Origin of the sequence: Streptomyces flaveolus, assembly GCF_000716535.1 — a bacterium.
Classification (GTDB): domain Bacteria; phylum Actinomycetota; class Actinomycetes; order Streptomycetales; family Streptomycetaceae; genus Streptomyces; species Streptomyces flaveolus_A.
In genome coordinates, this window is sequence record NZ_JNWV01000016.1 from 170,047 (window position 1) to 284,311 (window position 114,265).

The following is a 114,265-nucleotide window of genomic DNA, read 5'->3' on the forward strand; positions in this document are numbered from 1 at the left end:
AGCGGGGGGTCTTCGCTCCCATTCGCCGGACACGCGCGCAGGCCTTGGCCTAAGCTGCTCTCAACTGTCACAGCCGAGCGGTCACGTAGCTATACGTCCGGCGAACCCGAATCGTTCCGGACGTAGCCCGAAATTCCCAGGGACGAGCCCGTCTCCTGAGAAGGGCGAGCCCGATTCCGCCTCGTGTGTCACCTGGCGCCCGATGTGACGTACCACGACTGTCCCGGTTTGCCGGGATGATCACGCATGTCGCCAGGTCACTCCCGCGGGTGATCTGCCGCTTACCCATAGTCCGTTCGGGCCATTCAAGATTGGGCCCGCAGGGGGTGTTGCGCTGTCCCCACCTTCCGTAACGTCCTCAACTGGCGGCGGTGAATATGCCGCTGCCGCCGTGGGGGAGCCTCGATTCGGGAGAGGACGGCGCCGGTATGGGCTGGGTAACCGACTGGAGTGCGCAGGCTGCCTGCCGCACTACCGATCCGGATGAACTGTTCGTTCAGGGAGCAGCGCAGAACAGAGCGAAGGCGGTGTGCACCGGATGCCCGGTACGCACGGAGTGCCTGGCGGACGCGCTGGACAACCGCGTGGAGTTCGGCGTGTGGGGAGGCATGACGGAGCGTGAGCGCCGCGCGCTGTTGCGCCGGCGGCCCACCGTGACCTCCTGGCGGAGACTGCTGGAAACCGCCCGCTCGGAGTACGAGCGGGGCGCGGGCATCGTGCCCCTCGACAACGACGAGGTGTACGAGAACTACGCGGCGGTGAGCTGAGGCATCCCCCCGGGGTATTCGCCCGGGGCATTCGCCAGGGGCACATCGCGGGGACAAGGTCCGATCCGGCAACGGGTGCATGGTCCGGCAAGGCCGCCTCGGCAGCCGCCCGCGAGCAAGGCCGCTTCGGCAGCCGCCCGCGTACACCTTCCGCGCGTGTGTGCGGAGCCTGGCGCGTGTGACGGCGCGCGACCGCCGTTCCTGTGGTCCGCCGCGTCCTGTGGCCCCGCCCACCTGCCTCCAGGCCTACGGCCTACGCGCGTTCCGGCCGGCCCGCCGCCAGGCGGTCACCGATGTCGCGCAGGCCCGTGAGGTCGTGGACGTCCCCGGGCAGCGCGGGTACCTCGACCACCGCCACCTCGGGGTGGCGGGCGGTGAAACGGTCCCGCGTGCGCTGCTCGCGCGAGAGCAGCTGCATGCGGTCGGCGTGCAGCCTCAGCAGTCCCACGGTGAGCCGGTCGACGGAGCGCTCCGTGTCGGCGGGGGAGCCTTCCTCGGAAGCGGTGGCTGCGGCCTCGGCCGCGGTCTCGGCTGCGGGCTGTGCCGCGGTCTCGGCTGCGGGCTGTGCTGCGGTCTCGGCCGCCGGCTGTGCTGCGGTCTCGGCTGCGGGACGTGCCTCCGCCTCGGCCGCGGAAGTTCGTGAACTGCCGTATGTGTCGGGAGAGTTACGAAGTCCAGCTTTCCCGTCCCCCTGATCGACAATGCGGGGGTCCTCAAGATTTTCCGCGGCGGCGAGCGCCCGCTCGGCCGACAGCCGTCCGGCGCCGCTGCCATGGACCCGGTTGAGCACCAGGCCCATCAGCGGCATGTCCTCCGCCGCCAGCCGCTCCACGAAGTAGGCGGCCTCACGCAGGGCGTCCCGCTCCGGCGCGGCCACCACCAGGAACGCCGTGCCCGGCGCCTGGAGCAGCTTGTAGGTGGCGTCCGCGCGCGTGCGGAAACCGCCGAAGGTGGTGTCCATCGCGGCCACGAACGTCTGCACGTCCTTCAGCAGCTGACCCCCCAGCAGCTTGCCCAGCGTGCCGGTCATCATCGACATGCCGACGTTGAGGAAGGCCATCCCCGCGCGGCCGCCGAGCTTGGCGGGGGCGGTCAGCAGCCGGATGAGGCGGCCGTCCAGGAAGGAGCCGAGCCGCTTGGGCGCGTCCAGGAAGTCCAGCGCGGAACGGGAGGGCGGGGTGTCGACCACGATCAGGTCCCACTCCTCCTTCGCCCGCAGCTGGCCCAGCTTCTCCATCGCCATGTACTCCTGCGTGCCCGCGAAGCCCGCCGAGAGCGACTGGTAGAAGGGGTTCGCCAGGATCGCGGCGGCCCGCTCCCGGTCCGCGTGCGCCTCCACGACCTCGTCGAAGGTGCGCTTCATGTCGAGCATCATGGCGTGCAGCTCGCCGTCGCCCTCCGTGCCCTTCACCCTGCGCGGCACGTTGTCGAGGGAGTCGATGCCCATCGACTGGGCCAGCCGCTTGGCCGGGTCGATGGTCAGGACGACCACCTTGCGGCCCCGCTCGGCCGCCCGGAGTCCGAGGGCGGCCGCGGTCGTCGTCTTGCCGACCCCGCCCGCGCCGCAGCACACCACGATCCGGGTCTTCGGGTCGTCGAGCAGCGGATCGATGTCCAGCACGCGCGCGGGGGAGAGCCGCGAGCGTGCCGCGTCCTGGTGGGGGGCGGCGTCCCGCGCCTCGGCCGGGTCCGGACTCATGACAACCCCTGCTTCCGCAGCTCGGTGGCGAGTTCGTACAAGCCCGCGAGGTCCATGCCCTCGGCGAGCAGCGGCAGTTCGTGCAGCGGCAGGCCCAGCTCGCCGAGGACCGCGCGCTGCTCCTGCTCCAGCGCGTACCGCTCGGCGTACTCCGCGGCCTGCTCCAGCAGCGGGTCCACCAGCTTCTCGGCGTTCCCGCCGCGCCGGGCCCCGCCCAGACCGGCCGTCGAGAGCGCCTGTGCGACCGATGAACGCTCCACGGTCCGTACGAGTTCCAGATCGGCCGCGTCCAACACCTCCGGCCGGACCATGTTCACGATGACCCGGCCCACCGGAAGCCGGGCCGCGCGGAGTTCGGCGATGCCGTCGGCGGTCTCCTGGACCGGCATTTCCTCCAGCAGCGTCACCAGGTGCACCGCCGTCTCCGGCGACTTCAGCACCCGCATGACGGCCTGCGCCTGATTGTGTATGGGGCCGATCTTCGCCAGGCCCGCCACCTCGTCGTTGACGTTCAGGAAGCGGGTGATGCGGCCGGTCGGCGGGGCGTCCATGACGACGTAGTCGTACGCGAACCTCCCCGACCTGTCCTTGCGGCGCACCGCCTCGCACGCCTTGCCGGTCAGCAGGACGTCTCTGAGGCCGGGCGCGATGGTGGTGGCGAAGTCGATCGCGCCCAGCTTCTTCAGCGCCCGGCCCGCGCCGCCGAGCTTGTAGAACATCTGGAGATAGTCCAGAAGGGCCAGTTCCGGATCGATGGCGAGGGCGTACACCTCGCCGCCGCCCGGAGCGACCGCGATCTTGCGCTCCTCGTACGGAAGTGCCTCCGTCTCGAAGAGCTGCGCGATGCCCTGCCGGCCCTCGACCTCCACGAGAAGCGTCCGCTTCCCCTCGGTCGCGAGGGCCAGCGCGAGTGCGGCGGCGACCGTCGTCTTTCCGGTCCCGCCCTTGCCGCTGACGACCTGGAGCCTGCTCACATCTTCGAGACTAACCAGTCCGGGCGACACTCACGCGGGAGGCTGTGGATAACGGGGGCCGTGGTGGGCCGCAGGACCCCCCGGTCACAGCGGCTACAGTCGCCCCCATGACCAAGAAGTGGGAATACCAGACCGTGCCGCTGCTGATCCATGCCACCAAGCAGATCCTGGACAGCTGGGGCGACCAGGGCTACGAACTCGTCCAGGTCGTGCCCGGGCCTAACCCGGAGTCGCTCGTGGCCTACCTGAAGCGGGAGAAGCCGGAGACGGACGCGTGAGCGCGGTCGAGGCCAAGCTGGCCGAACTGGGTCTGACCCTGCCGGAGGTCGTACCGCCGCTGGCCGCGTACCAGCCGGCCGTGCAGTCGGGGGTGTACGTCTACACCGCCGGCCAGCTGCCGATGGTGGAGGGGAAGCTGCCGGTCACCGGCAAGGTGGGCGCCGAGGTCACGGCGGAGGAGGCCAAGGAGCTGGCCCGCACCTGCGCGCTGAACGCGCTCGCCGCCGTGAAGTCCGTCGTCGGTGACCTGGACCGCATCGCGCGCGTGGTGAAGGTCGTCGGCTTCGTCGCCTCGGCGGCCGACTTCACCGGGCAGCCCGGTGTCGTCAACGGCGCCAGCGAACTGCTCGGTGAGGTGCTCGGCGACAAGGGCGTGCACGCCCGCAGCGCGGTCGGCGTCGCGGTGCTGCCGCTGGACGCGCCGGTCGAGGTGGAGATCCAGGTCGAGCTGGCCCAGTAGGACGCCCCGGCAGGCCCGCTGACCTCGGGTACCTCTCGAACATTCGCCCTACACGGGATAGCCTCCGGCCATGGCGAACGGTCAGTGGTACCCCCCGGAGTGGCCCGACCGCATCCGCGCGCTCGCGGACGGCGCCCTCACCCCGGTGACCCCGAGGCGCGCGGCCACGGTGCTGCTCCTGAAGGACACCCCGGACGGGCCGGTCGTCCACATGCTGCGCAGACGCGCCTCCATGGCCTTCGCCGGAGGCGCGTACGCGTATCCCGGGGGTGGCGTCGACCCGCGTGACGACGACCGCCAGATCCGCTGGGCGGGCCCCACGCGCGCGTGGTGGGCCGAACGGCTCGGGGTCGACGCGGCGGGCGCCCAGGCGATCGTCTGCGCGGCCGTGCGGGAGACCTACGAGGAGGCCGGCGTGCTGCTGGCCGGCCCCGACCCCGAATCGGTCGTCGGTGACACCACCGGCGACGACTGGGAGGCCGACCGCGCCGCCCTGGTCGCGCGCGAGCTGTCCTTCGCCGAGTTCCTCGACCGGCGCGGCCTGGTGCTGCGCTCGGACCTGCTGGGCGCCTGGACCCGGTGGATCACCCCGGAGTTCGAGGCCCGCCGCTACGACACCTGGTTCTTCGTGGCCGCCCTCCCCGAGGGGCAGCGCACCCGGAACGCCTCCACGGAGGCCGACCGCACGGTGTGGATCCGCCCCGAGGAGGCCGCCGCCGGGTACGACAAGGGCGAGCTGCTGATGATGCCGCCCACCGTCGCGACCCTGCGCCAGCTCCTCCCGTACCGCACCGCCGCCGAGGCACTGGCCGCCGCTCCCGCGCGCGACATGACCCCGGTGCTCGCCCGGGCCCGCCTCCAGGACGGCGAGATCGTCCTCTCCTGGCCCGGGCACGACGAGTTCACCAAGCACGTCCCGACCGCTCCGACGCCCGCTGAGACGACCGCTGACACGACCGGTGGAGGCCCCGCATGACCGACGCAGCAGCCCTGCCGGGCCAGCCCCGGGGCGGTGTGCTCTCGGGCCCGGCCACCGAACGGGCCGTCAACGTGCTGGCGCCCAACGCCTCAGCGATGACCCTGGACGGCACCAACACCTGGATCGTCGCCGAGCCCGACTCCGACCTGGCCGTGGTGATCGACCCCGGGCCGCTGGACGACGGTCATCTGCGCAACGTCGTCGATACCGCCGAGAAGGCGGGCAAGCGCATAGCCCTGACCCTGCTCACCCACGGGCACCCCGACCACGCGGAGGGCGCCGCCCGCTTCGCCGAACTGACCGCCACGCGCGTGCGTGCCCTCGATCCGGCCCTGCGCCTCGGCGACGAGGGTCTGGCCGCCGGAGACGTCATCACCGTCGGCGGCCTGGAGCTGAGGGTCGTACCGACCCCCGGGCACACCGCGGACTCGCTTTCCTTCCATCTCCCGGCCGACCGGGCGGTGCTGACCGGCGACACCGTTCTCGGGCGCGGTACGACGGTCGTGGCGCACCCCGACGGCCGGCTCGGTGACTATCTGGACTCCCTGCGGCGGCTGAGGTCCCTGACGGTGGACGACGGCGTGCACACCGTCCTGCCGGGCCACGGGCCGGTCCTCGACGACGCCCAGGGCGCCGTCGAGTTCTATCTCGCCCACCGCGCCCACCGGCTCGCCCAGGTGGAGACCGCGGTCGAGAACGGCTACCAGACCCCGGCCCAGGTCGTCGCCCACGTGTACGCCGACGTCGACCGCTCGCTGTGGCCGGCGGCGGAACTGTCGGTCCGGGCCCAGCTCGACTACCTCAGCGAGCACGGGCTGATCTAGTTGGGCCGCGGGGCCTTCACGCCGTGCACGCGCGCGTACTCCGCCGCGAGCCAGGGGCCCAGGTCGTCGACGTACGAGCGCAGGACGTCCGGGTCGCCGACCGGTTCCCGGCCGTACTCGGCCGCCGTACGCACCTGTGCGGCCCGCCGCGGGTAGTACGCGCCGAACACCTCGGCCATCTCCCGCAGATCGCTGGTCCAGCCCTGCCAGCGGGGTATGACGAGCGTGAACGCGGTGCGGACGAGGTGCCGGGACATGAAGCGCACCAGCGGTCGGCGGGCCTCCTCGGTGTCCTCCGCCCCCGCGATCCGCTCCCGCCAGCGCGGCAGCCAGCGGGCGAGGTCGCCGTTGGTCTCCCGGGCCAGCAGGGAATCGGGGCGGTAGTGGGGCAGGTGCGCGGCGAGGTCGTCACCGAGCAGCGGGGTGCACAGGCAGGCGACGAACCAGCCCATGTCGTACCGTTCCTCGTCGCTCAGCAGCCGCTTCCGGCCGTAGAGCAGCGTGCCGACACCGTCGATCTGCGGGAACTCCCCGTCGATCGCCTCCCCGAGGACGCGTACGGCGTCCCGGTCGGCGTCGGCCGGTCCGTCGCGCAGGGCGATCAGGAGGTCCAGGTCGCTGCGGCCCACGCGCGCGGTGCCGCGCGGGATCGACCCGTAGAGGTAGGCGCTGTGCAGGCGTGCGCCGAAGACGGCCGGCAGCCGGTCGCGGACGGCGTCCACGACCGGGCGGAAGGCGGGCGGCACGCGCGCGAGGGAGCCTTCGCGGACGAAGCGGCCCTGGGCGTCGACGCCGCCGGGGGCGGGAAGCACGGTCATGGACCCACTGTGCCGTCCCGCTCACGCCGCGGCAGCCGGGTTTTCGCGGCCGGGACCCGCGTCAGCGCGACCGCTTCGCCAGCCTCTCCACGTCCAGCAGGATCACGGCCCGGGCCTCCAGGCGGAGCCAGCCGCGCTGGGCGAAGTCGGCCAGCGCCTTGTTCACGGTCTCGCGGGAGGCGCCGACGAGCTGGGCCAGCTCCTCCTGCGTGAGGTCGTGGACGACGTGGATGCCCTCCTCGGACTGCACGCCGAAGCGGCGGGAGAGGTCCAGCAGGGCGCGTGCCACGCGGCCGGGGACGTCCGAGAAGACCAGGTCGGACATGGCGTCGTTGGTCTTGCGCAGGCGACGGGCGACGGCGCGCAGCAGGGCGCCGGCGACCTCGGGCCGGGCGTTCAGCCAGGGCTGCAGGTCGCCGTGGCCGAGACCGAGCAGCTTGACCTCGGTCAGCGCGGTCGCGGTGGCCGTACGGGGGCCCGGGTCGAACAGCGACAGTTCGCCGATCAGCTCGCCGGGGCCGACGACGGCGAGCATGTTCTCGCGGCCGTCGGGGGAGGTCCGGTGCAGCTTGACCTTGCCCTCGGTGACGACGTACAGCCGGTCCCCGGGGTCACCCTCGTGGAACAGGGAGTCGCCGCGTGCGAGGGTCACCTCGCTCATGGAGGCGCGAAGCTCCGCGGCCTGCTCGTCGTCGAGAGCCGCGAAGAGCGGGTTGCGCCGCAGAACGTCGTCCACTGAGTTCTCTCCTTGTCGACCTGCTCAGGGGATCTTGCTCCCCCGAGTGCCAGGGGACCGTGTTCCCCATTTTGCCGGACGGTCCAAACAGTGTGATCTGTCACAAGGATGCCGCACAGGTGTCCCGGGGTAAGCGTCAGGGGTCCGATCGGGGGCCGCTCAGCGGGCTCCGGGGCGGATGTCGGTGCCGGGCTTTAGGCTGGCTGGGTGTCCAAATCGCCGGTGAGAGCACAGGGCAAGGGGGCTGGGCGGGTGGTTGCACGTCATGATTCCGCTGTGGGCGAACAGGATCCCGGTGGAAGTAATAAAACAGGCAAATCGGCTAAAAAGGCTGCCGCTGCCGTGAAGAAGGCATCGGCTGCGAAGAAGGCGCCGACCGCTAAGAAGACCCCCGCCGCGAAGAAGGCGCCTGCCGTGAAGAAAGCGGCTGCCGCCGCGAAGGCCGAGGCCGCCGAGAAGACGGGGGCCGCGAAGAAGACCGCGGCTGTCAAGAAGACGCCGGCCATGAAGAAGGCCGCCGTCGTGAAGAAGGCCGCGTCCGTCGGGAAGCCCGCCAAGAAGGCCGCACCCGTCAAGAAGATCGCCGTCATTCCCCCGTCCGGCGAATCCCTCACCGCCCTGGTCCGCCGCGCCCGCCGGATCAACCGCGAACTGGCCGAGGTGTACCCGTACGCCCACCCGGAACTGGACTTCGAGAACCCCTTCCAGCTGCTGGTCGCCACCGTGCTGTCGGCCCAGACCACCGACCTGCGCGTCAACCAGACCACCCCGGCGCTCTTCGCCAAGTACCCCGCCCCCGAGGACCTCGCCGCCGCCAACCCGGAGGAGGTCGAGGAGATCCTGCGCCCCTGCGGCTTCTTCCGCGCCAAGACCAAGTCGGTCATAGGGCTCTCCAAGGCGCTCGTCGAGAACTTCGGCGGCGAGGTGCCCGGCAAGCTGGAGGCGCTGGTCACGCTGCCCGGCGTGGGCCGCAAGACCGCCTTCGTCGTCCTCGGCAACGCCTTCGGTCGGCCAGGGATCACCGTGGACACCCACTTCCAGCGGCTGGTCCGGCGCTGGAAGTGGACCGACGAGACCGACCCCGACAAGATCGAGGCCGCCGTCGGCGCGCTCTTCCCGAAGAGCGACTGGACCGACCTGTCCCACCACGTGATCTGGCACGGCCGCCGTATCTGCCACGCCCGCAAGCCCGCCTGCGGTGCCTGCCCCATCGCCCCGCTCTGCCCGGCCTACGGCGAGGGCGAGACCGACCCGGAGAAGGCGAAGAAGCTGCTGAAGTACGAGAAGGGCGGCTTCCCGGGGCAGCGGCTCAAGCCCCCGCAGGCCTATCTCGACGCGGGCGGCAGACCGGCGCCGCCGCTGGGGGCCGCGTGACGGAACGATCTCGGGGCCCTCGGGCGTTGGAGAGGACAGAGCGACGGGGGTGCGATGACGAGGGCAAGTGACACACAAGGCGGTCCGGTGACGCTCAGCAAGGACGGCCTGCCGGACTGGCTGGAGCCCGTCGTGCGCGCCGCCGAGACGATCGAGCCCCTCCAGCTGAGCCGTTTCCTGCCGCCGGAGAACGGCTCGGGGCGGCAGTCGGCCGTGCTGATCCTGTTCGGCGAGGGCGAGCGCGGCCCGGAGCTGCTGCTCATGGAGCGCGCGGGCTCGCTGCGCTCCCACGCCGGACAGCCGTCGTTCCCGGGAGGCGCGCTGGATCCGGAGGACGGTGATCCGCAGGACGAGGGTCCCCTGCGGGCCGCGCTGCGCGAGGCCGAGGAGGAGACCGGGCTCGACCCGTCCGGCGTGCAGCTCTTCGGCGTGCTGCCGAGGCTGTACATCCCGGTCAGCGGCTTCGTCGTCACCCCCGTGCTGGGCTGGTGGCGCAAGCCCAGCCCGGTCGGCGTCGTCGACCCGAACGAGACCGCGCGGGTCTTCACCGTCCCCGTGGCGGATCTCACGGACCCCGCCCACCGTGTCACCGCCGTCCACCCCCGTGGCCACAGCGGCCCGGCATTCCTGGTCGAATCGGCCCTGGTCTGGGGTTTCACGGCCGGAGTGATCGACCGCCTGCTGCACTTCGCGGGCTGGGAGCGCCCCTGGGACCGCGGTAAGCAGGTCCCGCTCGACTGGCACGCATGACAGGGTGATCCCCGTGAACGTGCTGGACATCCTGCTGCTGGTCGCGGCCGTGTGGTTCGCGGTGGTGGGCTACCGCCAGGGCTTCGTCGTCGGCATCCTGTCGGTGATCGGATTCCTGGGCGGCGGCCTGGTCGCCGTCTACACGCTGCCCGTCATCTGGGACGCCGTGACCGGCAAGACGCAGGTCGGCACCACCGCCGCCGTCGTCGCCGTGGTCGTCGTGATCGTCTGCGCCTCCGTGGGCCAGGCCCTGACCACCCACCTCGGCAACAAGCTGCGCCGGCACATCACCTGGTCCCCGGCGCGCGCCCTGGACGCCACCGGCGGCGCCCTTGTCAACGTGGTCGCGATGCTCCTGGTCGCCTGGCTGATCGGCTCCGCCCTGGCCGGTACGACCCTGCCGACGCTCGGCAGGGAGGTGCGTGGCTCCAAGGTGCTCCTCGGGGTCTCCCGGGCGCTGCCCGCGCAGGCCGACACCTGGTTCGCGGACTTCTCCTCCGTGCTCGCGCAGAACGGCTTCCCGCAGGTCTTCAGCCCGTTCGCCAACGAGCCGATCAAGGACGTGCAGCCGCCCGACCCCGCCCTGGAGAGCAGCCCGGTCGCCTTCAGCGCCCAGCGCTCCATCGTCAAGGTCACCGGCACCGCCCAGAGCTGCGGCAAGGTCCTGGAGGGCAGCGGCTTCGTCTTCGCCGACCGCCGTGTGATGACCAACGCGCACGTCGTCGGCGGAGTCGACGCGCCGCGCGTGCAGATAGGCGGGGAGGGCCGCAAGTACGACGCGAAGGTCGTCCTGTACGACTGGAAGCGCGACATCGCCGTACTCGACGTACCGGACCTGAAGGCGACCGCCCTGCGGTTCACCTCGCAGGACGCGACCGGAGGCGACGGCGCGATCGTCGCGGGCTTCCCGGAGAACGGCTCGTACGACGTGCGCGCCGCGCGCGTGCGCGGGCGCATCACGGCCAACGGCCCCGACATCTACCACCGCGGCACGGTCCGCCGCGACGTCTACTCCCTGTACGCCACCGTCCGCCAGGGCAACTCCGGCGGCCCCCTGCTCACCCCGGACGGCAAGGTGTACGGCGTGGTGTTCGCCAAGTCCCTCGACGACGCCGACACCGGCTACGCCCTGACGACGGACGAGATCCAGGCCGACATCGAGCGGGGGCGTACGGCGAACGAGCAGGTGGGTACGGACAGCTGCGCCCTGTAGGGCGACGCGGCGCGTTCAGCCCCGCGGGTGACGCAGGCGCACCGAGACCCAGCGGGCCCGGCGGCGCAGGATGCGCGGAATCCCCACCCGGAGGTCCGCTTCCGCGAGTTGTGGGGTGCCTCGCTGAGGCGTGCTCAGGCCCGTGGCCGAGCGGCGGTTGCGGGGTGCGTCACTGTAGTCGTGCGTCCAGCCCATACCCCGACGTGTGCCCCCGCCCCAAGGTCGATAACCGCTTGTGCGCCCCCCAATTGGCCTATGCGGCAGGCATGTGGCCGTTCGGGGGACAACTGTTCAGGAAATCGGATACTCCACGCATCGAACCTTCACCGCAGGGTCACCGAACGTGCGCCTGACACCTCATCGGTCGGGCTCGGGATCCTTCAGCCAGTTGATCAGCTCGGTGGAGAACGCCGCCGGGTCCTCCTCGTGCGGGAAGTGACCGAGACCGTCGAACAGCCGCCAGCGGTACGGCGCTTCGACGTACTCGCCCGAACCGGCCGCGCTGCGCGTCCGGGTCACCGGATCGAGCGAGCCGTGCAGATGCAGCGTCGGCACCCGTACGGGCCGCTTCATCCGGCGGTAGAACTGCACGCCGTCCGGCCGCGCCAGCGAACGCACCAGCCAGCGGTACGGCTCGATCGCGCAGTGCGCGGTGGACGGGATGCACATGGCCCGCTGGTACGTCTCCACGGCCGCGTCGTCCGGCAGCCGCGGCCCGGACCAGTCCCGGATCAGCCGGCCCGCCAGCGCGCCCCCGTCGGCGGTCAGTTGGCGCTCGGGGATCCAGGGCCGCTGGAACCCCCAGATGTAGGAGTTGGCGGCCGTCTGCCGGGCGTCCCGCAGCATCGCCGCGCGCCAGCGCCGCGGATGCGGCATGGACGCCACGGCCAGGCGCCGCACGAGTTTGGGCCGCATGGCCGCCGCCGTCCACGCCAGATAGCCGCCGAGGTCGTGGCCGACCAGCGCGGCGTCCGGCTCGCCGAGCGACCGGATCACCCCGGTGACGTCCAGCGCGAGGTTGGCCGGGTCGTACCCGCGGGGCGTGCGGTCGCTGCCGCCGACGCCCCGCAGGTCCATCGCCACCGCCCGGTAGCCCGCGTCCGCGAGCGCGGTCAGCTGGTGCCGCCACGTCCACCAGAACTGCGGGAAGCCGTGCAGGAGCAGGACCAGCGGGCCGTCGCCGAGTTCGGCGATGTGGAAGCGTGCGCCGTTCGCGGCGACGTCCCTGTGGCTCCAGGGACCTTCGATCCGTACGGCCGAGGGAGCGGCGGGGTCCGTCATGACGACGAGCGTGCCACAGCCTCGATGGCCGCGGGGGTCCGGTCCTCGGGCAGCTCCGGACGCGGGTGCGGCTTGGCGTTCTGCAGGACGCCCGCCGACTGCTTCATCGAGGCCGCCACCTTCTGCGGACCCCGGCCCTTCTTGGCCTTCTTCGCGAACACCGTGCCGATGAGCGCGAGGAGGCCGGCGACCAGCACGTTGGCCGCGAAGGACAGCACGAAGCAGATCGCCAGGTTCCAGTGGCTCCAGGTGCGGATGCCGTACGCCAGGGCGAAGTTGAGCATCGGCAGGGAGAACACCAGTACCGCGCCCGCCATCGAGAAGGCGCCGCCGCTGACCGCGCCGCGCTTCACGTCCTGCTTGAGCTGTGCCTTGGCCAGCGCGATCTCGTCGTGCACCAGCGCCGACAATTCGGTCGTCGCCGAGGCGAACAGCTGGCCGATGCTGCGTTCGGCGCCGACCGGGCTGCCGTCGGGTGCGCTCATCGCGTTCTCCCTCAGAGGTCTCTCGTGGGTCTTACGGACCGTCTTGCGTACCGTCTTGATTTGTACCGTCTCGTCAGATCATGCCGGACGGCCGTCCTCCTCGCCTGCCCCGCCCGGCACTTCCTGAAGCCCGTGGCGCGCCTCGGCGGCCAGCCGGCGGTGTTCGGCGGCCTTGCGCTCGTGGATCTCGGCCATCCGCAGGTGGTACGCCGGGTCGTCCTGCTCGTAGACGTCCGGGATGCCGTCGAGGTCCTCGTCGCGTTCTTCCTCCTCGCACAGCCTGCGGTACTTGGCGTTGCGCAGCTTCAGCAGCACCGTCGCGCACGCGGTGGCGATCAGCGACCCGGTGAGGACGGCCGCCTTCACCTCGTCCGTCAGGACGGCGTCGCTCTCGAAGGCCAGCTCGCCGATGAGCAGCGAGACCGTGAAGCCGATCCCGGCGAGCGAGGCCACCGCGAAGACGTCGGCCCACGCCAGGTCCTCGCTGAGCTGCGCCCGGGTGAAACGAACGGTCAGCCAGGTGCCGCCGAAGATGCCGACCGTCTTGCCCACGACCAGTCCGAGCACCACGCCGAGCGTCTCGGGTCTCGTGAACACGTCCCCGAGCGCCCCGCCGGATACGGACACACCGGCGCCGAACAGCGCGAACAGCGGTACGGCGAGCCCGGCGGACAGGGGCCGCACCAGATGCTCGATGCGCTCGGCCGGTGAGTGCTCCTCACCCTCCCGGGTGGTGCAGCGCAGCATCAGGCCCATCGCCACGCCGGCGATGGTGGCGTGCACGCCGCTGTTGTACATCAGCGCCCAGACGACGACGCCGAGCGGCACGTACACGTACCAGCCGCGCACGCCCTTGCGCAGCAGCAGCCAGAAGACCGCGAGGCCGGCGGCGGCCCCGCCGAGGGCGGGGAAGTTCAGCCGGTCGGTGAAGAAAATCGCGATGATCAGGATCGCGAAGAGGTCGTCGACGACCGCCAGGGTGAGCAGGAAGGCGCGCAGGGCGCTGGGCAGCGAGGTGCCGATGACCGCGAGGACGGCGAGCGCGAAGGCGATGTCGGTGGCGGTGGGCACCGCCCAGCCCTGCGTGGAGCCGTGCCCGGCGACAGCGGTGAGGGTGTACACGAGTGCCGGTACGGCCATCCCGCACAGCGCCGCCGCCACGGGCAGCACCGCCGCCCTGCGGTCGCGCAGGTCGCCGGCGACCAGCTCGCGCTTGAGTTCGATGCCGGCGACGAAGAAGAACACGGCGAGCAGGCCGTCGGCGGCCCAGTGGGCGACGGAGAGGTTCAGACCGAGGGCTTCGGGGCCGGCGTGGAAGTTGCTGACCGTCTCGTAGCTGTGGTGGATGCCGGGGACGTTCGCCCAGAGCAGCGCGGCCACGGCGGCGAGGAGCAGCAGGACACCGCCGACGGTCTCGGTGCGCAGCGCGTCCGTGACGAAGGAGCGCTCGGGCAGCGACAGACGGCCGAGGACCCTGCGAGGGGTGCTGTGGGGGCGGGTGCGGGGCGCGGTCACGGGAAACCTCCGGGGCAGGCGGGACTCACATGCCGACCAGACTTCCCGGCGCACCTGATGTGCCGCTTCGTACGGCACTTTGTTTAGTTTACCTAAAGTGCCGTCCGCCCGGGTCCGGTGATCTCCACCTGGACCCCCGAGGGGCACCCGGCACGTTCGCCGGCCGGGTGCCCCTCGGGATGCCGCTCAGTCCTCCCGGTCCGCTCAGTCCTCGCTGGGCGCCGCGGGCAGCTTGGCCTGGATGAGGTCCATGACGGTGGAGTCCGTCAGCGTGGTGACGTCACCGAGCTGGCGGTTCTCGGCGACGTCCCGCAGCAGGCGGCGCATGATCTTGCCGGAGCGGGTCTTCGGCAGCTCCGCCACCGGCAGGATCCGCTTGGGCTTGGCGATCGGGCCGAGCGTGGCGCCGACGTGGTCGCGCAGCTCGCCGATGAGCGCCTCGTTCTCCGAGGCCGTGCCGCGCAGGATGACGAACGCGACGATGGCCTGGCCGGTGGTCTCGTCGGCGGCGCCCACGACGGCGGCCTCGGCGACCGACGGGTGCGAGACCAGCGCCGACTCCACCTCGGTGGTGGAGATGTTGTGCCCGGAGACGAGCATCACGTCGTCCACCCGGCCCAGCAGCCAGATGTCGCCGTCGTCGTCCTTCTTCGCGCCGTCACCGGCGAAGTACTTGCCCTCGAAACGGGACCAGTAGGTGTCGATGAACCGCTGGTCGTCGCCCCAGATGGTGCGCAGCATCGACGGCCACGGCTCGGTCAGCACCAGGTAGCCACCGCCGCCGTTCGGCACCTCGTTCGCCTCGTCGTCGACGACGGTCGCGCTGATGCCGGGCAGCGGACGCTGCGCCGAACCGGGCTTGGCCTCGGTGACGCCGGGCAGCGGCGAGATCATCATGGCGCCGGTCTCGGTCTGCCACCAGGTGTCCACGACCGGCGTCCTGTCGGCGCCGATGTGCTTGCGGTACCAGATCCACGCCTCGGGGTTGATGGGCTCGCCCACCGAGCCGAGGACACGCAGGGAGGACAGGTCGAACTTGGCGGGGATGTCGTCGCCCCACTTCATGAACGTCCGGATCGCGGTCGGCGCCGTGTAGAGGATCGTGACCTTGTACTTCTGCACGATCTCCCAGAACCTGCCCTGGTGCGGGGTGTCCGGCGTGCCCTCGTACATCACCTGCGTCGCGCCGTTGGCCAGCGGGCCGTACACGATGTACGAGTGCCCGGTCACCCAGCCGACGTCGGCCGTGCACCAGTACACGTCGGTCTCCGGCTTGAGGTCGAAGACCGCCCAGTGGGTGTAGGCCGTCTGGGTGAGGTAGCCGCCGGAGGTGTGCAGGATGCCCTTCGGCTTCCCCGTGGTGCCGGAGGTGTAGAGGATGAACAGCGGGTGCTCGGCCTCGAACGCCTCCGGGGTGTGCTCGGCCGACTGCCGGGCGACGATGTCGTCCCACCACACGTCCCGGCCGTCGGTCCAGGCCACCTCCTGGCCGGTGCGGCGGACCACGAGCACGTGCTCGACGTTGTCCACCTTGCCGACCGCCTCGTCCACCGCCGGCTTGAGCGCGGACGGCTTGCCGCGCCGGTAGCCACCGTCGGCGGTGATGATCACCTTGGCGTCCGCGTCCTTGATCCGGGTCGCGAGCGCGTCCGCCGAGAAGCCGCCGAAGACGACCGAGTGCGCGGCGCCGATCCGGGCCGAGGCCAGCATCGCGATCGCGGTCTCCGGGATCATCGGCATGTAGATGGCGACGCGGTCGCCCTTCCGCACGCCCAGCTCCAGCAGGGCGTTGGCGGCCTTGGAGACCTCGTCCTTCAGCTCCGCGTAGGTGATCGCCCGGCTGTCGCCGGGCTCGCCCTCGAAGTGGATGGCGACGCGGTCCCCGTGCCCGGCCTCTACATGCCGGTCCACGCAGTTGTAGGCGACGTTCAGCTCGCCGTCCTTGAACCACTTCGCGAACGGCGGGTTCGACCAGTCCAGCGTCTCGGTCGGTTCCTTGGCCCAGGTCAGCCGGCGGGCCTGCTCGGCCCAGAAGCCGAGCCTGTCAGCCTTGGCCTGTGCATACGCCTCCGCGGTGACGTTGGCGTGCGCTGCCAGGTCGGCGGGGGGCGCGAACCTGCGTTCTTCCTTGAGCAGGTTGGCCAGGCTCTCGTTGCTCACGACATCTCCCTTTCGAAGGGTGTCCGTTGTGTCCCAGGCCACAGCTCATCAGACACGGGGGTCCGATGACAAGGGTCGACGGTAAAATTGGTTTAGACCTGTCTGTGGCTCGTGACCCGCACCGCTTCGCGTGCCTCCTCACCTCCGCCGATGCCTCCCGCCACGTCCTCGAACACCGCTTGCTCCTCCGTCCCCGCCAGCAGATACGCCTGCGCCTCGCCGACGTGGAAATACATGCCGTGCAGTTCCAGCGCACCCTCGGCCAGCGCCCGGGCTACCGACTCGTGCGCCCTCAGATGCGCCAACTGCTGGACCACGTTGGTCAGGCACAGCAGCTCCACCGCGTCCGCGGGCTCCCGTCCGGCCAGCCGGGGCCGCCCGGGATGATCGCCGGCCGTCCGCGCCAGGCTCGGCAGCCCGTGCCGCAGCCACCGCTGGAGCGGGGTGCTGTCCCCCTGGCCGGCCCCCGTGGTCAGCAGCGCCTGCATCGCTCCGCACCCGGAGTGCCCGCATACCGTGATGGAGCGCACCCCGAGCACGTCCACCGCGTACTCGATGGCGGCGGCCACCGAGTCGTCGCCGTGCTCCTCGCCCGGCGGCGGCACCAGGTTGCCGACGTTGCGGACGACGAACAGGTCGCCGGGACCGCTGGCGGTGATCATCGACGTGACGAGCCGGGAGTCGGCGCAGGTCAGGAAGAGCTGGGAGGGCCGCTGGCCCTCCCGGGCGAGCCGCGCCAGCTCCTCCCGCACCAGCGGCGCGGTGTTCCGCTGGAACGAGCTGATGCCACGTGCCAGTTCCCGGCCGGCCCCCTGCCCTTCCGGAGCGGTGGGGGCTCCGGCGAAGCAGGCCTGGTGGTTGCGCCAGGGGGTCCAGGGACGGCACCGGCACTCGGTGGCCTGATCCTGCTCGCCGGTCCGGATTCCGTCGCGCCGGCCCGCCAGCTCGGCCGTGCCTCCCCGCGCGGTGTGGGAGCTGCGCCAGTCCTGCAGCGACTCGTACGCCGCGTGGTCCATGAACGAACCGTCCAGCTCCACGACGGCGTGGGCGCCTTGGGGTACGAGATGCAGGGTTCTGCTGAGCCGGGGCACCGCGAGGAAGGTCAGCTGGCCTCGGACGCGTACGTGATGGACTCCTTCCTTCTCGTGGTGGGTGATGCGGGTGCGGGCGAGGCGGTGCAGGGCGACGGCGACCGCCACGGCGACCCCGAGGAACACGCCTTGCAGGACGCCTAGGAGCACCACGCCGAGTGTGGTCGCGGCGTAGACCGGCACTTCGCGGTGGCGCGTCACCGTGCGGATGTGGTGCAGGGACACCATCTGGATGCCGACGGCCATCACCAGGGCGGCGAGGGAGGCGAGCGGGATCTCCTCCAGGACCGGGACCATCAGCAGCGCGGCGACTACTACGAGAACGCCGTGCAGCATCGTGGAGTTCCGGCTGACGGCACCTGAATTCACATTCGCGGTACTGCGCACCGCAACGCCCGCGATCGGCAGCCCGCCGAGGGCTCCGGAGGCGATGTTGGCGGCGCCCTGGCCGAGCAGCTCCCGGTCCAGGTCCGAGCGGCCGATGCGGGACTGCGGGCCGGTGCGGGCGGCGACCAGCTTGTCCACGGCCACCGCGCCGAGCAGCGACTGCACGCTGCACACCAGGGTGGTGGTGAGCACCGCGGCCACCAGGCCGAGCGCCGGACCCTCGGGCAGTCCTGCCAGGGCGTGGCTGTGCCAGGACGGCAGCTCGACCCGGGGGAGGCGCAAGCCCGTGAGGGCGGCGGTCGCGGCGGCTCCGGTGACGGCGACGAGCGCGGCCGGCACCCTGCGCAGCAGCCGGCCGGCGCGGCCGGGCAGGCGGGGCCAGGCCAGCAGCAGGGCCAGGGTCAGCGCGCTCATCGACACGGCGGCCGGATGCAGGTCGGCCAACTGGGCGGGCAGAGCCCGCAGGTTGGCGAGGACGGAGCTGTCCGGGTTGCCGCCGAGGACGATGTGCAGCTGGGCGACGGCGATGGTGATGCCGATGCCGGCCAGCATGCCGTGCACCACGGCCGGGCTGACCGCGAGCGCGCCGCGCGCCACCCGCAGGCAGCCGAGGCCGAGTTGGGCGATGCCGGCGAGGACGGTGATGCCGCAGGTGGCCCGCCAGCCGTAACGGTGGATCAGGTCGGCGGTGACCACGGTGAGTCCGGCGGCGGGCCCGCTGACCTGGAGGGGGCAGCCGCCCAGCCGTCCGACGACGATCCCGCCGACTGCGGCGGCGACGAGTCCCGCCTGGAGCGGGGCGCCGGTGGCCAGGGCGATGCCGAGGGAGAGCGGCAGGGCGATCAGGAAGACCGCGACGGCCGCGGACAGGTCGGCGCCCGCCACGGGGAAGCGGCGGCGGCCCGGTGCGGGGCTGTGCGGCGGGTGGGGGTGCTGGGTGTGAGGGGGTGCGCAGGCGGACATGTTCCCGTCTCCTCCGGGGCGGCGCGGTCGCGGACTGGGTGGGAGCCGCGGCGATGGGCGGGCTCGGTCGCGGCCGTGGGTCACGGCGTGCAGCGGCGGGATGGATCAACGCTCGGTAAAAGAACCGTAATGCCAAGTAAAGCCAAAGCATAGTTTTCTGGGGCAAAAGGGGTGGAAGATCGCCCGCTTGAGTGAAGTGAGCATTTGATCGGCTTGTCGTACTAATTCCTTCTCAGTCCCGTGCGACCTTGGCGGCGCTGTCGGTGCGAACCCGGCACATCACTCGAAAACGGCCCTCGTCAGCGTGTGCCTGAGAGAAGGAAGAAGGTGGGCGGAACATGGCCGCCACCCAGAGGATCGCCGTCGGCGCCATGGTCGCCGCGGCCTGTGCGGCGTCGTTCGCCGGTTGCGCGACCGACTCCAGCGGCACGAAGGAAGGGGCGCCCGGTCCGGGACAGGGGGCGCCGGCGCCGGGCAGCGTGCTCCGGCTGATCGGTGACGGTTCCACCGCCTACACCGGATCCCAGCCGTACCTGCCCCGGCCCGAGCGGTTGAGCCCCGGTCAGAAGCCCCCGCAGTTCGTCGTGTTCTCCTGGGACGGCGCGGGCGAGGACAGCCAGAAGCTGTTCTCACACTTCCGCAAGGTCGCCAAGGAGAACAACGCGACCATGACGTACTTCCTCAGCGGCGTGTACCTCCTGCCGGAGGAGAAGCGCGACCTGTACAAGCCCCCGCAGCACTCGCCGGGCCGCTCCGACATCGGCTTCAACGACGAGCAGGGCATCACCGACACCCTCAAGCAGGTACGGCTGGCCTGGCTGGAGGGCAACGAGATCGGCACCCACTTCAACGGCCACTTCTGCGGGCCCGACGGCGGGGTCGGCACCTGGTCGGTGGACGAGTGGAAGAGCGAGATCGCCCAGGCCAAGCAGTTCGTGAAGTCATGGCGGACCAACACCGGCATGAAGCGGACCGCTCCGCTGCCCTTCGACTACGACAAGGAGCTGATCGGCGCCCGCACCCCCTGCCTGGAGGGACGGAAGAACTTCATCAAGGCCGCCCGCGACCTGGGGTTCCGCTACGACTCCAGTGGAGTCGATGACCAGGTCTGGCCCAAGAAGAAGGAGGGCCTGTGGGACCTGTCGATGCAGCTGGTGCCCTTCCCGGGCCACACCTATGAGCAGCTCACCATGGACTACAACTTCATGGTCAACCAGTCCGGCACCAAGACCCAGGGCGACCCCGACAAGTTCGACTACTGGGGCGCCCAGATGCGCGACGGACTCATCCAGGGTTTCTACCGCGCCTACGACGGCAACCGTGCGCCCCTCATCATCGGCAACCACTTCGAGTCCTGGAACGGCGGCACCTACATGCGCGCCGTCGAAGACGTGATCAAGGCCGTGTGCACCAAACCCGAGGTGCGCTGCGTCTCCTTCCACCAGCTGGCCGACTGGCTGGACGCCCAGGACCCGGGGACCCTGGCGAAGCTGCGCACCCTGAAGGTGGGCGAGGCCCCCCGGCAGGGCTGGGAGTCCTTCCTGTCCGGCCGTCCGGCTCCGGCGCCCAAGGGCGTGCCCGGGGCGCCGGCGGACGAGTCGTAGACGTCAGGCCGGCGTCGCCACACTCTCGCCGAGCACGAAGTGCGGGTCGACCTGCGCCGCCAGGTCGACCCCGGTGCGCTCGTTGCCCCAGGACTCGGCGTTCTTCAGGTGGAAGTGCACCATCTGGCGGGTGTAACGCTCCCAGTCGCGCTGCTCGTAGGTGGCGTCGACGGTGGCCTTGAGCAGGTCCAGGGCGCGGGCGTTGGCCTCCTCCAGGAGCGCGAACCGGGGCGGGCGGCCCTTTTCCATGGCGCGCACCCAGTCCGAGCGCCCGACCGTCACGAGCAGGTCGTCCCCGACCTCGTCGCGCAGGAAGTCGAGGTCGTCGGGGTCCTGGATCTTGTTGCCGACGACCTTGAGGGCGACGCCGAAGTCGCGGGCGTACTCCTTGTACTGGCGGTAGACGGAGACCCCCTTCCGGGTCGGCTCGGCGACGAGGAACGTCATGTCGAAGCGGGTGAACATGCCGGAGGCGAAGGAGTCCGAACCGGCCGTCATGTCGACCACGACGTACTCTTCGGGGCCGTCGACGAGGTGGTTCAGGAACAGCTCCACCGCTCCCGTCTTGGAGTGGTAGCAGGCGACCCCCAGGTCGGCGTCCGTGAAGGGGCCCGTGACCATCAAACGGGCGGCGCCGCCGTCGAGTTCCACCGGGCGGGCGCAGGCGTCGTAGACCGGGTTGGGCTCGCGCACCCCGACCAGCCGGGAGCCCTCGCCGGGCGGGGTCGTCTTGATCATCGTCGCGGCCGAGGCGATGCGCGGGTTGGTGCCGCGCAGGTAGTCCTTGATCAGCGACAGCTGTTCGCCCATGGCGGGCAGCGCCGCCGCCTCCTCCTCGCCGAGGCCGAGCGCGGGGCCGAGGTGCTGGTTGATGTCCGCGTCGATGGCGACCACCGGGGCGCCGGAGGCGACGAGATGGCGGATGAAGAGGGAGGAGAGCGTGGTCTTGCCGCTGCCGCCCTTCCCGACGAAAGCAATTTTCATGTTCACCAAGGGTAGTCGGGTGATAGCTGTATGTGTCACCAGGTAGTGAAGAAGACCACTCCTTCGTGGGGTGGGCCGAGGGGGTGCGTAGTGTCGTACTCATGAGTACGACAGGCGCGACCGCCGATCCGCTCGCGGCCCTGGGCTCGCTGCCCGGTGTGGCCGAGTCCGTCGAATCCGTGCGCAAGGCCGTGGACCGGGTCTACGGGCACCGGATCATGCGACGTCGCAGCAACGAGATCACCTCCGAGGCGGCCCTGCGCGGCGCCCGCGGCTCGGCTGCGCTCTCCGGCGCGGACTGGGCCCTGGAGGAGGTGCGCCGCCGCACCGACTTCGGCGTCGACGCCGAGGCGCGCGTCATGGGTGCGGCCCTGCGGCTGACCGCGGAGGCGGGGCAGCTGCTCTCCATCTGGCGCCAGTCGCCCCTGCGGGTGCTGGCCCGGCTGCACCTGGTGGCCGCGGCGAGCGGTGAGGACCAGGTCGGCAGGCCGCGCCTGGCCGGTGAGCCGGTCGACGAGCCGCTGGTCGAGCTGCCGCTGCCGGACGCCGGGGAGGTCTCGGGCCGGCTGGAGGGGCTGGCGGACCTGATCATCGCCGGCACCTCGGCGCCCGCGCTGGTCACGGCCGCCGTGGTGCACGGCGAACTGCTCGCGCTGCGCCCCTTCACGTCCCACAACGGCCTGGTCGCGCGCGCGGCCGAGCGGATCGTGCTGATCGGCAGCGGACTGGACCCGAAGGCGATCTGCCCGGCCGAGGTCGGCCACGCCGAACTGGGCCGCGCCTCCTACCTGGCCGCCCTGGACGGGTACGTCTCCGGCACCCCCGAGGGCGTGGCGGCCTGGATCGCCCACTGCGGCCGTGCGGTCGAACTGGGCGTACGCGAGTCGACGGCGGTCTGCGAAGCGCTGCAGCGCGGCGCGGCCTGAGGAAGGGCCCGGGCGGCGAACAAGGGTTGCGGCGGTACGAGTGCTCGTACCGCCGCTGGCATGATCACCGGGTTACCAGGCGTCCTCGATATGTCGCCCATCAGGTCGGGATTCTTTGCCCGTCACCTGGTGCGGCTGGCCCGTAATCGACGGGTCGACGTCGCGTGGGTGCCCGGTGTTCATGCTGGGTCCGTGGGGCCAATGCGTAGTAGTAGGGGATCCTCGCGGATGTCCTTTTGGTCTCGCGGGCCTAGGTTCTTTGTACCGCGAGCAGGGAGGAAGCGGAACCCCTGCCTGCACTTCTTTACTTTCAGCTTCAAACAGGGCGAAACGGGCGCGGTTCAGGCGGTGCCACGGCGCCGGTTCGTGTACCAGACGAGGCCGGCGGTCGCCGCCGCCGCTCCTATGGCCGCCGCCGCGACCAGTGCCGGGCGGGGCGGGACGGAGAACGCGGGCAGCCGCTTCTTGAGGCGGACCGGGTGGCGGAACGCCAGAATCGGCCACCCGCGCGCGAGTGCCTCGCGGCGCAGCGCGCGGTCCGGGTTCACGGTGTGCGGGTGCCCGACGGACTGGAGCATCGGCAGGTCGGTCGCCGAGTCGCTGTAGGCGTAGCAGCGGTCGAGGTCGTAGCCCTCGGACGCGGCCAGCTCCCTGACGGCCTCGGCCTTCGTCGGGCCGTAGGCGTAGTACTCCACCTCTCCGGTGAAGCAGCCGTCCTCACCGACGACCATGCGGGTGGCGACCACTCGGTCCGCGCCCAGCAGTTCCCCGATCGGCTCGACCACCTCGGCGCCCGAGGTGGACACGATCACCACGTCCCGGCCGGCCGCGTGGTGCTCCTCGATGAGGGAGGCGGCCTCGTCGTAGATGATCGGGTCGATCAGCTCGTGCAGGGTCTCGGCGACGATCTCCCGTACGTGCTGGACGTTCCAGCCGCGGCACAGCGCGGAAAGATACTCGCGCATGCGCTCCATCTGGTCATGGTCCAGACCGCCGACCAGGAAGACGAACTGGGCATATGCGGTACGCAGCGCGGCCCTGCGGTTGATCAGCCCGCCTTGGTAGAAGGACTTGCTGAAGGTGAGCGTGCTGGACTTCGCAATGACCGTCTTGTCCAGGTCAAAGAAGGCCGCTGCGCGGGGCAAGGAGTGGTTTTCCACGCCCCTGAGCATAGGCGCCCACCATTCGGCGTAAGGTGGGGCGCGTGGGTTTGCCTGAGAGGGCTCTCGGGTACACCATGGAAGTCACGGATCGTTCGCGACCGTGCTAACCCGGTCCGACTCCTCCCCCCCCGAGTCGGCCGTGGGGACGACCCCCGCTCTCCCCCCCCGGCGGGGGTCGTCGCATGTCCGGATGGGTTTTCTCCCTCCTCCTCTTTCTTCCCGCAGTCGTACGGCCGGCGCCGCGCCTCCGTGGCGGCACTCTTGGCATGCCCACGATTGGTCACGCTATGTAATCGTCAGACTGCTCTGTGGATATCGCACACGGATCAGCACGGGGGTCACCGGTATGGGTGACGGAGATATTCACAGGGTCCGGGTTGTCCACAGTTATCGACCAAGATCCACATTATTTCGCGGATCGCTGCACCGTGATTCCAGCGCTTCCGGCTGCGGCGAGTTCATGGCCGGGTCCGATTGCCGGAGCGCGTATGGCCGGTTCCTATCGGCCGTTCATATGGAGGCCGCTTGCCGGTTCTTCACACCTTTGGGAATCGCGTGGCCGCAGGGGCTGCGCGGCCCGCGCAGCGAAGGGGGAACACCCGTGACCGGAACCGTCACCCACGACCCGCCGCCCGGCCCCGCCGACCGGCCCGGACGGCCGCTCATCGTCACCGAGGACGCCGTCCTCCTGGACGATCTGCTGCGCCTGTGCGCGGCGGCGGGCGCCACACCCGAAGTCCACCACGGCGTACCGGAATCCGGCGGCGGCTGGGCGGCCGCCCCGCTCGTGCTCGTCGGCGACGACGCCGCGCACCGGATGCTCGGGGCCGCGCGCCGGCCGGGGGTGGTGCTGGTGGGCCGCGACCAGGACGACCCGGGAGTGTGGAAACGAGCCGTCCAGATCGGCGCCGACCACGTCCTGATGCTCCCCGACGGCGAACCGTGGCTGGTCGACCGCATCGCCGACGTCGCCGAGGGCATCGGCCGCCCGGCCCTCACCGTCGGGGTGATCGGCGGCCGGGGAGGGGCCGGCGCGTCCACGCTCGCCTGTGCGCTCGCCGTCACCTCCGCGCGTGAGGGACTGCGCACCCTCCTGGTGGACGCCGATCCGCTGGGCGGCGGACTCGACGTACTCCTCGGCGGTGAGAGCGCCGAAGGGCTGCGCTGGCCCGCCTTCGCCGCTTCCCGGGGCCGGGTCGGCGGCGGCGCCCTGGAGGAGTCGCTTCCCGAGCTGCATTCCCTGCGCGTGCTGAGCTGGGACCGCGGCGACTGCGTCGCCATCCCGCCTCCCGCGGTCCGCGCGGTGCTGGCGGCCGCCCGGCGGCGCGGCGGCACGGTCGTCGTCGACCTGCCCCGCCGCCTCGACGACCCGGTCGCCGAGGCCCTCGCCCAGCTCGACATGGCCCTGCTCGTCGTTCCGGCCGAACTGCGGGCCGTCGCAGCCGCGGGCCGCGTCGCCTCCGTCGTCGGAATGGTCGTACGGGACCTGCGGGTGGCGGTCCGCGGGCCGTACGCCCCTGGCCTGGACGACCACGAGGTGGCCCGGCTGCTCGGCCTGCCGCTGGCCGGTGAGGTGCCCGTCGAACCGGCGCTGCTGCGCCCGCGGGGCGGCGCGAAACCGCCGGGCGCGACCGGGCGGGGACCGCTCGCCCGCTTCTGCGCGCACTTCTGGGAGCGCGCGCTGGTCGAGGCGGGAGGCATCCGATGACGCTGCCCGGACTCGACCGGGCCGACGGCGCGGCCCTGCTCGACGGCGTCCGCCGCCGGCTCGCCGAGAGCGGCGCCGAACCCACCCCCGCGCGCGTGGCCCAGGCCCTGCGCGAACAGGGCCGGGTGCTCGGCGACGCGGAAGTCCTCGGCGCGGCCGCGCACCTGCGGTCAGAACTCGTCGGCACCGGCCCGCTGGAACCGCTGCTCGCCGACCCGGACGTCACCGACGTCCTTGTCTCCGCCCCGGACCGGGTCTGGGTGGACCGCGGCGGCGGCCTGCAGCTGACCCCGGTGACCTTTCCCGACGCGGCGGCCGTACGGCGTCTCGCGCAGCGGCTGGCCGCCGTGGCCGGACGCCGACTGGACGACGCCCGGCCCTGGGCCGACGCCCGGTTGCCCGACGGCACCCGGTTGCACGCGGTGCTGCCCCCGGTCGCCGTCGGCTGCACCTGCCTCGCCCTGCGGGTGGTACGGCCCCGGGCCTTCACACTGGAGGAGCTCGTGGCGGCCGGCACGGTGCCGCCCGGCGGCGACCGGATCCTGAGGGCACTGCTCGACGCCCGGCTGTCCTTCCTCGTCAGCGGCGGCACCGGATGCGGCAAGACCACGCTGCTCAGCGCCCTGCTCGGGCTCGTCGGGCCGGGCGAGCGGATCGTGCTCGCCGAGGACTCGGCCGAGCTGAGGCCGGACCACCCCCACGTCGTCCGACTGGAGACCCGGCCCGCCAACCAGGAGGGCGCCGGTCTGGTCACCCTGGAGGACCTGGTGCGGCAGGCGCTGCGGATGCGGCCGGACCGGCTGGTCGTCGGCGAGGTGCGCGGCCCCGAGGTCGTGCATCTGCTCGCGGCGCTCAACACCGGCCATGAAGGCGGCTGCTGCACGGTCCACGCCAACGCGGCGGCGGATGTACCGGCCCGGCTGGAGGCGCTGGCCACAGCCGCGGGGCTGGACCGTGCCGCACTCCACAGCCAGTTGGCGGCGGCCCTCTCCGTGGTGGTGCACCTGGTACGGGACCGGTCCGGGCGGCGCCGGATCGCCGAGGTGCACGTGCTGGAACGGGACACCACCGGGCTGGTGCGGACGGTACCGGCTCTGCGCTGGGGCGAGCGGGCGTTCGTGCGGGAGCGGGGGTGGGGGCGGTTGCGGCAACTGGTGGGGGACGCGGGGGAGTTCCGAGGTGAGTGAGGGGCGCGGTGGCGGGCGGGTGGTGTGAGGGGGTCCGGTGCGGTCCGGCGAGTGGGTTCGTGGGTCATGTGCGTTCGGGAGGCGGTGTCCTCGGGGGCGGTGCGTTCGGTGGGGGCAATGGCGGGTGGTTCAGCGGGTCCGTGCGTTCTGCGGCCAGTGGCGGGTCAGTGAGTTTCGGCGGCTCGGTGAGTTTGGGCGGGTCAGCGGGCTTCGTCGGGTCAGTTGAGGTCGGCAGTGATGAGAGGAGTGACGGAAGTGATCGGTGAGACGTCCATGGGGGCCGCGCTGGTCTGTCTCGGTGCCTTGGTGTGGCTGCTGGGCGGGCGGCACTACGGGATGCGGCGGGCACGGCTGCTGCTGGCCGGCGGCGGGGTGGTGGCGACCGGGCCGCCCGTCCGGGAGCAGGTCCTCGCGGAGCTTCGACGCCGGTGCGGCCGATGGGGAGCCGAGTGGTGGGCGCTCGTCGCCGGGCTGGGGATCGCGCTTCTGGGTGCCTCGGTGATTCCGGTGGTCGCGGGGGCCGTCGGGGTGCCGGTGCTGCGCCGGATGCGGCTGGCCCGGCAGGCCCGGCGCACCCGGGAGCGGCGGGCCGACGCGGTGATCGCCCTGTGCGGCGGGCTCGCCGGGGAGGTGCGGGCAGGACGGCAGCCGGGGGAGGCGCTGGTGCGGGCCGCGCGGGACTCCGGCGGACTCGGCGACGCGCAGGCCGCCGTGGTGGCCGCGGCGCGGTTCGGCGGAGACGTCCCTGGCGCGCTCGCCGTGGCGGCCCGGCAGCCGGGGGCGGAGGGTCTGCTCGGACTCGCCGCGTGCTGGCGGGTGGCCGTGGACCAGGGCGCCGGACTCGCCACCGGCCTGGACCGGCTGGACGGGGCCCTGCGCGCCGAACGGGACCAACGGGCCGATGTGCGCGCCCAGTTGTCGGGGGCTCGGGCCACCGCGGTGCTGCTCGCCGCACTGCCCGCCCTCGGGCTGCTCCTCGGTACGGCCATGGGGGCGGACCCGCTGCGCGTGCTGCTGCACAGCGGCGCGGGCCTCGGCTGCCTGACGGCCGGAGCGGTGTTCGAGACGGCCGGGATGTGGTGGTCGATGCGGATCGTGCGAGGGGCGGAGGCCGTGTGAGGTGCGCCGTGTGGAGGGGGCGAGTAGCCCGAATGACCGAAGGGCGGGGAAGGGACGAGCGGCATGAGCGGGGAAGTCATCCACAGGCTGGGGACGACGGTGGTCGTTGCGCTGGTCCTCGGCTGGGGTGTCCGGCGCCTTGAGCTGGCGCGGCGACGACGACGGGCGCGGCGCCGGGTGGCCGAGCTGCTGGGCTTCGAAGTGCCTGATCGGACAGCCGGGTTGACGATTCCGGACGTCGTTCGGCGGCGGTGGTTGCCGGCGGCCGGTGCGGCGTGCGGTGTGTGGGTGCTGGTCGGCGGGATCGTCGGTGCGGTGCTGGGACTGAGCGTGGGCGCGGTCGTGTGGCGGTGGCGGGGTCGTCAGGTGGCGGCCGGGCAGCGAGAGGTGGCCGATACGGCTGGGGCAGCGCGCCAACTTCCGCTGGCCGCCGATCTGCTGGCCGCCTGCATCGCGGCTGGTGCCGGTCCGGTGCTCGCCGCCCAGGCGGTGGGGGAGGCCCTCGGCGGACCCGTGGGGCAAGCGCTGGCACGGGGCGCGGCGGAGGTCAGGCTCGGCGGTGAACCGGCCGACGCCTGGCGGGGCTTGGCGGCGCTGCCCGGTGCCGGTGCGCTGGCGCGGCTGCTGGAGCGGGCCGACGAGTCCGGGTTGCCCGCGGCCGGCCCGGTCGCCCGGCTGGCGTCGGACGCACGCGCGGAATGGGCCCGTACGGCGACGGCCCGGGCGCGCCGGGCGGGCGTACTGATCTCGGCGCCGGTCGGCCTGTGCTTCCTGCCCGCGTTCATCGCGGTCGGTGTGCTGCCCGTCGTGATCGGACTGGCGGGCGGGGTGATGGGAGGGAGCTGAGGGCATCGGGAGCGAACCGGCAGGCAGACGTCAGGTAAGCGCGAAGACCGACGACAACGACCACACGACAACAACAACGAAGCACAACCACAGCGAAACACAACAGACCAGAAGCCTCACGGGGGTTGAAATGTTCGAGAAGATCAGGAAAGTGGCCGTCCGGGTGCGCGGAGCCTGCCGTCAGGACGGCGGAATGGTGACGTCCGAGTACGCCATGGGGATCATCGCGGCCGTCGGGTTCGCGTTGCTGCTCTACAAGGTCGTCACCAGCGGCCAGGTCCAGGCGGAACTGCAGACCATCGTGAAGAAGGCCCTCAGTGCGCGGATGTGAGCGAGGTGGGGACCGTGGGTTCGTGACCGCGGAGGCGGCCGTGGTGCTGTCCGTGCTGGTGGCGTTCACGATGGCGCTGGTCTGGGGGCTGCTCGTGGTGGCGGCGCAGATCGAGTGCGTGGACGCGGCGCGTGCGGGCGCCCGGGCAGCCGCCCGGCAGGACCCGGCCGACGCGGTGGTGACGGTGACCCGGGAAGCGGCGCCGAGAGGAGCGCGGGTGACCGTCGCACGCGAGGGCGACCAGGTCCGGGTGACGGTCGCGGCCAAGCCGCCGGTGCTGAGTGGGTTGCCGTTCGAGGTCCGAGAGGAGGCCGTGGCCCTCGCCGAGGACACGGTGGGACCGAGGGGGACGGAGCCATGAGATGCCGGAGTGTGCCGACCGGCGAACGGGTGCCTGCCGACGGTCGATGCGCGACCCGGCGGGAGGGCTGCGAGGAGGCGCGGAAGAGAGGGCGCGGGTGCCCCGACCGGAGGGAGGAATCCGGCTCGGGGTGCTGTGAAGGCCGGTGCTGTGAAGGCCTGGACCCGGGGCAGGGGTCCAGCCGGAGGCGCCGTGAGGAAGCGCGGTGTGACGGGCGCGCGCGGCCGGACCGGCCGTCGGACTCCGACCGGGGATCCGCCACCGTCTGGAGCCTGGGGGCGATCGCCGTGCTGTGCGTGGTGTTCGGCGCCGTGCTGGCCCTCGGGCAGGCCGTCGTCGTACGGCACCGGGCGGCCGGCGGCGCCGACCTGGCCGCGCTCGCGGCGGCGGACCACTGGGCCGAGGGCGGCACGGAGGCCTGCGCCCGGGCCGAACGGCTGGCGGCGGCCCAGGGAGTACGGCTGGTGCGGTGCGCGATCGTGGGCGACACGTCCGATGTGACGGCGGCCGCAGGAAGGGCGCCGTTCACGGCGGAGGTCAGAGCGAAAGCGGGACCGGCAGGTCCGGTACCGCCCGGCGTGCCGGACGGCTCCTCGGTACCTTCGCCCGGCGTCACGGGTGGCTCGCCGGTTGGGTCGCCCGGCGGCCAGCCCGGCTCCCAGGCCGTGCGGCCGGACACCCGGGGCGACTCCGGTGCCGCGCCCCGCGCCGCACCGGACAGATCCTAGGGATTGCCACCTGATGTGCGGGGGCTCCCAGGCCGTGCCGTCCGCCACGCCGAGCGGGTCCGAGGCCCTGACGCCGCCTGATGTCCCGGAGGTTCCCCGGCTCCCCCGTTTGGCGTCGGGGTGGCTGTCCGGCTCCACCGTTTGGTGTCTGGGCGGCTCCCAAGCCCCACCGCCTGGCGTCCCGGCGCCTCCGGCCCTGCCGCTTGCCCCTCCTCGCCTAGCCTCCCGCCGTTTCCGCCGCTCCCGCCTCCTCCGGCGCCTCCCGCAGCAGCACGGTGAGCAGTCGTACCGCGCCCCTCTTGTGCAGTGGGTCGTTGCCGTTGCCGCACTTGGGGGACTGGATGCAGGACGGGCAGCCGGCCTCGCACTCGCAGGAGGCGATGGCCTCGCGGGTGGCGGTGAGCCAGGCGCGGGCGGTGTGGAAGGCGCGCTCGGCGAATCCGGCGCCGCCGGGGTGGCCGTCGTAGACGAAGACCGTGGGCAGGAGGGTGTCGGGGTGCAGGGGCACGGACACGCCGCCGATGTCCCAGCGGTCGCAGGTCGCGAAGAGGGGCAGCATGCCGATGGAGGCGTGTTCGGCGGCGTGCAGGGAGCCGCCGAGGATCTCCGGGGTGATCCGGGCCTCGTCGAGCTGGTCCTCGGTGACCGTCCACCACACCGCGCGTGTGCGCAGCGTACGAGGAGGGAGGTCGAGTTTCGTCTCGCCCAGCACTTCGCCGGTGATGAGGCGTCGGCGGAGGTAGGAGACCACCTGGTTGGTGACCTCCACCGAGCCGTAGCACAGACGACCGGCACCCCACGGGATCTCGGTGTCCGTCTCCAGGATGGAGATGGACGTGGTGTCGCGGGCGACCGTCGAGTACGGCGGGTCCGCCTGCTCGACCAGGGCGACCGAGTCCTCCAGGTCCAGGGAGCGCACCAGGTAGGTGCGGCCCTGGTGCAGGTGGACGGCGCCTTCGTGGACCGTGGAGTGCGCGGCGCCCGCGTCGACCGTGCCGAGCAGGCGGCCCGTGCCGGCCTCGACGACCTGTACCGGGCGGCCGCCGGCACCACGGATGTCGGTGAGGTCGGCGGCCCGCTCCCGGCGGGTCCAGTGCCAGGCCTTGGTGCGCCGGCGGAGCAGCTTCGCGGCCTCCAGCTGCGGCAGCACGTCCGCGCAGGCCGGGCCGAAGAGGTCCAGGTCCTCCTCGGTCAGCGGCAGCTCCGCGGCGGCGGCACACAGGTGCGGGGCGAGCACGTAGGGGTTGTCGGGGTCGAGGACCGTGGATTCCACCGGCTGGTCGAACAGGGCCTCGGAGTGATGGACGAGGAAGGTGTCCAGCGGGTCGTCACGGGCGACGAGGACCGCGAGGGCGCCCTGGCCGGAGCGGCCCGCGCGGCCCGCCTGCTGCCACAGGGACGCGCGCGTGCCCGGGTAGCCGGCGATCACCACCGCGTCCAGGCCGGAGACGTCCACGCCGAGCTCCAGGGCCGTCGTGGCGGCGAGACCGAGGAGCTCGCCGGAGTGCAGGGCGCGTTCCAGGGCGCGGCGCTCCTCGGGGAGGTAGCCGCCGCGGTAGGCCGCGACACGCCGGGCCAGGGAGCGGTCGACCTCGGCGAGTCTCTCCTGGGCGATCACCGAGATCAGTTCGGCGCCGCGCCGGGAGCGTACGAAGGCGACCGAGCGCACGCCCTGCACGGTGAGGTCGGTCAGCAGGTCGGCGGTCTCGGCGGTGGCGGTACGCCGTACGGGTGCGCCCTTCTCGCCCTGGAGTTCGGTGAGCGGGGGCTCCCAGAGGGCGAACACCAGTTCTCCGCGCGGGGAGGCGTCGTCGGCGACCTCGACGACGGGCAGACCGGTCAGTCGGCGGGCGGCGACCGCGGGCTCGGCGGCGGTCGCCGAGGCCAGCAGGAAGACGGGGAAGGAGCCGTAGCGGGCGCACAGCCGGCGTAGCCGGCGCAGCACCTGGGCGACGTGCGAGCCGAAGACGCCCCGGTAGGTGTGGCACTCGTCGATGACGACGTACTTGAGCGATTTCAGGAAGGAGGACCAGCGCGGGTGGGAGGGGAGTATCCCGCGGTGCAGCATGTCGGGGTTGGTGAGGACGTAGTTGGCGTACTGGCGGATCCACTCGCGTTCCTCGAACGGGGTGTCGCCGTCGTACACGGCCGGCCGCACCGATGTGCCGAGGGGTTGTGAAAGTTCCTTCACCGACCGGCACTGATCCGCCGCGAGGGCCTTGGTGGGGGACAGGTACAGGGCGGTGGCGCCACGGCCATTCGGGGCCTCGGCGCCGTCCAGGAGGGTGGACAGGACGGGCACGAGGTAGGCGAGGGACTTGCCGGAGGCGGTGCCGGTGGCGACGACCACGCAGTCACCGTCCAGGGCGTGCCCGGCGGCCAGCGCCTGGTGTGCCCAGGGATGCTCGATGCCGCACGCCTGGACGGCCGCGATCACCTCCGGCCGAATCCGGTCAGGCCAGACGGCATGGCGGCCCGCGCGCGGGGGCAAGTGCTCCGTATGAGTGATGCGCGCAGCCCGGCTCGGCCCGGAGGCGAGCCGCCCCAGGACCGTGTCCGGGGACGGGCGGGAGGCCGGGTGAGCCTGGGGTCGATCGGATCGGTGATTCTTGGCCATCGGCACCGAGTGTGTCACTGGCGTGACGGACAATGGAGCCAAGGCGTCGTGCACGCCTGCCGGTAAGTGATTGAATGCCATCGCGGCTGGCGAAACGTCCCGGGGGCCGCAAGCGAGGTGCCCGAGGGACGACCGCTCGATAGCAAGGTGCTGGAGGATCCGTGGACCTGTCCCTGTCGACCCGTACCGTCGGCGATCGTACGGTCGTCGAGGTCGGTGGCGAAATCGACGTATATACCGCGCCCAAGCTGCGCGAGCAGCTGGTCGAGCTGGTGAACGACGGGAATTTCCACCTCGTCGTCGACATGGAAGGCGTGGACTTCCTCGACTCCACCGGGCTCGGCGTGCTGGTCGGCGGCCTGAAGAGGGTTCGTGCCCACGAGGGCTCGTTGCGCCTGGTCTGCAACCAGGAGCGCATTCTCAAGATCTTCCGCATCACCGGCCTCACCAAGGTGTTCCCGATCCACACCACGGTCGAGGAAGCGGTGGCGGCCACCGACTGATCGACCACTGTCCGATCCCGGACCGGTCGCCGGCGTCGGGCTCCTTCCGGGGCCCGGTCGTCGGCCGGTCCCGTCCTGGGCCGATGCCTATGCTGCGGCCCTGGGCACAGATGTACACCAGGGGGTGTGGGCGCTCGGCGGCCCCGCCCCCGACCGCACGCCCGTAGTCGCGAGGGGGATGCATGGCCACCGTCGAACTCCGCTTCAGCGCGCTGCCCGAGCACGTCAGGACCGCCCGGCTGGTGGCGGCAGCGGTGGCGCGCAGGGCCGGAGTGGACGAGGCCGTCCTGGACGAGGTGCGGCTGGCCGTGGGCGAGGCCTGTTCTCGCGCCGTCGGCCTGCACCAGAGCAGTGGCGTCACGGCACCGGTGAAGGTGGCGCTGATCGAAGAGGAGAAACAGTTCTCCATCGAGGTCGGCGACGAGGCCCCGCATGCCGCTCCGGGCGGCGACACGCCGGGCGCCGGACAGGAAGCCGAGGCGGAGGTCGAGGAGGACGAGATGGGCCTCGCGGTCATCAGCGGCCTCGTCGACGACGTGGAGGTCACCACCGGGCAGAACGGCGGGCTGATCCGGATGACCTGGCCGACCGCGCCGCCGGCCGCCGTACTCGCCTGAGCCCGCCCGTCTGGTCCGAGCAGCGAGCGGTCTCACTCGACTGGCCGTAGCCGCCAAAACCACCTGACAAGCGCACAGGGGCCCTGCCGAGCAGGGCCCCTGTCGTGTTTTTCCGATCACCGCCGAATTCGTGAAAGAATTCACGATCGGAACCGTGGTAATTTGATCAAGTGTCCAGGTGGCCGACAATGGCTTTGGGGCATTACATCGTTCGAGTCTGCTGTATGTGCATGCAGGCCAATTCTGTTTACCGTCCCCTGTTTGAATCACTCGGGGGTACCTACAATCCGTCCACATCTTGAGCTCAGCCCAAGCGTCAAGGAGGACGAATGGCGGGGCTTTCTACTCCTCAGTTGGGTCACCCCACATCCCTCGCGGCCGCGGTCCTGACCGACGACAACCGGATCATCGTGGCTGTCATCGCGGCGGTCGCCCTGGCCGCGCTGGTGGTCGCGGGGATCTTGGTGCGCCAGGTGCTGGCGGCCGGCGAGGGCACCGAGAGCATGAAGCGGATCGCCGAGGCGGTCCAGGAAGGTGCCAAGGCGTATCTCGCCCGGCAACTGCGCACGCTCGGCGTATTCGCCGTCGTCGTCTTCTTCCTGCTCATGCTGCTGCCCGCGGACGACTGGAATCAGCGGGCCGGCCGCTCGGTGTTCTTCCTGATCGGAGCGGCGTTCTCGGCGGCCACCGGCTATATCGGCATGTGGCTCGCCGTACGCAGCAATGTGCGGGTTGCCGCGGCGGCCCGGGAAGCCACCCCGGCGGAAGGCGAGCCGGAAAAGGATCTCACCACCGTTTCGCACACCGCGATGAAGATCGCATTTCGCACGGGCGGCGTCGTCGGCATGTTCACGGTGGGGCTCGGCCTGCTGGGCGCCTCCTGTGTGGTGCTGGTGTACGCGGCCGACGCGCCGAAGGTGCTGGAGGGCTTCGGCCTCGGTGCCGCCCTGATCGCGATGTTCATGCGGGTGGGCGGTGGCATCTTCACCAAGGCCGCCGACGTCGGCGCCGACCTGGTCGGCAAGGTCGAACAGGGCATTCCGGAGGACGACCCGCGCAATGCCGCGACCATCGCCGACAACGTGGGCGACAACGTCGGCGACTGCGCGGGCATGGCGGCCGACCTGTTCGAGTCGTACGCCGTGACCCTGGTGGCCGCGCTGATCCTCGGCAAGGCCGCCTTCGGCGACTCCGGGCTGGCGTTCCCGCTGCTGGTGCCCGCCATCGGTGTGCTCACGGCGATGATCGGCATCTTCGCGGTCGCCCCGCGCCGGGCCGACCGCAGTGGCATGTCCGCGATCAACCGCGGCTTCTTCATCTCCGCGGTGATCTCGCTGGCGCTGGTCGCGATCGCGGTCTTCGTCTACCTGCCGTCGAAGTACTCCGCCCTCGACGGCGTCACCGACGCGGCGATCAAGGGCAAGGACGGCGATCCGCGCATCCTCGCGCTGGTCGCGGTGGCCATCGGCATCCTGCTCGCCGCGGTCATCCAGCAGCTGACCGGCTACTTCACCGAGACCAACCGCCGTCCGGTGCGGGACATCGGCAAGACCTCCCTCACCGGCCCGGCCACCGTCGTCCTCTCCGGCATCTCGGTGGGCCTGGAGTCCGCCGTCTACACCGCGCTGCTCATCGGGCTCGGGGTGTACGGCGCGTTCCTGCTCGGCGGTACGTCGATCATGCTGGCGCTGTTCGCGGTCGCGCTGGCCGGCACGGGCCTGCTCACCACGGTCGGCGTGATCGTCGCCATGGACACCTTCGGGCCGGTCTCCGACAACGCGCAGGGCATCGCCGAGATGTCCGGCGACGTCGAGGGCGCGGGCGCGCAGGTGCTCACCAACCTGGACGCGGTCGGCAACACGACCAAGGCCATCACCAAGGGCATCGCCATCGCCACCGCCGTCCTCGCCGCGTCGGCGCTGTTCGGGTCGTACCGCGACGCGATCACCACCAACGTGCAGGACGTCGGCGCGAAGCTCACCGGGCCGGGCTCGCCGCTGAGCCTGTCCATGGACATCTCGCAGCCCAACAACCTCGTCGGCCTCATCGCGGGCGCCGCGGTCGTCTTCCTCTTCTCCGGACTGGCCATCAACGCGGTGTCGCGGTCGGCGGGTTCGGTGGTGTTCGAGGTGCGGCGGCAGTTCCGTGAGAGGCCCGGGATCATGGACTTCAGCGAGAAGCCCGAGTACGGCAGGGTCGTCGACATCTGCACCAAGGACGCCCTGCGGGAGCTGGCCACGCCCGGTCTGCTCGCCGTCATGGCGCCGATCTTCATCGGGTTCACGCTCGGTGTCGGCGCGCTCGGCTCCTACCTCGCCGGTGCGATCGGCGCGGGCACGCTGATGGCGGTGTTCCTCGCCAACTCCGGCGGCGCCTGGGACAACGCCAAGAAGCTGGTGGAGGACGGCAACCACGGCGGCAAGGGCAGCGAGGCACACGCGGCCACGGTGATCGGGGACACGGTCGGCGACCCGTTCAAGGACACCGCCGGACCCGCGATCAATCCGCTGCTGAAGGTCATGAACCTGGTCTCGCTGCTCATCGCACCGGCGGTGATCAAGTTTTCCTACGGTGACGACAAGAACCTCGGGGTGCGGATCGGGATCGCGATCCTCGCGCTGCTGGTGATCGTCGTCGCCGTGTACATCTCCAAGCGGCGGGGGATCGCCGTCGGCGAGGACGACAGTGCCGGACGGGTCGCCAACCCGCCGGACGCCGCGGTGGTTTCGTAGGCCGGGAGGAGGTCGGGACCCGGTCGAGACAGGAGGAAGGCCCTGCTCGACGGCGGGCGGGCGGCGTGTGTTGACGCCGCCCGCCCGCTTGTCGTCTGTGGGCTCACCCACGTCGTGAGCCTTCTCTCCCATGGCGCGAAAGATCACAAAAACTGACTTATGCCGCACCCGGCAGGGGGAGGGAGTGCGTCCGGCGTGTAGATTCCGGGGGCCGAGAGCCATGGAAGGGACCAATCCGGTGAACAAGAAGCTCGCGGCCGCACTGTCCGGCGGTGCGGTACTGGTGGTGGCGGTGTCCGGGTGCAGCGACGGCGGTGACAAGGGGCCCGACCCCAAGCTGGTGTCCTGGGCCAAGACGGTGTGCGACGCGGTGCCCGCGCAGGACGCGAAGATCAGGGCGGCCAACGCTTCGATCGCGGCCATCGCCACGGACACCAACCTCCCGCCCAAGGACGCCCAGAAGACGTACGCGGCGGCCTTCCAGGACATGGCCGAGGGTTACAAGGCGCTCTCCGCCGCCCTCGACAGCGCCGGAGCGCCCCCCGGGATCGACGGCGGCGCCAAGCTCCAGCAGGACGCGGCGAAGAACCTGGCCGGCCTCTCCACGTCGTACGCCGACCTGAAGAAGAAGGTCGACGGGCTCAACACCAAGGACCAGGGCAAGTTCGCCAAGGGCCTGAAGGAGGTCGCCCTGCAGACCAAGGAGGTCGGCAAGCAGAGCGACAGCGGCACGGAGGCGCTGAAGCGGCTGGAGCAGGGCGACGTCAAGGAGGCGATGGCCAAGCAGCCCAGCTGCAAGGTCACCGCGTCCGGTTCCGCACAGCCGACGGCGTCGGCGACGGCCGGCTGACGTCGCCGATTGGGCGGCTGACGTCGGCGAGTGGGCGGCTGTGGCTGGCGACGGTCCGCTGACGACCGCGACAACCGGCTGACATCGGCGAACGGCCCACGAGAAAGCGGCCTCGGGAGTCGCTGGGAGTCGGTATGGGCAGTCGTCGCGGGTCGGCCCTGGGGAGTCGCCGGGAGTCGGTCCGGGTAGTCGTCGCGGGTCGGCCCAGAGCCGCCGCCGGGAATCGCTCAGGGCAGTCGTCATGGGTCGGCCCGGGGAGTCGTCACGAGTCGGCCCCGGCAGTTGTCGTGGGTCGGCCTCGGGCAGTCGCCAGGAATCGGGTCCGGCCGTCGCCGCAGAGTCCGTCCGGGGCGACGTCGCGAGTCGGCCCCACCCAGCCGTCGCGGGCCACAATGGGGGCGTGACTGACTCCGGACTCGCTCCCCTGCCCGCTTCCGACCGGCCCGACATCGCCGCGCGACTGAGGGACGCGCTGCTGGCCGCCTCCTTCACCGCCGACGGGCTGCTCGACCTGCTCGGCGCGCCCGCCTACGCGGCGCTGGCCCGCAGCGAGACCGTGCCCGCTCTCCGGGCGACCCGTGGCGACACGCCGCTGGAGACGCTCGTACGGCTGTTCCTGCTCCAGCAACCGGTGCCCCACGCGCGCGTGGCGGCCGTTCTGCCGGTCGAGGAGGCGCTGGAGGCCGGCTGGCTCAGGCGCGTGGGCGGCGACGAGGTGGCCGCGACCGTGGACGTACGGCCGTACGGCGGCCCCGGCGGCGAGGACTGGTTCATCGTCTCCGACCTCGGCTGCGCGGTCGGCGGGGCCGGCGGCATCGGGCAGCGTGACGAGGGTGTCGTCCTGGGTGTCGGCGGCGCCTCGACGACCCTCGCCGGCATCACCGTCCGCACCCCCGTCGCCTCCGCCCTGGACCTCGGCACCGGGTCCGGCATCCAGGCGCTGCACGCCGCGCAGCACGCCACGCGCGTGACGGCGACCGACCTCAACCCGCGCGCGCTGCACATCACGGCGCTCACGCTGGCGCTCTCCGGAGCGCCCGCCGCGGACCTGCGCGAGGGGTCGCTGTTCGAGCCGGTGCGGGACGACGAGACGTTCGACCTGATCGTGTCCAACCCGCCGTTCGTGATCTCCCCGCGCGCCCGGCTGACGTACCGGGACGGTGGCATGGGCGGGGACGATCTGTGCCGCTCGCTCGTTCAGGAGGCGGGGGAACGGCTGAACGAGGGCGGGTTCGCGCAGTTCCTCGCGAACTGGCAGCACGTGGCGGGGGAGGACTGGCAGGACAGACTCAGGTCGTGGGTGCCGCGCGGGTGCGATGCCTGGATCGTGCAGCGCGAGGTGCAGGACGTCACGCAGTACGCCGAGCTGTGGCTGAGGGACGCCGGTGACCACCGTGGGGACCCGGCGGAGTACCAGGCGCGGTACGACGCCTGGCTCGACGAGTTCGAGGCGCGCAAGGTCAGGGCGGTCGGCTTTGGCTGGATCACCCTGCGCAGGACCGGCTCCGCCGAGCCCGTCGTCACCGTGGAGGAGTGGCCGCACCCGGTCGAACAACCGCTCGGGGAGACGATCCGGGCGCACTTCGAGCGGCTCGACTATCTCCGGGAGCACGACGACGCGGCGCTGCTGGACAGTCGTTTCAAGCTCGTCCCGGAGGTGGTCCAGGAGCAGGTCGGGCTGCCCGGTGCCGAGGACCCGGAGCATGTGGTGCTGCGCCAGCACCGCGGGATGCGCCGGGCGACGAAGGTGGACACGGTGGGTGCCGGGTTCGCGGGGGTGTGCGACGGCACGCTGAGCGCGGGCCGCATCCTCGACGCCATCGCGCAGCTCGTCGGCGAGGACCCGGTGGTGCTCCGCGACCGCACGCCCGCGCAGATCCGGCTGCTGGTGGAGCAGGGCTTCCTGGAGCCGGCGGGCTGAGCGGGCACGCGCGGGAGGGCCGCTGGAGCGGTGCCGTGGTGCCGGGTGAGGGGCCCGGCGAGGGGCCGTGCCGGGCAGGTGCCGTACGCCGGGTGCCCGTGCCGTCGTAGGCGCGGTCGGATCATCTTCCGATCGCCGCGCGCGAATCGTCGTATGCCGGGGGCACGGGCCCGGCGGAGTTGCCGGTCGAGGGCGGCGCCGAACCGTTTCCGGAAAACGGCCGGAAAAATATCGGCGCCGGGTTGGAGCCCTCTTGGTTCGAGTGTGCGTTCGAATGGATGCGGACCTTCCGTTCACCCCGATGTCGCCCGCCCGCCTCCCGCGCGTGCCACCCTCCCGGCGCTGGGCAGAGCCGACGGCAGGGAAGGGGTGCTCGGGTGATGGAGAGCGGACCGGCGATCTTCGCGGGAGTGGTGTTCTCCCTGTTCGGGGCCGGTCTACTGGTGTGGACCGGAACCCGTCTCCGGCGCCGGGAACCGGTGGCCGTCGGTGTGAGTCGGGTCGCATCCGCCGCCGTCGCGAGCGTGGCCGGGACGCTCGCGCTGACCCTCGGCGCGTACTGTCTGACCCGGCTCTGAGACGGGCACGCGCCATGTCCGGACGGTAAGGGGAGCGTCACGCTCCGGACAGGGTCGTGGGGGTGACCGGGCAGTCCGGGCGGCAGGAATGGCGGTAGTCGGGTTACCGTTCGAGTGGCCGTTGTGGGCTTTTCCCGTTTGACACGGGAGCGGGATGTAGCGTCACACTCCGCAGCGGCACACGAGCCAGCAGTACGCCGCGACCCCGGGACCAAGGCCTGGGGAGGCCCCAGCGTCGACCGGAGAGAAGAGCGAAGTTGTCCCCGACCAGCGAGACCGCACAGGGCGGTCGCCGACTCGTCATCGTCGAGTCGCCTGCCAAGGCGAAGACGATCAAGGGCTACCTCGGCCCCGGCTACACCGTCGAGGCGAGCGTCGGGCACATCCGCGACCTTCCCAACGGCGCCGCGGAGGTGCCCGAGAAGTACACCGGCGAGGTCCGCCGCCTCGGTGTGGACGTCGACCACGACTTCCAGCCGATCTATGTGATCAACGCGGACAAGAAGGCCCAGGTCAAGAAGCTCAAGGACCTCCTGAAGGACTCCGACGAGCTCTTCCTCGCCACTGACGAGGACCGGGAGGGCGAGGCCATCGCCTGGCACCTCCAGGAAGTCCTGAAGCCGAAGATCCCGGTCAAGCGCATGGTGTTCCACGAGATCACCAAGGACGCGATCCGCGAGGCCGTCGCCAACCCGCGCCAGCTCAACCAGAAGCTGGTCGACGCCCAGGAGACCCGCCGCATCCTCGACCGCCTCTACGGCTACGAGGTCTCGCCGGTGCTGTGGAAGAAGGTCATGCCCCGGCTGTCGGCCGGCCGCGTGCAGTCCGTCGCCACACGACTCGTCGTGGAGCGGGAACGCGAGCGCATCGCGTTCCGATCCGCCGAGTACTGGGACCTCACGGGCACCTTCGCGACCGGTCGCGCGGGGGATCCGTCGGACCCGTCGTCGCTGATCGCCCGCCTGCAGACCGTCGACGGCCGGCGGGTCGCTCAGGGCCGTGACTTCGACTCCCTGGGACAGCTCAAGAGCGCGAACACCCTCCACCTCGACGAGGCGACCGCCCGCGCCCTCGCCGCCGCCCTGGAGAACACCCGCTTCTCCGTCCGGTCCGTCGAGTCCAAGCCGTACCGCCGCTCGCCGTACGCTCCGTTCCGTACGACGACGCTGCAGCAGGAGGCCAGCCGCAAGCTCGGCTTCGGCGCGAAGGCGACCATGCAGATCGCCCAGAAGCTGTACGAGAACGGCTACATCACGTACATGCGTACGGACTCCACGACGCTGAGCGACACGGCGATCAACGCTGCCCGCGCCCAGGTCACGCAGCTGTACGGCGCCGACTATCTGCCGCCGCAGCCGCGCACGTACGCCGCCAAGGTCAAGAACGCCCAGGAGGCGCACGAGGCGATCCGCCCGTCGGGTGATCGTTTCCGCACGCCCGCGGAGACCGGCCTGACCGGCGACCAGTTCAAGCTGTACGAGCTGATCTGGAAGCGGACCGTCGCCTCCCAGATGAAGGACGCGACCGGCAACAGCGTGACCGTGAAGATCGGCGGCACCGCGGCCGACGGGCGGGACGTCGAGTTCAGCGCCTCCGGCAAGACGATCACCTTCCACGGCTTCCTGAAGGCCTACGTCGAGGGTGCCGACGACCCGAACGCCGAGCTGGACGACCGCGAGCGCCGGCTGCCGCAGGTCGCCGAGGGCGACGCGCTGTCCGCCGAGGAGATCACGGTCGACGGCCACGCCACCAAGCCCCCGGCCCGCTACACCGAGGCCTCCCTGGTCAAGGAGCTGGAAGAGCGCGAGATCGGCCGCCCGTCGACGTACGCGTCGATCATCGGCACGATCCTCGACCGCGGCTACGTGTTCAAGAAGGGCACGGCCCTCGTGCCGTCGTTCCTGTCGTTCGCCGTGGTGAACCTCCTGGAGAAGCACTTCGGGCGGCTCGTCGACTACGACTTCACGGCCAGGATGGAGGACGACCTCGACCGCATCGCGGCGGGTGAGGCCAAGGCCGTGCCGTGGCTGAAGCGCTTCTACTTCGGCGAGGGAACCGCCACCGGCGGCGCGGCCGACGCCGGCAACGGCGACGGCGACCACCTCGGCGGCCTCAAGGAGCTGGTGACCGACCTGGGCGCGATCGACGCGCGCGAGGTGTCGTCGTTCCCGGTGGGCAACGACATCGTGCTGCGCGTGGGCCGCTACGGCCCGTACATCGAGCGCGGCGAGAAGGACACCGAGCAGCACCAGCGCGCCGACATCCCGGACGACCTGGCACCGGACGAGCTGACCGTCGAGCTGGCCGAGGAACTGCTGGCCAAGCCCAGCGGCGACTTCGAGCTGGGCACCGACCCGGCCACCGGCCACACGATCGTCGCCAAGGCCGGCCGCTACGGCCCGTACGTCACGGAGGTTTTCCCCGAGGGCACCCCGAAGACCGGCAAGAACGCGGTCAAGCCGCGCACGGCCTCGCTCTTCAAGTCGATGTCACTCGACACGGTGACGCTTGAGGACGCCCTGAAGCTGATGTCGCTGCCGCGCGTCGTCGGCACCGACACCGACGGCCAGGAGATCACCGCGCAGAACGGCCGCTACGGCCCGTACCTGAAGAAGGGCACGGACTCGCGCTCGCTGCAGGCCGAGGACCAGATCTTCACGATCACGCTGGAGGAGGCGCAGGCGATCTACGCCCAGCCGAAGCAGCGTGGCCGGGCGGCCGCCAAGCCGCCGCTGAAGGAGCTGGGCGATGACCCGGTCTCCGGCAAGCCGGTCGTGGTCAAGGACGGCCGCTTCGGTCCGTACGTCACCGACGGCGAGACCAACGCGACCCTCCGCTCCGGCGACAGCGTCGAGACGATCACTCCTGAGCGTGGTTTCGAACTGCTCGCCGAGAAGCGCGCGAAGGCGCCCGCCAAGAAGACCGCGAAGAAGGCGGCCGCCAAGAAGACCGCTCCGGCGAAGAAGACCGCCGCCAAGAAGACCGCCGCCAAGAAGACGGCCGCCAAGAAGACGACGACCGCCAAGAAGACCACCGCGAAGAAGGCGACGGCTTCCAAGGCGACGGCTTCCGGCACCGAGGACTGACACCCCCGTCGGATCGACGGCCTCCTTCCCCGGTTCGCACAACGAACGCCCCGGCACCCCTTCGGTGCCGGGGCGCGCGCATGCCCGGACACGCGAGGTGTGGTGTCAGCGGCTGCGGATAGGCTGAACGCATGACGCGAGCCGATCAGCCAACGGCCCACACCACAGCACCGGACGACGCCCTGGTCGCGGACTCCCGCGAGCGCGCCGTCCGTTCCCTGCTGCGCCGACCGCAGCTGAGGCGCCTGTGGAGCGCGCAGCTCGTGAGCGGTGTCGGCGACACCCTGTCCCTCCTCGTCCTGGTCCTCCTGGTCCTCCAGTCGGCGATCGCCGAGGGGGCCTTCGGGGGCGGCTACCGAGGCGTGGCGTTCGCAGTGGCGACGGTCTTCGCCGCGCGCATCCTCGCCGCGCTGCTCTTCGGCGCCGTGCTCCTCGGCCCGCTGACCTCGCTCACCGCCCAGGAGGGCCCGCTCGACCGCCGCTGGACCATGGTCGGCGCCGACGGCCTGCGCGCGGCGCTGCTGATCGTCGCACCCTTGTGGATCGACTGGACGCCGGACAACGCACTCGCCGTCCTGCTGGTCACCGCCTTCGTCACCGGCGTCGCCGAGCGGCTGTGGACCGTCTGCCGGGAGAGCGCCGCTCCCGCCCTGTTGCCGGCCCCGCCCCCGGAGGGTGCGACGGTACGACCGCTGCCGGATCACCTGGACGCCCTGCGCCGCCTGTCGCTGCGGACGACCTTCCTGGCGGTCCCGCTGGCCGCCGCCGCCCTGGTCGTCGCCGCCCTGCTGAACAACCTGCTGGGCGCTGGCGTGGCCTGGTTCGACCAGCACCAGGCGGCCCTCGGGTCGTACGTGGCGGCGGGCCTGTTCGCCGCCTCGCTGTCCGTGCTGACCTATCTGGAGCTGCCCGACACGCACACCCCGCGCGCGCGGTCCCCGCTGGAGGGCCTGCGCCGCCCGCGCACCGGCACCGGAGTCGACAAGGGCCGTACGGGCGCCATCCCGCTGCTCGTCCCGGCCTGCGCCGGAGTCGCCGGCGCCATCGCGGCGGCCGTCGCGGTGTGCGTGCTGCACGCCAAGGACCTGGGCGGCGGCCCCGTGCTGTACGGCCTGCTGGTGCTGGGCCTGACCGGCGGTGTCGCCGTCGGTATCCGCACCGCCCCCGCGCTGCTGCCCTCGCTCTCCCGCCGGCGTCTGCTGGCCCTGGCCATCGCCGTCACCGGCATCGCGCTGCTGGCCGCCGGGCTGGTCCCGGACGTCACCACGGTCCTGCTGATCGTCACGCTGGCCGGCGTCGGCGCGGGCGTGGCCGCCAACACCGGGCACACCCTGCTCGACCAGGAGACCGAGGACTCCCGCCGGGGGCGGACCACCGAACACCTGCACGCGATGGTCCGCGTCTTCATAGCGCTCGGCGCCCTGATCGCGCCCCTGGTCGCGGCCCTGATCGGCCCGCACCGGCTGGAGAACGGCAAGTTCGTCTTCGCGCACGGCGGCGCCGCCTTCACGCTGATGCTGGTCGGCGCCCTGCTGCTGCCGGTGGCCGCGCTGGTGCTCGCCAAGGTCGACGACCGCTCCGGCGTGCCGCTGCGGCAGGACCTCAAGGACGCCCTGCTGGGCGGCGACGACCCGGTCACCGCACCGGCGGCCAACGGCTTCTTCATCGCCCTGGAGGGCGGCGACGGCGCCGGCAAGTCCACGCAGGCCGAGGCGCTCGCCGAGTGGATCCGCGCCAAGGGCCACGAGGTCGTGCTCACCCGCGAGCCCGGCGCCACCCCGGTGGGCAAGCGGCTGCGCTCGATCCTCCTGGACGTCTCCTCGGCGGGCCTGTCCCACCGCGCGGAAGCGCTGCTGTACGCCGCCGACCGCGCCGAGCACGTCGACACCGTCGTACGCCCCGCCCTGGAGCGCGGCGCGGTGGTCATCACCGACCGCTACATCGACTCCTCCGTCGCCTACCAGGGCGCCGGCCGCGACCTGTCCCCGACCGAGATCGCCCGCATCAACCGCTGGGCCACCAACGGTCTCGTCCCGCACCTGACCGTCCTGCTGGACGTCTCCCCGGAGACCGCCCGCGAGCGGTTCACCGAGGCACCGGACCGGCTGGAGTCGGAGCCCGCGGAGTTCCACGCGCGCGTGCGGGCCGGTTTCCTCACGCTGGCCGCCTCCGACCCCGGGCGCTACCTGGTCGTGGACGCCGGACAGGAGCCCGAGGCCGTCACCACCGTGATCCGGCACCGGCTGGACGTCGTGCTGCCGCTGTCCGAGGCCGAGATCAAGGCCCAGGAGGAGGCACGCAGGAAGGCCGAGGAGGAAGCCCGCCGCAAGGCCGAGGAAGAGGCCGCCCGCAAGGCCGAGGAGGAACGCCTGGAGCGCGAGCGCCAGGAGCAGCTGGCCAAGTTGCGCGCCGAGGAGGAGGAGCGCAAGCGGCGCGAGCTGGAGGAGGCGCAGCGGCGCGAGGCCGAACGGCAGGCGGAGGAGGCCCGGCAACGGGCCGAGGAGGCCCGCCGGCGCGCCGAGGAGGAGCGGCAGCGGCTGCTCGCCGAGGAGAAGGCGCGCGCGGAGGAGGAGGCCCGCCGCAGGGCCGAGGAGGAGCGGCGCCGCAAGCAGGCCGAGGAGGAGGCCCGCCGGCGCGCCGAGGAAGAGGCCCGGCAGGCCCGGCTGCGTGCCGAGGAGGAGGCCCGGCGCCTGGAGGCCCAGCGCAAGGCCGAGGAGGCGCTGCTGCGCGCGGAGGAGGCCCGCCGGCAGGCCGCCGAGGCCGCTGCGGCGGCCGACGCGGCGGCCCGCAGGCCCAGCACCTCGCTGCCGCCGGCCCCGGGCGTGGTCCCCGACGTGGCCACGGTCCCGACGCCGGTGGTGTCGCCGGAAGCGGCCGCGCGCGGGACGGACACGCGGGGCACGGACGACGAGACGACCGTGTTGCGTCCGGTGCGCGAGGAGCGTGCCGCCGACGACGCCCGGCGGGCCCACCCCGACTCCGAGGTGACCGCCGAGCTGCCGCAGCTGCCGATTGTCACCGGTCCGGCCGACGAGACCGCGGTGCTGCCGCAGGTGCCGCCGGGCGCGGCGGACGAGACGGCGGTGCTGCCGCAGGTGCCCGCCGACGAGACGGCCGAGCTGCCGCGGGTGCCGCCGGGTGCGGCGGACGAGACGGCGGTGCTGCCGCCCGTACGGGACGCAGACCCGGCGGACCGGGTGCCGCCCGGCTTCTTCCGGGACGAGCCGCGCGCCGCTGGCCCCGACGGCTCCGAGCCGCGCACGCGCGAGCTGCCCCAGATCGACGCCGACGGCACCCCGCGGCGGCGCCCGCGCCCCGACTGGGCCGAGGAGACCCCGCTGGACGACCTGCCCACGCTGGCCGACGAACTGCTGGGTTCGTACGACGAGGGGGAGTACGGCGACCAGGGCGACGGCGAGGAACAGGGCCGCAAGGGACGGGGCCGGGGGCGCCGCGGCTGAGCTACGCCGGCGGCAGCCGGGTCGGTCTCCGGACGCTGGTGCTGGTGAGGGCCGGCGCCCGGGACATCGGCGGGGCGGCGCCTCCGGGCGTCGGCGACGGCTGCGGCGGGTATCGCGCCAGCCGTAGCCTCCGTGACAGGCCGGGCTGTCGGTGTCAATCGGCCGCCGACCGCGGGCGCCGTGGACCACAGGCGGGGCGTCGTGTCAGACGTACTTCCTCAACTGGGGAGGCGTACCCCTACCACCGGACAGCCGTAGTCAACCGGATCCATCGGATCCACCGCCTCCGCGACCTCCGTCCGACCCGTTGTCAGTGCCCACCCGCACAATGGATCCCGGAACGCGGAGTGTGACGGAAGGGCGGCGTGACCCATGACCGTGTGGGACGACCTCGTCGGGCAGGAGAAGGTGAGCGCGGTGCTCGATGCCGCCGCGCGGGACGCCGACGCCCTCGTCACGGCCGCCGCGGCGGACCAGCCGCTGCCGGAGACGTCGAAGATGACCCACGCCTGGCTCTTCACCGGGCCGCCCGGCGCGGGCCGGAACCAGGCGGCCAGGGCCTTCGCCGCCGCCCTGCAGTGCGTGAGCCCCGACCGCGCGCTCGGCGGCGCCCCCGGCTGCGGCTTCTGCGACGGCTGCCACACCGCGCTGCTCGGCACCCACGCGGACGTCACGACGGTCGCCGCGGTCGGCTCCGAGATCCTGGTCAAGGACATGCGGGACACCGTCCGCAAGTCGTTCACCTCCCCGGCGAACGGCCGCTGGCAGATCATCCTGGTCGAGGACGCCGAGCGGCTGAACGAGAAGTCCGCCAACGCGGTCCTCAAGGCAGTGGAGGAGCCCGCCCCGCGCACGGTCTGGCTGCTGTGCGCCCCCTCCATCGAGGACGTCCTGCCGACCATCCGCTCCCGCTGCCGCCACCTGAACCTGCGCACGCCGTCCGTCGAGGCGGTCGCCGACACGCTCATGCGGCGCGACGGCATCGAGCCCGAGGTCGCCGCGTCCGTCGCCCGCGCCACCCAGGGGCATGTCGACCGGGCCCGCCGCCTGGCCACCGATCCGGCGGCCCGCGAGCGCCGGGCCACCGTGCTGAAGCTCCCGCTGCGGCTGGACGAGGTCGGGGCCTGCCTGAGAGCCGCTCAGGAGCTGGTCGACGCGGCTGCCGAGGACGCCAAGCAGCTCGCAGAGGAGATGGACGGCAAGGAGGCCGAGGAGCTGAAGGCGGCGCTGGGCGCGACCCAGGGCGGTCGGATGCCGCGCGGTACGGCGGGGGTGATGAAGGATCTGGAGGACATGCAGAAGCGCCGCAGAACCCGTACGCAGCGCGACAGCCTGGACGTCGCCCTCGGTGACCTCACCGCCTTTTACCGCGATGTCCTCGCCCTGCAGCTCGGTACGCGCGTGGCGCTCGCCAACGCCGACGCGGAGGACGCCCTGGAGCGGCTGGCCCGGGCCAGCACTCCGGAGTCCACCCTGCGCCGCATCGAGGCGATCGCCGCGTGCCGCGAGGCCCTGGACCGCAACGTGGCTCCGCTGCTGGCGGTGGAGGCGATGACGATGGCGCTGCGCGCTGGGTGAAGCGCTCAGCCCTTCACGGCGACTGACCGGGCAAGGCTCGGCCGGTCAGGGCCACTGACTCAGCAAGGCTCGGCAGGTCAGAGCGACTGGCTGAGGAGAGAGAGGAGGCCACCATGTCCCTCGTACGAGCCACAAATCCCACGCACCGCACACTTCCCGTCGCACACGGTTAGGCTCGCCGGATGTACACCAGGCCATCTCCCCGCACCCGCCGGACCCGGGGCACCCGCGCCCGGACGACGGCCCGCCTCACGGCCACCCTCCTCACGACCGCCGCGCTGCTCGTGTCCGCCTGTTCCTCCGGGAGCTCGACCACGTCGTCCGCGGGCGGGCCGGTGGAGGCGGCGCTGGCCGCGCTGCCGCATTCGACGCCGGCGGCGCTGACGCCGTACTACGACCAACGGCTGAGCTGGCGCGACTGCGGTGTGCCCGGGTTCCAGTGCGCGACGATGAAGGCCCCGTTGGACTACGCCAGGCCCGACGCGGGCACCGTCCGGCTCGCCGTCGCCCGCAAGAAGGCCACCGGCAAGGGCAAGCCGCTCGGCTCGCTGCTGGTCAACCCGGGTGGACCGGGCGGTTCGGCGGTCGGGTACCTCCAGCAGTACGCGGGCATCGGCTACCCGGCTCAGATCCGGGCCCGCTACGACATGGTCGCGGTGGATCCGCGGGGCGTCGCCCGCAGCGAGCCCGTCGAATGCCTCGACGGGCGCCAGATGGACGCGTACACGCAGACGGACCTGACCCCCGACGACCAGCGGGAACGGGACGCGCTGGTCGCCGCGGACCGGAAGTTCGCGGAGAGCTGCGGGGCCCGCTCGGCGCGGCTGCTGCGGCACGTCTCCACCGTCGAGGCGGCACGGGACATGGACCTGCTGCGGGCCGTGCTCGGGGACCGGAAGCTGAACTACGTCGGGGCGTCGTACGGCACCTTCCTCGGGGCGACGTACGCCGGACTGTTCCCCCGGCGGGTCGGCCGGATGGTCCTGGACGGCGCGATGGACCCGACGGTGGACGCCCGCAGGCTGAACCTGGACCAGACGGCGGGCTTCGAGACGGCGTTCCAGGCGTTCGCGAAGGACTGCGTACGGCACTCCGACTGCCCGCTCGGCGGGAAGGGCACGACGCCCGCGCGGGTCGGCGCGAACCTGCAGGCGTTCTTCCGCAAGCTCGACGCCCACCCCATCCCGGCGGGCGACGCGGACGGCCGCAAGCTGGGGGAGTCGCTGGCCACGACCGGGGTGATTGCGTCGATGTACGACGAGGGGTCCTGGGAGCAACTGCGTGAGGCGCTGACCTCGGCGATGAGGGAGAACGACGGCGCCGGCCTGCTGTCCCTCGCCGATAGCTACTACGAGCGGGACGCGAACGGCCACTACAGCAATCTGATGATGGCCAACGCCGCCGTGAACTGCCTGGACCTGCCGCCGGCCTTCTCCGGTCCCGAGGACGTCGAGAAGGCGCTGCCCGAGTTCGAGAAGGCGTCCCCGGTCTTCGGCCCGGGCCTGGCCTGGGCCTCGCTGAACTGCGCGTACTGGCCGGTGCGGGCGACGGGCGAGCCGCACCGCATCGAGGCGAAGGGGGCGGCGCCGATCGTGGTGGTCGGCACGGTCCGCGACCCGGCGACCCCGTACCGCTGGGCGCGGTCCCTCGCCGGCCAGCTCTCCTCGGCCCGCCTGCTGACCTACGACGGCGACGGCCACACGGCGTACGGCCGGGGCAGCACCTGCATCGACACAGAGATCGACACCTACCTCCTCCGCGGCACCCCGCCGACCCCAGGAAAGCGCTGCTCATAGCCCTTGTCACCCACCCCGGAACCACCCCCTCCGGGGTGGGTACGAAGCACCCCCGGAAACTGTGTAGACTTACCGACGTTGCCGATCGCACCATGGTGTCGGCAGCACGCCGCTTTAGCTCAGATGGCCAGAGCAACGCACTCGTAATGCGTAGGTCTCGGGTTCGAATCCCGAAAGCGGCTCCACTGGAAACCCCAGGTCAGGAATTGTCTGACCTGGGGTTTTGTCATTCAGCGTACGCGACGGCGTCGCCGTGAGCCTGCTGCTCGCCAGCCGCCGGTCCGTGGGTGCCGAGATCGGCGGCGACATTCGACGCGAGCGGCTGTCGGACGAGATGACCGACTACTCGATCGCCGTAGACGCCTCCGCGCAGACACTTTCCCCTGATGAGCGCCAGCACTTGCGGACCACCGCCCGCGTGCCCGACTGGTTCATGGCGGACGTTGAGCGGCGGTACCAGGAGATCCGTAAGCGCCGCTGACGCTGCGCCGGCGCTGCCGAACCTCAGCACCCGCGGCGCAGGCGCTTGGCGGCCGCCTTGCCGTGGCTGCCGCCCACGGAGCGCACGGCGGCGACCACGCCCGAGGACATGACCGCGGCCAGGAAGGTGAGCATCATGAGGCTCGCGGCGCTGGCGGTCAGCACGCGGACGAGCAGCGGGCCGAGGTAGACGCCGGCCGCGACCGCACCGGCACCGACCCCGGAGCGCAGCGCGACACGCTGCACCGTGCGCTCCGGCGACGCCTGCTGGATGTGCACCACCTGCGTCCCGGCGGGCTGCTGCGCGGGCAAGGCGGGGGCGGCGTAGACGTGGCAGCCGTCCGGGAGTTGGACGACGGTCGGCGGGCGGTGTGCGGGGAGCTGCTCCATGAGGCACCCTCCGGGGCGTTGTCAGGGAAGGCGCAGGTAGAGCGGAGCTGCGTGGGTTTGGTGCCGATCCGGTCGCGGAGTGCTGCGGTTTTGGAGGGGTCGACGGCGGGTCGGTCGACGGCGCCCAGATGTCCTGCGAGTGCGGCTCTCTGTGCGGGATCGTCGAGGGCGCCTCCGCGGCCGTCGCGCCGGCCACCCGCCCAACGAGTAGGCGTCAACGAGTCGATGTCAACGAGTCGGCTTCATTGCGTCGGCAGAAGGGGCGCGGCGGGGAACGCGCCGACAAAACCGGATCAAAGACGCGGCAAAGTGAAGCGGCGTCCGGTGAACCCGCGGATCTGAGGCAACATCCTGGTGAACGGCGGGCAGCGCGTGGTCGGGGTGCGGTGCCGCTGTCGGCCGGATGGGGTGAGGGACGTGGTGGAGCCGAGGATCGCCGTCGCCGTGGTGACCATGGGCAACCGGCCCGCCGAGGTCGACGCCCTGCTGGAGTCCGTGGCCAAGCAGGACCTCGCCCCCGCCCGCATCGTGATCGTCGGCAACGGCTGCCGACTGCCCGAGTTCGCCCGGCGCCTGTCCCTGCCCGGCGAGGTCACCACCATCGACGTCGAGGAGAACCTCGGCTGCCCGGGCGGCCGGAACGTCGCCCTCGCCCGGCTGCGGGAGTTCGGGGACGTCGACGTCGTCGTGGAACTGGACGACGACGGGCTGCTCGTCGAGCCCGACGTGCTGCGCCGGGTGCGCGACCTCTACGCCGCCGACCCCCGCCTCGGCATCGTCGGCTTCCGCATCGCCGACGAGCGGGGCGAGACCCAGCAGCGGCATGTGCCGAGGATCGGCCCGTCCGATCCGCTGCGCGGCGGCTACGTCACCGGGTTCCTCGGCGGCGGACACGCCCTGCGCATGGCGATGCTGGCCGAGACCGGCGACTGGCCCGCCGAGTTCTTCTTCGCGCACGAGGAGACCGACCTGGCCTGGCGGGCCGCCGACGCCGGCTGGAAGATCCTGTACGCCCCCGAACTGCTCCTCCAGCACCCCAAGACCTCACCGGCCCGGCACGCCATCTACTACCGGGTCAACGCCCGCAACCGCGTCTGGCTCGTCCGGCGCCGGCTGCCGCTGTCGCTCGTCCCGGTGCACCTCGGGGTGTGGACGCTCCTCACCCTCGCCCGCACCCGTTCCCCGGCGGGGCTCAAGGCCTGGTTCGGCGGGTTCGCGGAAGGGCTGCGGGCGCCGGCCGGTGAGCGGCGGCCGATGCGCTGGCGGACGGTGTGGCGGCTGACCCGGCTGGGGCGCCCGCCGGTGATCTGAGCCAAGGAAGCCAAGGAAGCGCAGGAAGCCCAGGGATCCTGGGAAGCCCGGGAAGAGAAGCGGGACGGGGCCCCGGTCGTTCACCTCCGCCGACCGGGGCCCTTGTCGTCCCCGGATCCAGCCTGCGGCGACACTCCCCCGAGTTACGCGTGCTACGCGCGCGCCGTCGGGCCGAATCCGATGCAATGATCACATCAGGATTCGCCAACGGATCGCTAACATGTGGCCAACGGTTCGTCAGCGGACCGCGGAGCGGTTGGCCGGAAGTCGTTCGGAGGCAGCGGGAACTGCCCCTTCCGACGGGCGGATTCGGATGCCGTACCGGCGGAGGGCCGGTGGTCGGTCGGCGATCGGCCGACGGGAGGAAGGTGGCGGGAAACCGCTGTGGACAGGGCGGAATTCCGCCAGGCAACGGCGGGTACACACCCGCTGCGGAGCGCGGTCGGGCCCGACCGCGCGGGAAGGCAGTGGAGCGGCGTGATGCGGCGGTGCGAGCTGCGCTTCGGACTGCTGGGACCGCCGGTCCTCTATGACCGACCGCAGTACGGGATCTCGTACGACAGCTTTCACGCCACATCGCAGGAAGCCTCCGGCATCCCTGCCGAAGCCTCCGGCCTCTCTCCCGAAGCCTCCGGCATGTCTCCCGAAGCCCCCGGTCACGCGCCCGGAGCCCCCGGTCCCGCGTCCGAATCCTCTGGTCCCGCGCACGGAACCTCTGGTCCCCCCGCCCCCCACCGCCCCGCCGAGAAGGCCGGCCACGACGCTTCCGACAACGGCGTCCGAGCCATCGGCAGCCCCAAGGTCCGCGCCCTGCTCGCCACGCTGCTGCTGGAACCCGGCCGGGTCGTGTCGGTCGAGGCGCTGAAGGACGCGTTGTGGGGTGGCGCGCCGCCCGTCTCCGCGCAGGCCTCCCTGCACAACCACGTCACCCGGCTGCGCCGGCTCCTGGACGACCCCGAGCGGCTCAGGGCCGTACCGCCGGGCTATGTGCTGCGGGTCGACCACGGCGAGCTGGACGTGCACGTCTTCGACGCCCAGGTCGCCGAGGCGCGCGCCGCGCACGCCCGGCGCGACTGGCCGGACGTCGTACGCGCCTGCGCTGCCGCGCTCGTGCTGTGGCGCGGCACGCCGCTCAGCGGACTCCCCGCCGACATCGGCGGCTACGCCCTCGTGCAGCGCCTGACTGAGGCGCGGCTGCTCCTGTTGGAGCTGCGCTACGACGCCGAACTCGCCCTCGGCGGCGCCCGCTTGGCCGCGCTCGTCCCCGAGCTGACGGCCCTGGTCGCCGAACACCCGCTGCGCGAGGCGTACCACCGTCAGCTGATGCTCGCCCTGCACCGCACCGGCCGCCAGGCCGAGGCCCTCGCCGTCCACCGAGATCTGCGTGCTCGCCTGGTCGAGGAACTCGGCATCGAGCCCGGCCCTGCGGTCCGCGAGGCGCATGTCGAGGTGCTGCGGGGAAGCGGTGAGGAGCGGCGACGGAGCTCGGGCTACGGCGACTCCTCACGGCCGGCCGGGCAGGGCGGGCAGGAGGGCCGAGAGGGCGACTTGGCCACCGGCACCGGCACCGGCACCGGCACCAGCGGCGGTGGCAGGGACGGCGCCGGCGATCGCACTCGTGCCGGCACCCGCAGCGGCGCGGGTACCGGACCCGGCACCCCCAGCGGTGGTCCCGCGTCGACGGCGTCCACGGCGCCCCAAGCGTCCCCCGCACCACCCTCCGCGCCTTCCGCGCCCCCCACCCCCTCCACGCCCCCCACGTCCTCACGCGATGGCGACGGACCCGCCGTACGGCAGACCCCCCGTCCGGCCCAGCTCCCCGCCCCGCCCGCCCACTTCACCGGCCGTGCCGATGTGTGCCGCGAGCTGCACCGCGCGCTGACCGAGCCGCCCGCTCCGGCCCCTGCCGTCGCGGTGATCAGCGGTATGGCCGGCGTCGGCAAGAGCGCGCTGGCCCTGCACGTGGCCCATGAGTTGAGGGAACGTTTCACCGACGGTCAGCTCTACGTCAACCTGCACGGCGCCACCCCCGGCATGACCCCGCTCACTGCCACTCAGGCGCTCGCCGCGCTGCTGCGCGACCTCGGCGCGGAGCCCCGGAACATCCCGGAACACCCGGATGCGGCCGCCGCGTTGCTCCGCTCACTGCTCGCGCCCGCGCGCATCCTGCTGGTGCTGGACGACGCGGCGAACGCCGCCCAGGTACGGCCCCTGCTGCCGGCCGGGCCCGGCTGCGCGGTGATCGTCACCAGCCGCTCGCCGCTCACCGCGCTCGACGGTGCCCGTCGCTTTCCGCTCTCCCCGCTGACCGGCGAGGACAGCGCGGCCCTGCTGCGTGCGGTGAGCGGGCGCGCGGGGCTGGACGCCGGCCACGCGCTGGTCGAGCTGACCGGCCGGCTCCCGCTGGCCCTGCGCGTGGTCGCCGCCCGGCTCGCGGCCCGCCGCGCCCTGACCCCGGACGTACTGGCCGGCCAACTCGCCGAGACCGGCGGGCGGTTGCGTCACCTGGAGTACGACGACCTGAGCGTCCGCCGCTCCCTGGCCGTCGCCCACGACGCGCTCGCCGCCGCCGAGCGCGAGGCCGACCGGGACGCGGCCCTCGCCCTGCGTCACATCGGCGCGCTCGACCTGCCCGCCTATGGCGCACCGCTGATCGCGCGCCTCACCGGCACGGACGAGCGCCGCGCCGAGGCCGCCCTGGACCGCCTGGTCGACGTCGCCCTCCTGGAGGAGACGGCGTACGGCCGCTACGCGCCTCATGACCTGGTCCGAGACTTCGCCCGCGAACTGGCCGACGCCGCCCCGCGTCCCGCCGTGTCCCCGACCGCCGGCACGGCAGGGACGGACGGCCTCGACGGGGCTCCCGTGCCGGCGGCCGGGGACGGGTCCTCCTCGAGCACCCCCCGCAGCGCCGCCCCCGGTACCCCAGGTGCACCAACTACTCCCGGCAACCCAGGCACCCCAGGCACAGACGCGTCCGGCACCGCCGAGACCGCCACCCCCGCCGGCGCCGACCGCACTCCCGCCGGCGCCGACCGCACTCCCGCCCCCGAAAACGCCCCCACCCCCGACCTCACCGCCCTCCGCTGGTACGCCGCCATGGCCGAGCGGGTGTTGACGGCGATCGTGGAGCCCGGGCTCGATCAGGACGACCGGCGGCGGCCGACCTCCGCGCAGCCGGCGGGGCACGCGGCGGACGTGGCGGCCCTGGCGCCCTTCGAGTCGGCCGAGGAGGCCTTCGCCTGGGGTGAGCTGGAGCTGGAGAACGTCGTCACGCTGGTGGCACGCAACGCCGGCACCGACGATCCGCGCACGGCCGCCCACCTCTCGGCGCTCGTACGGCTGCTCTTCCCCTATGCGCAGCGCAGCGGCCGGGTGGCCGAGATGGAGGTGCTGGGGCGGGCCGCGCTCGGTGCCGCGCGGCGGCTGGGAGACCCGGCGGCCGAGGCGTACGCGCTGGGCGACCTGGCGGGCCTGCACTTCCTGACCGGGCGGCAGAACGACGCGCTCGTCCTCACCGACCAGGCCCTGGAGATCTGGGGGCGGCTGGGCACGGCCACCCGGATCCGGCGCTGCCTGAACAACCGCGGGCTGCTGCTGGAGGGGCTGGGGCGGTTCGCGGAGTCGGGGGAGGCGCTGCGGCAGAGCCTTGCCTACTCGCGGCTGCTGAACGACCCCTACGGCGAGGCCGTCACCCGCAGCCACCTGGGGAACCTCTACGAGCACACCGACCCGCGCGCCGCCATCGAGCAGCACCGGCGTTCGCTGGCCATCGGGGACGAGATCGGCGCCGTCATCGTGCAGCACTCGGCGCACTGCAACATCGGCTACGCGCATCTCACCCTCGGCGAACCGGCGGCCGCCGCCCGGCACTTCGAGGAGAGTCTGCGCATTCTCGGCGGTCACGGCGACTGGCACGGCGAGTCGCAGACCCGGCTTGGCCTGGTCCGCGCGCTGCGGCGGCTGGGGCACATCGAGCGGGCGGCGGACGAGTGCGCCGAACTGCTGCGCCGGGCCGACGCCCGCGCCGACCGCTACATGGGCGGACTGGCCCTGCACCAGCACGGGTTCCTGCTGCGCGAGCGGGGGCGGCGGACGGAGGCGTACGACGCCTGGCGCGCGGCCCACGAGGCGCTGGACGGCACGGACGAGCAGGCGGTCCTGGTGGAGCTGCGGGAGCTGTTGAGCGACGGCTCGGCCGCCTCATGAACCACCGTGCGATCCGCTGTGCCACCCGCCGTGCCACCGCCGTGCCACTTGGTGACAGGCGCTACTTGGCGTCGGCGTAGCACTCCACCACCGCCGTCGTGAACGGGAACCGCACCGGGGTGTCGCCGAAGGTCAGCCGGCCCGCGAGGGCGGCGGACTCGCGGATGGCCTGGACGACGGCGTCGGCCTCCTCGGCGGGGCAGTGCACGATCACCTCGTCGTGCTGGAAGAAGACCAGCTCGGCCTTCAGTTCCGCGCAGGCCCGGCGCAGCGCGGCGAGCAGCAGCAGCGCCCAGTCTGCGGCGCTGCCCTGCACGACGAAGTTCCGCGCGAAGCGGCCCCTCGCGCGGGAGTTGGTCGACGCGTATCCGGGGCCCCAGCCGGTCTGGCCCTCCGGTTCCTCCTCGCCGACCGGGATGCCCGCCTCCTCGGCCGCGTCCTCGCCCGCCCGGACGGCCGGCGGGCAGGTGCGGCCCAGCCAGGTGCGCACCAACCGGCCCTCCTCGCCCGCGCGGGCCGCCTCGTCGACGTAGGCGACGGCCTTGGGGAAGCGGCGGCGGAGCGCGGCGAGGTTCTTCAGGCCGTCGCCGGAGGTCTGGCCGTAGATCGCGCCGAGCACGGCGAGCTTGGCCTGGTTGCGGTCGCCGGAGAAGGCGCGGTCGGAGACGGACTGGTAGAGGTCGCTCTCGCGGCCGGCCACCTCCATCAGGCCGGGGTCGCGGGAGATCGCGGCCAGCACGCGCGGCTCCATCTGGTCGGCGTCGGCCACCACCAGCCGCCAGCCGGGGTCGGCGACGACCGCCCGGCGGATCACCTTGGGGATCTGCAGCGCGCCGCCGCCGTTGGTCACCCAGCGTCCGGTGACCGTGCCGCCGGCCAGGAACTCGGGGCGGAAGCGGCCGTCGCGCACCCAGTCCTGGAGCCAGGACCAGCCGTGGGCCACCCAGATGCGGTACAGCTTCTTGTACTCCAGCAGGGGCTCCACGGCCGGGTGGTCGACGGACTGGATCTCCCAGCGGCGGGTGGACTTCACCTTGATCCCGGCCTGCGCGAAGGCCTTGATCACATCGGCGGGCAGATCGGGCCGCACCCGGCGGCCGAAGGCGGCGGACACCTCGTCGGCCAGCTCGGCGAGGCGGCGCGGCTCGCCGCCGCCCGCGTACCGCTCGCCGAGCAGGTCGTGCAGCAGCTCGCGGTGGACCTCGGCGCTCCAGGGCAGACCCGCGTGGTTCATCTCGGCGGCGATCAGCGTCCCGGCCGACTCGGCGGCGGTCAGCAGCCACATGCGGGCGGGGTCGGTGGTCCGCTCGTGCCGCCGCAACTGGTCGGCGTAGACCGCGAGCAGGTCCGGCAGGGGCAGGTGGCTGCCGACGGGCTCGAAGAGCGGGGACTGGGCGTTCGGATCGGCCGCGCGCTGCGGAGGGTCGGGAGGGACGGGGCCGCCGCGGAGGCGGGCCAGGGCGGCGGCGGCCGAACGCGGCTCGCCGTACCGCCCCTCGTGGCCCAGCAGGAGGGTTTCGGCGTCCTCGATGTCGTAGCACCGCTCCACTCGCACCCCCGTGGCGAGCAGTCGCGGGTAGACCTCGGGGGTCGACCGCCACACCCAGCGCGTCACCTCCGGGCGGCTCCGCACCGCCGCGGCGAGATCCCTCTCCCGCCGCACCGGTCCGGCGGGCAGCCCGTCCGGGCCGAGGGGGGCGACGTCCACGCCTTCGTCCTCGGCCGGTGCGAGCGCCCACCGGTCGGTCATGTATGCGAGTGTGGCAGGGGGGTCTGACAATCGCCCCGACCTGCGGACTCTGCCTCTTCAGTCCTGGCCGGCCTCCTGGGCTCCGGTCGCCGACTCGGCTGCCGCGGCCGCCTCCTTCTTCTGTTCCAGGAGCAGCGACAGCACCTTGCCGACGTACTCCTCGGTACCCGCTTTGGTGATGCCGAGGCCGCTGAGGACGCCCTGGCCGTTCTCGTGCTCCAGCAGGGCCAGCAGGATGTGCTCGGTGCCGATGTAGTTGTGGCCCAGCCGGAGTGCCTCGCGGAAGGTGAGCTCCAGGACCTTCTTGGCCTCGGGGCCGTAGGGGACGAGGTCGGGGACGTCGTCGGACGCGGGTGGGAGCGCGGCCGTCGCGGCCTGGCGTACGGCGTCCAGCGGGACGCCCTGCGCGGTGATCGCCTTCGCGGCCAGGCCCTCGGGCTCGGCCAGCAGCCCGAGGAGCAGGTGCTCGGGGCGGCCCTCGGCGTTCCGGGCGGCCAGGGCCTCGTTGTGCGCGGCCATGACCACGTTCCGCGCGCGGGGGGTGTAGCGGCTGAAGCCCTGGCTGAGGTCGAGGTCGGTGGACTCCTTGGGCACGAACCGCTTCTGCGCCGCCTGCCGGGTCACGCCCATGCTCCGGCCGATGTCGGTCCAGGACGCGCCCGAGCGGCGGGCCTGGTCGACGAAGTGGCCGATCAGGTGGTCGGCCACGTCGCCGAGGTGATCGGCGGCGATCACCGCGTCCTGGAGCTGGTCGAGGGGCTCGGGGTGGACCTTCTTGATGGCCGCGATGAGGTCGTCGAGACGCACGGATGCCGTGATGTTCGGGTTGGTCGCCATGGTGTCAACCGTAGGTTGCCACCTCTGCACTGTCAACCGATAGTTGACACCCGTGTCGGTGACTCCCGTCGCCCCGACCGTCGGCCGCGGTCCCGCTCGCCACTTCATCCCGTTGTCCACAGCCTGTGGACAGCGACCGCGCACTGTCAGCGGGGCGTGGCACGATCGACAGCGTGACCAGCACTGCCAGCACCGTCGAACGGGCCTTCCGGGCCGCCCTCTACGACGACACCGACACCGGACTCGACACGGGTGCCTCCCTGCTCGCCGCCGACCCGGGCGCCGACGCCGAACTCGCGCGGCGCGGCGAGGACTTCGTCGCGGGGGCCTGGCAGCGCGGCTGGCAGCCCGCCGACGTCGTACGGCTGGTGCGGCGCGAGCTGGACGACGCGCACGTCCGCCTGGCCGCCGCGCTGATCCGGGCGCAGGCCGGGCGGGACCGGCCGCGCGGGCGCCGCTGGGCCGACCAGCTCGCGGCGCTGCCCGCCGGCCCCGAACGCACCGCCGACCGCTTCTCGCACGCCACGGCGGTCCTGGAGCTGTACCGCCTGCTGTTGCGCCTGCCCACCCTGGAGCCCCTGGACGAGGAGCCCCGGCGCGCCCACGGCCCGGCCGCCTCCCGCATGCTCACCCGCATCCGCGCGCTGCTCGCCAAGGCCGAGGCCACCGGTTATCCGGAGGAGGCCGAGGCGCTCAGCGCCAAGGCGCAGGAGCTGATGGCCCGGCACAGCGTCGACGAGGCGCTGCTCGCCGCCGAGGCGCCCGCGCCGGACGCGCCCGGCGCCTGCCGCATCGGGGTCGAGCCGCCGTACGAACAGGCGAAAGCGGTCCTGCTGGACGCGGTGGCCACGGCGAACCACTGCCGCGCGGTGTGGAACGAACCACTCGGCTTCTCCACGGTCGTCGGCTTCGAGGCGGACCTGGAGGTGGTCGAGCTGCTCTACACCTCGCTGCTGGTGCAGGCCACGCACGCGATGACGAAGGCGGAGGCCGCCCAGAGAGCCGGCGGGCGCAAGCGGACCAAGACCTTCCGACAGTCGTTCCTCGCGGCCTACGCGCACCGCGTGGGCGACCGGCTCGCGGCCGCCGCCGAGACGCAGGTGACCCAGGACCTGCTGCCGGTGCTCGTCACACGCGAGACAGCCGTCACCGGCCGGCTGGAGCGCATGTTCCCGGAGACCACGACGACCCGGCTGCGGGGGGTCAGCGACGCGGCGGGCTGGACGGAGGGCGCACGCGCGGCGGACCGCGCACAGGTCAGGGCCCGCCCACGCCTGGGGTGACGGTCGGTCAACCGCCTGCGCGGTGGACGACCTCGCTGCGGTGCCGGACAGCCCGGTCGAGGGCCCGCTCTGTCAGGGTGCCGCCCCGACCCGTCGCGGACCCGCTCCCGCCTCGCCCCGCTCAGTCACCCACCTGCTGGAAGGCGCTCACGGACGCGTCCGGACCGCTCCCGTCGGCCTTGCCCGCGACCGGGCCGTACTTCCACGGGAAGGTCCGGCTGGTGTCCGAACCCGGCAGGGTGATCTTCACGGTCTGCGCCGCCAGGGCTTTCTCGGCGCCCTCCTTGCCGCGTACATAGCTGATCGAGAAGGACGCGGAGTCGCCCTTGGCGAGCTTCAGCTTCTGGGCCTTCGCACCCTTGAGCGCGGGCACCCGGGCCTTGGAGCCGCCGCCGCTGAGCACGACGTCGGGGAAGTCGTCCAGCGTGCACGGGGTGCTCTGGTTGGTGATGCTGACCGGGATCTCGCCGGTGTCCCCGGCGGCCGGGGCCACGCTCGCCGCCCCGATCTGCAGCGAGACCCCGCCGATCTCGCAGGCGGAGCCGCTCTTGCCGTTCTTGTCACCGCCGCTGTCGTTGCAGGCGGTCAGCAGCAGGGCGGCGGCGAGAGCGGTGACGGTGAGCGGAATGGCGCGCATGTGCAGGTTCCCATCGAGGTGGTGACGGTCTCCCCCGCATCATGGCCCCTGCGCCCGGGGCGCGTTCACGCGCCCCGGCCCGATTCACCACTTCAGATGGTGTCTGAACGGCTCGGAGGGCACCGAAGGCTTTGAAGGCTTTAAAGGTACCGAAAGCTTTGAAGGCACCGCAGGCCTTGAAGGCACCGCAGGCTTTGAAGGCTTCGGAAGAACGTCCTCACCGCTGCACCAGCGCCGTCGGCAGGCCCGACGGCAGCTTCCCGCCCTCGGCCTTGGTATACGTCTCCTGGCCGGTCTTGCCCGACCAGGTCACCTTCAGCGTCGTGCCGTTCACCGAGTCGACCATGCCGGTGGTGCGGTCCTTGTCTCCGCCGGCACAGGTCAGACGGATCATCTGCATGCCGTCCTCGGCGCCCGCCGTCCCGCTGCACACGGCCCCGCCGGTCGCGAAGATCCCGGCCTTCTTCCCGGTGATCACCAGGGCCACGATCTTGCCGCCGGCGGTGGTGATCCAACTGCCCTCGAGCTCGGCGGAGGCGCCGGCGGGGGAGTCCGAGCTCGGCGACGGGGCCGCGGTCGTGCCCGACGAGGGCGACGCCGAGGTGCCGTCCCCGGAACCGCCGCCGCTGCACGCCGTGAGCGCCAGCACGCCCACCAGCCCCGCGGCCAGCCCCGCGGTCAGGGCCGCGCCCCGCCCTCGCGCAGTCGCCCGCACCCTCGCAGTCGCAGTAGTCACCGGAAGCTCCCTCAGCGATAGCGGCCGGCCGCCCTCGCCGGACGGCCCGCAGCGCAAGCTACCAGCAGTCACCAGGAGGACTTCCGGACGCCGGGCAGGAATCCCCGGTGGGCGCACTCGCGCAGGCCGATCCGGGACAGTCCGAAGGCGCGCAGGTAGCCGCGTGGGCGGCCGTCGGCCTGGTCGCGGTTGCGGACGCGGGTCGCGCTGGCGTCCCGTGGCTGCCGGCCCAGTTCCCGCCACGCGGCCAGTCGTTCGGCCTCGGGGGAGGAGGGCCGGCGGATGACCTCCTTCAGCTCCGCGCGGCGCCCGGCGTACCGGGCGACGGTCTCCTTGCGCCGCTCGTTCTTCGCGATCTTGCTCTTCTTCGCCATCAGACCTTCACTCCCCGGGCGCGGATGCGGGCGACGGCCGCTTCGACGCCGATCGTGTCCACCGTCCTGACCGCCCGCGCGCTCAGCCGCAGCCGGACGTGGCGGCCCTCGCCGGGCAGCCAGTAGCGCTTGGTCTGGATGTTCGGGTCGAAGCGGCGGGAGGTGCACCGGTGGGAGTGGGAGACGCGGTTGCCGAAGCCCGGCCGGGCGCCGGTGAGCATGCAGTGCGCGGACACGGTGACGTAGCTCTCCTCAGACGTAGCTGTTAATGGAATTCATTTTCAGTAAGATAGCAGCATGGCACGCAACGAACTCCGTCCGGTGATCAAGCTGAGGTCCACCGCCGGGACCGGCTACACCTACGTGACGCGCAAGAACCGCCGCAACGATCCGGACCGCATGACGCTGCGCAAGTACGACCCGGCCGCCGGCCGGCACGTCGACTTCCGAGAGGAGCGCTGACCCCGCGATGCGCAAGGGAATCCACCCGGAGTACGGGCCGGTCGTCTTCCGTGACCGCGCCGCGAACCACGCCTTCCTCACCCGCTCCACGCTCGCCGGGACGGAGACCGGCAAGACGATCGAGTGGGAGGGCGGCGCCATCTACCCCGTGGTCGATGTCGAGATCTCGAACGTCAGCCACCCCTTCTACACCGGTACCGCGCGCGTGCTGGACACCGCCGGGCGTGTGGAGCGCTTCGAGCGCCGGTACGGGAAGCGGGGCGGCGCGTGAGCCTGCCGTTGGCCGTCGTGGCCGGGCTGCACACCGCCGCCGGCACGGCCATGGCGTTGCTGCCGTATGCCGGACGCTGAGCGGAGAGGCGGAGAGGCCCCCGGAACAGGTAGGAACTTTCCTACGATTGACTAGTAGGGAATTACCTACCTATTGTCGGCGGCATGAACATCACGCACGCCTCCTTCGTCACCCTCCCCGTCGCCGACCAGGACCGCGCCCTGCGCTTCTACCGCGACGTGCTCGGCTTCGAGGTCACCGCCGACCGGGACATGCCGCAGGGCCGCTGGCTCCAGGTGGCCCCCGCGGGCGCCCAGACCGTCTTCACGCTCTCCGGGCCCGGCATGGGTGGTTTCGAGCCCGGTTCGGCGCGGGGGATCATGTTGGTCACGACCGATGTCGACGCCGACTGCGCCCGGCTGGCCGCGGCCGGCGCCCGGGTGCAGGGGCCGGACGACGTCCCCTGGGGGCGGATGGCCTCCTTCACCGACCCCGACGGCAACGGTCTGATGCTGCTGACGGAGAAGGAAGGCTTCTGACCGCTCGATGAACGGGACGGGTACCGCCGCCGAGGACCGCGTCTTCGCCGCGCTCGCCAACGCCACGCGCCGCGAGGTGCTGCGGCTGCTGCGCGAGCGCGGGCCGCAGCCGGTACAGGCCCTGGCCGACCACTTCGACATGCGCCGCCCGAGCCTCTCGGAACACCTCAAGGTGCTCCGGGAGGCCGGCCTCGTCTCGGAGCGGCGCTCCGGACGGCAGCGCATCTACCGCCTCGAAGCGGCTCCGCTCGCCGATGTGCAGGACTGGCTCCATCCGTACGAGCGGTTCTGGCGCGAGCGGCTGAAGGGTCTCGGCGATCTCCTCGACCGCATGCCCGACGATGAGCAGTCATGAGTGCAGCACCCGGACCTGACGCGGACGACCTCACCACGATCCGCGTCGATCAGTTCTTCCCGCACCCGCCCGCCAAGGTCTGGCGCGCCCTGACCGATCCCGACCTGCTGGCCCGCTGGCAGATGCCCGGCGCCGAGGACTTCCGGCTCCGGGTCGGCCACCGGTACCGGATGACCTCCGTCCCCCGTCCCAACACCCGCTTCTCGGGCGTCGTAGAGGTGGAGGTACTGGCCTACGACACCGAGCGGATGCTGTCCCTCCGCTGGACGGATGCCGATCCGGCCAACCCGGCCGACTGGACGATCACGTGGACCCTGGAACATGAGGGGCGCGGTACGCGTCTCTTCCTAGTGCACGAGGGGTTCGATCCGGACGACCCCGCTCAGCTCATGGCACGGAAGATCATGGGCGGGGGCTGGAGGGGGCATGTCCTGCCCGCTCTGGGGCAGACGCTGGAACAGCTTCGGTAAAGCGGACGTCAAGACTGTAACCGCGGCACCACTCCTCGTGCACGTGCATTTGCTCATGCATCTGCACGTGAACAGAGCTATGATCCGAGTCAGTTGACTACAGCATCTATGGCCTCACCAGCCAGTGCACCACTCGGGGAGCGACCTGTGGACCGCGACGTTGACGGCGTGTACGGGGGGTACGACGTGTACAACGGCATGGCTGCCACGCAGCTGGACGGAGTGGCCTGGCAGAAGAGCAGGCACAGCAACTCGCAGGGATCCTGCGTGGAGTTCGCGCGGCTGCCGGGCGGTGAGGTCGCCGTGCGCAACTCGCGCTTCCCGGACGGACCGGCGCTCGTCTACACGCGCGCGGAGATCGAAGCGATGCTCCTGGGCGTCAAGGACGGGGAGTTCGACCACCTGATAGCGAGCTGACGCCGGCAGCCCCGTCCGTTCCGCGTCGCTGGCAACGATGTCGGCGGGAGTGATCCGCACGGACCGGTGGACGCGCGTAGATACCGCGCGTCCACCGGTGCCCCCGTGGATCAGCTGGCCGTGTGCAGCCGGAACAGCGCCCAGACCACCTTGCCGTCGAGGGTGCCCGCGAGCGGGTGCCAGCCCCAGCTGTCGGCGAAGGAGTCGACGAGGAACAGCCCGCGGCCCGACTCGGCCGAGAAGTCGTCCGAGTCCCGCGGTGCCGGGGTCTCGTGGCTCGGGTCGCGCACCGCGCACACCAGCCGCTCGGTCCAGCGCATCAGGTGCAGCCGCACGGACGGGTGCTCCTCGCCCCGGCACGGCGCGGTCGGCACCGCGTGGCGCAGCGCGTTGGTGACGAGTTCGGAGACGACGAGGCAGATGTCGTCGAAGCGGTCACCGACGTCCCACTGCTCCAGGGTGCACCGGGTGAAGCGCCGGGCCTCGCGCACCGCCTCGAACCGGGCGGGCAGTGCGCAGGAGGCGGCATCGGACACGGCCGCGGGATCCAGCGGCGGAAGGCCCTGCCGTAACGGCTTGAGCATGGTCGATCCATTCGTCCCCATGCGAGGCACTCCCGGGAATTCGCGGTCGTTGCGATGCAGCGGTGGCGCGGCACCATGGTTTCGGATGCGCACACCAGATGCAAGGGCAGATGCACGTGCACGAGACCGAAATGGCACTGCCCGTACCGCTTCTTGGCCATTTTTTCTGCCATCTTCACGATGTTTCCGCCAGAGGTCCGGACCTCTCCCTGGTCCGCGCCCGGTGGAAACGGGTGGGCTCTTTCCGTTTCTGTAACCGGGCAAGTACTGCTCGAAGTGTTTTAGTGGCAGACTTCGGCCCCTGAAGACGGTTGGGGAGGCTGGCGAAAGTGAGCGCGGGAGAGCCCGGATCGGTGGTGCGGCGGATGCTGCTCGGCTCGCAACTCAGGCGACTGCGGGAAGCGCGGGGGATCACGCGCGAGGCGGCGGGGTACTCGATCCGCGCCTCGGAGTCGAAGATCAGCCGGATGGAGCTGGGCCGGGTGAGTTTCAAGACGAGGGACGTCGAGGACCTGCTCACGCTGTACGGCATCACGGACGAGGCCGAGCGCGAGTCGCTGCTCTCCCTCGCCCGGGAGGCCAACGTGGCGGGCTGGTGGCACAGTTACACCGACGTCCTGCCCAGCTGGTTCCCCACCTATGTGGGCCTGGAGGGCGCCGCCTCGCTGATCCGCGCCTACGAGGTGCAGTTCGTGCACGGCCTGCTGCAGACCGAGGAGTACGCCCGCGCGGTGGTCCGGCGCGGCATGAAGGGCGCGAGCGTCGCCGACGTCGAACGCCGGGTCGCGCTGCGCCTGGAGCGGCAGAAGTACCTGCTCGCCGACAACGCCCCCGAGTTCCACATCGTCCTGGACGAGGCCGCCCTGCGCCGCCCCTACGGGGACCGCGAGGTGATGCGCGGCCAGCTCCAGCACCTGATCGACATCTCCGAGCGGCCCAACGTACGGCTCCAGGTCATGCCGTTCAGCTTCGGTGGGCACTCCGGTGAGAGCGGCGCCTTCACCATCCTCAGCTTCCCCGAGTCCGACCTGTCCGACGTGGTCTATCTGGAACAGCTCACCAGCGCCCTCTACCTGGACAAGCGCGAGGACGTCGCCCAGTACGAGCAGGCCCTGAAGGAGCTCCAGCAGGACAGCCCCGGCCCGGACGAGAGCCGCGACCTCCTGCGCGGACTGCTGCAACTCTCCTGACGATCCTCAACTACATTGACCCACAAGTAGGATGACGTGCGATCAGACCTGGCGTAGATCTGTGGCCGCTAGCGATTGAGGGATCACATGTCGTCCTACTTCACCGACCTGGCCCAGCAGTACATCGACGGCGAGTGGCGACCGGGCACCGGCTCGTGGGACGTCATCGACTTCAATCCCTACGACGACGAGAAGCTGGCCTCGATCACGGTGGCCACGGTCGACGAGGTGGACCAGGCCTACCAGGCAGCCGCCCGCGCCCAGAAGAAGTGGGCCGAGACCAATCCCTACGCCCGGCGTGCTGTCTTCGAGCGGGCCCTGAGGCTGATAGAGGACCGCGAGCAGGAGATAGCCGACCTGATCATCGCGGAGCTGGGCGGCACGCGCGTCAAGGCCGGCTTCGAGCTGCACCTCGCCAAGGAGTTCCTGCGCGAGTCGGTGCACCTCGCCCTGCGCCCCGAGGGCCGGATCCTGCCCTCCCCGGGCGAGGGCAAGGAGAACCGCGTCTACCGCGTCCCGGTCGGCGTCGTGGGCGTCATCAGCCCCTTCAACTTCCCGTTCCTGCTGTCGCTGAAGTCGGTCGCGCCGGCCCTCGCGCTCGGCAACGCCGTGGTGCTCAAGCCGCACCAGAACACCCCGATCGCCGGCGGCACCCTGCTCGCGAAGATCTTCGAGGAGGCCGGGCTGCCCGGCGGCCTGCTCAACGTCGTCGTCACCGACATCGCCGAGATCGGTGACGCGTTCCTCGAGCACCCCGTCCCGAAGGTCATCTCCTTCACCGGTTCCGACAAGGTCGGCCGGCACGTCGCCACCGTCTGCGCCAAGCACTTCAAGCGCGCGGTCCTCGAACTGGGCGGCAACAGCGCGCTGGTGGTGCTGGACGACGCCGACATCGACTACGCGGTGGACGCGGCGGTCTTCAGCCGGTTCGTGCACCAGGGCCAGGTCTGCATGGCCGCCAACCGGGTCCTGGTGGACGCGTCCGTGGCCGACGAGTTCACCGAGAAGTTCGTCGCCAAGGTCCGCACCCTCAAGGTCGGCGACCCCCGCGACCCGGAGACCGTGATCGGCCCGGTGATCAACTCCGCGCAGGCGGGCGCCGTCTCCGGCACCGTGGAGCAGGCGCTCGCCGAGGGCGCCACCGCCCTGGTGCGCGGCACCACGACCAACAACCTGGTCGAGCCGACCGTGCTGACCGGCGTCCCGGCCGGCTCCCCGCTGCTCCAGCAGGAGATCTTCGGCCCGGTCGTCTTCCTCCTCACGTTCGACGGCGAGGAGGAGGCGGTCAGGATCGTCAACGACACCCCGTACGGTCTCAGTGGCGCCGTCCACACGGCCGACATCGAGCGGGGTGTGGCCTTCGCCAAGCGGATCGACACCGGCATGTTCCACGTGAACGACGGCACGGTCCACGACGAGCCGATCGTGCCCTTCGGCGGTGAGAAGCACTCCGGCCTCGGCCGTCTCAACGGTGAGTCCACGCTGGAGGCGTTCACCTCGGTCAAGTGGATCTCCGTGCAGCACGGGCGCAGCGCGTTCCCGTTCTAGTCGCGCCCCTGTCGTCCCGCGGCCGGAACTTTCCGGCGCGCCTTTTCCGCGTCCGGGCCATTGAGGACAGCATCTGACCTCAATGGCCCGTAGCGTCTTCGGTGTCGGGGGGAACGGCCCCGGCGAACCGGTCCGACGAAAGGCGGCACGCCATGGTCACGCACGTTCCGGCGGAGGCGACGGGCGACGAGCGCGGGGCACTGCTCGCGTTCATCGAGGAACAGCGCGGAGGGATCCGGCGGGCGCTGCTCGGGCTGACCGAGGAGCAGGCCCGTACCCGGCCCAGCGCCAGCGAGTTGTCCCTGGGCGGCCTGCTCAAGCATGTCGCCGAGGTGGAGCACAGCTGGATCGCCCGGGCGAAGCAGGAGCCGCCGGCGGTGAAGCGCGACGAGTCGAACTGGCACGAGACCTTCCAGCTCCTCGGTGACGAGACGGTCGCCTCGCAGCTGGCGTACTGGGCGCAGGTGGCCGCCGAGACGGAGAAGTTCATCCGCTCCGCGCCCAGCCTGGACGACACCTTCCCGCTGCCGCCCGACCCGTGGTTCCCGCCGGAGGGCCGGGTGTCGCTGCGCTGGCTGTGTCTGCACCTCATCCGCGAGACGGCCCGGCACGCCGGCCACGCCGACATCATCCGCGAGTCCCTGGACGGGAAGACCGCGTTCGAGCTGGTGGCCCTGGAGCGGGGCGGCTCCTGGGGCTGATCGCGGGGTCCTAACCTGGACCCCATGTCAGCGATCCGTCTCCTCGTGCTGGGCGCGGTCCGCCAGCACGGGCGGGCCCATGGCTACCAGGTCCGCAACGACCTGGAGTACTGGGGCGCAAACGAGTGGTCCAACGCAAAGCCGGGCTCGATCTACCACGCCCTGAAGCAGATGGCCAAGCAAGGGCTGCTGCACGCGCACGAGAGCGCGCCGTCCACGGCCGGCGGGCCGCCGCGTGTGGAGTACGAGATCACGGACCGGGGCGAGGACGAGTTCTTCCGGCTGCTGCGCGAGTCCCTGGTCGCCTACGACCAGAAGATGGACATCCAGTCCGCGGCGATCGGCTTCCTGGTCGAGCTGCCCCGTGCCGAGGCCCTGGAGCTGCTGCGGGAACGCATCCGCCGGATCGGGCAGTGGCGGACCGCCGTCACCGAGCACTACGTCCCCGAGGACGGCCCGGAGCAGCTCGGCCACATCGGGGAGATCATGAACCTCTGGGTCCACACGGCCGATTCCGACGCGGCCTGGACCCAGGGGCTCATCGACCGCCTGGAGGCGGGTGCGTACACCTTCGCGGGGGAGGGCGAGCCGTTCGTGGGCGTGCTCACCGAGGGGCAGGAGAACCCGTACGCGACAGGGGAGCGGCATCCGGAGGACGACCGCTGATCCAGCGGGCGCGACACTAATCAAGTTTGACCAATCATCTTCCCGGCGTTACGTTCGAGCGAGTAGTCAAACTTGACTAACGAGGGAGCGGAATGGCCGACACGGCGATCACCGTCGAAGGCGTACGCAAGACCTACGGCGGCACACCCGCCCTGGACGGGCTGGACCTGCACGTCACGCGCGGCACCGTGCACGCGGTGCTCGGCCCGAACGGCGCGGGCAAGACCACCCTGGTCCGGATCCTGTCCACCCTGCTCAGGCCCGACAGCGGACGCGTCGGGGTCGCCGGGCACGACGTGCTCACCGACGCCCGCGCGGTCCGCCGGCGCATCGGCCTGCTCGGCCAGCACGCGGCCCTGGACGAGCAGCTCGACGGCCGGCAGAACCTGGAGATGTTCGCCCGCCTGCACCACTTCGGCGCCCGGCACGCGCGCGTGCGCGCCACGGAACTCCTGGAGCGCTTCGACCTCACGGGCACCGGGCGGACCCCGGTCAGCCGTTACAGCGGCGGCATGCGTCGCCGTCTGGACCTGGCCGCCTCCCTGATCACCGACCCCGAGGTGCTGTTCCTGGACGAGCCCACCACCGGCCTCGACCCCCGCGGCCGGGCCGAGGTCTGGGCCTCGGTCCGCTCCCTGGTCGACGGCGGTACGACGGTGCTGCTCACCACCCAGTACCTGGAGGAGGCCGACCAGCTCGCCCACCGCGTCGCCTTCGTGGACCGGGGCCGGGTCGTCACCGACGGCACCCCCGAGGAGCTCAAGAGCCTCAGCGGCGGAGACCGCGTCGACGTCGTCCTGCGCGACGCCGACCGGCTCGCCGAGGCGGTGGCCGTACTGCCCCTCTCCGGGACCACCGTCGACACCGACCGCCGGCTGCTCAGCGCCCCGGTCACCGACCGCATGGCCGCCCTATCCGGGGTGGTGCGGGCCCTGGAGGCCGCCGGCATCGAGGCCGCCGACATCGCGCTGCGCCGGCCCACCCTGGACGAGGTGTTCCTGCACCTCACCGGCGACGCGCACCGGGGCGACGACCGAGCGGGGGAGGCCGCGTGAGCACGCACGTCCTGACCGACTCCTGGACCATGACCCGGCGCGAACTCGCCCACTGGGCACGGCAGCCCGGACAACTGCTGGTCGCGCTGGTCTTCCCGGTGATGCTGCTGCTGATGTTCGGCTATCTGGTCGGCGGCGGCCGGGGCGTGCGCGGCGACTACGTCGACTTCCTGGTGCCGGGCATGCTCGTGCTCACCATGGCCTTCGGCCTGGAGGGCACCATGCTCGCGGTCACCCAGGACCTCAACCGGGGCGTGATCGACCGCTTCCGTTCCCTGCCGATGGCGGACGGCGCGGTCCTCGTGGGCCGCGCGGCCGCCGACATGCTCCAGTCGGCGGTCGCGCTCGCCCTGCTGACCGGGGTGTCGTACGCGCTGGGCTGGCGGGCGCACGGCGGCGCCGGTGCCTTCGCGGCCGCCGCCGGCCTGCTCCTGCTGCTCCGTTTCGCGATGCTCTGGATCGGCATCTGTCTCGCCCTGCTCGCCGGCCTCCCGGAGATGGTGCAGGCCGTCCAGATCCTCGTGTGGCCGGCCGGCTTCTTCTCCAACGCCTTCGCCGTGCCCGCGTCGATGCCCGGCTGGCTGGGCACGGCCGTCGAGTGGAACCCGCTGTCCCGGACCGCGACGGCCGTACGGCACCTGCTGGGCGGCCCCGGCGGCGAACCGGGGCACCTCTGGCCGGCCGTCCTGTGTCCGCTCGCCCTGCTGGCGGTGTTCTTCCCGCTGGCCGTACGGACGTTCGCGCGCCTGGGCCGCTAGGGCCGCCGCGGCAAGCCCCCCAGGGCCCGTCTGACAAATCGCGTCGTCGTCCGAAGGGCGGACGCCCGGCGTCAGGCGCGTGTCCGGGGGCCGTCGAAGGCTGGGGGAGTGCCGGCCCCAGGCCCTCCTACTGGACGTACTCGGGTCTGGGGCCGGCGCGGCGACAGTGCGTGCCTGGCGTCGCGCGGCAGACGCCGAGACCGGACAGGCCCTAGTGGTGGAAGCCGGTGGCCGCCCCCTTGTCCCGGGTCAGGGGGTGCGGCTGCCGGCGCAGCTCCGGCAGCAGGCGGGTCAGGTCGTCCAGGAACAGGTCGGCCAGGTCGTGCGAGAAGCCGTTGCGGCACACGATCCGCAGCACGGACAGGTCCTCACGGTTCGCCGGGAAGGTGTAGGCGGGCACCAGCCAGCCGCCCTCGCGCAGCCGCCGGGAGACGTCGAAGACGTCGTACGCCGTGACGTGGTCGGCGGTGGTCAGCGCGAACACGGGAAGCTGGTCCCCGCGCGTGAGCAGCCGGAAGTCGCCGAGCGCCTCGATCCGGGAGGCGAGCGAGGTCGCCACGTCCCGCGTGGACTGCTGCACCGCCCGGTAGCCCTCCCGGCCCAGCCGCAGGAACGTGTAGTACTGCGCCACCACCTGGGCGCCGGGCCGGGAGAAGTTCAGCGCGAAGGTCGGCATGTCGCCGCCCAGGTAGTTCACCCGGAAGACCAGCTCCTCGGGCAGCGCCTCCCTGTCCCGCCACAGCGCCCAGCCGACGCCCGGGTACACCAGCCCGTACTTGTGGCCGGAGGTGTTGATCGAGGCCACGCGCGGCAGGCGGAAGTCCCACACCAGGTCCTCGTCCAGGAAGGGCGCCACCATCCCGCCGGACGCGCCGTCCACGTGCACCGGGACGTCCAGCCCGGTCCGTTCCTGGAGGGCGTCCAGGGCCGCGCACAGGTCGGCGATCGGCTCGTAGGAGCCGTCGAAGGTCGAGCCGAGGATGCCGACGACCCCGATGGTGTTCTCGTCGCACAGCTCGACGGCGGCCTGCGGGTCCAGGTGGAATCGGTCGCCCTCCATCGGGACCAGCCGGGCCTCCACCTCCCAGAAGTTGCAGAACTTCTCCCAGCACACCTGGACGTTGACGCCCATGACCAGATTGGGCCGCGCGCCCGGATACCGGTCGGCGTTCCGCTTCGCCCAGCGCCGCTTCAGCGCCATCCCGGAGAGCATGCACGCCTCGCTCGACCCGGTCGTCGAACAGCCGACGGCCGCCGACGGGTCCGGGGCGTTCCACAGGTCGGCGAGCATCGCCACGCAGCGCCGCTCCAGTTCGGCCGTGCGCGGGTACTCGTCCTTGTCGATCATGTTCTTGTCCCGGCACTCGCCCATCAGCACCCCGGCCTGCGGCTCCATCCAGGTGGTGACGAAGGTGGCCAGGTTCAGCCGGGAGTTGCCGTCCAGCATCAGCTCGTCGTGCACCAGCTGGTACGCCGTGGACGGCGGCAGCGGGGCGTCCGGGAGCCGGTGCGTGGGCGGGGCCTCGGTCATGCCGCCGACGGGGTTGGCCTCCCCGAAGAACGGGTTGACCGACATCGTCCGCTCCTCGTGCTTCTCGGGACCTTTGTGCAGGGCCATCGGGCTGTGCCTCCAAAGAAACGGGTGTCGCGAGTGGGTGAGGGAAAGTCAGGTGGGGAGAGTCATCGGACCGGGGTGCCGTCCTCGCGCAGCTGCATCTGCGGACGGCCCGTCACCAGCAGCCAGGCCGGCAGCGAGGCGATGCACAGCAGGGTGAGGACGGCGGGCGAGGCGACCAGGACGGCGGCGGTGAACAGGCTCACCCAGCCCTGCCGGGTGATCGCCAGGAGCATGCCCAGGACGCCCGTGGCCACGCCCAGCGAGGGATGCACGGCCGGCACCAGCGCGTGGGCGCACAGGCCGAGGGCGGTGCCGACGAAGACCGCCGGGAAGATCCGGCCGCCCCGGAAGCCGCAGGCCGCCGCGACGAGCAGCGCGGCCAGCTTCACCACCGCCATCGTGGCGAACTGCCCCGCCGACCAGCCCTCCGGGTCGTGGGCCAGCCGCCCGATCTCCGACAGGCCCTTGAACAGCGTCAGCTGGCCGCCCAGGGCCGCCAGCGCGCCCAGCACGACCCCGCCGGCCGGAAGCATGAGCATCGGGTGCCGCAGCCGCCGGAAGGCCGCGTGGACGTACGGGAAGGCGTGGACGGCGCACATGCCGAGCAGCGCGGCCGCCGAGGCGATCACCAGGGCCGCCAGCAGGTCCCGCGCGCGCGGGTGGCCCATGGGCGGCAGCCCCAGGTCGAAGGTCGGGTGCGCCACCAGGGCCGTCGTGATCGCCCCGCACGCGCCGGCGGTCAGCGGCGCGAACAGGTTGTCCCACAGCCGCCCCGGCATCGGCCGCCCCGCCAGCGCCTCGGAGATCACCAGCGCCGCCGCCACCGGCGTGCCGAACAGCGCGCCGATCGTCGCCGCCTCCGCCAGCACCGGCCACAGGGTGTTCGGCGCCCGGGGCCAAAAGCGCGTGCCGAGCCAGGCCGCGAGGCCCACGTTCACGGCGATGACCGGGTTCTCCGGACCGAGGCTCGGACCTCCGGCCAGCATGAGCCCGGCGGCCAGCACCAGGCCCGGCAGCACGGCCGGCGGCAGCACCGGGGCGTCCATCCCGAGGGTGGCCGGGTCGGGACCGGCGTGGCCGGGGACCTTCCACACCACCAGCCCGACGGCGATCCCGGTCGCCACGAGCATGACGAACATCCACAGCACGCTGGAGCGGCCCACGCCGAGCGCGTCCGGCAGCGGCCCCCACAGCACGTGCTGGAGCTTCTCCGCCGCCGTGCTCACCCCGACGAAGACCAGGCTCGCGGCCACGCCCACGAGTACGCCGGGCAGGATGAACGGCAGCAGAGCCCGTGCCGGGGCGGTCGGAGCGCTCGGGGGCGCCTGCTGCGTCGTCTCCTGGGCCACGGGCTCACCATAAGCGGACGAAAGGTACGCAACATCCGGAACTGCAGCGTCCGGAACGCTTCCGGCTTGCACCTCACGTGACGTGAGGCCGCAGCGTGGAGCCGTACCGACGACAAGGAGCGGAAAGTGAGCTACTCCGTGGGGCAGGTCGCGGGGTTCGCCGGCGTGACGGTGCGCACCCTGCACCACTACGACGAGATCGGTCTGCTCGTGCCCAGCGAGCGGACGTACGCCGGCCACCGGCGCTACAGCGACGCCGACCTCGACCGGCTCCAGCAGATCCTGTTCTACCGGGAGCTCGGCTTCCCGCTCGACGAGGTCGCGGCCCTGCTCGACGACCCGGACGCGAACCCGCGCACGCACCTGCGCCGCCAGCACGAGCTGCTGACCGCCCGGATCGAGAAGCTGCAGAAGATGGCCGCGGCCGTGGAGCACGCCTTGGAGGCACGCACGATGGGCATCGACCTGACGCCGGAGGAGCGGTTCGAGGTCTTCGGGGACAAGGACCCCGAGCAGTACGCCGAGGAGGCCGAGCAGCGCTGGGGCGGCACCGAGGCGTACGCCGAGTCACAGCGCCGCGCCGCGACCTACACCAAGGAGGACTGGAAGCGCATCCAGGCCGAGGTCGACGACTGGGGCCGGCGGTACGCCGCCCTGGTCGCCGCCGGGGAGCGGCCGGACGGCGGGGCGGCCATGGACCTGGCCGAGGAACACCGGCGGCACATCGGCCGGTACTACTTCGAGGTCCCGTACGAGATGCACCGGTGCTTCGGGGAGATGTACGTCTCCGACGAGCGCTTCAAGGCGTTCTACGACGCCATGCGCCCCGGCCTCGCCGAACACCTGCGCGACGCGATCCTCGCCAACGCGGACCGGCACTCCACCTCCTGACGCCCTGGCCCGGGGCCGGTCCCCGGGCCGGGACACCCGTCGTCACCGCGGTGGAACCCGGGGTGGTCCCTGCACGTTGATAGTTTTGTACGGCGCCCCATCGACGTTCAGCCGCCGTACCCGCCTTCACCCCTCAGGGAGCCCGGACCCGTGATGACACTCGCCCTCGGCCCGAGCTGGCTGGATCCCAACTATCTGCTCGACACGTACAGCATCTGGGGTCTGCTGCTCATCGTCTTCGCCGAGTCCGGCCTGCTCATCGGCTTCTTCCTGCCGGGTGACTCGCTGCTGTTCACCTGCGGTCTGCTGATCACGTCCGGGGACCTCGACTTCCCGCTGTGGGCGGCCATCGCGCTGATCTGCCTCGCCGCGATCCTCGGCGACCAGGCGGGCTACATGTTCGGCAAGAAGGTCGGCCCGTCCCTGTTCAACCGGCCGGACTCCCGCCTGTTCAAGCAGGAGAACGTCACCAAGGCGCACGAGTTCTTCGAGAAGTACGGCCCGAAGTCCCTGGTCCTGGCCCGCTTCGTGCCGATCGTGCGCACGTTCACGCCGATCATCGCGGGCGTCAGCGGCATGAAGTACCGCTCGTTCCTCACCTTCAACGTCATCGGCGGCGTCCTGTGGGGCGCGGGCGTCACCCTGCTCGGCTCCTGGCTCGGCAACATCGACTTCGTCAAGAAGAACATCGAGGCGATCCTGATCCTGATCGTCCTCGTCTCGGTGATCCCGATCGCGATCGAGTACCTGCGGGCGCGCGGCAAGAACAAGAAGGCCGCGCAGACCCGCCCGGAGCCCCCGCAACAGCCCGCCTACCAGCAGCCCCAGTACCAGCACCCGCCGGTCATGGACGACGCCACGACCCGCCTGCGGCGCGTCGAGCCCGAGCAGCCGTACACCCCGCAGTACGAGCAGCCGTACCAGCAGCCCCAGCAGGACTGGAACCAGGGCTATGACAACCAGGGCTACGACAACAGGGGCTACGACAACCAGGGCTACGACGAGCAGTACTACGGCCGGCAGCAGTACCCGCAGCAGCACCCCCAGCAGCAGTACGACCCGAACCAGTACCCGTACGACAACCGCGGCCACTGACCGGGGCGCGGGGGACGGGGAGACTCAGAACCCGCGCGTCCGCTTGGCGGCCCGGCGCTTCCCGGCGGAGCCGATCCGCAGGAACATCCGGGAGATCTCCGACCCCAGGTTGACCCCGATGGCGATGGCCATCGCCAGCGACGCGGCCTTGGCCAGCGACACCAGACCCTTGTCCACGTCGTTCTGCGCCATGGACAGCAGCCCGAAGTACGTCGCCGAACCGGGCAGCAGCGGCCCGATCGCCGCCGTCGTGTACGGCAGCGCGGAGGCGAACCGGTACCGGGACAGCAACTGCCCGAACAGCCCCACGAGGCCGGCCGCCACGGCCGTGGACGCCACCGGCGAGATGTCGCCCGCGTAATGCATCGCCCCGTACACCGACCAGGCCACACCGCCGTTGAGGGTCACCCACAGCACGGTGGACCGTTCCTGCTGGAGCAGCACCGCGAAGGTCAGCGACAGCAGCATCGAGGCCGCGATCTGGATCAGCGGCCGTTCGGATATGCCGAGCTGCGCGTCCGGATTGAGCTTGCCGCCGATCTTCACGCCGAAGTAGAGGACGGTCAGCACCCCGGTCACGATGCCGACGAAGAAGTACATGACCTCCAGCAGCCGGGCCGAGGCGGTGATGTAGAAGCCCGTCAGCCCGTCTTGCACCCCCGCCACCAGCGCCCGTCCGGGCAGCAGCGCGAACAGCCCACCGGTGATCACCGCGGACGCCTTCACGTCCACGTGCGCCAGCGTCAGCGCCACCCCGATCGCCGCGGGCGGCATCGCGGCCACCGTGAACTGGTAGAACTCCGGCAGCCCGCGCCCCGCGCACAGCCACGCCAGCCGGTCGCCGAGCATCGCGCCGACGGCCGCCGCCAGGAACACGATCGGGTCACCGCCGACCAGCACGGAGGCCGCACCGGCCAGCAGCCCGCTCGCCAGGGTCAGCGCCCAGCCGGGGTACGGGTGCCGGTTGCGGCGGATCTCCGCCAGGCGCCGGTAGGCCTCCTCCAGGGAGACGTGGGTCTCCGGGTCGGTCAGGTCGTCCACCAGACGGAAGACGGCCGCCAGACGCGTGTAGTCGGTGCCGCGCCGCCGTACCGTCCGGGACGCCGTCACCGGGTCCTCCACCAGGGACGGCTGGTGCGAGATCGACAGCAGCGTGAAGGTGACGTTCGGCTCGCACCGGTCCAGGCCGTAGGACCGGCACACCGCGAACATCGCGGCCTCCACGTCCTCCGCGCCCTCACCGCCGGCCAGCAGCAGCTCCCCGATACGCAGGGTCAGGTCCAGCACGCGCGGGACGGCCGGACCGCCCTCCTCCACGCGCTGCACCGGCTCCGGCGCCGGCCGCTCCGCCACCGGCATGCGCAGCATCGTGCGCATCCGGTCCTGCCACGGCGCGTCCTTGACCAGGCTGACCAGCGGCACCCCGGTGGCCGGGGTGAACTCGGCCGGCGCGGTCCTCGCGCCGTAGGTGCTCGGCGTGCCGAACGCCGAACCCTCCGGTTCGGGACTCGGCGGCTGCGGCGTCTGGAGCCCCTCCGGCACCGCGAACTCGGAGGTCGTCTCCGACTCACCGCCCCTGGGGACGTCCAGACCCTGGGGAATGGCGAACTCGGACGTGATCTCCGGGTCGTACCTCGCCTCGTCCGACCGGGGCTTGCGGTCCTCCGCCTCCGCCTCCGTCACCTCGTATCGCTCCCTGAACCACACCTGCCGTAAGCATCAGTATGCGCACACGTACCCGGACGGGCCGGATGTGTGCGGACATGCGAAACGGGCCGCACGCGCAGGCGTGCGGCCCGTTCACGCGAGAGGGTGCTCAGTGGCCGCCCTGCTCCTTGAAGCGCTTGTACGACCGCTCGATCTCCGCCTCGGCGTCCGACCGGCCCACCCAGTTGGCGCCCTCGACCGACTTGCCGGGCTCCAGGTCCTTGTAGACCTCGAAGAAGTGCTGGATCTCCAGGCGGTCGAACTCCGACACGTGGTGGATGTCGCGCAGGTGCTCCACGCGCGGGTCGGTGGCCGGGACGCACAGCAGCTTGTCGTCGCCGCCCGCCTCGTCCGTCATGCGGAACATGCCGATCGCCCGGCACCGGATGAGGCAGCCCGGGAAGGTCGGCTCGTCCAGGATGACCAGCGCGTCCAGCGGGTCGCCGTCCTCGCCGAGGGTGTTCTCGACGAAGCCGTAGTCGGTCGGGTAGGCGGTCGAGGTGAAGAGACGACGGTCCAGGCGGATCCGACCGGTCTCGTGGTCCACCTCGTACTTGTTCCGCGAACCCTTCGGGATCTCGATCGTGACGTCGAACTCCACCGGTGGCTCCTCCATGATCAGCACATAGTTCTGGTGGTTAAGTGTCCCTCACGCAGGTGTGTGATCGCGAAAGGGGCTGGTGGTCGTGCCAGAGCTGAGGCCTTGGCGAGCCGCGAGACCGCGCGTGGCGCGGATCGTGACCGCCGTACGACCGAGTCTGGCGCGCGCCGTGACGGCCGCCCGGCCGCGGATCGCGCGGCTGACGGAAGCCGTGCGCGTCAGGCCTGTGCACCTCCCCCGTCCGCGGACCGTCAGGACCTGGCAGTACACCGCGGGCGCCGCCACCGCCGGCCTGGCGCTGGCCGCCGGCGTGGTGACCGTGGCCGGTCCCTGGGACGCCAACGGTCAGCGTACGGCCGAGCGGGACCGCGCCGCCGCACTGGAGCGGTCAGGTGGCGCAGATCACGGCCGCTCCGGTACGGCCGCAAGGGCGCCGCGGCCCGCGCCGAGCGCCGCGCCCGTGCTGACGGGCCTGGGCAGCGCCACCGGCGCCGTCGGCACCAAGGAGACCTCTCCGGACGCCAAGGCGCTCTCGGACGTCCTGGGGCCCCTCCTGGACGCGCCCGCGCTCGGCCGCAGCCATGCGGCGGCCGTCGTCGACGTCACGACCGGCGAACGCCTCTACGGCGCCGACGCCGGCAAGGCCCTCACGCCCGCCTCCACCACCAAGATCGCCACCGCCGTCGCCGCGCTGTCCGCCCTCGGCCCCGACCACCGCCTCACCACGCGCACCGCCCTGGAACCCGACACCCGGGAACTCGTCCTGGTCGGCGGCGGCGACCCCACCCTCACCGCGCACGCCAGGACCGGCGGCTGGGCCGGCCTGCGGGCCCTGGCGGCGGACACCGCGAAGGCGCTGGGCGAGCGCGGCATCCACAAGATCACCCTCTCGTACGACACCACCCTCTTCACCGGCCCCGCCCTGCACCCCATCGGCGTCAACGACAACCTCGCCCCGATCAGCGCCCTGTCCGTCGACGAGGGCCGCACCGACGCCTCCACCAGCGGCCCGGCGCCCCGCGTCGGCGACCCCGCGGCGGACGCGGCCGCCCGGTTCGCGACCTTCCTGAAGGACGCCGGCATCACCACCACGGCCCCCGGACCCTCCAAGGCCAGCACGCGCGCGGAGACCCTCGCCGCCGTCTCCTCGCCGCCGCTGTCGGAGCTGGTCGAGCGGATGCTGACCAACAGCGACAACGACATCGCGGAGGCCCTGGCCCGGCACACCGCCCTGGCGAGCGGGCAGCCCGCCAGTTTCGACGGCGCCGCCAGGGCCATCGCCACCCAGTTGCGCAAGCTCGGCCTGCCGATGGCCGGCGCCGCCTTCCACGACGGCAGCGGCCTGAACCGCGACGACCGGCTGACGGCCGACCTCCTCACCGCCCTCCTGGTCAAGGCGGGCGACCCCGGCCGCCCCGGTCTGCGCCCGGTCCTCACCGGCCTTCCCGTGGCCGGCTTCACCGGCACCCTGAGCACGCGCTACACCGACGGCGCGTCCGGCCTCGTACGCGCCAAGACGGGCACCCTGACCGGCGTGAACACCCTCGCCGGTACGGTCGTCGACCGCACCGGCCACCTCCTGGCCTTCGCCTTCCTGGCCTCGGACACGACGAACCCCCTGGAGGCCCAGTCGGCCCTGGACAAGGCCGCGACAGCCCTGGCGGGCTGATCGCCGAGGCGTGGGCACGGCCCGGTGCGGGTGACCGGAAAGCGCGGTCGGCCCTGTCGGCTTCCCCACGGCCTGCCCGAAATGGGGCCGCTCACGTACGGTTGACAACATGACTGGCTTCGGTGGCACCGCATCTCCCGGGATGGTCGACTGGAACCTCGCGGTGGCGACCGCGACACGCCTCGTACGCCCCGGCCCCGACGTCAGCCGCGACGAGGCCAGGGCCGTCGTCGCGGAGCTGCGCCGGCACGCGAAGGCCTCGGAGGGACACGTCCGGGGCTTCACTCGTATGGGCACCGAGGAGACCCACGACACCCCGGTCCTCGTCGTCGACCGCCCCGGCTGGGTCCGCGCCAACGTCGCCGGCTTCCGCGAGATCCTCCGGCCGCTCCTGGAGAAGATGCAGGAACGGCGCGGCAGCAACCCGGGCAGCGCGGTCCTCGGCGCCGTCGGCGGCAAGGTCACCGGCGTCGAACTCGGGATGCTCCTGTCGTTCCTGTCCTCCCGCGTGCTCGGCCAGTACGAGACCTTCGCCCCCGCCGCCCGCGACCTCCCGGCCGGCGAGAACGGCGGCGGCCGGCTGCTGCTCGTCGCGCCCAACATCGTCCACGTGGAGCGCGAGCTCGACGTCGAGCCGCACGACTTCCGCCTGTGGGTGTGCCTGCACGAGGAGACCCACCGCACGCAGTTCACCGCCGTGCCCTGGCTGCGTGATCACTTGGAGGGCGAAATCCAGTCGTTCTTGGCCGAGACCGACGTCGACCCGATGACCTTCCTGGAGCGCATCCGGGACGCCGCCCAGTCGCTCGCCGGCGGCCGTCCCGAGGGCGAGGAGGAGGACGGCGGACGCTCGTTCGTGGAGCTGGTGCAGACCCCCGCCCAGCGGGAGATCCTCGGCCGGCTCACCGCCGTGATGTCCCTGCTGGAGGGGCACGCCGACTACGTCATGGACGGCGTCGGCCCGAGCGTCGTACCGACCGTCGCGGAGATCCGCGAGAAGTTCCAGCAGCGCCGCGCGAAGGGCGCCTCGCGCCTGGACATGGCCCTGCGCAAGCTGCTCGGCCTGGACGCCAAACTGAGGCAGTACCGCGACGGCGAACGGTTCGTACGAGCCGTGGTCGAACAGGTCGGCGTCGACGGTTTCAACCGCGTCTGGACCTCGCCCAACACCCTTCCCACCAAGGCGGAGATCGCCAAACCGGCGGACTGGGTCGCGCGGGTGCACCGCAAGGCCGAGTCGTGAACGGCATGGGGACGTCGTGAAAGGAATCCGGCCGACGGCAGGCGAACGCCCCTCCAATCACCCGTCCGAGGGACCGTGAGCCATGCGTAGGCGTGCAATGCTCGGGGAACGGCCCGCTTCTGTCACCATCTACACACTCTGAGTGACCGTCCCGGGCTCACCCCCCGAAAACTTCATGAAGGGAACCGGACATGGGTCCCCATCCTGCGGTCGCGGCGATACGCCTGGCGGTTCGCCGCGTCCTCCACGACATCCTGAACGACCACCACGCCTTCCCCGCGCCCCTGGCCCCGCAGCCGGCCGGCGCGCGCCCGGGCCGGACGGCCGAGCGGCCCCCCTCCCCGCTCGTCCTCGTCGCGTGCTCCGGCGGCGCCGACTCCATGGCCCTCGCCTCCGCCCTCGCCTTCGAGGCACCCAAGCTCGGCGTCCGGGCCGGCGGGGTCACCGTCGACCACGGCCTCCAGCCCGGCTCCGACCTCCGCGCCGACGAGGTCGTCCTGAGGCTGCGCGGACTCGGACTCGATCCGGTCGAGTCCGTCGCCGTGACCGTCGGCCGCGAAGGCGGCCCCGAAGCCGCCGCCCGCGACGCCCGCTACGCCGCCCTGGACGCCGCCGCCGAACGCCACGGCGCCGCCGCCGTCCTGCTCGGCCACACCCGGGACGACCAGGCCGAAACCGTCCTGCTGGGCCTCGCCCGCGGCTCCGGCATCCGCTCCCTGTCCGGCATGGCCGCGGTCTCGGGGGCCGGCGGCCGTTACCGGCGGCCCTTCCTGCAGCTCGACCGGCAGACCGCCCGCAAGGCCTGCATGGTCCAGTCGCTGCCCGTCTGGGACGACCCGCACAACGCCGACCCCGCCTACACCCGCTCCCGGCTCCGGCACGAGGGCCTGCCCGCCCTGGAGAAGGCCCTCGGCAAGGGCGTGGTCGAGGCGCTCGCCCGCACCGCCCAGCTCTCCCGCGACGACGCCGACGCCCTGGACGCCTGGGCCCGCCAGGCGGAGGCCTCCGTACGGGACGCCGCCGGGCTGCTGGAGTGCGCCAAGCTGTACGCCCTCCCGCCCGCCGTGCGCCGCCGGATCCTGCGCCGCGCCGCCATCGAGGCCGGTGCCCCGGCCGGTGCGCTGTTCGCCCGCCACATCGAGGAAGTCGACCGCCTGATCACCGGCTGGCGCGGCCAGGGAGCCATCAATCTCCCGGGCAAAGTCGTCGCCCAGCGGCAGGGTGGCAGACTGGTGATTCGGCAAGGCTGAATCCCGACCCTCCCGGAGCGACCCTCCGGCGGGCCGGGCAGCCGGAGGCCGTGCGTGCGGCCGGAGCCGGTGGCCGCGCACGCGGCCGTAAGTGCGGGACGACCGAAAGTGATGCGGGTGGACGCGAAAGACATGGGTGCCGACCTCCAGCAGGTGCTCATCACCAAGGAAGAGATCGACGCGAAGCTGGCCGAGCTGGCCGCGAAGATCGACGCGGAGTACGCGGGCAAGGACCTGCTCATCGTCGGCGTCCTCAAGGGCGCGGTGATGGTCATGGCGGACCTGGCCCGGGCGCTGTCCACCCCCGTCACCATGGACTGGATGGCCGTGTCCTCCTACGGCGCGGGCACCCAGTCCTCCGGTGTCGTGCGGATCCTCAAGGACCTCGACACCGACATCAAGGGCAGGCACGTCCTGATCGTCGAGGACATCATCGACTCCGGCCTGACCCTCTCCTGGCTGATCAACAACCTCGGCTCCCGCGAGCCCGCCTCCCTGAAGGTGTGCACGCTGCTGCGCAAGCCGGACGCCGCCAAGGTCGCCATCGACGTGGAGTGGGTCGGCTTCGACATCCCGAACGAGTTCGTCGTGGGCTACGGCCTCGACTACGCCGAGAAGTACCGCAACCTGCCGTTCGTCGGTACGCTCGCGCCTCACGTCTACGGCGGCTGAGCCACTCGGCCCAAGCCCGGTAGGACGATCGGGAACCCCAGCGGGTTCCGCGCCGTTGAAGGATGCAGAGACGGGTTTCCCAGCCGTCGAAACGGCTCCGTGCGGCTTCGGGCAACAATGCTGGGGTACCGTCAGAAGAACTGTCTTATCAAACTCACTATGGCAGGAGGGACGGGGCGGCACCGCTCCGTATGGATGGACGTGAAGCGATACTTCCGTGGGCCGGTCATGTGGATCGTGCTGGCCGTCCTTGCCGTGGTCGTGTTGATGCAGGTCGTCGGCTCGTCCGGCGGCTACAAGACGGTGGACACCGGCCAGGTCGTGGCGGCGATCAACGACAACAGGGTCGAGTCGGCCAAGCTCACCACCGGTGACGAACAGAGCATCAAGGTCACGCTCAAGGACGGCTTCAAGGTCGAGGGCAGCTCGAAGATCCAGGCGAGCTACATCGGCGACCAGGGCGTGACGATCGCCGGCACGCTGCAGACCAAGTACCAGGACAAGCAGATTCCGGACGGCTACACGGTCTCGCCGTCCAAGCAGAACCCGTTCCTCGGCGTCCTGCTCTCGCTGCTGCCCTTCGTCCTGATCGTGGTCGTCTTCCTGTTCCTGATGAATCAGATGCAGGGCGGCGGCTCCCGGGTCATGAACTTCGGCAAGTCCAAGGCGAAGCTCATCACCAAGGACACCCCGAAGACGACCTTCTCCGACGTCGCCGGCTGCGACGAGGCCGTCGAGGAGCTCCAGGAGATCAAGGAGTTCCTCCAGGAACCGGCCAAGTTCCAGGCCGTCGGCGCCAAGATCCCCAAGGGCGTGCTGCTCTACGGCCGCCCGGGTACCGGCAAGACCCTGCTCGCGCGCGCCGTCGCCGGCGAGGCGGGCGTCCCCTTCTACTCGATCTCCGGCTCGGACTTCGTGGAGATGTTCGTCGGTGTCGGTGCCTCCCGGGTCCGCGACCTGTTCGAGCAGGCCAAGGCGAACGCCCCGGCGATCGTCTTCGTGGACGAGATCGACGCGGTCGGCCGTCACCGCGGCGCCGGTCTCGGCGGCGGTCACGACGAGCGCGAGCAGACCCTGAACCAGCTGCTCGTCGAGATGGACGGCTTCGACGTCAAGGGCGGTGTGATCCTGATCGCCGCCACGAACCGTCCGGACATCCTCGACCCGGCGCTGCTGCGCCCCGGCCGCTTCGACCGGCAGATCGCGGTCGACCCGCCGGACCTGCAGGGCCGCCTGGAGATCCTCAAGGTCCACCAGAAGGGCAAGCCGGTCGCGCCCGACGTCGACCTGTCCGCCGTGGCCCGCCGCACCCCGGGCATGACCGGTGCCGACCTCGCCAACGTGCTGAACGAGGCCGCGCTGCTCACCGCCCGCGGCGACCAGAAGCTGATCGACAACAAGGCGCTGGACGAGGCGATCGACCGCGTGGTCGCGGGCCCGCAGAAGCGGACCCGGATCATGTCGGACAAGGAGAAGAAGATCACCGCGTACCACGAGGGCGGTCACGCCCTGGTCGCGGCGGCGTCTCCGAACTCCGACCCGGTCCACAAGATCACGATCCTGTCCCGTGGCCGTGCCCTCGGTTACACGATGGTCCTGCCCGACGAGGACAAGTACTCGACCACGCGCAACGAGATGCTCGACCAGCTCGCCTACATGCTGGGCGGCCGGGCGGCCGAGGAGCTGGTCTTCCACGACCCGACCACGGGCGCCGCGAACGACATCGAGAAGGCCACCAACCTGGCCCGCGCGATGGTCACCCAGTACGGCATGACCGAGCGCCTCGGCGCGATCAAGTTCGGTGGCGACAACTCCGAGCCGTTCCTGGGCCGTGAGATGGCTCACCAGCGCGACTACTCGGAAGAGGTCGCCGCGCTGGTGGACGAAGAGGTCAAGAAGCTCATCGAGACCGCGCACAACGAGGCCTGGGAGATCCTGGTCGAGAACCGCGACGTGCTCGACAACCTCGTCCTCCAGCTGCTGGAGAAGGAGACGCTGGGCAAGGAGGAGATCGCCGAGATCTTCGCCCCGATCGTCAAGCGCCCGCCGCGGCCCGCCTGGACCGGCTCCTCCCGCCGTACCCCGTCCACCCGCCCGCCGGTGCTCTCCCCGAAGGAGCTGGCACTGACCAACGGTGCGAACGGCGCGACGGCGGCGATCAGCACGGCGAAGTCCACCGCCGCGGAGTCCGCCCCGGTGACGGAGCAGACCCCGGAGGACCGCTCCGAGAGCTGACCCTGTTTCGGCCACGAGGGCCGGAATGGATGCCGCGTCCCCCAGGTTTTAGCCTGGGGGACGCGGCATTTCGCATGTCCGCAGACGGAACGCGAGGTACACCCGCGTGCAAGGCACAGGAACGAGGAACCAGATGACCGACCCGGTGACGCTGGACGGCGAGGGCCCCATCGGTGAGTTCGACGAGAAGCGCGCCGAGAACGCCGTACGGGAACTGCTGATCGCGGTCGGCGAGGACCCGGACCGTGAGGGCCTGCGGGAGACACCGGCCCGGGTCGCGCGTGCCTACAAGGAGATCTTCGCGGGTCTGTGGCAGCAGCCGGAGGACGTCCTGACGACGACGTTCGACCTGGGGCACGACGAGATGGTCCTGGTGAAGGACATCGAGGTGTACTCCACCTGCGAGCACCATCTGGTGCCGTTCCGGGGTGTCGCCCACGTCGGCTACATCCCGTCCGAGACCGGCAAGATCACCGGTCTGTCCAAGCTGGCCCGCCTGGTCGACGTCTACGCCCGCCGGCCGCAGGTGCAGGAACGCCTCACCACGCAGATCGCGGACTCCCTGATGAACATCCTGGAGCCGCGGGGCGTCATCGTGGTCGTCGAGTGCGAGCACATGTGCATGTCCATGCGCGGCATCCGCAAGCCGGGCGCGAAGACCATAACGTCCGCCGTCCGCGGTCAGCTGCGGGACGCCGCGACGCGGAACGAGGCGATGAGTCTCATCATGGCGCGCTGAACGAGCCGCCGAACGCGCCGGGGCGCGGGGCCGGCGGTCAGGCCACCGGCTCGGCTCCCGGGTGGTTCTGGTCGTCGTCCTCGGGGAGCTTGCAGACCCGCTCCAGGAAGATGGCGGCGGCTATCACGCCGACGCCGGTCAGGACCGAGAGACCGGCGTAGATCGCCTGGTCGCGGCGGGCCGGGATGTCCAGCAGCTCCAGCAGGAAGACGCCCGTGCCGCCGTACATGCCGGCGACGAGCGCGGCCACCAGGGCGCTGGCCTGGCCGAAGACGACCGCCCGGGCGGCCATCAGCGGGTCGACGCCCTTGGCGCCGGGCCGGCGCTCGCGCTGCGCCCTGAGACGGGCGCGCAGTGACAGCGCCGTCGAGAGCAGGACCACCGCGATCAGCGCGAGGACGACGGGGGCGGCCAGGGGGACGCTGGGAAGGGTCCCGATCGAGTTCCAGAGGCGGGCGCCCGCCCAGGACAGGACGCCGGCCACGACGAACACGCCCGCCAGCACCCTGATGCGCAGCTCTCTCACGGTGTCCCTTCAGTTCCCCCGGACCGTCCCGGACCGTGGTCGTCTTGGTCTTTGACCCGTCTCGACCTTAACGACTACTCGGGCAGCCGGAGTTCCAGGTCCGCGCGGGGCGCGACACCCTCACGGGTGACGGCGGACAGCAGGTCGGCCACCGTGCCGCGGCCGGGGAGCTGCGCCTGCGGGTCGACGTCGTGCCAGGGCGCGAGCACGAAGGCCCGCTCGTGGGCGCGCGGGTGGGGCAGGGTGAGCCGCGGGTCGTCCGAGGTGACGCCGGCGTAGGCGACGATGTCGACGTCCAGCGTGCGCGGGCCCCAGCGCTCCTCCCGGACGCGGTGGAAGGCCTCCTCGACGGCGTGCGCCCGCTCCAGCAGGGACGACGGGGGCAGGGTCGTCTTGAGGACCACGACCGCGTTGAAGTACGACGGCTGGCTGCCCGGTTCCACGCCCCAGGGCTCGGTCTCGTACACCGGGGAGACGGCCTTCACCCGGACGCCCGGGGTGTCCTCCAGTGCGTCCACGGCACCCTGGAGGGTCTCCAGGCGGTTGCCGAGGTTGGAACCGATGGAGATCACGGCCCACTTCGGGTTGCTCAGCGTCGTGTCGGCGGCGTCGACCTGCTCGACGACCGAGGCGGGCACCGGCTGGACGGTCGGGTCGCTGTGACCCTGGCGGAAAGGTCGGGTCATACTCGGCTCCGGGTGATGGTGACGGTCACGTCGTCGAAGGGGACGGTGATCGGGGCGTCCGGCTTGTGGACGCAGACCTCGACCTCCTCGACCCCTTCGTGCTTCAGGCAGGTCCGGGCGATCCGCTCGGCGAGGGTCTCGATGAGGTTCACCGGCTCGCCCTCGACCACGGCCACGACCTCCTCGGCCACGATGCCGTAGTGCACGGTCTTCGTCAGGTCGTCGTCGGCCGCGGCCGGCCGGGTGTCCAGGCCGAGGACGAGGTCCACGATGAAGGTCTGGCCCTCCTCGCGTTCCTTGGGGAACACCCCGTGGTGCCCGCGGGCCTTGAGGCCGCGCAGCGCGACACGATCCACGCGAATCACTCCTGCAATCGTCGGGAACGACCGGCCCGTGCCGCGTGCGGGCGGCACACCGGCCTCAGACGAATCTACCTGCGCGCTCTGACAAAGCCGGGCTGCGGGGGCGCGGGCGCGGGCCCGCGCCCGGAGGGTTCACCGGCCGTTTCCCCTGGGGAACCCGGCCCTGTCATGGGCTGGTAGCCGCTTCTACCCCGGGGTAGGTGATTCCAACCACTTCTTCCGGTCAGGCAAGGGGCTCGTCGTCCGGGTTCACGCCGTTCACGTGGTTGTCGTCGTCGTCCTCGTCGGTCTCGGCCAGCACGGGGGAGGCGTGGTGCGACCAGAGCTTCCAGCCGGAGGGTGTGCGCCGGAACACGTTCGTGGCGACGACGAGCTGGCCGACCAGCGGGCCCAGCTCCGCGCCCTCCTCGGGGGCGGGGCCGCCGCTGAGGATGTTCTCCGTGCAGGTCACGAGGGCGGTGTCACCGGTCACGGAGACGTGCACATCGGTGAGGAAGAACTGGATGTAGTCGGTGTTGGCCATGATCAGGGCGTACGACCTGAGGACCTCGCCGCGGCCGGTGAGCACCGGCCAGCCGGGGTGGACGCAGGAGATGACGCCGCTGTCCGCGGGGTCGTGGTACGTCTCGTCCACGCCCAGGTCGGCGGGGGTCAGCCAGAGGGAGGAGACCTCCTCGAAGTCGCCGCGTTCGAGCGCCTCGTAGAAGGCGGTGTTGGCGGCCTCCACCTGCTCGACGTCGGTGTGGGGGGCGCTCACCGCTCTCCTTCCGGCCTGCTGTCGCCGCCGGTGCCGGGCGCGCCCGCCGCGCCGCGCGCCTCCTCCACGGCCCGGGCGACCCGGACCGCGTCCGCCGTGGCGCGCACCTCGTGCACGCGCACCGCCCACGCGCCGGCGTGCGCGGCCAGCGCCGAGACGGCGGCCGTGGCCGCGTCGCGCTCCCGGGCCGGCGGGGGCGCCCCTTGCGGTCCGGCGAGGACCCGGCCGAGGAACCGCTTGCGGGAGGCGGCGACCAGCAGCGGGTGGCCGAGGGAGCGCAGCCGGTCGAGGTGGGCGAGGAGGACGAGGTCGTGCTCGGCCTCCTTGGAGAAGCCGAGGCCCGGGTCGACGACGATGCGGTCCGGGGCGACACCGCCCGCCAGAACGGCCTCCACGCGCGCGTGCAGTTCGTCCACGACCTCCCCGACGACGTCCTCGTAGACGCCCTTGACGTTGCCGCCTTGGAGGAAGCCGCGCCAGTGCATGACGACGAAGGGGGCGCCCGCGTCGGCGACCACCGGGATCATCGCGGGGTCGGCGAGGCCGCCGCTGACGTCGTTGACGAGGGCGGCGCCGGCCGCGAGGGACTGTTCGGCGACGCAGGCGCGCATGGTGTCGACCGAGACGACGACGCCCTCGGAGGCGAGGCCGCGCACCACGGGGACGACCCGCCGCAGCTCCTCCGCCTCGTCCACGCGCGTGGCACCGGGCCGGGTGGACTCCCCGCCGACGTCGACCAGATCCGCGCCCTCGGCGACCAGATCCAGTCCGTGCTTGACGGCGACGGTCGTGTCGAACCAGCGGCCGCCGTCGGAGAAGGAGTCGGGGGTCACGTTCACGACCCCCATGACCGCGCACCGGTCCCATGCCGGAAGGCCGGCGACTCGGCCGCGCCCGCTGAGGTTGTTCATACGTTCAGCGTAGGCCCAGGAGGGTGCCGCCCTCGCGCCGCGGCCCGGGCGGAAGCCCCCGGTGCTGGAGGGGGTGGGGCTTCCGCCCGGGCCGGTCCCGGGGCCGTACCGCACGGCGTGTCGGGGCTAGGGAGGCAGGTGGGCGGCTCAGGCCGCTCGGACGTCCCGTTCGGGCACCGCGTGCGCACACGGGCGCTGGGCCGTCCTGCGGCGCCGGCGCAGGAAGCGCGGCAGCGGCACGGCGAGGTTGACGAAGCCCTCCGCCTGCATGGCGGCGAAGCCGATGCGGGGCAGGTCGGCGGAGGCCCGGTAGACCACGAACCGCGGCTCCCAGCGCGGCCGGAACTTCGCGTTGAACTTGTACAGCGACTCGATCTGGAACCAGCGCGAGAGGAACACCAGCAGCCCGCGCCAGGCGCGCAGCACCGGTCCCGCGCCGATCTTCTCGCCCCGCGCGAGGGCGGAGCGGAACATCGCGAAGTTCAGCGAGACCCGGGCGATGCCGAACTTCGGGGCGGCCTGAAGGGCGGCGACGATCAGCAGTTCGTTCATGCCCGGGTCGGCGCTGCGGTCACGGCGCATCAGGTCCAGCGACACGCCGTCCTCGCCCCAGGGCACGAAGTGGAGGATCGCCTTCAGGTCGCCGTACTCACCCGGCGCGTCATCCTGCTTGTGGGCGGTGGCGATCAGGCAGTCGCCGTCGGCCGGGTCGCCGATACGGCCGAGCGCCATGGAGAAGCCGCGCTCGGTGTCCGTGCCGCGCCAGTCCTCCGCCGCCCGGCGGATCCGCTCCAACTCGGCCTCGCCGAGGTCACGGATGCGCCGTACCCGGGTTTCGTAGCCGGCCCGCTCGATGCGCTTGACCATCTGGCGCACGTTGCGCATCGCGCGTCCGGCGAGCGAGAAATCCGCCACGTCCACCACCGCCTCGTCGCCCAGCTCCAGGGCGTCCAGGCCGGTCTCACGGGTCCACACCTCGCCTCCGGTCTCCGAGCAGCCCATGACCGCGGGTGTCCAGGAGTGGGCCCTGGCCTCGTCCATGAAGCGCTCGATGGCGCCCGGCCAGGCCTCGACGTCGCCGATGGGGTCGCCGCTGGCGAGCATCACGCCGGACACGACCCGGTAGGTGACGGCGGCCTTGCCGCTCGGCGAGAACACGACGGCCTTGTCGCGGCGCAGCGCGAAGTGGCCGAGCGAGTCGCGCCCGCCGTGCTTCTCCAGCAGCGCGCGCAGCTTGACCTCGTCCTCCTCGGTGAGGCGGGCGGCCGGGTGCTCCGGGCGGAAGGCCAGGTAGATGGTGGTGACGGCGGTGATCCAGCCGAGGGCACCGAGGGAGAAGGCGACCGTCCAGGAGGTGTTGCCCTGGTAGTCGACCGGGCCCTCGAAGCCGGCCAGGCCGTAGATGACGTGCGTCAGCCGGTCGGCGAGGCTCGGGTCGCCGATCGTCCGGTGCGGGTGGACGCTGACGATGACGAGACCGAGGGCGAGGGAACCGGCGCTCATGAGCACGAAGTTGGCGAGCGCGCGCCACCTGCTGCGCGGATCGGGCAGGGCCGCGAACTGGTCGCGGTGGCGCAGCAGCGGCACCAGCAGCGCGACCGCGATCAGCACGCCCACGACCGAGTGCCGGTACGCGAACTGCGCCACCGCGCCCGCCGGGAGGAGCGCGACCGCCGCGCGCCACGCCCGGCGCTTGCGCCGTTTGAGCCCGTGCGCGAGCAGCAGCAACAGCACGCCCGCGCTGAGCGAGAGAGCCGCCGCGAACGGCCCGAAGGAGCCCGGCAGCACCTCCGCCAGGGTGTGCATACGGCTGTGACGGAAGCGCGGGAAGACACCCGCGGCGATGTCCAGGACGCCCACGAGCGCGGCGGCCCTGCCGACCACGGCGGGAACGGCCTCGGGGCGCGGGCCGCGCAGTATGCGCCGCGCCCGGCTTGATCGGCCCGGAACCCCGCCCGACATTTCCCCATCTATCCTGACAGACATCGCATCCCGTAGTTCTGCGAGAGACCTTGAACCCGGGCCCGATCGGGCATCCGGTGACATTGCGCCCTCTAGGACGGTGTCTCGGGGGGAGAGGTTCACTCCCCATCGGAAAGTCGGGTCAAAGGCCAAGGAAAGCCCCGGGCAAGCCCTCGCAACGTCGCGCGGGCGCGGCACGGGCGGAAAACACAGGCAGGAAACAGCCCATGGGTCTCACGAGCAACAAAGTGCTGGTGCTGGCGATCGTGCTCGCCGTCGTCCTGTTCGTCGGCACGGTATGGCTGTGGCCGCGCCTGGCCCGCCCGAACTGGCGGGCCGTCAGCGGGCGGATCGGTCTGCTGCTGTTCACCCAGGTGACCCTGTTCGCCTCCGTCGGGCTCGCCGCCAACCAGGCCTTCGGCTTCTACGCGAGCTGGGCGGACCTGTTCGGCCAGGAGACCGACCAGGGGATCGTCGTCGACCACTCGGCCAACGGCAGCACCGGCGGCCCGCTCCAGGTGGTCTCCACCTCCGACGTGCCGGGCGTGAAAGCCACGCGGCCGGAGACCGGCGGGCAGATACAGAAGGTCGACATCGTGGGCCGTAGGTCGCACATCGCCACGCCGGCGTACGTGTACCTGCCGCCGGAGTACTTCCAGCCGCAGTACCGCACGCGTACGTTCCCGGCGGCGGTCGTGCTGACCGGCTACCCGGGCACCGCGCGGGCGCTGGTGAACAAGCTCGAGTACCCGAGTACGGCGCAGCGGCTGGCCAAGGACGGGCGGGTGCAGCCGATGATCCTGGTGATGCTGCGGCCGACCGTGGCACCGCCGCGGGACACCGAGTGCGTCGACGTGCCGGGCGGGCCGCAAGCGGAAACGTTTTTCGCCAAGGATCTGCCGGAGGCCGTCCTCGGGCACTACCGGGCCGGCAAACGGCCGGGCAGCTGGGGCGTCATCGGCGACTCCACGGGCGGCTACTGCGCCCTCAAGCTCGCCATGCACCACCCGGACGTCTACGCGGCCGGCGGGGGTCTCTCGGCGTACTACAAGGCGCCGATCGACCCGACCACCGGTGACCTCTTCCACGGCGACGAGAAGCTGCGGAACCGTGCCGACCTGTTCTGGCTGCTGGAGCACGAGGAGGCGCCGGACACCTCGCTGCTCGTCACCAGCAGCAAGGTCGGCGAGCACAACTACAACGCCACGATGAAGTTCATCCAGCAGGTCCAGGCCACGAACCGGACCCGGATCTCGTCGATCATCCTCGGCAGCGGCGGGCACAACTTCAACACCTGGATGCGCGAGATCCCGCCGACGCTCCAGTGGCTCAGCGGACGGCTCACCGACCGCTGAGCCGGCCTGGCCCTGACGCCCCATGAGACCCACGGTGTGGCCGTGTTTTTACGGGGCGGGGGCCCACGATCCGCCTACGCGCGGTAAGTTTCTGGCCATGCCACGTGGACGCCACCGCCATTCCCCGCCTCTGCACCGGCTGTTGCCCCCGTCGGCGATCGCCGGCGTCTCCGTCGCCTGCGCGCTGGGTCCCTGGGTGTTCTCCGAGGTCACCGTGTTGCGCGCACTGGCCGCGGCGGCCGCCGCGACGGCGGTCGTCGGCGCGGTCGTGATGCGCCGCTGGGACGCGCAGGCGGGCAAGCAGGTCGCCGAACTCATGCGCGCCCGTGCGGGCGACGAGTGGCGGCACGAGGAACGGGTCGCCGAGCTGGAGACCGATCTGGAGGAGTCCCGCGAGCTGCGCACGAAGCTGGAGCAGCGGCTGCGCGCCAAGCGGGCGGAGCTGGCGGGCCTGCGCAACGAACACGCCGCCCTGCTGCGCCGGTACGCCACGGCGGAGACCGAGCGCGCCAGCGCCCTGGAGGGACGGCGGCTGCTGGAGATCGAGGCGGCGGTGCCCGAGCCGGAGCCCGCGCCCTCGTCGTCGCGCGCGCTGCCGCCGGGGCGCAGCGCCGAGCCCCTGGCCGCCGCGCGTCCGGAGGTGTCCGGCACCGAGGAGCGGCCGTCGGTGTTCTCGCCCGACGGCGCCCCGCTGTACCGGCGGGCGCTGACGGCTCTGGCGCGGTTCGACCGGGAGGCTCAGGGCAAGGCGGAGTCCGGGGCCGGGATCGAGGCCGACGCCGAGGGGGACGCCGACGGGGACGAGCCCGAGGCGGCGGAGGTCCGGGCCGCGCGGCTGGAGCCCGTCGAGCCCGCCGAGCCGGCAGAGTCCGCTGACGCCGTCGAGCCCGCTGACGCTGCTGGGGCCCGCCAGTCCGCCGAGTCCGCTGACGCTGCTGGAGCCACCGATTCGGCCGGGTCCGTTGCCGTCGCGTCGGAGACGTCCGAGCAGGATGCCCACTCGGCTCCCGAGGGTGCCGACGCCGAGGCCGCGGTCGCCAAAGGAGAACCCGCGGCGGACGGCGTGAAGGACGGCGCCGGCCCCGCTCCGGCCGCCGAACTCGCGCGCCCCGTGGGCCGGCCGCCCGCCGGGCACTTCACCGTGCCGACCGCGGTGGCCGTCGTACCGGCGGCGCCCGCGCGGCGACCGGTGGTCGAGGGCGGCTTCGACTTCTTCGGCACCCAGAAGGGCGGGCCGAAGGCCACGCTGGACTCCGTGCAGAACGAGGACCTCGCCGACGTCGTCGGCCCCGAGGCGCTCGCCGTGCACAAGGCCGAGTCCGAGGCGGGGTTCAAGGCCGCCGACGCGCGCTCCCGGGGGGTCGGCCAGGTCATCGACCTGACCGCGCACGACGAGACCGAGCAGATCGACATCCAGGGGTTGCGCAGCGCGGCCTCCTGAGCCGTCGTCAGCCGTACGGACCGAGCACCGGGCCCGGACTTCCCTCGCGGGGAGCCGGGCCCGAAGCATCGGTCCGTACCGGGGGGGCCGGTTTATGGGGTCGGCGGGGTGCGTCGGGGTGCTGGCTGGTGGGGTTGCGCCGAGCCGCCGGTTCGCCGGTCCGGTGGGGCGGTACCGGTCAGTCGGTGGTCATCCAGCGGTCCGGGAGGGCGTCCCGGCGGCCCGTGCGGGACCTCTCCGCCTGCTCGGCCAGGAGCCGCGCGGCCTCCTCCGAGCCCCGCAGCCGGGCCGTCACGGTCTTGTTCGCACCCGTGTCCACATGGACGTCGGCGAGCCCCCAGCGCCGCTCCCAGGGCCCCTGGGTGAGCCGTACGCTCTGCACCTTGGCGTGCGGAACCAGCGAGAGCCGGCGGCACAGCAGGCCGCTCCGGGCGGCGAACACCGCGCCGGTGACCGCGAGCCCGTGCCCGCGCCACCACACTGGCAGACACCACCGGGCCCGGCGCGGCACCCGCGACAGCTCCCGGGGCACGGTCACGCCGGGCAGCACGCGCGCGACGACCGATTCGGCGAACGCGCGCGGGGCGACGGGGATCAGCACGGAGTTGGCGGACCCGGCCACGTCCAGTTCCACCCGCACCCAGCCCGGCAGCCGCCACAGCAGGGGCTCCACGATCCGCACGGTCTGCACCCGGCCGGGCGGCACCGTCTCGTGCGTACGGTCGAGCAGCCCGCGGTCGATGCGGAGCCCGTCCGGGGACTCGCCCACGGTCCAGTCGAACTCCGCGACGAACCGGCCCACGCTGCTCGCGCCGGCCGCGCCGACCAGGGGCAGGGCGGTCCCGACGACCGTCCACAGGCTGTGGGTGACCAGCCACAGCACGGTCGGGAGCACCAGTGCGGCGCACAGCGAGCCCCAGGTGGCGCCCGTCAGCACCAGCGAGCGCGCCAGCTCGCGCGGGGGCACGCGCAGCAGTACACGCGCCGGTGCCTCTCCGACCTCGTGCGCCGTCTCGGGCGCGAAGCCCGCCGCGCGCGCGAGCAGCTCGGCGCGCAGGGCACGCGCCTCCCGCTCGCCCAGGAAGGCCAGCTCGTCCTTGCTCTCGGCGCCGACGACGTCGATCCGCAGCTTCGCGACGCCCGCAACGCGCGCGAGGAGCGGACGCGAGACGTCCACGGCCTGGACGCGCTCCAGGCGGATGTGCGCGGTGCGCCGGAACAACAGCCCGGTGCGTATGCGCAGTTCGGTGTCGGTGACCGCGTAGTGCGTGAACCACCAGGACAGGAAGCCGTAGAGGCCCGCCGCCGGCACCACCACCGCGACCCCCAGCAGCAGCACGGTGCCGGTCAGCCGCGTGAGCTGCTCCTGGGCGCCGTTCGGGTCGTGCGCGGCCCAGCCGGCCAGCACGGCGAGCGGCGCCCACGCCCGGCGGAAGGGCGTGACCGGGTGCAGCCGGCGCTCGGTGACGGGCGGGCGCCGCGGTGTGCCGCCGTCCGGTGTGCCGCCGCCGGGTATGCCGTCGGTGCCGTCGGGGGAGGTCACAGGCCCGCCGATCGTGCCTCGCCCAGCTCGGTCAGCCGGTCGCGCAGGCGTTCCGCCTCTTCGGGGTCGAGGCCGGGGATGGTCGCGTCGGTCGCGGCGGCGGCCGTGTGCAACTGCACCGTGGCCAGCCCGAAGCGCCGTTCCAACGGTCCGGAGGTCACCTCCACGAGCTGCATCCGCCCGTACGGCACGACCGTCTCCTCACGCCACAGGACACCGCGGCTGATCAGCAGGTCGTCGGCGCGCTCGGCGTACCGCCACGAGCGCCAGTTGCGTTCCAGCAGCCACCAGCACCAGGCGGCGCACGCCGGCGGCAGCAACGCCCAGGCCGCCCACGCGGGCCCCGCGAGAAGGCCCGGGAGGAGCCCCGCGGCGACCGCGAGCACCACCGTCCACACCACCAGCAGCAGCCGGCGCACCCGGAGCAGCCCGGGCCGCAGCCCGCGCCACACCGGCTGGTCCGCCGGCGCCCCGGTCCCTTCCAGACTCCCCGTTTCCATGAGCCCAGCGTACGTAGGGGAAACTGGGCCCATGACTCCTACGACGGAGACCACGGTCGGTATCGGCGGCGCGGCGGAGAGCACCGACATGGTGCTCAACATCGGGCCCCAGCACCCGTCCACGCACGGGGTGCTGCGGCTCAGGCTCGTGCTGGACGGGGAGCGCATCGTGCACGCCGAGCCGGTGATCGGCTACATGCACCGGGGCGCCGAGAAGCTCTTCGAGGCGCGCGACTACCGGCAGATCATCGTGCTCGCCAACCGCCACGACTGGCTGTCGGCGTTCTCGAACGAGCTGGGCGTGGTCCTCGCGGTGGAGCGGATGCTCGGCATGGAGGTCCCCGGGCGGGCGGTGTGGACGCGCACGCTGCTCGCCGAGCTGAACCGGGTGCTGAACCACCTGATGTTCCTCGGCTCCTACCCGCTGGAGCTGGGCGGGATCACGCCGGTGTTCTACGCGTTCCGGGAGCGCGAGGTGCTCCAGAACGTCATGGAGGAGGTCTCCGGCGGGCGCATGCACTACATGTTCAACCGCGTCGGCGGCCTCAAGGAGGACCTGCCGGCCGGCTGGACGGCACGCGCGCGTGAGGCCGTCGCCGCCGTGCGCTCCCGCATGGACGTCTTCGACGACCTGGTGCTCGGCAACGAGATCTTCCGGGGCCGCACCCGCGGGGTGGGCGTGCTCACGCCGGAGACGGTGCACGCCTACGGCGTGAGCGGGCCCCTCGCGCGCGCCTCGGGCGTCGACTTCGACCTGCGCCGCGACGAGCCGTACCTGGCCTACGGCGATCTCCAGGACACCCTGAAGGTCGTCACCCGGAGCGAGGGCGACTGCCTCGCCCGGTTCGAGGTCCTGCTGGAGCAGACCCACAACGCGCTGGACCTCGCCGACGCCTGCCTGGACCGGCTCGCCGAGCTGCCCCCCGGGCCGATCAACCAGCGGCTGCCGAAGGTGCTGAAGGCGCCCGAGGGGCACACGTACGCGTGGACCGAGAACCCGCTCGGCATCAACGGCTACTACCTGGTCAGCAAGGGTGAGAAGACCCCGTACCGGCTGAAGCTGCGCTCGGCCTCGTACAACAACATCCAGGCGCTGACCGAGCTGCTGCCGGGGACGCTGGTGGCGGACATGGTGGCGATCCTGGGGTCGATGTTCTTCGTGGTCGGCGACATCGACAAGTAAGGGCCTCACAGCCCGGGCGGGTCCTGCGGTCCTGGCTTCAGGGGGTCTGGCTTCAGGGAGCCGGTGCCAGGGGGTCCGGGATGCCGACCGGCTGGAGCAGCCAGCCGAAGTCGCCGAGGCCGCCCGGTGCGGTCAGCTCGGCCGCCTCACCGGCGCTCGCCAGGGCGCGCACATAGGCCGAGGGGTCTGTGGAGGCGAGCGCGAGCGGGGGGCGTGCGCCGGTGATGTCGAGGGCTCGCAGAGCGGCGCGTTGCGTGAGCAGGCGCGCCCTGGGAAGCTCGCGCGCCGTTTCACGGGCCCCCTGCGTCGTGTGAGGGGGTTTCCGCGCCGTGTGGGGAGGCGTGTGCGCCGTGCCGGAGGGCGTGTGTGCCGTACCGACCGCCGCCGCGCACGCGTCCAGTGCCACATGGGCCGTGATGTCGCAGGAGCCGTCCGGGACGGGAGCCGTCTCCCGGCCCTCGCGGAAGCCGGTGAGGGTGCCGAACGGGGGGCGCGCGTCCACGGTGTGCGCGTAGTCCACGGCCACCGCGAGCCCTCGCGCCACCCGGCCCACGGCCGCGGCCCAGGCCCGGTCCCGGGGCAGCCCGATCTCCGCCCGCAGTCCCTCCTCGGCCGGCAGCGGCCACCAGCGCGCGAGCCAGTCGGCCGGCGCGCCCGTCACGGGCTCCCCGAGCCGCTCGGAGCCGTCCTCCGCGACGAGCACCAGCCGGGGCACGCCCGCGGAGTCCACCTCGGCGACGTCCACGGGCACGTTGTCCAGCCACTCGTTGGCGAACAGCAGCCCGGTGACCGCGTCCGGGAGTTCGCTCAGCCAGGTGATCCGTTCGTCCAGGCCGGCCGGGCGGTCGGCGACCTCGACGGCGTACGCACGCACGCGTGCGGCCACGTCGGCCGGCAGGGCGGCGAGCACCCCGCCGGTCAGTTCCCCCCGCCCTGCGCCCATGTCGACGAAGTCCAGCACCGGGGGGCGCCCGAGGGCCGCGTCGACCCGGCACAGCAGCCGGGCCACGGCCCGCGCGAACAGCGGGGAGGCGTGCACGGACGTGCGGAAGTGGCCCGCCGGGCCCTCCGGGCGCCGGTAGAAGCCGCCGGGCCCGTACAGGGCCGCGCCGGCCGCCGCGCGCCAGCCGCGCGGGCCGGAATTCCCGCTGTCCCGGCCGGAGTGCTCCGCCGTCGTCCCATCCGTCACCGCACCAGACTAGGCACACTGGTGATCACGGCATCCACCTTGGGGAGTACGCGCGCCGGGCACGGATCGGTCCCTCGGTTGACCCCTGCACGCATCTGGTTTCCCTACTCTGGGTTACGTGCAGCGCCTCTACGACTTCCTCCGCCGCCACCCGACCTGGGTCGACTCCTTCTGGGCCGTCGTCCTGTTCGGGCTGTCCGCGCTGAGCGTGGTCAATCTCGACGGGGTGCAAGGTCACCACGGGACGATTGCCGGTGGGATGGCCGTCTCCACCGTCCTGTGCGTCGTCGTCGCGCTGCGCCGCCGGTTCCCGGAGCCGATGCTGCTGCTCGCCCTCGTCACCGGGCTGGCCCAGCTGATCCTGGACGTCGAGACGACCGTCGCCGACTTCGCCATGCTGGTGATCACCTACACGGTCGCGACGGTCGGCGCGCGCTGGGCCTCGCGGCTCGCCCTCGCCGTCAGCCTCTGCGCTGCCACCGTGGCCCAGATCCGCTGGCCGGCCGAGCACACCGGCTTCCTCGGACAGGCCGCCATAGCGGTCTTCCAGACGGTGCCCTTCGCCCTCGCCTGGGTGCTCGGCGACTCCATGCGCACCCGGCGGGCCTACTTCGCCCAGTTGGAGGAGCGCGCGGCCCGCCTGGAGAAGGAGCGCGAGGCGCAGGCGAAGGTCGCGGTCGCCGCCGAGCGCGCGCGCATCGCGCGCGAGCTGCACGACGTCGTCGCGCACAACGTGTCGGTGATGGTGGTGCAGGCCGACGGCGCCGCCTACGTCATGGACGCCGCGCCCGACCAGGCGAGAAAGGCCCTCGAGACGATCTCCTCCACCGGCCGTCAGGCCCTGGCCGAGATGCGCCGCCTGCTGGGCGTGCTGCGCACCGGTGAGCACCAGGAGAGCGGGGAGTACGTCCCGCAGCCCGACGTCGAGCAGATCGACGACCTCGTCGAGCAGTGCCGCAGCTCCGGTCTCCCGGTCGACTTCAAGGTGGAGGGCACCCCGCGGCCGCTGCCCAGCGGCGTGGAGCTGACCGCGTACCGGATCGTGCAGGAGGCGCTGACCAACACCCGCAAGCACGGGGGGCCGGGCGCGGGCGCGAGCGTCCGCCTGGTCTACTTCGACGACGGACTCGGCCTGCTGGTCGAGGACGACGGCAAGGGTGCCCCGCACGAGCTGTACGAGGAGGGCGGCGCCGACGGGCAGGGGCACGGCCTGATCGGCATGCGCGAACGGGTCGGCATGGTCGGCGGCACCCTGGACGCCGGCCCGCGCCCGGGCGGAGGATTCCGCATCAGCGCCCTGCTGCCGCTCAAGCCGGCGCACTGACCGATCCCCTGATCCCCGACGGAAGAGGCCCGATGACGATCCGCGTGATGCTCGTCGACGACCAGGTGCTGCTGCGCACCGGGTTCCGGATGGTGCTTGCCGCCCAGCCGGACATGGAGGTCGTCGCGGAGGCGGGCGACGGCGTCGAGGCCCTCCAGGTGCTGCGGTCCACCGCCGTCGACGTCGTCCTCATGGACGTCCGCATGCCGAAGCTGGACGGTGTGGAGACCACCCGGCGTATCTGCGCCGAGCCGGACGCGCCCAAGGTCCTCATCCTGACCACGTTCGACCTGGACGAGTACGCCTTCTCCGGGCTGAAGGCGGGCGCCTCCGGCTTCATGCTCAAGGACGTGCCGCCCGGTGATCTCCTCGCCGCCATCCGCGCCGTGCACAGCGGCGACGCGGTCGTCGCACCCTCCACCACCCGGCGCCTGCTGGACCGCTTCGCGCCGATGCTGCCCTCCGCCGGCAAGGAGCCCCAGCACAAGGAGCTGGAACGCCTCACCGAGCGGGAGCGCGAGGTCATGGTGCTGGTCGCGCAGGGCCTGTCCAACGGCGAGATCGCGGCCCGCCTGGTGCTGAGCGAGGCGACCGTGAAGACCCACGTGGGCCGCATCCTGACCAAGCTCGGCCTGCGCGACCGGGTGCAGGTGGTCGTGCTCGCGTACGAGACGGGGCTGGTGCGCGCCGGCGGCCACGGCTGACGGCGACGGCCCGCTTCCTCAGCGCAGGACGCCCTCGATGAAGTCGCTGCCCAGCCGGGCCACCGCGGACAGGTCCAGCTGGTGCTGGACGTACCGGCCGCGGCGGCAGTCGGTGATCAGGCCCGCCTTCTTCAGCGCCGCCAGGTGCCGGGATATCTCGGGCGCCGACATGCCGTGCGCATCGGCCAGTTCGCTCGTGGTGTGCGGGGCGCGCGCGAGGTGCCGGCACAGCCGCATCCGCACCGGGTGGGCCAGCGCCTCCAGCCGGCGCGTGAGCTGCTCGACGGACGGCGCCTGCGGGCGGGGGCCGCTCGCCGGGTAGGTGATCGAGGGCTGCCAGCCGTACCGGTGCAGGACCAGCACGTGCGGCCAGCCGAGGCTGGTCGGTACGAGCACCAGCCCGCCGTCGCCGGTGGCGGTGCGGCCCACCAGCAGCTTGTCGACCGTGACGAGCCCGGCCTCCTCGTCCAGCGAGACGGCCCCGGACAGGGCCGCGAGGGCCTCGGCGAGTCCCTTGCGGCGCAGCAGCTCGGTCTTGTGCCGGGCGTCGGCGGCCAGCTGGGGCTGGACGCGGGCCCAGGTGTCGGCGAAGAAGGCGTCGTCGCAGTCGAGCATGAGCTGCCGGAACCAGGCGCGCACGGCCGGCGGATCGGTCAGCAGCCGGCGCGTGAACCGCTCCTGCACGGCACCGCGCGCGGCGGCCAGTTCCAGGGAGCGGCGGCGCAGCTCCGGGTCGTCGAGCGGGCCGGGTTCCTGGACGTCGTAGCGCAGCTGGCAGGTGAACTCCAGGGCCGCGTTCACGAACTGGGCGTCCGTCAGTTCGTCGAGCTGGTCCAGCTCTTCGGCGAGCGTGGCGCCGGGGAGCGCGCGCCCGCCCGGGAGGCCGGCGAACGGGGCGAAGACGTCCGAGAACGTCGTGCGCCACAGGAAGTCCGCCTCGCACAGCCGGTCGGCCAGGCAGGGCTCCAGCCGGGAGGAGACGGCGGTCGCCCAGCCCTGGAGGCCGGGGTGGTGGCCGGGCTCGCTCAGCGCGTGCAGCGCCATCCCCAGCTCCGCCAGCGGAGAGGGCACGACGGAGACCCTCTCCAGGGGCAGCCCGGTGATGTCGATGGTCACGCTCATGCCCCCATGGTGCACCGGGCCACTGACAGCGCCCCCGTGGATTGACGGCAGCCGTCAATCCACGGGACGTCCGCGCCGAGCGGGGGCAGCGTGGAGGACACCAGGGCAGCCGCGGAGCCCGATCAGTCACCGAACAGCCACGACCTGAGAAGGCGATCCGCCATGAGCGTCACCCAGCAGTACCTCCTCGACAGCTACCGCGCCCGCCTGCACGGCGAGCCCGAGCCGCCCGCGCCGGGCCGCCGCGACCTCGACCTCCTCCGCGAGGTGCGCGACCGCCGGCGCTTTCGCGCGGTCGTCGCCGGACGCCCGGCGGGCGGGCGGCTCCGGCGTGCCCTGGTCCGCTCGCTGCGCGCCTTGGCCCGGCGGCTGCGCGTCCGCGCTCTCTAGTCCCTGCCCGGCAGGCGGTCCACGAAGTCGCGTACGGCCGCGCGGACGTCGTCCGCCGTCCACTCGAGTCCCGCGGCCTGGACGCCGACCTCCGTGAACGCTAGGCCGGGCCCGCCGGCGCTCCAGACGTTCGCGAAGAGCATCACCGAGGTCTCCTCGGCCTGCCGGAGGGCCGCCTCGGAGACCACTTCCGGCTCGTACGGCAGCCAGACCTGGAACTGGTGGGTGTGGGGCTCCTCCGGGTGGACGCGGGCCCAGGGCACCCCGGCCGCCGCGAAGCCGTCGCGCAGCGCGGCGGCCACCACGCGCGCGTGCCGCACGTACTCGGGCAGCCGGGGCACCTCGCGGTCCAGGCCGATGAGCGCGGACAGGACGGTCGGGAACTGCTGGAAGACCATGCCGCCGTACCGGTGCCGCCAGGTCTTCGCCTCCTCCACCAGCGTCCTCGGACCGGCGAGCGCGGCACCGCCGAAGCCGCCGACGGACTTGTAGAAGGACACGTAGACGCTGTCGGCGAGGCCGGCGATCTCCGCGAGGGGACGCCCGAAGTGCTCGGTGCACTCCCACAGGCGCGCGCCGTCGAAGTGCACCACCGCGTCGCGCTCCCGCGCCGCCTCGACGGCCTCGGTCAGCTCCTCCCAGGTGGGCAGCACGAAACCGGCGTCCCTGAGGGGAAGCTCCAGCATCAGCGCCCCGAAGGGCTCTTCGAGGTCGCGTATCTCGGCCGCCGTCGGCAGCCGGCGCTCACCGCCCACTCTGACCGGGCGCAACCCGCTGACCTGGCTGAACGCCTGCCTCTCATGCACCTCCGGGTGGGCCAGCGGGTGCAGCGCCACCGTCGGGTTCCCGGTGCGGGCCGCCCAGCAGCGCAGGGCCACCTGCTGGGCCATGGTGCCCGTCGGGAAGAACGCGGCGGCCTCGGTGCCGAGCAGCGCGGCGACCCGCTCCTCCAGGGCGGCCACGATCTGGTCGCCGTAGACGTCCCCGGGCTCGTCCAGGTCGTACACCTCCGCGCCTGCCTCCTGGAGCAGCGCGAGCCGTTCGCGGATCGAGCCCCGCGCGGTCGCGTGCGCCAGGATGCGCCGCGCCCCCCGCTGGGCGGCCCTGCGCCGCTCCCGCAACCGCTCCTCCGCCGACCGTCCGTCGTCCTGCTCAGCCACATCAGTCATGCCGTGGATCATGCCGCGCGCGGCCCGGCGCGGCAGCCGGGTTTCCCTGACTGGTTCTTCCTGTGCCGAAGGCGCGGGCGAGGACGTGGTGAAACCCACAGCCTGTGGACAACCGGTCGCCGCCCCACCCGATAGCGTTAACATGACGAGAAATCGTCCGGTACCCAGAGCGGACTGGAACGGGAAGGCCGCCGTCGCGTGAGTACAGTCCACCAACCAGACCTCAAGGACCGCCCCGCGCGGCTCACCGTCGGCGTCGTCGGCGCCGGTCGCGTGGGCCCCGCGCTGGCCGCGTCCCTCCAGCTCGCCGGGCACCGCCCGGTGGCCGTCTCCGGAGTCTCCGACGCCTCCCGCAGGCGCGCCGAGTCCATGCTCCCGGACGTCCCGCTGGTGCCGCCCGCCGAGGTGCTCCAGCGCGCCGACCTGGTGCTGCTCACGGTCCCCGACGACGTCCTGCCCGGCCTGGTCGCCGGCCTCGCCGAGACCGGCGCGGTACGGCCGGGACAGCTGCTCGTGCACACCTCCGGCCGGTACGGCGCGAAGGTGCTCGACCCGGCCCTGCGCGCCGGCGCGCTGCCGCTGGCCCTGCACCCGGCGATGACCTTCACCGGTACGCCGGTGGACGTCCAGCGGCTCGCGGGCTGCTCCTTCGGCGTCACCGCGCCCGAGGAGCTGCGGCTGGCCGCCGAGGCCCTGGTGATCGAGATGGGCGGCGAACCCGAGTGGATCAGCGAGGAGAACCGCCCGCTGTACCACGCGGCCCTGGCGCTCGGCGCCAACCACCTGGTGACCTTGGTCGCCCAGTCCATGGAACTGCTGCGCACGGCCGGTGTGGCGGCACCCGACCGGATGCTCGGCCCGCTGCTCGGGGCCGCCCTGGACAACGCCCTGCGCTCCGGCGACGCCGCGCTGACCGGCCCGGTCGCGCGCGGGGACGCCGGTACGGTCGCCGCGCACATCACCGAGCTGCGCAAGCACGCCCCGCAGACCGTGGCCGGCTATCTGGCCATGGCCCGCGCGACCGCCGACCGCGCGCTCGCCCACGGCCTGCTGAAGCCGGAGCTCGCCGAGGACCTGCTCGGGGTACTCGCCGACGGAGGCCACGCGAGCCAGGGAGGCGAGGGAACCGACGGCACGAACGGCTCCGACGGCACGACCGGCACCGAGGGGAACGACCGATGAGCACCGCCCTGCTGAGCACCGCCGAAGAGCTGCACGCGCGCGTGCGCCACGGCCGCCGCGCCGTCGTGATGACCATGGGTGCCCTGCACGAGGGCCACGCGACCCTCGTCCGCACCGCGCGTGAGGTCGCCGGCCCCGACGGCGAGGTCGTCGTCACGGTCTTCGTCAACCCGTTGCAGTTCGGCGCGGGCGAGGACCTGGACCGCTACCCGCGCACCCTGGAAGCCGATCTCAAGCTGGCCGAGCAGGCGGGCGCGGACGCCGTCTTCGCGCCCTCCGTGGACGAGGTCTACCCGGGCGGCCAACCCCAGGTGCGCGTGTCCGCGGGCCCCATGGGCGAGCGCCTGGAGGGTGCCTCACGGCCCGGGCACTTCGACGGGATGCTCACCGTCGTCGCCAAGCTGCTGCACCTCACCCGCCCCGACGTCGCCCTGTTCGGCCAGAAGGACGCCCAGCAGCTCGCCCTGATCCGGCGCATGGTGCGGGATCTGAACTTCGGTGTCGAGATCGTCGCCGTGCCGACCGTCCGCGAGGAGGACGGGCTCGCCCTGTCCAGCCGAAACCGCTACCTCTCCCCGGACGAGCGCCGTACCGCCCTCGCGCTGTCCCGCGCGCTCTTCGCCGGCCGGGACCGCCACGCGGCACAGGAGGCGCTGCGCGCGCGGGCCCGGGAAGTGCCCTCCACGCACGCGCGTGCCGAGGCGCTGAGCGCCATAGGGGAGTCCCGCGCGGCGGCCGACGCGCACGCGGTGGCCACCGCCGCGCCCGGCGGCCCGGCGGCCGTCCGCGCCGCCGCCCGCCAGGTCCTGGACGAGGCCGCCCGCTTCGACCCGCCCCTGGAGCTGGACTACCTGGCGCTGGTCGACCCCGCCGACTTCACCGAGATCGGCGACGACTTCACCGGCGAGGCCGTCCTCGCCGTCGCCGCCCGGGTCGGCACGACCCGGCTGATCGACAATCTTCCTCTCACCTTCGGAGCCGCCTCGTGACCAGGACAGGCATACGACTGCACGCACCCGCCCCCGGGTGGAGCATCTCCGCTGACGTGGTCGTCGTCGGCTCCGGAGTGGCCGGCCTCACCGCCGCGCTGCGCTGCGAGGCCGCCGGGCTCACCACGGTCGTCGTCACCAAGGCCCGCCTGGACGACGGCTCGACGCGCTGGGCGCAGGGCGGCATCGCCGCGGCCCTCGGCGAGGGTGACACCCCCGAGCAGCACCTGGACGACACCCTGGTGGCCGGCGCGGGCCTGTGCGACGAGGAGGCCGTGCGGATCCTCGTCACCGAAGGCCCCGACGCCGTGCGGCGGCTGATCTCCACCGGCGCCCACTTCGACACCGACGACGAGGGCGACATCCACCTCACCCGCGAAGGCGGCCACCACCGGCGCCGGATCGCGCACGCGGGTGGCGACGCGACCGGCGCGGAGGTCTCCCGGGCGCTCGTGGAGGCCGTCCGCGCGCGCGGGCTGCGCACGATCGAGAACGCGCTGGTCCTGGACCTGCTGACGGACGCCGAGGGCCGTACGGCCGGGGTCACCCTGCACGTGATGGGCGAGGGCCAGCACGACGGCGTGGGCGCCGTGCACGCCCCCGCCGTCGTCCTCGCGACCGGCGGCATGGGCCAGGTGTTCTCGGCGACCACCAACCCGTCCGTGTCGACCGGCGACGGTGTGGCGCTGGCGCTGCGCGCGGGTGCCGAGGTCAGCGACCTGGAGTTCGTGCAGTTCCACCCGACCGTGCTGTTCCTCGGCGCGGACGCCGAGGGCCAGCAGCCGCTCGTCTCCGAGGCGGTGCGCGGCGAGGGCGCCCACCTGGTCGACGGGGACGGCGTGCGCTTCATGGTGGGCCAGCACGAACTGGCCGAGCTGGCGCCCCGGGACATCGTCGCCAAGGGCATCCTGCGGCGGATGCTGGAGCAGGGCGCCGAGCATATGTACCTCGACGCCCGGCACTTCGGCGCCGACATGTGGGAGCACCGCTTCCCGACCATCCTGGCCGCCTGCCGCGCCAACGGCATAGACCCGGTCACCGAGCCCATCCCGATCGCCCCGGCCGCCCACTACGCCTCCGGCGGCGTCCGCACCGACGCGCGGGGACGCACCACGGTCCCGGGCCTGTACGCGTGCGGCGAGGTCGCCTGCACCGGCGTGCACGGCGCCAACCGGCTCGCCTCCAACTCCCTCCTCGAAGGCCTCGTCTACGCCGAGCGGATCGCCGCCGACATCGCCGCCGCCCACGCGGCGGACGGCCTCCACGCGCGCGTGCCCGTACCGGTCCCGGACCCCGGGAAGCCGGCCCACCCGCTGCTCACCCCCGAGAGCCGCTTCGCCATCCAGCGGACCATGACCGAGGGCGCGGGCGTGCTGCGCTCCGAGGAGTCCCTCGCCAGGGCCGCGGACCAGCTCCAGAAGCTGCACGCCGAGGCCCGGGACGCGCTGGAGGAGAACGGCAAGACCGCCGAGCCCGGCGTGGACACCTGGGAGGCGACGAACCTCCTGTGCGTGGCCCGGGTCCTGGTCGCCGCCGCCCGGCAGCGCGAGGAGACCCGGGGCTGTCACTGGCGCGAGGACCGCGCCGAGCGCGACGACGCGAACTGGCGGCGCCACATCGTCGTACGGCTCAATCCGGACCGGTCGCTGGCCGTACGCACCACCGACACCGCAGACTTCCCCCCTGTCCGGTAACACCAGCGCCCCAGGAGCAGTGACAGACGTGAGCACCGACGACCTTCCCCTCGCCTCGACCGGCGGCTGCGGCGACGGCTGCGCCTGCGGCGCCGAGGGCGACGAGGAGTACCTGGAGTGCGGGCTGGACCCCGCGCTCGCCGAACTGCTGGCCGCTGCCGGACTGGACCCGATCGAGGTCGAGGACATCGCCAACGTCGCCATCCAGGAGGACCTGGACGGCGGCGTGGACGTGACGACGGTGTCGACCATCCCCGAGGAGGCGGTGGCCACCGCCGACTTCACCGCGCGCGAGGCGGGCGTCGTGGCCGGCCTCCGGGTCGCCGAGGCCGTGCTCTCCGTGGTGTGCACGGACGAGTTCGAGGTCGAGCGGCACGTGGAGGACGGCGACCGGATCGAGGCCGGGCAGAGGCTGCTGTCGGTCACCACGCGCACGCGTGACCTGCTCACCGCCGAGCGCAGCGCGCTGAACATCCTGTGCCGGCTGTCCGGCATCGCGACCGCCACGCGCGCGTGGGCGGACGCACTGGTGGGCACCAAGGCGCGCGTGCGGGACACCCGCAAGACGACGCCGGGCCTGCGGTCGCTGGAGAAGTTCGCCGTCCGCTGCGGCGGGGGCGTCAACCACCGCATGTCGCTGTCCGACGCGGCCCTGGTGAAGGACAACCACGTGGTCGCCGCCGGCGGTGTCGCGCAGGCCTTCAAGGCGGTACGGGAGGCCTTCCCGGACGTGCCGATCGAGGTCGAGGTGGACACCCTGCACCAGCTCCGCGAGGTCGTGGACGCGGGCGCCGACCTGATCCTGCTGGACAACTTCACGCCCGGCGAGTGCGCGGAGGCCGTCGGCATCGTCGGCGGGCGGGCGCTGCTGGAGGCCTCCGGGCGGCTGACGCTCGCCAACGCGCGCGCGTACGCCGAGACCGGCGTGGACTACCTGGCCGTCGGCGCGCTGACCCACTCCTCGCCGATCCTGGACATCGGCCTGGACCTGCGCGAGGCGGAGTAACGGCCATGCTCCTCACGATCGACGTCGGCAACACGCACACGGTCCTCGGGCTGTTCGACGGGGAGGACATCGTCGAGCACTGGCGCATCTCCACGGACGCGCGCCGCACGGCGGACGAGCTGGCGGTGCTGCTCCAGGGCCTGATGGGCATGCACCCGCTGCTCGGCGAGGAACTGGGCGACGGCATCGACGGCATCGCGATCTGCGCGACCGTCCCGTCGGTGCTGCACGAACTGCGCGAGGTCACCCGGCGGTACTACGGCGACGTACCCGCCGTGCTGGTCGAGCCGGGCGTGAAGACGGGCGTGCCGATCCTCACCGACAACCCCAAGGAGGTCGGCGCCGACCGGATCATCAACGCGGTCGCGGCCGTCGAGCTGTACGGCGGCCCGGCGATCGTCGTGGACTTCGGTACGGCGACCACCTTCGACGCGGTCTCCGCGCGCGGGGAGTACGTCGGCGGGGTGATCGCGCCCGGCATCGAGATCTCCGTTGAGGCGCTCGGCGTCAAGGGCGCGCAGCTCCGGAAGATCGAGGTGGCCCGGCCGCGCAGCGTGATCGGCAAGAACACGGTCGAGGCGATGCAGGCCGGCATCGTCTACGGGTTCGCCGGGCAGGTCGACGGGGTCGTCAGCCGGATGGCCCGGGAGCTGGCCGACGACCCGGACGACGTGACGGTGATCGCCACGGGTGGTCTGGCGCCGATGGTGCTGGGCGAGTCCTCGGTGATCGACGAACACCAGCCGTGGCTGACCCTGATAGGCCTCCGCCTGGTCTACGAACGCAACGTGTCACGGCTCTGAGCAGGCCCGCGGTGTGAGGCGGCCCGGCGCCGACCAGACGCCGGGCCGCCCCCGCGCCACCCCGGCCCGGGCCGACACCACCCCTGCCCTCACCCAGGCCCGCACCGGCCCCGCGTGGAACCCCACCGGCCCGTGACGCCGCCCCTGCCCTCACCCAGGCCCGCACCGGCCCCGCGTGGAACCCCACCGGCCCGTTGACGCCGCCCCTGCCCTCACCCAGGCCCGCACCGGCCCCGCCGAGAACCCCACCGGCCCGTGACGCCGCCCCTGCCCTCACCCAGGCCCGCACCGGCCCCGCCGAGAACCCCACCGGCCCCCGTGTGCCGGCCCCCTCACGGGGACTCCACCACCCCGCCCGACGGCGGCAGCTCCCAGCCCAGGCGCGGGCCGGGAAATTCACCGCTCCGCCAGTGACGCTGCCCCCCTCGCCGGGGCGCCGGCAGCCCGCCCGCGACGCCCCCGGCCTCGCCGTCACGTGGGCGTCCCGGCAGTCACGTCGGCGGCCGGCGCCGCGGTGGCACCGGATGAGGGAAAGCCGGAGCGACACGCGGGGAAATCAGATGCGGAATCGTCACTTTTGTCCGATTAGTGGGTAGCGTCGCCGCATGCCCACGCCATACGGATCCCGCGGCGGCATGGCGTTCGGCGCGGAGGAGCTGCGTGTGCTCCGCCGCGCCCTCGCCCTCGCCCTTCACCCCGGCCACGCCTCCGCCGAGGACGTGCAGGACTGTTTCCGGCTCGCCGAGTCGCTCGACGAGGCGATGTGCGAGGGAGCCAGACTGCGTGCCTTCCTGGTGGCCGACCTGGGCCGCTACCGGGCCGCCCTGCCGGGTACCGCCGCCGGATACCTCACCCTCCTGGAGGAGGCGCTCGGCGCCGGGCACCGGCCGACGCCGGACGATCTCGCCGCGCTCCGGGCGCTGCGCGGGAACCCCGCGGCGGCTGCGTTGCTGGACCGCTGCCAGGCGCTGGCCGAGCAGGACGTACGGGCGCGGTTCGCGCAGGGCGGGCGGAAGGTGCCGGCTCCTGCCGTGCCGCCCGCGAGGACGCGCCTGCTGGCCCTCGCCGGCGGCGCGGGGGTGTCCGGGGCCCAGCAGGGCGAGGGGGAGGCCGACGGCCCCTCCGGGCCCCCGCAGGAGCCCGTCCGGGACCCCGGGCAGAAGCCGGCTCCCGGGCCTTCGGAACGGCCGACTCCGGAACCCGCCGCTCCGAAGCGGCCCATCCCCACGCCCGGGGAGGTCTTCCCGCGCCGCAAGCCGGCACCTCCGGCGGAGTCCGCGCCGCGCCGGCTGGCCGCGGGTTAGGGCGCCCCGCCCCTCCCAGGCGTTCCGGCGTGGCTACCCTGGAGCCATGGACTACGTCTCCGCGCTCGTGCCCCCGGTCGTCATGGCCGTGTTCTTCATCGGTGTGGTCAGGGTGATCGTGAAGACCCAGGGCGGGGCCGCCAAGGCCAAGGAGGACGCGGCCGTCGACGCCGCCCTCGCCCGCGCGGAGGGCGCTCGCGGGGCCTCCGCCGGCAGCGACGCCTGACCGGACCGCGGCAGAGCGCACCAGATCACCGCAGGTCACAGGCCTTCGGCACGGCCTCCACGCCGTCCGGTGAGTCCGTCGGCCGGCTCCGGCCGAGCCTGGCCGTCCCTTCGCGTACGACTCCCCGCGCCCCGGCGCCACCCGAGTCGTACGCCCTTTTTGTTCGCGTTTGCGGTCCTAGTGCACGTCCGGCACGCCATTGCCGGGTTCTCCCACTATTGTTCTGAGTTGTGCCTCGCCCATTGGGAGAACTCGAAGACGCGGTCATGACGCGGGTGTGGAAGTGGAACCGCCCGGTGACCGTTCGAGAAGTCCTGGAAGATCTCCAGCAGGAACGCACCATCGCGTACACCACCGTGATGACCGTTTTGGACAATCTCCATCAGAAGGGCTGGGTGCGTCGCGAGGCCGAAGGACGGGCCTATCGATATGAGGCCGTGTCGACACGAGCCGCGTACGCCGCCGCCCTCATGAACGACGCCTGGTCGCAGAGCGACAACCCGGCAGCCGCTCTCGTCGCCTTCTTCGGCATGATGAGCGAGGAACAGCGCCAAGCCCTCAGGGACGCCGTACGCATCGTCCAGGGGCCGGAAGAAACCAGGGAAGCGCCCGAAGCCCGCCAACAGGAACCCGGCCAAGCCCGGCAAGAGGAGAACCCCGGCGCGCCGGAGGGCACCGACGGGCGATAGCGTCCGCTCATGTCAGCAGAGCGTCCCGAAGTCTCCGCAAAAGCCATCACCGTCCGCCGGGCCCGGACCAGCGATGTCCCCGCCGTGCGCCGCCTCCTCGACGCCTACGTCCGCGACCGCATCCTGCTCGACAAAGCCACGGTCACGCTTTACGAGGACATCCAGGAGTTCTGGGTCGCCGAACGCGACGACAACGCCGAGGTGGTCGGCTGCGGAGCGCTGCACGTCATGTGGGAGGACCTCGCGGAAGTTCGCACACTGGCGGTGAAGCCCGGCCTCAAGGGCGCCGGCGTCGGTCACCAGTTGCTGGAGAAGTTGCTCCAGACCGCACGCTGGCTCGGCGTTCGACGCGTTTTCTGCCTCACCTTCGAAGTCGACTTCTTCGGGAAGCACGGCTTCGTGGAGATCGGGGAGACTCCGGTCGACACCGATGTGTACGCGGAGCTGTTGCGTTCCTATGACGAGGGCGTCGCCGAGTTCCTCGGTCTCGAACGAGTGAAGCCGAACACCTTGGGCAACAGCCGGATGCTTCTGCATCTGTGATCGTCATTGCCCCGGTGGCCTATGTCCGAAACGCGCATGTTTCCGGACCGGGGCGGTCCGCTGAGTCACTCCCGGGGGTTTGTGTTTTTCCGGCAAAAGCGGTTTGCTTTCCGACGTACTGCAGTACTGCATATAACAGGGGCGGCGAAACGGCGGACGCCGCACACCCCTGGCCCTCAACGTTATCGATGAAAGGAAATGCGGTGGCACAGAAGGTTCAGGTCCTTCTTGTCGACGACCTCGACGGCGGCGAGGCGGACGAGACCGTGACGTTCGCGCTGGACGGCAAGACGTACGAGATCGATCTCACGACTGCCAATGCGGACAAGCTGCGCACGCTTCTCGAGCCCTATGTGAAGGGCGGGCGTCGTACCGGCGGCCGTGCTTCCGGTGGGCGTGGAAAGGCGCGTGCCGCTTCCGGCGGCAACCAGGACACCGCGGCGATCCGCGCCTGGGCGAAGGAGAACGGTTACGAGGTCAACGACCGCGGCCGCGTTCCCGCGTCCATCCGCGAGGCCTACGAGAAGGCCAACGGCTGATCCCGCCGGTCGGCGGAATGCCCGGCGCGCGCGCGCCGCAGCCGGACCCGGTGACACTGCGCTGCCACCGTGTCCACCAGTCGCACGAGATCGGGGGCGCTCCCCTCGCGCCCCACGGGGGGCGACGCCGGCATGGCCGGCATGGCGGGCAGCGAGGCCGCGGCCTCGCGTCCCGGACCGGGGGGCCGCAGCCACACGGCGGCCCCCGGTACGGATCGCCCGCGCGAAATTCCGGCCTGCACGGATTCAGGCCCTACGGCGGGGGTCCCCGTGGGCGGTGGCGGGGCCTCCATCGTGTCGCCCGCCCCGAGGACGCGTAGGTCCAGGGCCACCGCGCCCCACTCCAGCCAGGCCAGCAGACCGGGCAGCTCCTCCGCGCTGCCCGCGGCCACCAGTAGCCGCATCCGGTCGCCCCACAGGGCCACCGGGGAGCCCGGCGCGAGATGCCGGAGCGCCTTAGCGCCCGCCTCGGCCGGTACGTCCAGCACGTCGAACCGCACCCCCGTACGCAGCCGCAGCGGCCGTCCGGGCACGGTCGGCCAGCCCAGATCGTTCTCGTACCAGTGCCGGGCCGGCGCGTCCGGATCGGCGGGGAGACCGGCGGCCGGGGTGCCCGGATCGACGGGCCGGCGGGGAAGGGGGACCGTGGAGGTCATGGGGACCGAGCCAACCATGCCAGGAGCAACAGCCGGACCCCCCTTCGGGTTACGCTGGGTGCCCTGTCGACTGCGCAGAGTGCCGGAAGAGGGGGCGCGTGGGGGCCCGGGGAGGCGCAAGGTTGTTCGCCCATAGCGGAGGGAACCGGTGCGCGCCGCATGGAGTGTCAGTCCCCGCGGGTAAGACATGCCTAGTGGGAGGGGGCGACACGCAGGAAAGGCCGTCTCACGTTCGCCATCGGCGTACTGGCGACTGGGGTAACTGCCTGGCCTGCGGGAACATCGTCTCGCACCATCGGGTTGGAGCAGATGTCGGCGTCACGGGTCAGGAGGCCATCGACGGTGTCGGCAGTTGGAATGAGCGGTCCCCGCTTGCGGGACTAAGCTGCGGAAGGACAGGGAGGGGAAGTTCCCCCCACTGCCTGACCGCTCTGAGGAGCGATTAACGATGTTCGAGAGGTTCACCGACCGCGCGCGGCGGGTTGTCGTCCTGGCTCAGGAAGAAGCCCGGATGCTCAACCACAACTACATCGGCACCGAGCACATCCTCCTGGGTCTCATCCACGAGGGCGAAGGTGTCGCCGCTAAGGCCCTGGAGAGCCTCGGCATTTCGCTTGAGGCGGTCCGCCAGCAGGTGGAGGAGATCATCGGTCAGGGCCAGCAGGCCCCGTCCGGGCACATCCCCTTCACCCCCCGTGCCAAGAAGGTCCTGGAGCTGTCGCTCCGCGAGGCCCTTCAGCTGGGCCACAACTACATCGGCACGGAACACATCCTGCTCGGCCTGATCCGCGAGGGCGAGGGCGTCGCCGCCCAGGTCCTGGTCAAGCTGGGCGCAGACCTCAACCGGGTGCGGCAGCAGGTCATCCAGCTGCTCTCCGGTTACCAGGGCAAGGAGACCGCCGCCGCGGGCGGCCCGGCCGAGGGCACCCCCTCGACCTCTCTCGTCCTGGACCAGTTCGGCCGGAACCTCACCCAGGCCGCTCGTGAGTCCAAGCTCGACCCGGTCATCGGGCGCGAGAAGGAGATCGAGCGGGTCATGCAGGTGCTGTCCCGCCGTACGAAGAACAACCCGGTGCTGATCGGTGAGCCCGGCGTCGGCAAGACCGCCGTCGTCGAGGGCCTCGCCCAGGCGATCGTCAAGGGCGAGGTGCCCGAGACGCTCAAGGACAAGCACCTCTACACGCTGGACCTCGGCGCCCTGGTCGCCGGCTCCCGCTACCGCGGTGACTTCGAGGAGCGCCTCAAGAAGGTGCTCAAGGAGATCCGCACCCGCGGCGACATCATCCTGTTCATCGACGAGCTGCACACGCTGGTCGGTGCGGGTGCCGCCGAGGGCGCCATCGACGCGGCCTCGATCCTGAAGCCGATGCTGGCCCGCGGTGAGCTGCAGACCATCGGTGCGACCACCCTGGACGAGTACCGCAAGCACCTGGAGAAGGACGCGGCCCTGGAGCGCCGCTTCCAGCCCATCCAGGTCGCCGAGCCGTCCCTGCCGCACACGATCGAGATCCTCAAGGGCCTGCGCGACCGGTACGAGGCGCACCACCGCGTCTCCATCACGGACGAGGCCCTGGTGCAGGCGGCCACCCTGGCCGACCGGTACATCTCGGACCGCTTCCTGCCGGACAAGGCGATCGACCTGATCGACGAGGCCGGTTCCCGGATGCGCATCCGCCGGATGACCGCTCCGCCGGACCTGCGCGAGTTCGACGAGAAGATCGCCGCCGTCCGCCGGGACAAGGAGTCCGCGATCGACTCGCAGGACTTCGAGAAGGCCGCGTCCCTGCGCGACAAGGAGAAGCAGCTCCTGGCCGCCAAGGCGAAGCGGGAGAAGGAGTGGAAGGCCGGCGACATGGACGTCGTCGCCGAGGTGGACGGCGAGCTGATCGCCGAGGTCCTCGCCACGGCCACCGGCATCCCGGTCTTCAAGCTCACGGAGGAGGAGTCCTCCCGCCTGCTCCGCATGG

105 protein-coding genes and 1 tRNA gene (1 of these 106 cut by a window edge) are annotated in these 114,265 nt (G+C 72.2%); 69 read left to right on the forward strand and 37 right to left on the reverse strand.

Annotated elements, in window-relative coordinates:
- The first annotated feature begins 428 nt into the window (after positions 1-428).
- Complete coding sequence (wblA, locus tag OO52_RS51550; protein WP_018547931.1) at positions 429-767, forward strand: transcriptional regulator WblA; 339 nt, start codon at positions 429-431, stop codon at positions 765-767.
- A gap of 253 nt (positions 768-1,020) precedes the next feature.
- Here wblA and OO52_RS18475 read toward each other — a convergent pair whose 3' ends face one another.
- On the reverse strand, positions 1,021-2,466 hold the full coding sequence (locus OO52_RS18475; RefSeq protein WP_030648474.1) for an ArsA family ATPase: 1,446 nt from the start codon (positions 2,464-2,466) through the stop codon (positions 1,021-1,023).
- Positions 2,463-3,440 carry an ArsA family ATPase gene (locus tag OO52_RS18480; RefSeq protein WP_030648477.1) on the reverse strand — a complete coding sequence of 326 codons (978 nt, stop codon included), beginning with the start codon at positions 3,438-3,440 and terminating at the stop codon, positions 2,463-2,465. Before OO52_RS18480 ends, OO52_RS18475 begins: the two co-directional genes overlap by 4 nt.
- A gap of 107 nt (positions 3,441-3,547) precedes the next feature.
- Here OO52_RS18480 and OO52_RS51555 point away from each other — a divergent pair, with 107 nt between their 5' ends.
- From OO52_RS51555 to OO52_RS18495, 4 genes are all read left to right on the forward strand, one after another.
- On the forward strand, positions 3,548-3,718 hold the full coding sequence (locus OO52_RS51555; protein ID WP_167347933.1) for a hypothetical protein: 171 nt from the start codon (positions 3,548-3,550) through the stop codon (positions 3,716-3,718).
- Positions 3,715-4,179 carry a RidA family protein gene (locus OO52_RS18485; RefSeq protein WP_030648480.1) on the forward strand — a complete coding sequence of 155 codons (465 nt, stop codon included), beginning with the start codon at positions 3,715-3,717 and terminating at the stop codon, positions 4,177-4,179. Before OO52_RS51555 ends, OO52_RS18485 begins: the two co-directional genes overlap by 4 nt.
- Before the next feature lie 70 nt (positions 4,180-4,249).
- Positions 4,250-5,155, forward strand: coding sequence for an NUDIX hydrolase (locus tag OO52_RS18490; protein ID WP_030648483.1), 906 nt, complete (start codon positions 4,250-4,252; stop codon positions 5,153-5,155).
- Positions 5,152-5,982, forward strand: coding sequence for an MBL fold metallo-hydrolase (locus OO52_RS18495; protein ID WP_030648486.1), 831 nt, complete (start codon positions 5,152-5,154; stop codon positions 5,980-5,982). The genes OO52_RS18490 and OO52_RS18495 overlap by 4 nt, the downstream gene beginning before the upstream one ends.
- Here the strand turns inward: OO52_RS18495 and OO52_RS18500 are convergent.
- On the reverse strand, positions 5,979-6,800 hold the full coding sequence (locus OO52_RS18500) for a nucleotidyltransferase domain-containing protein (RefSeq protein WP_030648488.1): 822 nt from the start codon (positions 6,798-6,800) through the stop codon (positions 5,979-5,981). The genes OO52_RS18495 and OO52_RS18500 overlap by 4 nt on opposite strands.
- Positions 6,801-6,861: 61 nt before the next feature.
- On the reverse strand, positions 6,862-7,536 hold the full coding sequence (locus OO52_RS18505; protein WP_014674022.1) for a Crp/Fnr family transcriptional regulator: 675 nt from the start codon (positions 7,534-7,536) through the stop codon (positions 6,862-6,864).
- 342 nt (positions 7,537-7,878) lie between these two features.
- Here OO52_RS18505 and nth point away from each other — a divergent pair, with 342 nt between their 5' ends.
- Genes nth through OO52_RS18520 form a run of 3 tightly spaced genes read left to right on the forward strand, consistent with a single transcriptional unit; the run spans position 7,879 to position 10,873 of the window.
- Complete coding sequence (gene nth, locus OO52_RS18510) at positions 7,879-8,910, forward strand: endonuclease III (protein ID WP_030648491.1); 1,032 nt, start codon at positions 7,879-7,881, stop codon at positions 8,908-8,910.
- Positions 8,911-8,964: 54 nt separating this feature from the next.
- Entirely contained in the window at positions 8,965-9,660 is a 696-nt protein-coding gene (locus OO52_RS18515; protein ID WP_030648500.1) for an NUDIX hydrolase, read from the forward strand.
- Positions 9,661-9,673: 13 nt separating this feature from the next.
- A complete protein-coding gene (locus OO52_RS18520; protein WP_030648503.1) occupies positions 9,674-10,873 on the forward strand; it encodes a MarP family serine protease in 1,200 nt (399 codons plus the stop codon).
- A 15-nt stretch (positions 10,874-10,888) separates the two neighbouring features.
- Here OO52_RS18520 and OO52_RS52755 read toward each other — a convergent pair whose 3' ends face one another.
- The 6 genes from OO52_RS52755 to OO52_RS18545 all read right to left on the reverse strand — a co-directional run bounded on the left by OO52_RS52755 (position 10,889) and on the right by OO52_RS18545 (position 18,755).
- The gene (locus OO52_RS52755; RefSeq protein ID WP_078629584.1) at positions 10,889-11,068 is read right to left on the reverse strand and encodes a hypothetical protein; all 180 of its coding nucleotides are present in this window, start codon (positions 11,066-11,068) and stop codon (positions 10,889-10,891) included.
- A 162-nt stretch (positions 11,069-11,230) separates the two neighbouring features.
- Complete coding sequence (locus OO52_RS18525; RefSeq protein ID WP_030648505.1) at positions 11,231-12,154, reverse strand: alpha/beta fold hydrolase; 924 nt, start codon at positions 12,152-12,154, stop codon at positions 11,231-11,233.
- Complete coding sequence (locus OO52_RS18530) at positions 12,151-12,639, reverse strand: phage holin family protein (RefSeq protein WP_030648508.1); 489 nt, start codon at positions 12,637-12,639, stop codon at positions 12,151-12,153. Before OO52_RS18530 ends, OO52_RS18525 begins: the two co-directional genes overlap by 4 nt.
- Before the next feature lie 78 nt (positions 12,640-12,717).
- On the reverse strand, positions 12,718-14,154 hold the full coding sequence (gene nhaA, locus OO52_RS18535) for a Na+/H+ antiporter NhaA (protein ID WP_030648510.1): 1,437 nt from the start codon (positions 14,152-14,154) through the stop codon (positions 12,718-12,720).
- Between the two features lie 204 nt (positions 14,155-14,358).
- On the reverse strand, positions 14,359-16,314 hold the full coding sequence (gene acs / locus OO52_RS18540) for an acetate--CoA ligase (protein WP_030648512.1): 1,956 nt from the start codon (positions 16,312-16,314) through the stop codon (positions 14,359-14,361).
- 92 nt (positions 16,315-16,406) lie between these two features.
- Entirely contained in the window at positions 16,407-18,755 is a 2,349-nt protein-coding gene (locus tag OO52_RS18545; RefSeq protein ID WP_030648515.1) for a bifunctional SulP family inorganic anion transporter/carbonic anhydrase, read from the reverse strand.
- Positions 18,756-19,093: 338 nt separating this feature from the next.
- On the opposite strand from OO52_RS18545, the gene OO52_RS18550 reads away from it, so the two are divergent.
- Entirely contained in the window at positions 19,094-20,359 is a 1,266-nt protein-coding gene (locus OO52_RS18550) for a hypothetical protein (RefSeq protein WP_030648518.1), read from the forward strand.
- Between the two features lie 3 nt (positions 20,360-20,362).
- Here OO52_RS18550 and OO52_RS18555 read toward each other — a convergent pair whose 3' ends face one another.
- On the reverse strand, positions 20,363-21,343 hold the full coding sequence (locus OO52_RS18555; RefSeq protein ID WP_030648521.1) for an ATP-binding protein: 981 nt from the start codon (positions 21,341-21,343) through the stop codon (positions 20,363-20,365).
- A gap of 101 nt (positions 21,344-21,444) precedes the next feature.
- On the opposite strand from OO52_RS18555, the gene OO52_RS18560 reads away from it, so the two are divergent.
- Complete coding sequence (locus tag OO52_RS18560) at positions 21,445-22,269, forward strand: hypothetical protein (RefSeq protein WP_030648524.1); 825 nt, start codon at positions 21,445-21,447, stop codon at positions 22,267-22,269.
- A gap of 341 nt (positions 22,270-22,610) precedes the next feature.
- Here the strand turns inward: OO52_RS18560 and OO52_RS18565 are convergent, their stop codons facing one another.
- Positions 22,611-23,441: an HAD family hydrolase gene (locus OO52_RS18565; protein ID WP_030648527.1), complete on the reverse strand. Its 831-nt coding sequence runs from the start codon at positions 23,439-23,441 to the stop codon at positions 22,611-22,613.
- Between the two features lie 592 nt (positions 23,442-24,033).
- Between OO52_RS18565 and ssd the strand changes: the two genes are divergently transcribed.
- The 7 genes from ssd (at position 24,034) to OO52_RS54575 (ending at position 29,712) form a co-directional block, all read left to right on the forward strand.
- Positions 24,034-25,140 (forward strand): septum site-determining protein Ssd, encoded by a 1,107-nt coding sequence (gene ssd / locus OO52_RS18570; protein WP_030648530.1) that lies wholly within the window; start codon positions 24,034-24,036, stop codon positions 25,138-25,140.
- Positions 25,137-26,327 carry a TadA family conjugal transfer-associated ATPase gene (locus OO52_RS18575; RefSeq protein ID WP_030937648.1) on the forward strand — a complete coding sequence of 397 codons (1,191 nt, stop codon included), beginning with the start codon at positions 25,137-25,139 and terminating at the stop codon, positions 26,325-26,327. Before ssd ends, OO52_RS18575 begins: the two co-directional genes overlap by 4 nt.
- Before the next feature lie 237 nt (positions 26,328-26,564).
- Positions 26,565-27,446 (forward strand): type II secretion system F family protein, encoded by an 882-nt coding sequence (locus OO52_RS18580; protein WP_030651310.1) that lies wholly within the window; start codon positions 26,565-26,567, stop codon positions 27,444-27,446.
- A 63-nt stretch (positions 27,447-27,509) separates the two neighbouring features.
- Positions 27,510-28,292, forward strand: a complete 783-nt coding sequence (locus OO52_RS18585) for a type II secretion system F family protein (protein ID WP_030651311.1) — start codon at positions 27,510-27,512, stop codon at positions 28,290-28,292.
- A gap of 130 nt (positions 28,293-28,422) precedes the next feature.
- Positions 28,423-28,623, forward strand: coding sequence for a DUF4244 domain-containing protein (locus tag OO52_RS18590; protein WP_030651312.1), 201 nt, complete (start codon positions 28,423-28,425; stop codon positions 28,621-28,623).
- Between the two features lie 22 nt (positions 28,624-28,645).
- On the forward strand, positions 28,646-28,984 hold the full coding sequence (locus tag OO52_RS18595; protein WP_030651313.1) for a TadE family type IV pilus minor pilin: 339 nt from the start codon (positions 28,646-28,648) through the stop codon (positions 28,982-28,984).
- Complete coding sequence (locus tag OO52_RS54575) at positions 28,981-29,712, forward strand: Rv3654c family TadE-like protein (protein WP_420711404.1); 732 nt, start codon at positions 28,981-28,983, stop codon at positions 29,710-29,712. Before OO52_RS18595 ends, OO52_RS54575 begins: the two co-directional genes overlap by 4 nt.
- A 217-nt stretch (positions 29,713-29,929) precedes the next feature.
- On the opposite strand, the gene OO52_RS18605 is transcribed toward OO52_RS54575, so the two are convergent.
- The gene (locus tag OO52_RS18605) at positions 29,930-32,410 is read right to left on the reverse strand and encodes a DEAD/DEAH box helicase (RefSeq protein WP_078876873.1); all 2,481 of its coding nucleotides are present in this window, start codon (positions 32,408-32,410) and stop codon (positions 29,930-29,932) included.
- A gap of 80 nt (positions 32,411-32,490) precedes the next feature.
- On the opposite strand from OO52_RS18605, the gene bldG reads away from it, so the two are divergent.
- From bldG to OO52_RS18665, 12 genes are all read left to right on the forward strand, one after another.
- The gene (gene bldG, locus OO52_RS18610) at positions 32,491-32,832 is read left to right on the forward strand and encodes an anti-sigma factor antagonist BldG (RefSeq protein ID WP_014674042.1); all 342 of its coding nucleotides are present in this window, start codon (positions 32,491-32,493) and stop codon (positions 32,830-32,832) included.
- 182 nt (positions 32,833-33,014) lie between these two features.
- Positions 33,015-33,449: an ATP-binding protein gene (locus OO52_RS18615; RefSeq protein ID WP_030651319.1), complete on the forward strand. Its 435-nt coding sequence runs from the start codon at positions 33,015-33,017 to the stop codon at positions 33,447-33,449.
- Between the two features lie 329 nt (positions 33,450-33,778).
- The gene (locus tag OO52_RS18620; RefSeq protein ID WP_030651322.1) at positions 33,779-36,181 is read left to right on the forward strand and encodes a sodium-translocating pyrophosphatase; all 2,403 of its coding nucleotides are present in this window, start codon (positions 33,779-33,781) and stop codon (positions 36,179-36,181) included.
- Positions 36,182-36,419: 238 nt separating this feature from the next.
- Positions 36,420-37,031, forward strand: coding sequence for a hypothetical protein (locus tag OO52_RS18625; RefSeq protein ID WP_030651325.1), 612 nt, complete (start codon positions 36,420-36,422; stop codon positions 37,029-37,031).
- Positions 37,032-37,431: 400 nt separating this feature from the next.
- Positions 37,432-38,952 (forward strand): N5-glutamine methyltransferase family protein, encoded by a 1,521-nt coding sequence (locus OO52_RS18630; RefSeq protein ID WP_030651330.1) that lies wholly within the window; start codon positions 37,432-37,434, stop codon positions 38,950-38,952.
- Positions 38,953-39,332: 380 nt separating this feature from the next.
- Positions 39,333-39,530, forward strand: coding sequence for a hypothetical protein (locus tag OO52_RS18635; RefSeq protein WP_030651334.1), 198 nt, complete (start codon positions 39,333-39,335; stop codon positions 39,528-39,530).
- Positions 39,531-39,787: 257 nt separating this feature from the next.
- Positions 39,788-42,616 carry a type I DNA topoisomerase gene (gene topA, locus OO52_RS18640; protein ID WP_030651338.1) on the forward strand — a complete coding sequence of 943 codons (2,829 nt, stop codon included), beginning with the start codon at positions 39,788-39,790 and terminating at the stop codon, positions 42,614-42,616.
- Positions 42,617-42,747: 131 nt separating this feature from the next.
- Positions 42,748-46,077 carry a dTMP kinase gene (gene tmk / locus OO52_RS18645; protein ID WP_030651341.1) on the forward strand — a complete coding sequence of 1,110 codons (3,330 nt, stop codon included), beginning with the start codon at positions 42,748-42,750 and terminating at the stop codon, positions 46,075-46,077.
- A 372-nt stretch (positions 46,078-46,449) separates the two neighbouring features.
- The gene (locus OO52_RS18650; RefSeq protein ID WP_030651343.1) at positions 46,450-47,655 is read left to right on the forward strand and encodes a DNA polymerase III subunit delta'; all 1,206 of its coding nucleotides are present in this window, start codon (positions 46,450-46,452) and stop codon (positions 47,653-47,655) included.
- A 182-nt stretch (positions 47,656-47,837) separates the two neighbouring features.
- Positions 47,838-49,451, forward strand: coding sequence for an alpha/beta hydrolase (locus OO52_RS18655; RefSeq protein WP_030651345.1), 1,614 nt, complete (start codon positions 47,838-47,840; stop codon positions 49,449-49,451).
- A gap of 108 nt (positions 49,452-49,559) precedes the next feature.
- Positions 49,560-49,636, forward strand: a tRNA-Thr gene (locus tag OO52_RS18660).
- Positions 49,637-49,704: 68 nt separating this feature from the next.
- Positions 49,705-49,932, forward strand: a complete 228-nt coding sequence (locus OO52_RS18665) for a hypothetical protein (RefSeq protein WP_158712517.1) — start codon at positions 49,705-49,707, stop codon at positions 49,930-49,932.
- Positions 49,933-49,955: 23 nt separating this feature from the next.
- On the opposite strand, the gene OO52_RS18670 is transcribed toward OO52_RS18665, so the two are convergent.
- Positions 49,956-50,321 carry a DUF6251 family protein gene (locus tag OO52_RS18670; protein ID WP_030651348.1) on the reverse strand — a complete coding sequence of 122 codons (366 nt, stop codon included), beginning with the start codon at positions 50,319-50,321 and terminating at the stop codon, positions 49,956-49,958.
- 417 nt (positions 50,322-50,738) lie between these two features.
- On the opposite strand from OO52_RS18670, the gene OO52_RS18675 reads away from it, so the two are divergent.
- Complete coding sequence (locus OO52_RS18675; protein ID WP_030651349.1) at positions 50,739-51,632, forward strand: glycosyltransferase family 2 protein; 894 nt, start codon at positions 50,739-50,741, stop codon at positions 51,630-51,632.
- A 480-nt stretch (positions 51,633-52,112) separates the two neighbouring features.
- Positions 52,113-55,841, forward strand: coding sequence for an AfsR/SARP family transcriptional regulator (locus OO52_RS18680; RefSeq protein WP_030651350.1), 3,729 nt, complete (start codon positions 52,113-52,115; stop codon positions 55,839-55,841).
- 61 nt (positions 55,842-55,902) lie between these two features.
- Here OO52_RS18680 and OO52_RS18685 read toward each other — a convergent pair whose 3' ends face one another.
- The gene (locus OO52_RS18685; RefSeq protein ID WP_030651352.1) at positions 55,903-57,591 is read right to left on the reverse strand and encodes a bifunctional 3'-5' exonuclease/DNA polymerase; all 1,689 of its coding nucleotides are present in this window, start codon (positions 57,589-57,591) and stop codon (positions 55,903-55,905) included.
- 57 nt (positions 57,592-57,648) lie between these two features.
- On the reverse strand, positions 57,649-58,428 hold the full coding sequence (locus tag OO52_RS18690) for a Clp protease N-terminal domain-containing protein (protein WP_030651354.1): 780 nt from the start codon (positions 58,426-58,428) through the stop codon (positions 57,649-57,651).
- Positions 58,429-58,601: 173 nt separating this feature from the next.
- On the opposite strand from OO52_RS18690, the gene OO52_RS18695 reads away from it, so the two are divergent.
- Positions 58,602-59,711, forward strand: coding sequence for a DUF2786 domain-containing protein (locus OO52_RS18695; protein WP_030651356.1), 1,110 nt, complete (start codon positions 58,602-58,604; stop codon positions 59,709-59,711).
- Positions 59,712-59,832: 121 nt separating this feature from the next.
- Here OO52_RS18695 and OO52_RS18700 read toward each other — a convergent pair whose 3' ends face one another.
- From OO52_RS18700 to rpmB, 4 genes are all read right to left on the reverse strand, one after another.
- Entirely contained in the window at positions 59,833-60,348 is a 516-nt protein-coding gene (locus tag OO52_RS18700; protein ID WP_030651359.1) for a DUF4232 domain-containing protein, read from the reverse strand.
- A gap of 217 nt (positions 60,349-60,565) precedes the next feature.
- Positions 60,566-61,084, reverse strand: coding sequence for a hypothetical protein (locus OO52_RS18705; RefSeq protein WP_420711405.1), 519 nt, complete (start codon positions 61,082-61,084; stop codon positions 60,566-60,568).
- Between the two features lie 68 nt (positions 61,085-61,152).
- Entirely contained in the window at positions 61,153-61,458 is a 306-nt protein-coding gene (rpsN, locus tag OO52_RS18710) for a 30S ribosomal protein S14 (protein WP_030651366.1), read from the reverse strand.
- Positions 61,458-61,694 (reverse strand): 50S ribosomal protein L28, encoded by a 237-nt coding sequence (gene rpmB / locus OO52_RS18715; protein WP_030651370.1) that lies wholly within the window; start codon positions 61,692-61,694, stop codon positions 61,458-61,460. The genes rpsN and rpmB overlap by 1 nt, the downstream gene beginning before the upstream one ends.
- 61 nt (positions 61,695-61,755) lie before the next feature.
- On the opposite strand from rpmB, the gene rpmG reads away from it, so the two are divergent.
- The 6 genes from rpmG to OO52_RS18745 all read left to right on the forward strand — a co-directional run bounded on the left by rpmG (position 61,756) and on the right by OO52_RS18745 (position 63,972).
- Complete coding sequence (gene rpmG / locus OO52_RS18720; RefSeq protein WP_030651373.1) at positions 61,756-61,920, forward strand: 50S ribosomal protein L33; 165 nt, start codon at positions 61,756-61,758, stop codon at positions 61,918-61,920.
- A 7-nt stretch (positions 61,921-61,927) separates the two neighbouring features.
- Positions 61,928-62,191, forward strand: a complete 264-nt coding sequence (locus tag OO52_RS18725; RefSeq protein ID WP_030651376.1) for a type B 50S ribosomal protein L31 — start codon at positions 61,928-61,930, stop codon at positions 62,189-62,191.
- A gap of 164 nt (positions 62,192-62,355) precedes the next feature.
- On the forward strand, positions 62,356-62,730 hold the full coding sequence (locus tag OO52_RS18730; RefSeq protein ID WP_030651379.1) for a VOC family protein: 375 nt from the start codon (positions 62,356-62,358) through the stop codon (positions 62,728-62,730).
- 7 nt (positions 62,731-62,737) lie between these two features.
- Entirely contained in the window at positions 62,738-63,085 is a 348-nt protein-coding gene (locus OO52_RS18735) for an ArsR/SmtB family transcription factor (protein ID WP_030651382.1), read from the forward strand.
- On the forward strand, positions 63,082-63,555 hold the full coding sequence (locus OO52_RS18740; RefSeq protein WP_030651385.1) for an SRPBCC family protein: 474 nt from the start codon (positions 63,082-63,084) through the stop codon (positions 63,553-63,555). Before OO52_RS18735 ends, OO52_RS18740 begins: the two co-directional genes overlap by 4 nt.
- Positions 63,556-63,702: 147 nt before the next feature.
- A complete protein-coding gene (locus OO52_RS18745; RefSeq protein ID WP_030651389.1) occupies positions 63,703-63,972 on the forward strand; it encodes a DUF397 domain-containing protein in 270 nt (89 codons plus the stop codon).
- A gap of 110 nt (positions 63,973-64,082) precedes the next feature.
- Here the strand turns inward: OO52_RS18745 and OO52_RS18750 are convergent, their stop codons facing one another.
- The gene (locus OO52_RS18750; RefSeq protein WP_030651392.1) at positions 64,083-64,556 is read right to left on the reverse strand and encodes an ATP-binding protein; all 474 of its coding nucleotides are present in this window, start codon (positions 64,554-64,556) and stop codon (positions 64,083-64,085) included.
- A gap of 365 nt (positions 64,557-64,921) precedes the next feature.
- Between OO52_RS18750 and OO52_RS18755 the strand changes: the two genes are divergently transcribed.
- From OO52_RS18755 to OO52_RS18780, 6 genes are all read left to right on the forward strand, one after another.
- The gene (locus tag OO52_RS18755) at positions 64,922-65,746 is read left to right on the forward strand and encodes a helix-turn-helix domain-containing protein (protein WP_048910257.1); all 825 of its coding nucleotides are present in this window, start codon (positions 64,922-64,924) and stop codon (positions 65,744-65,746) included.
- Between the two features lie 87 nt (positions 65,747-65,833).
- On the forward strand, positions 65,834-67,294 hold the full coding sequence (locus OO52_RS18760) for an aldehyde dehydrogenase family protein (RefSeq protein WP_030651400.1): 1,461 nt from the start codon (positions 65,834-65,836) through the stop codon (positions 67,292-67,294).
- A 152-nt stretch (positions 67,295-67,446) separates the two neighbouring features.
- On the forward strand, positions 67,447-67,995 hold the full coding sequence (locus OO52_RS18765) for a DinB family protein (RefSeq protein WP_030651402.1): 549 nt from the start codon (positions 67,447-67,449) through the stop codon (positions 67,993-67,995).
- A gap of 24 nt (positions 67,996-68,019) precedes the next feature.
- The gene (locus tag OO52_RS18770; RefSeq protein WP_030651405.1) at positions 68,020-68,661 is read left to right on the forward strand and encodes a PadR family transcriptional regulator; all 642 of its coding nucleotides are present in this window, start codon (positions 68,020-68,022) and stop codon (positions 68,659-68,661) included.
- A gap of 92 nt (positions 68,662-68,753) precedes the next feature.
- On the forward strand, positions 68,754-69,716 hold the full coding sequence (locus OO52_RS18775; protein WP_030651408.1) for a daunorubicin resistance protein DrrA family ABC transporter ATP-binding protein: 963 nt from the start codon (positions 68,754-68,756) through the stop codon (positions 69,714-69,716).
- On the forward strand, positions 69,713-70,474 hold the full coding sequence (locus OO52_RS18780) for an ABC transporter permease (protein WP_030651410.1): 762 nt from the start codon (positions 69,713-69,715) through the stop codon (positions 70,472-70,474). Before OO52_RS18775 ends, OO52_RS18780 begins: the two co-directional genes overlap by 4 nt.
- Positions 70,475-70,685: 211 nt before the next feature.
- Here the strand turns inward: OO52_RS18780 and OO52_RS18785 are convergent, their stop codons facing one another.
- Both OO52_RS18785 and OO52_RS18790 read right to left on the reverse strand, forming a co-directional pair.
- On the reverse strand, positions 70,686-72,092 hold the full coding sequence (locus OO52_RS18785; protein WP_030651412.1) for a glutamate decarboxylase: 1,407 nt from the start codon (positions 72,090-72,092) through the stop codon (positions 70,686-70,688).
- Between the two features lie 62 nt (positions 72,093-72,154).
- Positions 72,155-73,441 (reverse strand): ion channel protein, encoded by a 1,287-nt coding sequence (locus OO52_RS18790; protein WP_030651424.1) that lies wholly within the window; start codon positions 73,439-73,441, stop codon positions 72,155-72,157.
- A gap of 126 nt (positions 73,442-73,567) precedes the next feature.
- On the opposite strand from OO52_RS18790, the gene OO52_RS18795 reads away from it, so the two are divergent.
- Both OO52_RS18795 and OO52_RS18800 read left to right on the forward strand, forming a co-directional pair.
- A complete protein-coding gene (locus OO52_RS18795) occupies positions 73,568-74,332 on the forward strand; it encodes a MerR family transcriptional regulator (protein ID WP_030651427.1) in 765 nt (254 codons plus the stop codon).
- A 150-nt stretch (positions 74,333-74,482) separates the two neighbouring features.
- Positions 74,483-75,427, forward strand: a complete 945-nt coding sequence (locus tag OO52_RS18800) for a DedA family protein (protein WP_030651430.1) — start codon at positions 74,483-74,485, stop codon at positions 75,425-75,427.
- A 24-nt stretch (positions 75,428-75,451) separates the two neighbouring features.
- On the opposite strand, the gene OO52_RS18805 is transcribed toward OO52_RS18800, so the two are convergent.
- Positions 75,452-77,110: a threonine/serine ThrE exporter family protein gene (locus tag OO52_RS18805; RefSeq protein ID WP_030651433.1), complete on the reverse strand. Its 1,659-nt coding sequence runs from the start codon at positions 77,108-77,110 to the stop codon at positions 75,452-75,454.
- Positions 77,111-77,243: 133 nt separating this feature from the next.
- Entirely contained in the window at positions 77,244-77,735 is a 492-nt protein-coding gene (locus OO52_RS18810; RefSeq protein ID WP_014674108.1) for an inorganic diphosphatase, read from the reverse strand.
- 124 nt (positions 77,736-77,859) lie between these two features.
- On the opposite strand from OO52_RS18810, the gene dacB reads away from it, so the two are divergent.
- The 6 genes from dacB to folE all read left to right on the forward strand — a co-directional run bounded on the left by dacB (position 77,860) and on the right by folE (position 85,543).
- Positions 77,860-79,404: a D-alanyl-D-alanine carboxypeptidase/D-alanyl-D-alanine endopeptidase gene (gene dacB, locus OO52_RS18815; protein WP_030651437.1), complete on the forward strand. Its 1,545-nt coding sequence runs from the start codon at positions 77,860-77,862 to the stop codon at positions 79,402-79,404.
- Positions 79,405-79,546: 142 nt separating this feature from the next.
- On the forward strand, positions 79,547-80,647 hold the full coding sequence (locus tag OO52_RS18820) for a zinc-dependent metalloprotease (RefSeq protein ID WP_030651441.1): 1,101 nt from the start codon (positions 79,547-79,549) through the stop codon (positions 80,645-80,647).
- Positions 80,648-80,838: 191 nt separating this feature from the next.
- Entirely contained in the window at positions 80,839-81,897 is a 1,059-nt protein-coding gene (gene tilS / locus OO52_RS18825) for a tRNA lysidine(34) synthetase TilS (protein WP_030651443.1), read from the forward strand.
- 111 nt (positions 81,898-82,008) lie between these two features.
- The gene (gene hpt / locus OO52_RS18830) at positions 82,009-82,569 is read left to right on the forward strand and encodes a hypoxanthine phosphoribosyltransferase (RefSeq protein ID WP_030342680.1); all 561 of its coding nucleotides are present in this window, start codon (positions 82,009-82,011) and stop codon (positions 82,567-82,569) included.
- Positions 82,570-82,764: 195 nt separating this feature from the next.
- Positions 82,765-84,804 carry an ATP-dependent zinc metalloprotease FtsH gene (ftsH, locus tag OO52_RS18835; protein WP_030651445.1) on the forward strand — a complete coding sequence of 680 codons (2,040 nt, stop codon included), beginning with the start codon at positions 82,765-82,767 and terminating at the stop codon, positions 84,802-84,804.
- Positions 84,805-84,937: 133 nt separating this feature from the next.
- The gene (folE, locus tag OO52_RS18840; RefSeq protein WP_030651447.1) at positions 84,938-85,543 is read left to right on the forward strand and encodes a GTP cyclohydrolase I FolE; all 606 of its coding nucleotides are present in this window, start codon (positions 84,938-84,940) and stop codon (positions 85,541-85,543) included.
- 37 nt (positions 85,544-85,580) lie between these two features.
- On the opposite strand, the gene OO52_RS18845 is transcribed toward folE, so the two are convergent.
- The 6 genes from OO52_RS18845 to OO52_RS18870 form a co-directional block, all read right to left on the reverse strand.
- A complete protein-coding gene (locus OO52_RS18845) occupies positions 85,581-86,069 on the reverse strand; it encodes a DUF3180 domain-containing protein (protein WP_030651449.1) in 489 nt (162 codons plus the stop codon).
- A 74-nt stretch (positions 86,070-86,143) separates the two neighbouring features.
- Positions 86,144-86,755 carry a 2-amino-4-hydroxy-6-hydroxymethyldihydropteridine diphosphokinase gene (gene folK, locus OO52_RS18850; RefSeq protein WP_030651452.1) on the reverse strand — a complete coding sequence of 204 codons (612 nt, stop codon included), beginning with the start codon at positions 86,753-86,755 and terminating at the stop codon, positions 86,144-86,146.
- Entirely contained in the window at positions 86,752-87,111 is a 360-nt protein-coding gene (folB, locus tag OO52_RS18855) for a dihydroneopterin aldolase (RefSeq protein WP_030651455.1), read from the reverse strand. Before folB ends, folK begins: the two co-directional genes overlap by 4 nt.
- A gap of 229 nt (positions 87,112-87,340) precedes the next feature.
- Positions 87,341-87,874, reverse strand: a complete 534-nt coding sequence (locus tag OO52_RS18860) for a nuclear transport factor 2 family protein (RefSeq protein WP_030651459.1) — start codon at positions 87,872-87,874, stop codon at positions 87,341-87,343.
- Positions 87,871-88,785, reverse strand: coding sequence for a dihydropteroate synthase (folP, locus tag OO52_RS18865; RefSeq protein WP_031027972.1), 915 nt, complete (start codon positions 88,783-88,785; stop codon positions 87,871-87,873). Before folP ends, OO52_RS18860 begins: the two co-directional genes overlap by 4 nt.
- A gap of 147 nt (positions 88,786-88,932) precedes the next feature.
- Complete coding sequence (locus OO52_RS18870) at positions 88,933-90,747, reverse strand: phosphatidylglycerol lysyltransferase domain-containing protein (RefSeq protein WP_030651465.1); 1,815 nt, start codon at positions 90,745-90,747, stop codon at positions 88,933-88,935.
- 227 nt (positions 90,748-90,974) lie between these two features.
- Here OO52_RS18870 and OO52_RS18875 point away from each other — a divergent pair, with 227 nt between their 5' ends.
- On the forward strand, positions 90,975-92,102 hold the full coding sequence (locus OO52_RS18875; RefSeq protein WP_030651468.1) for an alpha/beta hydrolase: 1,128 nt from the start codon (positions 90,975-90,977) through the stop codon (positions 92,100-92,102).
- 97 nt (positions 92,103-92,199) lie between these two features.
- The gene (locus OO52_RS18880) at positions 92,200-93,543 is read left to right on the forward strand and encodes a hypothetical protein (RefSeq protein WP_199819942.1); all 1,344 of its coding nucleotides are present in this window, start codon (positions 92,200-92,202) and stop codon (positions 93,541-93,543) included.
- A 178-nt stretch (positions 93,544-93,721) separates the two neighbouring features.
- Here the strand turns inward: OO52_RS18880 and OO52_RS18885 are convergent, their stop codons facing one another.
- Together OO52_RS18885 and OO52_RS18890 are read right to left on the reverse strand one after the other, a co-directional pair.
- The gene (locus OO52_RS18885; RefSeq protein WP_234337891.1) at positions 93,722-95,059 is read right to left on the reverse strand and encodes a PH domain-containing protein; all 1,338 of its coding nucleotides are present in this window, start codon (positions 95,057-95,059) and stop codon (positions 93,722-93,724) included.
- A gap of 23 nt (positions 95,060-95,082) precedes the next feature.
- Positions 95,083-95,586, reverse strand: a complete 504-nt coding sequence (locus OO52_RS18890; RefSeq protein WP_030651477.1) for a PH domain-containing protein — start codon at positions 95,584-95,586, stop codon at positions 95,083-95,085.
- A gap of 31 nt (positions 95,587-95,617) precedes the next feature.
- On the opposite strand from OO52_RS18890, the gene OO52_RS18895 reads away from it, so the two are divergent.
- Positions 95,618-96,769 carry an NADH-quinone oxidoreductase subunit D gene (locus OO52_RS18895; protein WP_030651480.1) on the forward strand — a complete coding sequence of 384 codons (1,152 nt, stop codon included), beginning with the start codon at positions 95,618-95,620 and terminating at the stop codon, positions 96,767-96,769.
- A 52-nt stretch (positions 96,770-96,821) separates the two neighbouring features.
- Here the strand turns inward: OO52_RS18895 and OO52_RS18900 are convergent, their stop codons facing one another.
- Complete coding sequence (locus OO52_RS18900; protein ID WP_199819943.1) at positions 96,822-97,958, reverse strand: SAM-dependent methyltransferase; 1,137 nt, start codon at positions 97,956-97,958, stop codon at positions 96,822-96,824.
- A 118-nt stretch (positions 97,959-98,076) separates the two neighbouring features.
- Between OO52_RS18900 and OO52_RS18905 the strand changes: the two genes are divergently transcribed.
- Both OO52_RS18905 and OO52_RS18910 read left to right on the forward strand, forming a co-directional pair.
- Positions 98,077-99,282, forward strand: a complete 1,206-nt coding sequence (locus OO52_RS18905) for a sensor histidine kinase (protein WP_030651486.1) — start codon at positions 98,077-98,079, stop codon at positions 99,280-99,282.
- Positions 99,283-99,314: 32 nt separating this feature from the next.
- Positions 99,315-99,986, forward strand: coding sequence for a response regulator (locus tag OO52_RS18910; protein ID WP_030651489.1), 672 nt, complete (start codon positions 99,315-99,317; stop codon positions 99,984-99,986).
- 18 nt (positions 99,987-100,004) lie between these two features.
- On the opposite strand, the gene OO52_RS18915 is transcribed toward OO52_RS18910, so the two are convergent.
- Complete coding sequence (locus OO52_RS18915) at positions 100,005-101,108, reverse strand: DUF5937 family protein (RefSeq protein WP_030651493.1); 1,104 nt, start codon at positions 101,106-101,108, stop codon at positions 100,005-100,007.
- Between the two features lie 162 nt (positions 101,109-101,270).
- On the opposite strand from OO52_RS18915, the gene OO52_RS18920 reads away from it, so the two are divergent.
- Positions 101,271-101,498: a hypothetical protein gene (locus tag OO52_RS18920; protein ID WP_030651495.1), complete on the forward strand. Its 228-nt coding sequence runs from the start codon at positions 101,271-101,273 to the stop codon at positions 101,496-101,498.
- Here OO52_RS18920 and OO52_RS18925 read toward each other — a convergent pair.
- Positions 101,495-102,667, reverse strand: coding sequence for a threonine aldolase family protein (locus tag OO52_RS18925; protein WP_030651498.1), 1,173 nt, complete (start codon positions 102,665-102,667; stop codon positions 101,495-101,497). The genes OO52_RS18920 and OO52_RS18925 overlap by 4 nt on opposite strands.
- A 198-nt stretch (positions 102,668-102,865) precedes the next feature.
- Here OO52_RS18925 and OO52_RS18930 point away from each other — a divergent pair, with 198 nt between their 5' ends.
- From OO52_RS18930 to OO52_RS18975, 10 genes are all read left to right on the forward strand, one after another.
- Positions 102,866-103,849 carry a Rossmann-like and DUF2520 domain-containing protein gene (locus OO52_RS18930; protein ID WP_030651500.1) on the forward strand — a complete coding sequence of 328 codons (984 nt, stop codon included), beginning with the start codon at positions 102,866-102,868 and terminating at the stop codon, positions 103,847-103,849.
- Positions 103,846-104,838 carry a pantoate--beta-alanine ligase gene (panC, locus tag OO52_RS18935; RefSeq protein WP_030651502.1) on the forward strand — a complete coding sequence of 331 codons (993 nt, stop codon included), beginning with the start codon at positions 103,846-103,848 and terminating at the stop codon, positions 104,836-104,838. The genes OO52_RS18930 and panC overlap by 4 nt, the downstream gene beginning before the upstream one ends.
- Positions 104,835-106,532: an L-aspartate oxidase gene (locus OO52_RS18940; protein ID WP_030651504.1), complete on the forward strand. Its 1,698-nt coding sequence runs from the start codon at positions 104,835-104,837 to the stop codon at positions 106,530-106,532. The genes panC and OO52_RS18940 overlap by 4 nt, the downstream gene beginning before the upstream one ends.
- A 28-nt stretch (positions 106,533-106,560) precedes the next feature.
- Complete coding sequence (gene nadC / locus OO52_RS18945; RefSeq protein WP_030651505.1) at positions 106,561-107,538, forward strand: carboxylating nicotinate-nucleotide diphosphorylase; 978 nt, start codon at positions 106,561-106,563, stop codon at positions 107,536-107,538.
- A 5-nt stretch (positions 107,539-107,543) separates the two neighbouring features.
- Positions 107,544-108,341 carry a type III pantothenate kinase gene (locus OO52_RS18950; RefSeq protein WP_030651508.1) on the forward strand — a complete coding sequence of 266 codons (798 nt, stop codon included), beginning with the start codon at positions 107,544-107,546 and terminating at the stop codon, positions 108,339-108,341.
- A 635-nt stretch (positions 108,342-108,976) separates the two neighbouring features.
- Positions 108,977-109,645 (forward strand): hypothetical protein, encoded by a 669-nt coding sequence (locus OO52_RS18955; RefSeq protein WP_030651511.1) that lies wholly within the window; start codon positions 108,977-108,979, stop codon positions 109,643-109,645.
- A gap of 46 nt (positions 109,646-109,691) precedes the next feature.
- Positions 109,692-109,871, forward strand: coding sequence for a hypothetical protein (locus OO52_RS18960; RefSeq protein ID WP_030651514.1), 180 nt, complete (start codon positions 109,692-109,694; stop codon positions 109,869-109,871).
- 266 nt (positions 109,872-110,137) lie between these two features.
- Positions 110,138-110,560, forward strand: coding sequence for a BlaI/MecI/CopY family transcriptional regulator (locus tag OO52_RS18965; protein ID WP_030651517.1), 423 nt, complete (start codon positions 110,138-110,140; stop codon positions 110,558-110,560).
- 9 nt (positions 110,561-110,569) lie between these two features.
- Positions 110,570-111,103: an amino-acid N-acetyltransferase gene (locus OO52_RS18970; protein WP_030651520.1), complete on the forward strand. Its 534-nt coding sequence runs from the start codon at positions 110,570-110,572 to the stop codon at positions 111,101-111,103.
- 203 nt (positions 111,104-111,306) lie between these two features.
- The gene (locus OO52_RS18975; protein ID WP_030651523.1) at positions 111,307-111,642 is read left to right on the forward strand and encodes a histone-like nucleoid-structuring protein Lsr2; all 336 of its coding nucleotides are present in this window, start codon (positions 111,307-111,309) and stop codon (positions 111,640-111,642) included.
- Here the strand turns inward: OO52_RS18975 and OO52_RS18980 are convergent.
- Positions 111,621-112,298 carry an SCO3374 family protein gene (locus OO52_RS18980; RefSeq protein ID WP_234339613.1) on the reverse strand — a complete coding sequence of 226 codons (678 nt, stop codon included), beginning with the start codon at positions 112,296-112,298 and terminating at the stop codon, positions 111,621-111,623. The genes OO52_RS18975 and OO52_RS18980 overlap by 22 nt on opposite strands.
- Positions 112,299-112,746: 448 nt before the next feature.
- Between OO52_RS18980 and OO52_RS18985 the strand changes: the two genes are divergently transcribed.
- Positions 112,747-114,265, forward strand: partial view of an ATP-dependent Clp protease ATP-binding subunit gene (locus tag OO52_RS18985; protein WP_014674145.1) — the 5' portion only. The gene runs 1,004 nt beyond the window's last position; the window shows 1,519 of its 2,523 coding nt (coding positions 1-1,519); it begins with the start codon at positions 112,747-112,749; its stop codon lies off the right edge, out of view.

Excerpts from the sequence above, each read along its gene's own strand:
- OO52_RS18925 (WP_030651498.1), bottom strand. The coding sequence starts at position 102,667 with ATGACTGATGTGGCTGAGCAGGACGACGGACGGTCGGCGGAGGAGCGG.
- OO52_RS18575 (WP_030937648.1), top strand. The coding sequence starts at position 25,137 with ATGACGCTGCCCGGACTCGACCGGGCCGACGGCGCGGCCCTGCTCGAC.
- OO52_RS18605 (WP_078876873.1), bottom strand. The coding sequence starts at position 32,410 with ATGGCATTCAATCACTTACCGGCAGGCGTGCACGACGCCTTGGCTCCA.
- OO52_RS18515 (WP_030648500.1), top strand. The coding sequence starts at position 8,965 with ATGACGAGGGCAAGTGACACACAAGGCGGTCCGGTGACGCTCAGCAAG.
- OO52_RS54575 (WP_420711404.1), top strand. The coding sequence starts at position 28,981 with ATGAGATGCCGGAGTGTGCCGACCGGCGAACGGGTGCCTGCCGACGGT.
- OO52_RS18785 (WP_030651412.1), bottom strand. The coding sequence starts at position 72,092 with ATGGCCCTGCACAAAGGTCCCGAGAAGCACGAGGAGCGGACGATGTCG.
- tilS (WP_030651443.1), top strand. The coding sequence starts at position 80,839 with ATGGGTCCCCATCCTGCGGTCGCGGCGATACGCCTGGCGGTTCGCCGC.
- OO52_RS18750 (WP_030651392.1), bottom strand. The coding sequence starts at position 64,556 with ATGCTCAAGCCGTTACGGCAGGGCCTTCCGCCGCTGGATCCCGCGGCC.
- OO52_RS52755 (WP_078629584.1), bottom strand. The coding sequence starts at position 11,068 with ATGGGCTGGACGCACGACTACAGTGACGCACCCCGCAACCGCCGCTCG.
- OO52_RS18555 (WP_030648521.1), bottom strand. The coding sequence starts at position 21,343 with ATGAAAATTGCTTTCGTCGGGAAGGGCGGCAGCGGCAAGACCACGCTC.
- OO52_RS18915 (WP_030651493.1), bottom strand. The coding sequence starts at position 101,108 with ATGAGCGTGACCATCGACATCACCGGGCTGCCCCTGGAGAGGGTCTCC.
- OO52_RS18950 (WP_030651508.1), top strand. The coding sequence starts at position 107,544 with ATGCTCCTCACGATCGACGTCGGCAACACGCACACGGTCCTCGGGCTG.
- OO52_RS18770 (WP_030651405.1), top strand. The coding sequence starts at position 68,020 with ATGTCAGCGATCCGTCTCCTCGTGCTGGGCGCGGTCCGCCAGCACGGG.
- OO52_RS18565 (WP_030648527.1), bottom strand. The coding sequence starts at position 23,441 with ATGCTCAGGGGCGTGGAAAACCACTCCTTGCCCCGCGCAGCGGCCTTC.
- OO52_RS18955 (WP_030651511.1), top strand. The coding sequence starts at position 108,977 with ATGGCGTTCGGCGCGGAGGAGCTGCGTGTGCTCCGCCGCGCCCTCGCC.
- OO52_RS18960 (WP_030651514.1), top strand. The coding sequence starts at position 109,692 with ATGGACTACGTCTCCGCGCTCGTGCCCCCGGTCGTCATGGCCGTGTTC.
- wblA (WP_018547931.1), top strand. The coding sequence starts at position 429 with ATGGGCTGGGTAACCGACTGGAGTGCGCAGGCTGCCTGCCGCACTACC.
- OO52_RS18585 (WP_030651311.1), top strand. The coding sequence starts at position 27,510 with ATGAGCGGGGAAGTCATCCACAGGCTGGGGACGACGGTGGTCGTTGCG.
- folK (WP_030651452.1), bottom strand. The coding sequence starts at position 86,755 with ATGACCCGACCTTTCCGCCAGGGTCACAGCGACCCGACCGTCCAGCCG.
- OO52_RS18685 (WP_030651352.1), bottom strand. The coding sequence starts at position 57,591 with ATGACCGACCGGTGGGCGCTCGCACCGGCCGAGGACGAAGGCGTGGAC.
- OO52_RS18650 (WP_030651343.1), top strand. The coding sequence starts at position 46,450 with ATGACCGTGTGGGACGACCTCGTCGGGCAGGAGAAGGTGAGCGCGGTG.
- OO52_RS18890 (WP_030651477.1), bottom strand. The coding sequence starts at position 95,586 with ATGGAAACGGGGAGTCTGGAAGGGACCGGGGCGCCGGCGGACCAGCCG.
- hpt (WP_030342680.1), top strand. The coding sequence starts at position 82,009 with ATGCGGGTGGACGCGAAAGACATGGGTGCCGACCTCCAGCAGGTGCTC.
- OO52_RS18680 (WP_030651350.1), top strand. The coding sequence starts at position 52,113 with ATGCGGCGGTGCGAGCTGCGCTTCGGACTGCTGGGACCGCCGGTCCTC.
- OO52_RS18655 (WP_030651345.1), top strand. The coding sequence starts at position 47,838 with ATGTACACCAGGCCATCTCCCCGCACCCGCCGGACCCGGGGCACCCGC.
- OO52_RS18690 (WP_030651354.1), bottom strand. The coding sequence starts at position 58,428 with ATGGCGACCAACCCGAACATCACGGCATCCGTGCGTCTCGACGACCTC.
- OO52_RS18870 (WP_030651465.1), bottom strand. The coding sequence starts at position 90,747 with ATGTCGGGCGGGGTTCCGGGCCGATCAAGCCGGGCGCGGCGCATACTG.
- OO52_RS18820 (WP_030651441.1), top strand. The coding sequence starts at position 79,547 with ATGGTCGACTGGAACCTCGCGGTGGCGACCGCGACACGCCTCGTACGC.
- panC (WP_030651502.1), top strand. The coding sequence starts at position 103,846 with ATGAGCACCGCCCTGCTGAGCACCGCCGAAGAGCTGCACGCGCGCGTG.
- OO52_RS18500 (WP_030648488.1), bottom strand. The coding sequence starts at position 6,800 with ATGACCGTGCTTCCCGCCCCCGGCGGCGTCGACGCCCAGGGCCGCTTC.
- OO52_RS18560 (WP_030648524.1), top strand. The coding sequence starts at position 21,445 with ATGAGTACGACAGGCGCGACCGCCGATCCGCTCGCGGCCCTGGGCTCG.
- OO52_RS18615 (WP_030651319.1), top strand. The coding sequence starts at position 33,015 with ATGGCCACCGTCGAACTCCGCTTCAGCGCGCTGCCCGAGCACGTCAGG.
- OO52_RS18475 (WP_030648474.1), bottom strand. The coding sequence starts at position 2,466 with ATGAGTCCGGACCCGGCCGAGGCGCGGGACGCCGCCCCCCACCAGGAC.
- rpmG (WP_030651373.1), top strand. The coding sequence starts at position 61,756 with ATGGCACGCAACGAACTCCGTCCGGTGATCAAGCTGAGGTCCACCGCC.
- OO52_RS18495 (WP_030648486.1), top strand. The coding sequence starts at position 5,152 with ATGACCGACGCAGCAGCCCTGCCGGGCCAGCCCCGGGGCGGTGTGCTC.
- OO52_RS18880 (WP_199819942.1), top strand. The coding sequence starts at position 92,200 with ATGCCACGTGGACGCCACCGCCATTCCCCGCCTCTGCACCGGCTGTTG.
- OO52_RS18730 (WP_030651379.1), top strand. The coding sequence starts at position 62,356 with ATGAACATCACGCACGCCTCCTTCGTCACCCTCCCCGTCGCCGACCAG.
- OO52_RS18765 (WP_030651402.1), top strand. The coding sequence starts at position 67,447 with ATGGTCACGCACGTTCCGGCGGAGGCGACGGGCGACGAGCGCGGGGCA.
- OO52_RS18970 (WP_030651520.1), top strand. The coding sequence starts at position 110,570 with ATGTCAGCAGAGCGTCCCGAAGTCTCCGCAAAAGCCATCACCGTCCGC.
- OO52_RS18875 (WP_030651468.1), top strand. The coding sequence starts at position 90,975 with ATGGGTCTCACGAGCAACAAAGTGCTGGTGCTGGCGATCGTGCTCGCC.
- OO52_RS18530 (WP_030648508.1), bottom strand. The coding sequence starts at position 12,639 with ATGAGCGCACCCGACGGCAGCCCGGTCGGCGCCGAACGCAGCATCGGC.
- OO52_RS18760 (WP_030651400.1), top strand. The coding sequence starts at position 65,834 with ATGTCGTCCTACTTCACCGACCTGGCCCAGCAGTACATCGACGGCGAG.
- OO52_RS18725 (WP_030651376.1), top strand. The coding sequence starts at position 61,928 with ATGCGCAAGGGAATCCACCCGGAGTACGGGCCGGTCGTCTTCCGTGAC.
- OO52_RS18740 (WP_030651385.1), top strand. The coding sequence starts at position 63,082 with ATGAGTGCAGCACCCGGACCTGACGCGGACGACCTCACCACGATCCGC.
- OO52_RS18635 (WP_030651334.1), top strand. The coding sequence starts at position 39,333 with ATGGAGAGCGGACCGGCGATCTTCGCGGGAGTGGTGTTCTCCCTGTTC.
- OO52_RS18735 (WP_030651382.1), top strand. The coding sequence starts at position 62,738 with ATGAACGGGACGGGTACCGCCGCCGAGGACCGCGTCTTCGCCGCGCTC.
- OO52_RS18700 (WP_030651359.1), bottom strand. The coding sequence starts at position 60,348 with ATGCGCGCCATTCCGCTCACCGTCACCGCTCTCGCCGCCGCCCTGCTG.
- rpsN (WP_030651366.1), bottom strand. The coding sequence starts at position 61,458 with ATGGCGAAGAAGAGCAAGATCGCGAAGAACGAGCGGCGCAAGGAGACC.
- OO52_RS18550 (WP_030648518.1), top strand. The coding sequence starts at position 19,094 with ATGGCCGCCACCCAGAGGATCGCCGTCGGCGCCATGGTCGCCGCGGCC.
- OO52_RS18965 (WP_030651517.1), top strand. The coding sequence starts at position 110,138 with ATGACGCGGGTGTGGAAGTGGAACCGCCCGGTGACCGTTCGAGAAGTC.
- tmk (WP_030651341.1), top strand. The coding sequence starts at position 42,748 with ATGACGCGAGCCGATCAGCCAACGGCCCACACCACAGCACCGGACGAC.
- OO52_RS18910 (WP_030651489.1), top strand. The coding sequence starts at position 99,315 with ATGACGATCCGCGTGATGCTCGTCGACGACCAGGTGCTGCTGCGCACC.
- ftsH (WP_030651445.1), top strand. The coding sequence starts at position 82,765 with ATGGACGTGAAGCGATACTTCCGTGGGCCGGTCATGTGGATCGTGCTG.
- OO52_RS18895 (WP_030651480.1), top strand. The coding sequence starts at position 95,618 with ATGACTCCTACGACGGAGACCACGGTCGGTATCGGCGGCGCGGCGGAG.
- OO52_RS18620 (WP_030651322.1), top strand. The coding sequence starts at position 33,779 with ATGGCGGGGCTTTCTACTCCTCAGTTGGGTCACCCCACATCCCTCGCG.
- OO52_RS18920 (WP_030651495.1), top strand. The coding sequence starts at position 101,271 with ATGAGCGTCACCCAGCAGTACCTCCTCGACAGCTACCGCGCCCGCCTG.
- folP (WP_031027972.1), bottom strand. The coding sequence starts at position 88,785 with ATGAACAACCTCAGCGGGCGCGGCCGAGTCGCCGGCCTTCCGGCATGG.
- OO52_RS18580 (WP_030651310.1), top strand. The coding sequence starts at position 26,565 with ATGAGAGGAGTGACGGAAGTGATCGGTGAGACGTCCATGGGGGCCGCG.
- OO52_RS18775 (WP_030651408.1), top strand. The coding sequence starts at position 68,754 with ATGGCCGACACGGCGATCACCGTCGAAGGCGTACGCAAGACCTACGGC.
- OO52_RS18545 (WP_030648515.1), bottom strand. The coding sequence starts at position 18,755 with ATGTCCGCCTGCGCACCCCCTCACACCCAGCACCCCCACCCGCCGCAC.
- OO52_RS18525 (WP_030648505.1), bottom strand. The coding sequence starts at position 12,154 with ATGACGGACCCCGCCGCTCCCTCGGCCGTACGGATCGAAGGTCCCTGG.
- OO52_RS18590 (WP_030651312.1), top strand. The coding sequence starts at position 28,423 with ATGTTCGAGAAGATCAGGAAAGTGGCCGTCCGGGTGCGCGGAGCCTGC.
- OO52_RS18670 (WP_030651348.1), bottom strand. The coding sequence starts at position 50,321 with ATGGAGCAGCTCCCCGCACACCGCCCGCCGACCGTCGTCCAACTCCCG.
- folE (WP_030651447.1), top strand. The coding sequence starts at position 84,938 with ATGACCGACCCGGTGACGCTGGACGGCGAGGGCCCCATCGGTGAGTTC.
- OO52_RS18490 (WP_030648483.1), top strand. The coding sequence starts at position 4,250 with ATGGCGAACGGTCAGTGGTACCCCCCGGAGTGGCCCGACCGCATCCGC.
- OO52_RS18980 (WP_234339613.1), bottom strand. The coding sequence starts at position 112,298 with ATGACCTCCACGGTCCCCCTTCCCCGCCGGCCCGTCGATCCGGGCACC.
- OO52_RS18755 (WP_048910257.1), top strand. The coding sequence starts at position 64,922 with ATGCTGCTCGGCTCGCAACTCAGGCGACTGCGGGAAGCGCGGGGGATC.
- OO52_RS51555 (WP_167347933.1), top strand. The coding sequence starts at position 3,548 with ATGACCAAGAAGTGGGAATACCAGACCGTGCCGCTGCTGATCCATGCC.